This window comes from Pseudomonas sp. NPDC087612 (genome assembly GCF_044743505.1).
Classification (GTDB): domain Bacteria; phylum Pseudomonadota; class Gammaproteobacteria; order Pseudomonadales; family Pseudomonadaceae; genus Aquipseudomonas.
In genome coordinates this window covers 1-113,256 of sequence record NZ_JBIUWO010000014.1, presented here as the reverse complement: position 1 = coordinate 113,256, position 113,256 = coordinate 1, and the positions used below count along the sequence as shown (strand labels likewise).

Annotated in this window: 106 protein-coding genes, 2 tRNA genes and 3 pseudogenes (1 of these 111 only partly in view); 55 read left to right on the top strand and 56 right to left on the bottom strand. The window is 62.3% G+C overall.

Translation table 11 applies throughout. The features are described from left to right. The 3 genes from creC to ACIOVF_RS25375 all read right to left on the bottom strand — a co-directional run. Positions 1-1,396 carry the 5' portion of a two-component system sensor histidine kinase CreC gene (gene creC / locus ACIOVF_RS25385; RefSeq protein ID WP_045199149.1) on the bottom strand. Its footprint begins 38 nt before the window's first position, so 1,396 of the gene's 1,434 nt are visible here — the first part of the coding sequence; its start codon is at positions 1,394-1,396; its stop codon lies off the left edge, out of view. Beyond that, on the bottom strand, positions 1,396-2,079 hold the full coding sequence (gene creB / locus ACIOVF_RS25380; RefSeq protein ID WP_045199148.1) for a two-component system response regulator CreB: 684 nt from the start codon (positions 2,077-2,079) through the stop codon (positions 1,396-1,398). Before creB ends, creC begins: the two co-directional genes overlap by 1 nt. Positions 2,080-2,192: 113 nt before the next feature. Next, positions 2,193-2,696, bottom strand: coding sequence for an ATP-dependent zinc protease (locus ACIOVF_RS25375; RefSeq protein ID WP_258608375.1), 504 nt, complete (start codon positions 2,694-2,696; stop codon positions 2,193-2,195). A gap of 180 nt (positions 2,697-2,876) precedes the next feature. On the opposite strand from ACIOVF_RS25375, the gene ACIOVF_RS25370 reads away from it, so the two are divergent. Further along, the gene (locus ACIOVF_RS25370; protein ID WP_045199146.1) at positions 2,877-3,764 is read left to right on the top strand and encodes an acyltransferase; all 888 of its coding nucleotides are present in this window, start codon (positions 2,877-2,879) and stop codon (positions 3,762-3,764) included. Here the strand turns inward: ACIOVF_RS25370 and ACIOVF_RS25365 are convergent, their stop codons facing one another. From ACIOVF_RS25365 to ACIOVF_RS25340, 6 genes are all read right to left on the bottom strand, one after another. Next, entirely contained in the window at positions 3,765-4,922 is a 1,158-nt protein-coding gene (locus ACIOVF_RS25365) for a glutathionylspermidine synthase family protein (protein WP_401293376.1), read from the bottom strand. It lies immediately after the preceding gene. Between the two features lie 9 nt (positions 4,923-4,931). After that, positions 4,932-5,528 carry a DUF1190 domain-containing protein gene (locus tag ACIOVF_RS25360; protein WP_401293373.1) on the bottom strand — a complete coding sequence of 199 codons (597 nt, stop codon included), beginning with the start codon at positions 5,526-5,528 and terminating at the stop codon, positions 4,932-4,934. A gap of 13 nt (positions 5,529-5,541) precedes the next feature. Continuing rightward, positions 5,542-6,309 (bottom strand): DUF1190 domain-containing protein, encoded by a 768-nt coding sequence (locus tag ACIOVF_RS25355; protein ID WP_045199141.1) that lies wholly within the window; start codon positions 6,307-6,309, stop codon positions 5,542-5,544. Positions 6,310-6,325: 16 nt separating this feature from the next. Further along, the gene (locus ACIOVF_RS25350) at positions 6,326-6,754 is read right to left on the bottom strand and encodes a DUF350 domain-containing protein (RefSeq protein WP_093378770.1); all 429 of its coding nucleotides are present in this window, start codon (positions 6,752-6,754) and stop codon (positions 6,326-6,328) included. 71 nt (positions 6,755-6,825) lie between these two features. Further along, positions 6,826-7,392, bottom strand: coding sequence for a DUF2780 domain-containing protein (locus tag ACIOVF_RS25345; protein WP_045199137.1), 567 nt, complete (start codon positions 7,390-7,392; stop codon positions 6,826-6,828). 172 nt (positions 7,393-7,564) lie between these two features. Next, on the bottom strand, positions 7,565-7,870 hold the full coding sequence (locus ACIOVF_RS25340; RefSeq protein ID WP_401293369.1) for a hypothetical protein: 306 nt from the start codon (positions 7,868-7,870) through the stop codon (positions 7,565-7,567). A 490-nt stretch (positions 7,871-8,360) separates the two neighbouring features. Here ACIOVF_RS25340 and ACIOVF_RS25335 point away from each other — a divergent pair, with 490 nt between their 5' ends. Further along, positions 8,361-8,816 carry an REP-associated tyrosine transposase gene (locus ACIOVF_RS25335; protein ID WP_258608387.1) on the top strand — a complete coding sequence of 152 codons (456 nt, stop codon included), beginning with the start codon at positions 8,361-8,363 and terminating at the stop codon, positions 8,814-8,816. A gap of 65 nt (positions 8,817-8,881) precedes the next feature. Here the strand turns inward: ACIOVF_RS25335 and fdhA are convergent, their stop codons facing one another. The 7 genes from fdhA to glyA form a co-directional block, all read right to left on the bottom strand. Beyond that, positions 8,882-10,081 (bottom strand): formaldehyde dehydrogenase, glutathione-independent, encoded by a 1,200-nt coding sequence (gene fdhA / locus ACIOVF_RS25330; protein WP_045199135.1) that lies wholly within the window; start codon positions 10,079-10,081, stop codon positions 8,882-8,884. A gap of 104 nt (positions 10,082-10,185) precedes the next feature. Continuing rightward, positions 10,186-11,043, bottom strand: a complete 858-nt coding sequence (purU, locus tag ACIOVF_RS25325) for a formyltetrahydrofolate deformylase (protein ID WP_045199132.1) — start codon at positions 11,041-11,043, stop codon at positions 10,186-10,188. A gap of 11 nt (positions 11,044-11,054) precedes the next feature. Next, the gene (locus ACIOVF_RS25320) at positions 11,055-11,687 is read right to left on the bottom strand and encodes a sarcosine oxidase subunit gamma (RefSeq protein ID WP_401293365.1); all 633 of its coding nucleotides are present in this window, start codon (positions 11,685-11,687) and stop codon (positions 11,055-11,057) included. A gap of 137 nt (positions 11,688-11,824) precedes the next feature. After that, a complete protein-coding gene (locus tag ACIOVF_RS25315; protein ID WP_213603043.1) occupies positions 11,825-14,842 on the bottom strand; it encodes a sarcosine oxidase subunit alpha in 3,018 nt (1,005 codons plus the stop codon). Continuing rightward, the gene (locus ACIOVF_RS25310) at positions 14,839-15,168 is read right to left on the bottom strand and encodes a sarcosine oxidase subunit delta (RefSeq protein WP_045199126.1); all 330 of its coding nucleotides are present in this window, start codon (positions 15,166-15,168) and stop codon (positions 14,839-14,841) included. Before ACIOVF_RS25310 ends, ACIOVF_RS25315 begins: the two co-directional genes overlap by 4 nt. 14 nt (positions 15,169-15,182) lie before the next feature. Further along, positions 15,183-16,433: a sarcosine oxidase subunit beta family protein gene (locus tag ACIOVF_RS25305; RefSeq protein WP_038998326.1), complete on the bottom strand. Its 1,251-nt coding sequence runs from the start codon at positions 16,431-16,433 to the stop codon at positions 15,183-15,185. A gap of 20 nt (positions 16,434-16,453) precedes the next feature. Continuing rightward, positions 16,454-17,707 carry a serine hydroxymethyltransferase gene (gene glyA / locus ACIOVF_RS25300; protein WP_195885194.1) on the bottom strand — a complete coding sequence of 418 codons (1,254 nt, stop codon included), beginning with the start codon at positions 17,705-17,707 and terminating at the stop codon, positions 16,454-16,456. A 255-nt stretch (positions 17,708-17,962) separates the two neighbouring features. Here glyA and ACIOVF_RS25295 point away from each other — a divergent pair, with 255 nt between their 5' ends. Then, positions 17,963-19,003, top strand: coding sequence for a low specificity L-threonine aldolase (locus ACIOVF_RS25295; protein WP_093378747.1), 1,041 nt, complete (start codon positions 17,963-17,965; stop codon positions 19,001-19,003). A 78-nt stretch (positions 19,004-19,081) separates the two neighbouring features. On the opposite strand, the gene ACIOVF_RS25290 is transcribed toward ACIOVF_RS25295, so the two are convergent. From ACIOVF_RS25290 to ACIOVF_RS25275, 4 genes and pseudogenes are all read right to left on the bottom strand, one after another. Next, entirely contained in the window at positions 19,082-19,810 is a 729-nt protein-coding gene (locus ACIOVF_RS25290) for a methyl-accepting chemotaxis protein (RefSeq protein WP_401293444.1), read from the bottom strand. 132 nt (positions 19,811-19,942) lie between these two features. Then, positions 19,943-20,974: pseudogene (locus ACIOVF_RS25285) on the bottom strand (cache domain-containing protein); the annotation flags it as partial. 201 nt (positions 20,975-21,175) lie between these two features. Further along, entirely contained in the window at positions 21,176-21,478 is a 303-nt protein-coding gene (locus ACIOVF_RS25280) for a cell division protein ZapA (protein ID WP_038998322.1), read from the bottom strand. Next, positions 21,475-21,705 (bottom strand): hypothetical protein, encoded by a 231-nt coding sequence (locus ACIOVF_RS25275; RefSeq protein WP_045202365.1) that lies wholly within the window; start codon positions 21,703-21,705, stop codon positions 21,475-21,477. Before ACIOVF_RS25275 ends, ACIOVF_RS25280 begins: the two co-directional genes overlap by 4 nt. A gap of 274 nt (positions 21,706-21,979) precedes the next feature. On the opposite strand from ACIOVF_RS25275, the pseudogene ACIOVF_RS25270 reads away from it, so the two are divergent. Beyond that, positions 21,980-22,750: pseudogene (locus ACIOVF_RS25270) on the top strand (MCP four helix bundle domain-containing protein); the annotation flags it as partial. Next, entirely contained in the window at positions 22,733-23,605 is an 873-nt protein-coding gene (locus ACIOVF_RS25265) for a methyl-accepting chemotaxis protein (RefSeq protein WP_371128665.1), read from the top strand. The pseudogene ACIOVF_RS25270 and the gene ACIOVF_RS25265, both read left to right, overlap by 18 nt. Here ACIOVF_RS25265 and ACIOVF_RS25260 read toward each other — a convergent pair. Continuing rightward, positions 23,595-25,421 carry an FAD-dependent oxidoreductase gene (locus ACIOVF_RS25260; RefSeq protein ID WP_401293357.1) on the bottom strand — a complete coding sequence of 609 codons (1,827 nt, stop codon included), beginning with the start codon at positions 25,419-25,421 and terminating at the stop codon, positions 23,595-23,597. The two genes, ACIOVF_RS25265 and ACIOVF_RS25260, sit on opposite strands and share 11 nt — an antisense overlap. Positions 25,422-25,584: 163 nt before the next feature. Here ACIOVF_RS25260 and ACIOVF_RS25255 point away from each other — a divergent pair, with 163 nt between their 5' ends. Next, the gene (locus ACIOVF_RS25255; RefSeq protein ID WP_093378727.1) at positions 25,585-26,505 is read left to right on the top strand and encodes a nitrilase-related carbon-nitrogen hydrolase; all 921 of its coding nucleotides are present in this window, start codon (positions 25,585-25,587) and stop codon (positions 26,503-26,505) included. Here ACIOVF_RS25255 and gbcB read toward each other — a convergent pair. Beyond that, positions 26,426-27,526, bottom strand: a complete 1,101-nt coding sequence (gbcB, locus tag ACIOVF_RS25250) for a glycine-betaine demethylase subunit GbcB (RefSeq protein ID WP_093378723.1) — start codon at positions 27,524-27,526, stop codon at positions 26,426-26,428. The two genes, ACIOVF_RS25255 and gbcB, sit on opposite strands and share 80 nt — an antisense overlap. A 286-nt stretch (positions 27,527-27,812) precedes the next feature. Here gbcB and gbcA point away from each other — a divergent pair, with 286 nt between their 5' ends. Next, positions 27,813-29,105 carry a glycine-betaine demethylase subunit GbcA gene (gene gbcA, locus ACIOVF_RS25245; RefSeq protein WP_115084934.1) on the top strand — a complete coding sequence of 431 codons (1,293 nt, stop codon included), beginning with the start codon at positions 27,813-27,815 and terminating at the stop codon, positions 29,103-29,105. A gap of 675 nt (positions 29,106-29,780) precedes the next feature. Here gbcA and ACIOVF_RS25240 read toward each other — a convergent pair. From ACIOVF_RS25240 to ACIOVF_RS25215, 6 genes are all read right to left on the bottom strand, one after another. After that, complete coding sequence (locus ACIOVF_RS25240) at positions 29,781-30,551, bottom strand: electron transfer flavoprotein subunit beta (RefSeq protein ID WP_045202289.1); 771 nt, start codon at positions 30,549-30,551, stop codon at positions 29,781-29,783. A gap of 15 nt (positions 30,552-30,566) precedes the next feature. Then, positions 30,567-31,790, bottom strand: a complete 1,224-nt coding sequence (locus ACIOVF_RS25235) for an electron transfer flavoprotein subunit alpha/FixB family protein (protein WP_258608398.1) — start codon at positions 31,788-31,790, stop codon at positions 30,567-30,569. Beyond that, entirely contained in the window at positions 31,790-33,739 is a 1,950-nt protein-coding gene (dgcB, locus tag ACIOVF_RS25230; protein WP_401293350.1) for a dimethylglycine demethylation protein DgcB, read from the bottom strand. Before dgcB ends, ACIOVF_RS25235 begins: the two co-directional genes overlap by 1 nt. Before the next feature lie 103 nt (positions 33,740-33,842). Then, on the bottom strand, positions 33,843-35,903 hold the full coding sequence (dgcA, locus tag ACIOVF_RS25225; RefSeq protein WP_401293347.1) for a dimethylglycine demethylation protein DgcA: 2,061 nt from the start codon (positions 35,901-35,903) through the stop codon (positions 33,843-33,845). Between the two features lie 15 nt (positions 35,904-35,918). Continuing rightward, positions 35,919-36,449: a 4-vinyl reductase gene (locus tag ACIOVF_RS25220; protein WP_045202287.1), complete on the bottom strand. Its 531-nt coding sequence runs from the start codon at positions 36,447-36,449 to the stop codon at positions 35,919-35,921. 214 nt (positions 36,450-36,663) lie between these two features. Continuing rightward, entirely contained in the window at positions 36,664-37,641 is a 978-nt protein-coding gene (locus ACIOVF_RS25215) for a dipeptidase (RefSeq protein ID WP_123565301.1), read from the bottom strand. Between the two features lie 259 nt (positions 37,642-37,900). On the opposite strand from ACIOVF_RS25215, the gene ACIOVF_RS25210 reads away from it, so the two are divergent. From ACIOVF_RS25210 to ACIOVF_RS25190, 5 genes are all read left to right on the top strand, one after another. Continuing rightward, complete coding sequence (locus ACIOVF_RS25210; protein WP_093378697.1) at positions 37,901-38,668, top strand: hypothetical protein; 768 nt, start codon at positions 37,901-37,903, stop codon at positions 38,666-38,668. A gap of 54 nt (positions 38,669-38,722) precedes the next feature. Next, the gene (locus ACIOVF_RS25205; RefSeq protein WP_045202282.1) at positions 38,723-39,376 is read left to right on the top strand and encodes a hypothetical protein; all 654 of its coding nucleotides are present in this window, start codon (positions 38,723-38,725) and stop codon (positions 39,374-39,376) included. A 72-nt stretch (positions 39,377-39,448) separates the two neighbouring features. Continuing rightward, positions 39,449-40,186: a hypothetical protein gene (locus ACIOVF_RS25200; protein ID WP_401293341.1), complete on the top strand. Its 738-nt coding sequence runs from the start codon at positions 39,449-39,451 to the stop codon at positions 40,184-40,186. Positions 40,187-40,340: 154 nt separating this feature from the next. Next, positions 40,341-40,748: a lysozyme inhibitor LprI family protein gene (locus tag ACIOVF_RS25195; protein WP_401293338.1), complete on the top strand. Its 408-nt coding sequence runs from the start codon at positions 40,341-40,343 to the stop codon at positions 40,746-40,748. Between the two features lie 7 nt (positions 40,749-40,755). Beyond that, positions 40,756-41,175 (top strand): DUF3010 family protein, encoded by a 420-nt coding sequence (locus ACIOVF_RS25190; protein WP_045202276.1) that lies wholly within the window; start codon positions 40,756-40,758, stop codon positions 41,173-41,175. Here the strand turns inward: ACIOVF_RS25190 and ACIOVF_RS25185 are convergent. Next, a complete protein-coding gene (locus ACIOVF_RS25185) occupies positions 41,162-42,121 on the bottom strand; it encodes a GlxA family transcriptional regulator (RefSeq protein ID WP_045202275.1) in 960 nt (319 codons plus the stop codon). The two genes, ACIOVF_RS25190 and ACIOVF_RS25185, sit on opposite strands and share 14 nt — an antisense overlap. A 169-nt stretch (positions 42,122-42,290) precedes the next feature. Here ACIOVF_RS25185 and ACIOVF_RS25180 point away from each other — a divergent pair, with 169 nt between their 5' ends. From ACIOVF_RS25180 to ACIOVF_RS25160, 5 genes are all read left to right on the top strand, one after another. Then, entirely contained in the window at positions 42,291-43,235 is a 945-nt protein-coding gene (locus ACIOVF_RS25180; protein ID WP_401293335.1) for a choline ABC transporter substrate-binding protein, read from the top strand. A 61-nt stretch (positions 43,236-43,296) separates the two neighbouring features. Further along, positions 43,297-44,181: a 3-keto-5-aminohexanoate cleavage protein gene (locus tag ACIOVF_RS25175; protein WP_195885208.1), complete on the top strand. Its 885-nt coding sequence runs from the start codon at positions 43,297-43,299 to the stop codon at positions 44,179-44,181. A 15-nt stretch (positions 44,182-44,196) separates the two neighbouring features. Further along, entirely contained in the window at positions 44,197-45,162 is a 966-nt protein-coding gene (locus tag ACIOVF_RS25170; RefSeq protein WP_045202374.1) for an L-carnitine dehydrogenase, read from the top strand. A gap of 13 nt (positions 45,163-45,175) precedes the next feature. Then, positions 45,176-45,646 (top strand): thioesterase family protein, encoded by a 471-nt coding sequence (locus tag ACIOVF_RS25165; RefSeq protein WP_401293330.1) that lies wholly within the window; start codon positions 45,176-45,178, stop codon positions 45,644-45,646. 343 nt (positions 45,647-45,989) lie between these two features. Next, positions 45,990-46,244, top strand: a complete 255-nt coding sequence (locus tag ACIOVF_RS25160; RefSeq protein ID WP_093378659.1) for a hypothetical protein — start codon at positions 45,990-45,992, stop codon at positions 46,242-46,244. Positions 46,245-46,329: 85 nt separating this feature from the next. Here ACIOVF_RS25160 and ACIOVF_RS25155 read toward each other — a convergent pair whose 3' ends face one another. After that, on the bottom strand, positions 46,330-47,433 hold the full coding sequence (locus tag ACIOVF_RS25155; protein WP_093378649.1) for a GlxA family transcriptional regulator: 1,104 nt from the start codon (positions 47,431-47,433) through the stop codon (positions 46,330-46,332). A 408-nt stretch (positions 47,434-47,841) separates the two neighbouring features. After that, positions 47,842-49,218, bottom strand: a complete 1,377-nt coding sequence (locus tag ACIOVF_RS25150) for an L-serine ammonia-lyase (protein ID WP_401293326.1) — start codon at positions 49,216-49,218, stop codon at positions 47,842-47,844. Positions 49,219-49,667: 449 nt separating this feature from the next. Here ACIOVF_RS25150 and ACIOVF_RS25145 point away from each other — a divergent pair, with 449 nt between their 5' ends. The 3 genes from ACIOVF_RS25145 (at position 49,668) to choV (ending at position 52,705) form a co-directional block, all read left to right on the top strand. Continuing rightward, positions 49,668-50,615: a choline ABC transporter substrate-binding protein gene (locus ACIOVF_RS25145; protein ID WP_401293323.1), complete on the top strand. Its 948-nt coding sequence runs from the start codon at positions 49,668-49,670 to the stop codon at positions 50,613-50,615. A 66-nt stretch (positions 50,616-50,681) separates the two neighbouring features. Then, positions 50,682-51,530: a choline ABC transporter permease subunit gene (gene choW, locus ACIOVF_RS25140; protein ID WP_401293441.1), complete on the top strand. Its 849-nt coding sequence runs from the start codon at positions 50,682-50,684 to the stop codon at positions 51,528-51,530. Then, positions 51,527-52,705: a choline ABC transporter ATP-binding protein gene (gene choV / locus ACIOVF_RS25135; protein WP_093378632.1), complete on the top strand. Its 1,179-nt coding sequence runs from the start codon at positions 51,527-51,529 to the stop codon at positions 52,703-52,705. The genes choW and choV overlap by 4 nt, the downstream gene beginning before the upstream one ends. A 65-nt stretch (positions 52,706-52,770) precedes the next feature. On the opposite strand, the gene hisF is transcribed toward choV, so the two are convergent. From hisF to ACIOVF_RS25105, 6 genes are all read right to left on the bottom strand, one after another. Next, positions 52,771-53,541, bottom strand: coding sequence for an imidazole glycerol phosphate synthase subunit HisF (gene hisF / locus ACIOVF_RS25130; protein WP_010221324.1), 771 nt, complete (start codon positions 53,539-53,541; stop codon positions 52,771-52,773). Between the two features lie 83 nt (positions 53,542-53,624). Further along, the gene (hisA, locus tag ACIOVF_RS25125) at positions 53,625-54,374 is read right to left on the bottom strand and encodes a 1-(5-phosphoribosyl)-5-[(5-phosphoribosylamino)methylideneamino]imidazole-4-carboxamide isomerase (RefSeq protein WP_401293320.1); all 750 of its coding nucleotides are present in this window, start codon (positions 54,372-54,374) and stop codon (positions 53,625-53,627) included. An 85-nt stretch (positions 54,375-54,459) separates the two neighbouring features. Further along, the gene (locus ACIOVF_RS25120) at positions 54,460-54,723 is read right to left on the bottom strand and encodes a DUF2164 domain-containing protein (protein WP_036995008.1); all 264 of its coding nucleotides are present in this window, start codon (positions 54,721-54,723) and stop codon (positions 54,460-54,462) included. Continuing rightward, on the bottom strand, positions 54,723-55,361 hold the full coding sequence (gene hisH, locus ACIOVF_RS25115) for an imidazole glycerol phosphate synthase subunit HisH (RefSeq protein ID WP_045202336.1): 639 nt from the start codon (positions 55,359-55,361) through the stop codon (positions 54,723-54,725). Before hisH ends, ACIOVF_RS25120 begins: the two co-directional genes overlap by 1 nt. After that, entirely contained in the window at positions 55,361-55,954 is a 594-nt protein-coding gene (gene hisB, locus ACIOVF_RS25110) for an imidazoleglycerol-phosphate dehydratase HisB (protein ID WP_028942262.1), read from the bottom strand. Before hisB ends, hisH begins: the two co-directional genes overlap by 1 nt. Positions 55,955-56,149: 195 nt before the next feature. Beyond that, positions 56,150-57,811 carry an OFA family MFS transporter gene (locus ACIOVF_RS25105; RefSeq protein ID WP_401293314.1) on the bottom strand — a complete coding sequence of 554 codons (1,662 nt, stop codon included), beginning with the start codon at positions 57,809-57,811 and terminating at the stop codon, positions 56,150-56,152. A 338-nt stretch (positions 57,812-58,149) separates the two neighbouring features. On the opposite strand from ACIOVF_RS25105, the gene ACIOVF_RS25100 reads away from it, so the two are divergent. The 5 genes from ACIOVF_RS25100 to ACIOVF_RS25080 all read left to right on the top strand — a co-directional run bounded on the left by ACIOVF_RS25100 (position 58,150) and on the right by ACIOVF_RS25080 (position 62,401). Then, positions 58,150-60,384: an AsmA family protein gene (locus tag ACIOVF_RS25100; RefSeq protein WP_401293311.1), complete on the top strand. Its 2,235-nt coding sequence runs from the start codon at positions 58,150-58,152 to the stop codon at positions 60,382-60,384. Continuing rightward, positions 60,381-61,448, top strand: a complete 1,068-nt coding sequence (gene mutY / locus ACIOVF_RS25095; RefSeq protein WP_401293308.1) for an A/G-specific adenine glycosylase — start codon at positions 60,381-60,383, stop codon at positions 61,446-61,448. The genes ACIOVF_RS25100 and mutY overlap by 4 nt, the downstream gene beginning before the upstream one ends. Further along, positions 61,445-61,717: an oxidative damage protection protein gene (locus tag ACIOVF_RS25090; protein ID WP_010221316.1), complete on the top strand. Its 273-nt coding sequence runs from the start codon at positions 61,445-61,447 to the stop codon at positions 61,715-61,717. The genes mutY and ACIOVF_RS25090 overlap by 4 nt, the downstream gene beginning before the upstream one ends. Before the next feature lie 91 nt (positions 61,718-61,808). Further along, positions 61,809-61,884: transfer RNA gene (locus tag ACIOVF_RS25085), tRNA-Phe, on the top strand. Between the two features lie 118 nt (positions 61,885-62,002). Further along, positions 62,003-62,401, top strand: a complete 399-nt coding sequence (locus ACIOVF_RS25080; protein WP_401293305.1) for a hypothetical protein — start codon at positions 62,003-62,005, stop codon at positions 62,399-62,401. On the opposite strand, the gene ACIOVF_RS25075 is transcribed toward ACIOVF_RS25080, so the two are convergent. Then, positions 62,398-62,931: a TetR/AcrR family transcriptional regulator gene (locus ACIOVF_RS25075; RefSeq protein WP_195885217.1), complete on the bottom strand. Its 534-nt coding sequence runs from the start codon at positions 62,929-62,931 to the stop codon at positions 62,398-62,400. The two genes, ACIOVF_RS25080 and ACIOVF_RS25075, sit on opposite strands and share 4 nt — an antisense overlap. A 109-nt stretch (positions 62,932-63,040) precedes the next feature. On the opposite strand from ACIOVF_RS25075, the gene ACIOVF_RS25070 reads away from it, so the two are divergent. The 5 genes from ACIOVF_RS25070 (at position 63,041) to ACIOVF_RS25050 (ending at position 65,868) form a co-directional block, all read left to right on the top strand. Next, the gene (locus ACIOVF_RS25070; RefSeq protein WP_038998287.1) at positions 63,041-63,529 is read left to right on the top strand and encodes an HPP family protein; all 489 of its coding nucleotides are present in this window, start codon (positions 63,041-63,043) and stop codon (positions 63,527-63,529) included. Positions 63,530-63,627: 98 nt separating this feature from the next. Then, positions 63,628-64,671: a polyphosphate kinase 2 gene (gene ppk2, locus ACIOVF_RS25065; RefSeq protein WP_401293301.1), complete on the top strand. Its 1,044-nt coding sequence runs from the start codon at positions 63,628-63,630 to the stop codon at positions 64,669-64,671. 91 nt (positions 64,672-64,762) lie between these two features. Beyond that, complete coding sequence (locus tag ACIOVF_RS25060) at positions 64,763-65,200, top strand: hypothetical protein (protein ID WP_401293298.1); 438 nt, start codon at positions 64,763-64,765, stop codon at positions 65,198-65,200. Positions 65,201-65,351: 151 nt separating this feature from the next. After that, complete coding sequence (locus ACIOVF_RS25055) at positions 65,352-65,609, top strand: CopG family ribbon-helix-helix protein (protein ID WP_045202358.1); 258 nt, start codon at positions 65,352-65,354, stop codon at positions 65,607-65,609. Further along, positions 65,584-65,868, top strand: coding sequence for a type II toxin-antitoxin system RelE/ParE family toxin (locus ACIOVF_RS25050; protein WP_401293295.1), 285 nt, complete (start codon positions 65,584-65,586; stop codon positions 65,866-65,868). The genes ACIOVF_RS25055 and ACIOVF_RS25050 overlap by 26 nt, the downstream gene beginning before the upstream one ends. 96 nt (positions 65,869-65,964) lie before the next feature. Here the strand turns inward: ACIOVF_RS25050 and gabP are convergent, their stop codons facing one another. Then, positions 65,965-67,359 carry a GABA permease gene (gene gabP / locus ACIOVF_RS25045; RefSeq protein ID WP_258595238.1) on the bottom strand — a complete coding sequence of 465 codons (1,395 nt, stop codon included), beginning with the start codon at positions 67,357-67,359 and terminating at the stop codon, positions 65,965-65,967. Between the two features lie 609 nt (positions 67,360-67,968). Here gabP and ACIOVF_RS25040 point away from each other — a divergent pair. The 5 genes from ACIOVF_RS25040 to ACIOVF_RS25020 are packed head-to-tail and all read left to right on the top strand — an operon-like array spanning position 67,969 to position 72,222. Next, positions 67,969-68,742, top strand: coding sequence for an ABC transporter ATP-binding protein (locus ACIOVF_RS25040; RefSeq protein ID WP_038998282.1), 774 nt, complete (start codon positions 67,969-67,971; stop codon positions 68,740-68,742). Positions 68,743-68,755: 13 nt separating this feature from the next. Beyond that, the gene (locus ACIOVF_RS25035) at positions 68,756-69,517 is read left to right on the top strand and encodes an ABC transporter substrate-binding protein (RefSeq protein ID WP_093378594.1); all 762 of its coding nucleotides are present in this window, start codon (positions 68,756-68,758) and stop codon (positions 69,515-69,517) included. 57 nt (positions 69,518-69,574) lie between these two features. Beyond that, positions 69,575-70,270 carry an ABC transporter permease gene (locus tag ACIOVF_RS25030; RefSeq protein ID WP_045202307.1) on the top strand — a complete coding sequence of 232 codons (696 nt, stop codon included), beginning with the start codon at positions 69,575-69,577 and terminating at the stop codon, positions 70,268-70,270. After that, positions 70,267-70,956 (top strand): ABC transporter permease, encoded by a 690-nt coding sequence (locus tag ACIOVF_RS25025; protein WP_093378590.1) that lies wholly within the window; start codon positions 70,267-70,269, stop codon positions 70,954-70,956. The genes ACIOVF_RS25030 and ACIOVF_RS25025 overlap by 4 nt, the downstream gene beginning before the upstream one ends. Positions 70,957-71,001: 45 nt before the next feature. Further along, positions 71,002-72,222: a methyltransferase gene (locus ACIOVF_RS25020; protein WP_401293289.1), complete on the top strand. Its 1,221-nt coding sequence runs from the start codon at positions 71,002-71,004 to the stop codon at positions 72,220-72,222. Positions 72,223-72,452: 230 nt separating this feature from the next. Here ACIOVF_RS25020 and mdtI read toward each other — a convergent pair whose 3' ends face one another. After that, positions 72,453-72,782: a multidrug/spermidine efflux SMR transporter subunit MdtI gene (mdtI, locus tag ACIOVF_RS25015; RefSeq protein WP_038998274.1), complete on the bottom strand. Its 330-nt coding sequence runs from the start codon at positions 72,780-72,782 to the stop codon at positions 72,453-72,455. Then, positions 72,776-73,135 carry a multidrug/spermidine efflux SMR transporter subunit MdtJ gene (locus ACIOVF_RS25010; RefSeq protein ID WP_038998273.1) on the bottom strand — a complete coding sequence of 120 codons (360 nt, stop codon included), beginning with the start codon at positions 73,133-73,135 and terminating at the stop codon, positions 72,776-72,778. The genes mdtI and ACIOVF_RS25010 overlap by 7 nt, the downstream gene beginning before the upstream one ends. A 496-nt stretch (positions 73,136-73,631) precedes the next feature. Between ACIOVF_RS25010 and ACIOVF_RS25005 the strand changes: the two genes are divergently transcribed. The 9 genes from ACIOVF_RS25005 (at position 73,632) to ACIOVF_RS24965 (ending at position 80,407) form a co-directional block, all read left to right on the top strand. Continuing rightward, positions 73,632-74,210, top strand: coding sequence for a hypothetical protein (locus ACIOVF_RS25005; RefSeq protein ID WP_010221300.1), 579 nt, complete (start codon positions 73,632-73,634; stop codon positions 74,208-74,210). A gap of 9 nt (positions 74,211-74,219) precedes the next feature. Next, positions 74,220-74,426 (top strand): helix-turn-helix transcriptional regulator, encoded by a 207-nt coding sequence (locus ACIOVF_RS25000; RefSeq protein WP_010221299.1) that lies wholly within the window; start codon positions 74,220-74,222, stop codon positions 74,424-74,426. Positions 74,427-74,444: 18 nt separating this feature from the next. Then, positions 74,445-74,825, top strand: a complete 381-nt coding sequence (locus ACIOVF_RS24995) for a hypothetical protein (protein ID WP_093378578.1) — start codon at positions 74,445-74,447, stop codon at positions 74,823-74,825. A 24-nt stretch (positions 74,826-74,849) separates the two neighbouring features. Next, positions 74,850-75,056, top strand: coding sequence for a hypothetical protein (locus tag ACIOVF_RS24990; RefSeq protein WP_045202317.1), 207 nt, complete (start codon positions 74,850-74,852; stop codon positions 75,054-75,056). 24 nt (positions 75,057-75,080) lie between these two features. After that, a complete protein-coding gene (locus ACIOVF_RS24985; RefSeq protein WP_045202318.1) occupies positions 75,081-75,347 on the top strand; it encodes a hypothetical protein in 267 nt (88 codons plus the stop codon). Positions 75,348-75,444: 97 nt separating this feature from the next. Further along, a tRNA-Thr gene (locus tag ACIOVF_RS24980) sits at positions 75,445-75,520 on the top strand. A 580-nt stretch (positions 75,521-76,100) separates the two neighbouring features. Then, positions 76,101-77,318 carry a YcaO-like family protein gene (locus ACIOVF_RS24975; RefSeq protein WP_401293282.1) on the top strand — a complete coding sequence of 406 codons (1,218 nt, stop codon included), beginning with the start codon at positions 76,101-76,103 and terminating at the stop codon, positions 77,316-77,318. A gap of 42 nt (positions 77,319-77,360) precedes the next feature. After that, positions 77,361-78,611, top strand: coding sequence for a PLP-dependent aspartate aminotransferase family protein (locus tag ACIOVF_RS24970; protein ID WP_082075531.1), 1,251 nt, complete (start codon positions 77,361-77,363; stop codon positions 78,609-78,611). A 416-nt stretch (positions 78,612-79,027) separates the two neighbouring features. Next, the gene (locus ACIOVF_RS24965; protein WP_045202322.1) at positions 79,028-80,407 is read left to right on the top strand and encodes an NAD(P)-binding domain-containing protein; all 1,380 of its coding nucleotides are present in this window, start codon (positions 79,028-79,030) and stop codon (positions 80,405-80,407) included. On the opposite strand, the gene rfaD is transcribed toward ACIOVF_RS24965, so the two are convergent. The 15 genes from rfaD to tagH all read right to left on the bottom strand — a co-directional run bounded on the left by rfaD (position 80,408) and on the right by tagH (position 100,105). Next, complete coding sequence (gene rfaD, locus ACIOVF_RS24960) at positions 80,408-81,400, bottom strand: ADP-glyceromanno-heptose 6-epimerase (protein ID WP_401293278.1); 993 nt, start codon at positions 81,398-81,400, stop codon at positions 80,408-80,410. A 229-nt stretch (positions 81,401-81,629) separates the two neighbouring features. After that, entirely contained in the window at positions 81,630-82,085 is a 456-nt protein-coding gene (locus ACIOVF_RS24955; RefSeq protein WP_401293275.1) for a hypothetical protein, read from the bottom strand. Continuing rightward, positions 82,082-82,987, bottom strand: a complete 906-nt coding sequence (locus ACIOVF_RS24950; protein ID WP_093378547.1) for an NAD synthetase — start codon at positions 82,985-82,987, stop codon at positions 82,082-82,084. Before ACIOVF_RS24950 ends, ACIOVF_RS24955 begins: the two co-directional genes overlap by 4 nt. A gap of 76 nt (positions 82,988-83,063) precedes the next feature. After that, positions 83,064-84,017, bottom strand: coding sequence for a type VI secretion system-associated lipoprotein TagQ (gene tagQ, locus ACIOVF_RS24945; RefSeq protein ID WP_093378542.1), 954 nt, complete (start codon positions 84,015-84,017; stop codon positions 83,064-83,066). Positions 84,018-84,098: 81 nt separating this feature from the next. Further along, the gene (locus tag ACIOVF_RS24940) at positions 84,099-85,838 is read right to left on the bottom strand and encodes a formylglycine-generating enzyme family protein (RefSeq protein ID WP_401293270.1); all 1,740 of its coding nucleotides are present in this window, start codon (positions 85,836-85,838) and stop codon (positions 84,099-84,101) included. Continuing rightward, the gene (locus ACIOVF_RS24935; RefSeq protein ID WP_045202330.1) at positions 85,831-87,033 is read right to left on the bottom strand and encodes an FtsX-like permease family protein; all 1,203 of its coding nucleotides are present in this window, start codon (positions 87,031-87,033) and stop codon (positions 85,831-85,833) included. The genes ACIOVF_RS24940 and ACIOVF_RS24935 overlap by 8 nt, the downstream gene beginning before the upstream one ends. Continuing rightward, entirely contained in the window at positions 87,033-87,749 is a 717-nt protein-coding gene (locus ACIOVF_RS24930) for an ABC transporter ATP-binding protein (protein WP_309475555.1), read from the bottom strand. Before ACIOVF_RS24930 ends, ACIOVF_RS24935 begins: the two co-directional genes overlap by 1 nt. Then, positions 87,749-90,691 (bottom strand): serine/threonine-protein kinase, encoded by a 2,943-nt coding sequence (locus ACIOVF_RS24925; protein WP_401293267.1) that lies wholly within the window; start codon positions 90,689-90,691, stop codon positions 87,749-87,751. Before ACIOVF_RS24925 ends, ACIOVF_RS24930 begins: the two co-directional genes overlap by 1 nt. 11 nt (positions 90,692-90,702) lie before the next feature. Beyond that, entirely contained in the window at positions 90,703-91,422 is a 720-nt protein-coding gene (locus tag ACIOVF_RS24920; protein WP_401293264.1) for a PP2C family protein-serine/threonine phosphatase, read from the bottom strand. Continuing rightward, complete coding sequence (gene tagF / locus ACIOVF_RS24915; RefSeq protein ID WP_401293261.1) at positions 91,423-92,073, bottom strand: type VI secretion system-associated protein TagF; 651 nt, start codon at positions 92,071-92,073, stop codon at positions 91,423-91,425. Then, positions 92,073-95,576 (bottom strand): type VI secretion system membrane subunit TssM, encoded by a 3,504-nt coding sequence (gene tssM / locus ACIOVF_RS24910; RefSeq protein ID WP_401293258.1) that lies wholly within the window; start codon positions 95,574-95,576, stop codon positions 92,073-92,075. Before tssM ends, tagF begins: the two co-directional genes overlap by 1 nt. Continuing rightward, on the bottom strand, positions 95,573-96,883 hold the full coding sequence (locus ACIOVF_RS24905; RefSeq protein ID WP_258595270.1) for a DotU family type VI secretion system protein: 1,311 nt from the start codon (positions 96,881-96,883) through the stop codon (positions 95,573-95,575). The genes tssM and ACIOVF_RS24905 overlap by 4 nt, the downstream gene beginning before the upstream one ends. A 6-nt stretch (positions 96,884-96,889) precedes the next feature. Then, the gene (gene tssK, locus ACIOVF_RS24900) at positions 96,890-98,224 is read right to left on the bottom strand and encodes a type VI secretion system baseplate subunit TssK (RefSeq protein WP_093378512.1); all 1,335 of its coding nucleotides are present in this window, start codon (positions 98,222-98,224) and stop codon (positions 96,890-96,892) included. A 15-nt stretch (positions 98,225-98,239) separates the two neighbouring features. Continuing rightward, positions 98,240-98,737, bottom strand: coding sequence for a type VI secretion system lipoprotein TssJ (tssJ, locus tag ACIOVF_RS24895; RefSeq protein WP_045202269.1), 498 nt, complete (start codon positions 98,735-98,737; stop codon positions 98,240-98,242). A gap of 36 nt (positions 98,738-98,773) precedes the next feature. Beyond that, positions 98,774-100,105: a type VI secretion system-associated FHA domain protein TagH gene (gene tagH, locus ACIOVF_RS24890; protein WP_401293253.1), complete on the bottom strand. Its 1,332-nt coding sequence runs from the start codon at positions 100,103-100,105 to the stop codon at positions 98,774-98,776. A 393-nt stretch (positions 100,106-100,498) separates the two neighbouring features. Here tagH and tssA point away from each other — a divergent pair, with 393 nt between their 5' ends. The 11 genes and pseudogenes from tssA to ACIOVF_RS24835 form a co-directional block, all read left to right on the top strand. After that, complete coding sequence (gene tssA, locus ACIOVF_RS24885; RefSeq protein ID WP_401293250.1) at positions 100,499-101,530, top strand: type VI secretion system protein TssA; 1,032 nt, start codon at positions 100,499-100,501, stop codon at positions 101,528-101,530. A gap of 95 nt (positions 101,531-101,625) precedes the next feature. After that, complete coding sequence (tssB, locus tag ACIOVF_RS24880; RefSeq protein WP_010221277.1) at positions 101,626-102,141, top strand: type VI secretion system contractile sheath small subunit; 516 nt, start codon at positions 101,626-101,628, stop codon at positions 102,139-102,141. A gap of 15 nt (positions 102,142-102,156) precedes the next feature. Further along, positions 102,157-103,650: a type VI secretion system contractile sheath large subunit gene (gene tssC, locus ACIOVF_RS24875; RefSeq protein WP_010221276.1), complete on the top strand. Its 1,494-nt coding sequence runs from the start codon at positions 102,157-102,159 to the stop codon at positions 103,648-103,650. An 80-nt stretch (positions 103,651-103,730) separates the two neighbouring features. Further along, positions 103,731-104,219, top strand: a complete 489-nt coding sequence (locus tag ACIOVF_RS24870; protein ID WP_038998241.1) for a type VI secretion system tube protein Hcp — start codon at positions 103,731-103,733, stop codon at positions 104,217-104,219. A 106-nt stretch (positions 104,220-104,325) separates the two neighbouring features. Then, positions 104,326-104,841 carry a type VI secretion system baseplate subunit TssE gene (gene tssE / locus ACIOVF_RS24865; RefSeq protein ID WP_093378493.1) on the top strand — a complete coding sequence of 172 codons (516 nt, stop codon included), beginning with the start codon at positions 104,326-104,328 and terminating at the stop codon, positions 104,839-104,841. Beyond that, positions 104,838-106,697 (top strand): type VI secretion system baseplate subunit TssF, encoded by a 1,860-nt coding sequence (tssF, locus tag ACIOVF_RS24860; protein ID WP_401293245.1) that lies wholly within the window; start codon positions 104,838-104,840, stop codon positions 106,695-106,697. The genes tssE and tssF overlap by 4 nt, the downstream gene beginning before the upstream one ends. Beyond that, a complete protein-coding gene (gene tssG / locus ACIOVF_RS24855) occupies positions 106,661-107,713 on the top strand; it encodes a type VI secretion system baseplate subunit TssG (RefSeq protein WP_401293242.1) in 1,053 nt (350 codons plus the stop codon). The genes tssF and tssG overlap by 37 nt, the downstream gene beginning before the upstream one ends. Then, positions 107,706-110,384, top strand: a complete 2,679-nt coding sequence (gene tssH, locus ACIOVF_RS24850) for a type VI secretion system ATPase TssH (RefSeq protein ID WP_401293239.1) — start codon at positions 107,706-107,708, stop codon at positions 110,382-110,384. The genes tssG and tssH overlap by 8 nt, the downstream gene beginning before the upstream one ends. A gap of 23 nt (positions 110,385-110,407) precedes the next feature. Then, positions 110,408-112,351, top strand: a complete 1,944-nt coding sequence (locus ACIOVF_RS24845) for a type VI secretion system tip protein VgrG (RefSeq protein WP_401293235.1) — start codon at positions 110,408-110,410, stop codon at positions 112,349-112,351. 15 nt (positions 112,352-112,366) lie between these two features. Continuing rightward, entirely contained in the window at positions 112,367-112,801 is a 435-nt protein-coding gene (locus ACIOVF_RS24840) for a DcrB-related protein (protein ID WP_195885250.1), read from the top strand. Between the two features lie 12 nt (positions 112,802-112,813). Further along, positions 112,814-113,256, top strand: a pseudogene (locus tag ACIOVF_RS24835) (type IV secretion protein Rhs); the annotation flags it as partial.

Below are 113,256 nucleotides of genomic sequence, written 5' to 3'. Positions count from 1 at the left end.
GCACGCCGTCCTCGACGTTGGCCACTTCCAGCGCGCCACCATGCAACTGCATCACCTCTTCGACGAAGTTCAGCCCCAGGCCGGTGCTCTTGCGCCCACTGAACGGTCGCGGCAGCGAATAGAAACGCTCACTGAGCCGGCCCAGGGCGTAGTCCGGAATCGACTCGCCCTGGTTGAACAGGCTCAAGGCCACGCGGCCATCGCCATGTTCCAGCTCGAACACCAACAAACCGCCTGGAGGGGTGAAGTCCAAGGCGTTGTCGAGCAGATTGGCGATGGCCTGGCGCATCAGGAACGGGTCACACAGCAGGCGCGCGCCCGCGGGCAGACGCTGACGCACCTGCAGCTCGGCGCTTTCGATCCGCGCGCCCTGGGCCAGCAGCAGCTCGTCGACCAATGCTGCCAGCGGCACCTGTTGCTGTTCTTCCAGCGCTTGCATCTGCTCGACCTGAGCCAGGTTGAGCAGGCGTTCGATCAATTGCTGCATACGTGCGCTTTCGCTTTCGATATTGCCGGCAAAACGCTGGCGCTGTTCGTCGCTCATCGGCCCCTGGAGCAGCTCGCTGGCGCCGCGAATCGCCGCCAACGGGCTTTTCAGCTCGTGGGTCAGGGTGTGCACATAGCGCTCGACGTAATCCTTGCCTTCAAGCTGGGTGCGCATGCGCTCCACCGCCGCCGCCAGTTGCCACAACTCACCACCGCGATAATGCGGCAACGCCGTGCGCTCGCCTTCACTGACCGCCTGGGCGTAGCGCGTCAGGCGGCGCAGCGAGCGCGCCAGCCACCACGACAATGCCGCGCCCACCAGCAGGCCAAGGCCGATCAGGCCCAGGCCGAGGTACAGCAGGCGCCGCTCGGAGCGGTCGATATAGGGTTGCAGCGATTTGTTCGGCTTGGCCACGGTGATCACGCCGATGATCTTGCCGTCATCGAGGATCGGCGCCGCCACGTGCATCACCGACGAATCCGGATCGTCCGGGTTGCTGCGGGTCGAGCGTGCACCGTATTGGCCGCGCAGGGTCAGGTAGACGTCGTTCCAGCGCGAATAGTCCTCGCCTACCGCCACGCCGGCCGAGTCGAGCAGCACTTTGCCCTGGGCATCGGTGACATAGATGCGGTGGTTGACCTGGTTCTTCGACAAGCCCCAGATATCGGCCTTGGGCTGGCGCTGGCCGTAGGCGCGCAGCAGCACCGGCAAACGGCTCTGGCCAAGGGTGCCGGCCTTGACGTCGTCGTGGAGGATTTCCGCCAGCAGGTTGGCGGTGTCGACCAGGGTTTCCTCGGTGGACTGGCGCACACCGGGGCGGATCTGCTCGCGCACAGTGCTGAGGATGAAGTAGCCGGTCAGCCCGACGAACAGGAAGTACACCAGGAAAATCCGGATCCCCAGGCGCATCAGCTATGGCTCGGGCTGTAGCTGTAGCCCAGGCCGCGGTGGGTCTGGATCGGCTCGGCGTCGGCTGCCACCGCACGCAGCTTGGCACGCAGGCTCTTGATATGGCTGTCGATGCTGCGCTCGTAGCCGGCATCGGCGGCGACCCCGACGGCATCGAGCAGTTGCTCGCGGCTGAACACCCGCTCCGGTTGCTCCAGCAGGCTTTGCAGCAGGCGAAACTCGTGGCGGGTCAGGCTCAGGGCCTGGCCACGGTAGTGGATCTGCATGCGCAGGGTATCGACCTGGAACAGCTCGGCGGCGCTCACCACAGGTTCCGCGCGCGGCGCCATGCGCTTGAGGATCGCCCGCACCCGGGCCGCCACTTCGCGGGGGCTGAAGGGTTTGACCACGTAATCGTCAGCGCCGATTTCCAGGCCCACCACCCGATCGATTTCGCCATCGCGAGCGCTGAGGAACATCACCGGCACCTCGCTGAAACGGCGCAGTTGCCGGCAGGTTTCAAAACCGCTGATGTCCGGCAGGCCAATGTCGAGGATGATCAGGTCGGCCGGGCGCTGGCGTTGCTGCTCCAGCGCGGCGCTGCCCAGGGTCACCCACTCGGTGCTGTGACCGTCGCCTTGCAGGGCGAAAATCAGCGTATCGGCGATGGCCGCTTCGTCTTCGACAATTAAAATGTGGGGCATCTGGAGCGGCAAGCCTCAAGCGACAAGCTTCAAGAAGAAGCGGATCGCGTGAAGTTACACTGAACCGCTTTTTCTTGCAGCTTGTCGCTTAAAGCTTGCAGCTAGTGAGCTGCTCAGCAGCTCGGTTTGTCTGCGGTAAAGCGCCGCGCCGGGTTTACCGCCGCCTTGAACTCGCGCAGCGCCTTGGCACCGATCAGCAACGGGTAGTTGAAGCTGCTGCGGTCGGTCAGGTTGACTTCGACAGTACGCTTGACGTCGCCCAGGCACAGTTCGAGGTCGACCACCGGGCGCTTGCTGATCTCGGCGCCTTCGCCGTCTTCGTCTTCATCGGCGCGGTTCTTGATCTTGCTGATGCGCGCCAGCTTGTGTTCATAGACCTTGCCGTCGGCGTCCTTGGTGGCGACCCGAAAGCGCACCCACTCTTCGCCGTCACGGGTGAAGGTTTCGATGTCCTTGGCCGACAGCGAAGCGGTCAGCGCGCCGGTGTCCATCTTGGCCTTGAAGGTCTGGCCACCGACTTCCGGCAGTTTGATGTATTCGTAGCGGCCATACAGGGTCGGCTCGGCGGCCATGACCGGCAGGGCCAACAGGGACAGCAGTGCAAGTACCGATTTCACAGGATCCGCTTCCTTGAGATAAGACAGTGTTTAGACTGCGAAGGCAGGATAGGTTCGCGCCAATAGCTTATTCAACACAATGTGAAACATTTGTCCGGCGGGAGCAGACCGGAGCATTTGGCGTACGCCGACCGGGTGCTTATCATTGTCGACCGCTTACTTGAATATAAGAGCTTTCTTATGCGCCGCTTGCTGACGGGCATTCTTGTGACCTTGCTGTTGCTGCTCAACACCCTGGTCCTGATCGGCCCGCTGATGGTCTTTGCCCTGCTCAAACTGGTCCTGCCCGGCCGTTACCGCGACTATGCCTCGTGGGCGGTGATGTGGATCGCCGAAACCTGGGCCGAAATCGACAAACTGATCTTCCGCCTGTGCATCCCGACCATCTGGGACGTGCGCGGCGCCGCCGACCTGCGCCTCGACACCTCGTACCTGGCGGTCAGCAACCACCAGAGCTGGGTGGATATCCCGGCGCTGATCCAGGTGCTCAACCGGCGCATACCGTTCTTCAAGTTCTTCCTGAAAAAGGAGCTGATCTGGGTACCGTTGCTGGGCCTGGCCTGGTGGGCCCTGGACTACCCGTTCATGAAGCGCTACAGCAAGGCCTTCCTCGACAAGCACCCCGAGCTCAAGGGCCAGGACCTGGAAATCACCAAGGCCGCCTGCGAGCTGTTCAAGCGCCAGCCGGTGACCGTGGTCAACTACCTCGAAGGCACGCGGTTCACCGAGGCCAAGCGCGCCGCCCAACAGTCACCCTTCAAGCATCTGCTCAAGCCCAAGGCCGGCGGCGTGGCCTTCGTGCTGGCGGCGCTGGGCGAACAGCTCGACGCCCTGCTGGATGTCACCATCGTCTACCCCGGCGACAAGGCCCCAGGGTTCTGGGACCTGCTCAGCGGCAATTTGCCCAAGGTGATCATCGACATCCAGGTACATGAGCTGGACCCGGCACTGTGGAGCGGCGACTACGAGAACGACCCGGTGTTTCGCCAGACCGTGCAGGACTGGGTCAACCAGCTCTGGCACGCCAAGGACGCCCGCATCGAGGCCTTGCGCGCCGAGCTGCGCTGATCAGTCGATGATCGCGTGGGGCAAAAAGCGGCTGCTGTCCTTGGTGATCAGCGAGTTGTCTTCACGAATGCCGATGCCCGCCGGCAGGTCGCCGACCACCCAGCTGCCGATCACCGTGTAGCTGTCGCCAAAGCGCGGCAGCGCCTGGAACTGCTGGATGATGCTCGGCCCGCCGCCATACGGGCCATCTTCGACCACCCGCTTGCCACTGCCGGTGTGGATCTCGATGTTGGCGCCTTCGCGCGAGAAGAACGGCTTGCGCACCCAGCCCTTGTCGAGACTCGCGCCCGGCGCTTGCTCGATGAACGCCGGCAGCAGGTTCGGATGACCCTGGTGGCGCTCCCACAGCAGCGCCAGCATGCCCTTGTTGGAAAGGATCGCCTTCCACGGCGGCTCGACGAACAAGGTACCGCTGGTGGCGATCGCCGGGCCGTAGGGGTCATGGAAGATGTCTTCCCAGGGGTAGAGTTTGAACAGGCTCGGGATCGGTGCGCCAACATCATCGACAAAACGCCCGCCGCGGCTCAGGCCGATGTCTTCCATGTCTACCAGGCGCGCATCGAGCCCGGCGCCGAGGGCGATATCGCGCAGGTATTCGACGGTGCCGCGGTCTTCGATCGAGTCTTTCACCGAAGAAAAGTAGAACGGCGTGGCAAAGGTATTAGCACCCATCACCTGGGTGAGTTTGTCTTCCAAGCTGTTGAACTGGTCGGCGTCGGCCGGCAGCATGCCGCGCTGCATCTGCTGCTCCAGCCACAGGTACTGGAAGAAACTGGCTTCGTAGAGTGACGTCGGCGTGTCGTAGTTGGCCTCCAGCAGCTTGGCCGGGCCCTTGCCGTCGTAACACAGGTCCATGCGCCCGTAGAAATGCGGGTGGCCGTCGCGCCACGAGCGGCGGATCAAATCGAAGTACGGTGGCGGGATCGCCAGGCGCTCGAGCAGTTCTTCACTGTCGACCACCTCGGCCACCAGCGCCATGCACAGCTCATGCAGTTCGCGGGTGGGCTCTTCAAGATCGTCTTCGATCTGCCGCAGGCTGAACTGGTAATAGGCCGACTCGTCCCAGTAGGGCTCGTCGCCGAAGGTGTGGAAATTGAAACCGAACTGCTCGGCGGTGGCACGCCAGTCCGGGCGCGGGGCGATGGAAATTCGCTTCATCTGCAATCCTCAGGTGCTGTAGCCGCGTAGCGACGAGCGGCTGTTGAACCCGTTGCTATCCAGGGTCAACCAACGCGTCGAGCCATAGCTGTTACCGCCGAAAACACGCAATTGGGCAGGCGCCACGTCAGCTCTGCCCTGTTCACTCAATGCACTGCTGACAAACGCCTCGCGCCCCGTCCGCGCCCGGTACACAGGCTCCGCCAGGTAGCGCGGTGCGGCATCGACGTAGCGCAGGCTGGTCCAGTGCGCCTGGTCGATCGGCACCCCGTCGTCGTAGACCTGGCGCTCGGTGGTCAGCTTGAAACCGTCCATGGCCGGCAGGAAAAAGCCGTTGCCCTCGACCTGCTGGCAGCGCTCAAAGCGCAGCTGGCAGGCGTTGAGGTCATCAAAGCGCGGCGCGTGGGCATAGTGCAGCTGCTGCGCGACATCCCGTGCCTCATTGCACGCTTCAGCGCGGGTGCCACTGCCAATGCACTGCTGCACCCCTTGATGGTGACGCACCTCGCTATACGGCTTGATTGCCGCCACCTGGTTGTCGCAGGCACTGAGTACCAGCGGCAGGCTACCCAAGGCCAGCAGGCGCAGGGATTTGCTGCGTTTCATCGGCTGACCTCGTTCAGGAAGCGAAGCCGCCACGCCCCGAAGCACGCGAGACAAAACCGTTGTGGGTACCCACCGCGAACGGCCGGGCCGAGCTGATCAGCTTGTTAGTCTGGGCCATGGGGATAATCGCCGGATGGGCGCTGCCCACGTGCGCCGGGTCGCTGCCGGCAACGGCGCTACCGCCGCCACTCGCCGCCGCATGCTGCGCGGCTTCGCTGAACGGCTGCGAGGCCGGGTGCGAGGTGTCCAGGCCGGCGTAGTAATTGTGGTTTGCCACTTGCTCGGTCAGGGTGCTGACCTTGAACGCATTGCGCCCGTCGCGCTCGTGATAGATCGCCTCGGTCGAATAGCGCGCATCGGTGTCGGTGTACTCGTAATAGCGACGACCGCCGCCGGAGCCGCCGCTCGACGATGAGCTGTTGGTCGACGAACTGCTGCTGTTGTCCTCATCGTCGGCGTACACCTGGCGTTCGGTGGTCAGGGCAAAGCCTTCCATCGGCGGCACGTAGTTGTTGGCGTAACGGCGAAAATCGCACTTGAAATAGACTGCCTCACAGGCCTCGGCGGTCAAAAAGCGCGGGACGTTGGCGGCATGGTGGTTCTGCGCGGCGACCCAGGCTTGCTGGCACACCTGGCGCGGCTTGCCGTCCATGACGCAATAGTCGACGTCCTGGTAGCGCTTGGTTTCGCTGATGATTTTGGTCGGCCGGTCGCCACAGGCGGACAGCACCAGCGGCAGGCTGCCGAGGGCGACCAGGCGAATGGTTTTGCTGCGTTTCATTGTCGATCGTCCCTGATCAGGCGGCGGGGGTCATGCAGGCGGCGTTGAGCAGGCCAATACCAATGGACACGGCGGCCAGCAAAATGGCCGAGGCGGTTTCCTGGCGGGCAACCCGTTCAGCCATGCCTTTGACGCAGCGGTTGACCACCACGAACGCCAGCAACTGCACCACTGCGGCAATCAGCGCCCAGAGCAGGAAGTCGAGCAGCGAAATCGAATGGGAAATGGCACTGGCCACCGGAATCGCAAAACCGATCAAGGCACCGGCCAGGGCAATGGCGGCGGCATTGTTGCCTTCGCGGATCAAGCGCAATTCGTTGTAGGGGGTCAGGCGGGTGTAGATGAATGCGTAGAGGCCGAACAGCACGGCGGCGCCGAGCATGTAGACCACAAAGCCGAGCACGGCGTCGGCAGGCAAAGACATCTTCAGGGCGTCCATGAACATGGCGAATCACACTTCCTTGTAAAACGGGGCGGGACATATAGCACACCGCCCCGCCCGCGCAAATAGCTGGCTTACACGGAAGGCACGCCCGCCCCTGTGCCCCACAGGCTGCCCAGGCTCTGCAACAGCGAGCCGCCGACGCCTTGCTGGCCCAAGTACTGCAGGATCAACGGCGCGAACTGGCCGATCATGCCGGTGTCCATGCCCAGCGCGCTGAAGGCGTTGTTGAGGTCATTGGTGTCTTTGACATTACCCAGGGCATTGCTCAGGGCCGAGGACTTGTCGCTCTTGCCCAGCAGCGTGCCCAGACCGTTCAAACCGCCCAGGGCCTTCTCGCCGGAAAGCAGGTCAAGGCCGGGCACGGCTTTGCTCAGTTGCTCGTAATCGCCGCTGTTGAGCTGGTTCTTGGCCAGGCCCAGCAATGCGCCGGTGCCGCCGATGGCTTGTTCGGGGGTGACTTTCAGTTCGCTGCCGAGGGTATTGAGCAGGTTCGCCGAAGCAGCGGGGGCCTGTACCGCGGCATCGCCGCTGTTGCCCTTGGCGGCGTTGTAGACATTGGCCGCGTCATTGAGGCTGAAGCCTGCAAATACCGGAGTGGCAGCCAGGGCCACCAAGGTGACCAGTGCGAAACGTTTCATCGAAATACCTCGTCAGCCGTTAAGGCAGGGAAAACGAGGTTTCGACCTTGTGCGCGGGGGATTGTTCCCTTGTACCCGGTGGGAGCGGGCTGGCCCCGCGATGCGATGTGACTGACAGGCCTCTATCGCGGGGCAAGTCGGGTCGCCGCACGGCCGCTCCCACACCGTGGTTCTACATTTGGTTCAGCTCCCGATTCTCCAGAGCATCCAGCAAGGCTTCTACCAAGCCCTTGGCCATCTCCACCGAGTGCAAGGTGGACCAGAGAACGCCCTTGGCTGACTCATCAACCCCTTCAAAAGCCTTGTACCCCGTGTCATAGGCGCAGCGCAGATACAACGCGATATGTACCAGCGCGTCATGCGGGGCAATACCGGCGTTTACAGAAAAGAGTTGGGGGTGACCGGCGGCACAGTCGCCGAAAGGTTTTTCGAGGGTTGAGCAGAGAGAGGCTGGGGGGTCTGGGACGAGTTTTTTCATGATCGGTATCCAATGCGAGTCAGGCTGGCACCGTTCGTTTCCACACGAAAGGTGGCAGCTGTACGCGGGGTGGAAAACCGAGGCATTGGAAAACCCGGCAGACCCGAAGGTCTCCCGCGCACAGCCGCCATAACGACTGCAACCAATACCGTTCAGGTTTCCACACCCGATCGCTGAACCTACAGCGATCCGGAGAGCCTAGAAGGCCGAGTTTCCAAGGGCAATCAGAACGGCATCGACAGACTGCGTAGGTTATTTCCTAGGACCAAAATTAACCAGCCTGGAAACATCCAGAAGTAACACCGTCACCCACTTTTGTGGGAGCGGGCTTGCCCCGCGATCCGATGTGACTGGCAGACCTCTATCGCGGGGCAAGTCGGGTCGCCGCACCGCTCCCACAAAGGTCCTGGCAACATCAGGATTCAATCGGGTCCACTGTCGCCACCGTCCGGCATCTACCTTGAATATTCACCAACCAAGGAGCCAAGACATGGACAGTCCCGCTTCCCATCGCCTGCGCCGCGGTCGTTTCTCCGAACCCGGCCGCCTGTACCTGCTGACCAGCATTACTCGCGACCGAGTGCCAATATTCGACAACTTCCACGCCGCCCGCTGCATCCCCAGGCAGTTTCGCCAGGCACAACTCGAAGGCGCCGCTCGCACCTTGGCCTGGGTGGTGATGCCCGATCACGTGCACTGGCTGATCGAACTGCAGCAGGGCTCCTTGGCCTGCCTGATGCGCCGCTTCAAGTCACGCAGCCGCTGTGCGCTGTACAAGCTCGGCACACTGCAAGGCAGGCTGTGGCAGCCTGGGTACCATGACCATGGGTTGCGTCGAGAAGAGAATGTATGCGCGGTGGCGCGCTATGTGGTGGCCAACCCGCTGCGGGCCGGGCTGGTGAAGAGGCTGGGAGATTATCCGCATTGGGATGCGGTTTGGCTGTGAAACCCTATCGCGGGGCAAGCCCGCTCCCACAGGCACAGTGGGAGCGGGTTTGCCCCGCGATGTTTTTAGGCCGCGCTGAACAGCTTGTGCGGGTCGATGACGAATTTCTTCGGCACGCCGGCATCGAACTCGCCATAGCCTTCAGGTGCCTGGTCGAGGCTGATCACCTGCACACCCACCACTTCGGCAATGTTGATGCGGTCCCACATGATCGCCTGCATCAGTTGGCGGTTGTATTTCATCACCGGGGTCTGCCCGGTGTGGAAGCTGTGCGACTTGGCCCAGCCAAGACCAAAACGGATGCTCAGGCTGCCGATCTTCGCCGCGGCATCCACCGCGCCCGGGTCTTCGGTGACGTACAGGCCAGGGATACCGATCTTGCCGGCAACCCGCACCACGCCCATCAGCGAGTTGAGCACGGTGGCCGGCGCTTCGTGCTTGGCACCGGCATGGCCGTGGCCACGGGCTTCGAAGCCCACGGCATCGACCGCGCAGTCGACTTCCGGCTCGCCCAGCAGGTTGGCGATCTGCTCGTGCAGCGGGGTGTCCTGGGACAGGTCGGCAATTTCGAAACCCTGGGCCTTGGCGTGGGCCAGGCGCACCGGGTTGACGTCGCCGACGATCACCACCGCAGCGCCCAGCAGGCGCGCCGACGCCGCTGCAGCCAGGCCCACCGGGCCGGCACCGGCGATGTACACCGAGCTGCCCGGGCCAACCCCGGCCGTCACCGCGCCGTGATAGCCGGTAGGGAGGATGTCCGACAGGCAGGTCAGGTCGCGGATCTTCTCCATGGCCTTGTCGCGGTTCGGCAGTTTCAGCAGGTTGAAGTCGGCGTAAGGCACCAGCACGTATTCGGCCTGGCCACCGGTCCAGTCGCCCATGTCGACATAGCCATAGGCACCGCCGGCGCGGGCCGGGTTGACGGTGAGGCAGACGCCGGTGTGCTGCTCTTTGCATGAGCGGCAGCGGCCGCAGGCGACGTTGAAGGGTACCGAAACCAGGTCACCGATCTGCAGGTTCTCGACGTCCCTGCCCTTCTCGATGACTTCGCCGGTGATTTCATGGCCCAGCACCAGGCCGACCTGGGCCGTGGTACGACCGCGGACCATGTGCTGATCGGAGCCACAGATATTGGTGGAGACCACCCGCAGGATCACCCCGTGCTCGATCTTGCGACCGCGCGGGTCCTGCATTTTCGGGTAGTCAATCTTCTGCACCTCGACCTTGCCAGCGCCGAGATACACCACACCACGATTACCAGACATGCTTTCACCTCGCTAAAGTTTGTTGTTATGTAGCGGTGCAAAGTGCGCTGCCCGTAGGCAGCGCTGTGTTACTGGAATCTGTTATTGCCCCGCGATGGCGGCCGTCAGAGCACTACCGTTCTGTTGGCGTTGAGGAACACCCGCCGCTCGATGTGATAGCCCACCGCCCGCGCCAGGGTCAGGCACTCGATATCGCGGCCCTTGGCGATCAGGTCTTCGGGGTAATGGCTGTGGTCCACCGCCTCGACGCCCTGGGCGATGATCGGCCCTTCGTCGAGGTCGTTGTTGATGTAGTGCGCGGTGGCACCGACCAGTTTCACGCCCTTGTTGTAGGCCTGGTGGTAGGGCTTGGCGCCCTTGAAGCCGGGCAGCAGCGAGTGATGGATGTTGATCGCCCAGCCGTCGAGCTTGCGGCACAACTCGGGCGACAGCACCTGCATGTAGCGGGCAAGGATTACCAGCTCGGCGCCGGACTCTTCGATCACCTGCAGCACCTTGCGCTCCTGCGCCGGTTTGTCATGGGGGTCGAGGGCGAAGTGGTAATAGGGAATGCGGTGCCAGTGGGCCAGGGGCTCGAGGTCCGGGTGGTTGGAGATCACCGCCACCACATCCATGCTCAACTGGCCGATACGCTGGCGATAGAGTAGATCGTTAAGGCAGTGATCGGCCTTGGAGACCATGATCACCACTTTCGGCCGGTGCTTGGGCGCGGTCAGCTCGAACAGCATGCCAAACGCCGCGCCGCGCTCGGCCAGGCCTGCGCGAAAGCTGGCCTCGTCGAAATCATCCGGCTGGCGGAATTCCACGCGAATGAAAAAGCGCCCGGACAGCCGGTCATCGAACGAGTGGTGCTCGGTAACGTAGCAGTGCTGCTCGAACAGGTAACGCGTCACCGCATCCACCGTGCCGAGCAGGCTCGGGCAGTCGGCGGTGAGAATCCAGGTGTCCGGTGCACGACTCATGGCATTGCTCCTTAAGCCTGAATGCTCAGACCGTATTCGGCGGAAGCGTCCTGCAGCCACAGCCACCAGTAGTCGGAGAAACTGCGGCGGATCAGCAGCTCCCAGGTTTCTTCACCGGTGCGGCGGATCACCAGTTGCGACTTGGCGAACACCGTGCCGACGGCCTTGCCCACCGGAAAGTTGTTTGGATGTACATCGTAGCTGGTGGATTTCATCAGCACGTCGCGCACGTTGGGGCCGCTCAGTTCCAGCACGGTTTGCCCGCCACTGACGTTGACGATCTGAACGTGCAGGCCATCGAGGGCGTCGCGCAGCTTTTGCTCGACGGCAAATTCCTCACCGCCGGTGACGATCAGCAGCCATTCATCCGGGCCCAGCCACTGCAGCGACATCTCGCCGTTGGCAACCACGGTCAGGGCCACCGGCAGCTCCAGGCCCAGGGCCTTGAACACACCGCCGGCAAAGGCCGGGTCCTTGCCATCGCCTCGCAGGGTCAGGTGGCCGAGGAGTTTTTTCTCGCGCAGGGTTACCCCGGCGTTTTTTCGACCCTTGCCGATCAGGCTCGGCAGGTCGGCGTGGTGCAGCGGCGTTTCAGCCTTGGCGTCGTTGCCGGGGCGTTGCTGGTAGACGTTGATCGTGCTCATTACACACCTGCCTTGAATTCTGTGGACCTGGTAACGCGATCCCTGTGGGAGCTGGCTTGCCAGCGATGGGAGCCCCGCAAGGCTTCGCCTTGCATCGCGGGCAAGCCCGCTCCCACAGGTACTGCTTCAACCTTGCGTTAGATGTTCTGCCGTTCACCCTTCGGATCGAAGAACACCGAAGAACAGATCTCGGCCTCGATCACGCTGCCATCGGCCTGGGGCGAGTAGACCCGTTCGCCGATGCGTTTGAGCCCGCCCTTGACCACACCCATGGCAAACGAATAGCCCAGGGAGTTGCTGGCGTAGCTGGAGGTGACGTGACCGACCATGTCCATCGGGATCGCTTGTTTCGGGTCGAACACCAGTTGCGCGCCTTCTGGCAGCCACTTGTTGGGGTCGACCGGCTTGAGCCCGACCAGCTGCTTGCGGTTCTCGCGCACGCAGTCTTCGCGGTTCATCCCGCGCCAGCCGATCCACGAGAACGGCTTGGTGCGGCCAACACACCAGCCCATGTTGAGGTCGTCCGGGGTCATCGAGCCGTCGGTGTCCTGGCCGACGATGATGAAGCCCTTCTCGGCGCGCAGTACGTGCATGGTTTCGGTACCGTACGGGGTCAGGTTGTATTGCTTGCCAGCAGCGACGATCTTCTCCAGCACGCCCATGGCGTAGTTGGCCTGGACGTTGACTTCATACGACAGCTCGCCGGTGAACGAGATACGGAACACCCGCGCCGGCACACCGCCGACCAGGCCCTCCTTCCAGGTCATGAACGGGAAGGCGTCCTTGTCCAGGTCGATATCGCTGACTTCGCTGAGCAGCTTGCGGCTGTTGGGGCCCGACAGGGTCAGGGTGGCCCAGTGGTCGGTGACCGAGGTGAAGTACACTTTCAGGTCCGGCCATTCGGTCTGCTGGTAGATCTCCAGCCACTGCAGCACCCGCGCCGCGCCACCAGTGGTGGTGGTCATGATGAAGTGGTTGTCGCCGACACAGGCGGTGACGCCGTCGTCGAAGACCATGCCATCTTCTTTGCACATGAGGCCGTAGCGGGCCTTGCCAACATCGAGCTTGGTCCAGGCGTTGGTGTAGATGCGGTTGAGGAATTCGCGCGCGTCCGGGCCCTGGATGTCGATCTTGCCCAGGGTCGAGGCGTCGAGCAGGCCGACGCTGTCACGCACCGCCTTGCACTCGCGAGCCACGGCGGCATGAATGTCCTCGCCGTTGCGCGGGAAGTACCAGGGGCGCTTCCACTGGCCGACGTCTTCGAATTCGGCGCCGTTCTTCACATGCCAGGCATGCAGGGCAGTAAAGCGTACCGGCTCGAACAGGTGCCCGCAGTGCCGGCCCGCCACCGCGCCGAAGGTGATCGGCGTGTAGTTGGGGCGGAACATGGTGGTGCCCATTTCCGGGATGGTGATGCCCATCGAACGGGCGGCAATCGCCAGGCCATTGATGTTGCCCAGCTTGCCCTGATCGGTACCAAAGCCCAGCGCGGTGTAGCGCTTGACGTGCTCGACCGACTCGAAGCCTTCGCGGGTAGCCAGTTCGATGGCAGCGGCGGTGACGTCGTTCTGCTGGTCGACGAACTGCTTCGGCGCCCGTGCTGTGTTCTTGTCGTGGGGCACCTGAAACAGCGCCACGGTTGGTTCTTCCTGGCGTGCCAGGACTTTCGGAATCACCCCCAGCACCGCCTTGAAACCGGCTTCGGTGGCGGCGCGCACGCCGCCTTCAAAACCATCGGCGAGGGTGTCGGCAAGGGCGAACACACCGTTGATGCCACCCACGCACACGCGTTTTTGCGGTGCTTCACCGGGTACGAAACCGAGAATGTCTTCACGCCAGACCGGTTTGCCGCCCAGGTGCGAAGCCAGGTGCACCACCGGGCTGTAGCCGCCGGAGGTGGCTACCAGGTCGCAATCCAGCCACTCGCCGGGGCTGCTGACCTTATGCGCCTTGACGTCGATGGCGGCAACCCGGGCTGCAGTCACGTGCTTGCTGCCGCGCGTCTCGATCACCGCACTGGAGGTGAGGATGCGAATGCCCTTGGCCCGCGCCTCTTCCACCAACGAACCGCGCGGGTTGTGGCGGGCATCGGCGACGGCGACCACGTTCAGGCCGGCGTCGTGCCAGTCCAGGGCCACGCGATAGGCATGGTCGTTGTTGGTCGACAGCACCAACTTGCGCCCCGGCGCCACGCCATAGCGGCGCACGTAGGTCGAGACCGCACCGGCGAGCATGTTGCCCGGCACATCGTTGTTGCCGTACACCAAAGGCCGCTCGTGGGCGCCAGTCGCCAGCACCACACGCTTGGCGCGTACCCGGTGCATGCGCTGGCGCACCTGGCCGATCGGCGCGCGATCGCCCAGATGGTCGGTCAGGCGCTCGTGAATGGTGAGGAAGTTGTGATCGTGGTAGCCGTTGACCGTGGCCCGTGGCAACAGGGTGACTTCCGGCAGTGCCTTGAGCTCGGCCACCACTGCCGCAACCCAGTCGGCGGCCGGTTTACCATCGAGGGTTTCACGGCTGTCGAGCAGGCTGCCGCCAAACTCTTCCTGTTCATCGGCGAGGATCACCCGCGCGCCGCTGCGGCCAGCCGCCAGGGCTGCGGCCAGGCCGGCGGGGCCGGCGCCGACCACCAGCACGTCGCAGTGGTGGTTCATGTAGTCGTAGCTGTCCGGGTCGTTCTGCAGCGGCGCACGGCCAAGGCCTGCGGCTTTGCGGATGTACTTCTCGTAGGTCATCCAGAACGACTGCGGGTACATGAACGTCTTGTAGTAGAAACCCGGCGGCATCAGCTTGCCGCCGACCTTGCCGAGGATGCCCATGACGTCGTTGTTCACATTCGGCCAGCCGTTGGTGCTGGTGGCCACAAGGCCGGCGTACAGCGCCTGCTGGGTGGCGCGCACGTTAGGCACCTGGGTGGCTTCGGTGGCGCCAATCTGCAGGATGGCGTTGGGCTCTTCGCTGCCTGCGGCGATGATCCCGCGGGGGCGCGAGTACTTGAAGCTGCGCCCGACGATGTCCACGCCATTGGCCAGCAGTGCAGCGGCCAGGGTGTCACCGGCAAAGCCCTGGTAGGTCTGGCCGTTGAAGGTGAAGTTCAAGACTTTGCTGCGATCGATACGACCGCCGTTGGACAGACGATAGACCTGGCTCATACCTTTTCTCCCTGACCACTGACTGCCAACTGCGGGCTGGTGTTCTTGCCGGTGACCTGCGGCTTGGCGCCGATCGGATAGGTTTCGAGAATTTCGTAGGTCAGCGTGTCACGCGTGGCGTTGAAGTACTGGCGGCAACCAGCGGCGTGAATCCACAGCTCGTGGTGCAGGCCACGGGGGTTATCGCGAAAGAACATGTAGTCGCCCCACTCCTCGTCGGAGCAGGCGTTGGGGTCCAGCGGCCGGGGAATGTGCGCCTGACCTGCGGCGTGGAACTCCTCTTCGGAGCGCAGCTCGCCGCAGTGGGGACAGAAGATATGCAACATGGGGATTTCTCCTGTTAGTGGGCGACAGCGGCGGCGCCGTGTTCGTCGATCAGTGCACCGTTGTGGAAACGGTCGATGGAAAAGGGTTTGGCCAGCGGGTGCATTTCGCCCTTGGCCAGGCTTGCGGCAAAGACGTTGCCCGAGCCCGGGGTGGCCTTGAAGCCGCCGGTGCCCCAGCCGCAGTTGAAGAACATGTTCTTCACCGGGGTCTTGGAGATGATCGGGCAGGCGTCCGGGGTGGTATCGACGATGCCGCCCCACTGGCGGTTCATGCGCACCCGCGAGAGGATCGGGAACATTTCGACGATGGCCTGCAGGGTGTGCTCGATCACCGGGTACGAACCGCGCTGGCCGTAACCGACCCAGCCGTCGATGCCGGCGCCGATGACCAGGTCGCCCTTGTCCGACTGGCTGATGTAGCCGTGCACGGCGTTGGACATGATCACGCTGTCGATGATCGGCTTGAGCGGCTCGGACACCAGTGCTTGCAGCGGATGCGATTCGATCGGCAGGCGGAAACCTGCGAGCTTGGCCATGTGCCCGGAGTTACCGGCGGTGACCACGCCGACGCGCTTGGCGCCGATAAAGCCTTTGTTGGTCTCGACGCCGATGACCACGCCGTTTTCCTTGCGAAAACCGATCACTTCGGTTTGCTGGATCAGGTCGACACCCAGGGCGTCGGCGGCGCGGGCAAAGCCCCAGGCCACGGCGTCGTGACGGGCAACACCACCGCGGCGCTGCACGGTGGCGCCGATGATCGGGTAGCGGGTGTTCTTCGAGCAGTCCAGGTAAGGGATTTCTTCAGCTACTTGTTGAGCATTGAGCAGCTCGCCGTCGACGCCATTGAGGCGGTTGGCACTGACCCGACGCTCGGAGTCGCGCATGTCCTGCAGGGTGTGGCAAAGGTTGTAGACGCCGCGCTGGGAGAACATCACGTTGTAGTTGATGTCTTGTGACAGCCCTTCCCAGAGCTTCATCGCGTGTTCATACAGGTGCGCCGACTCGTCCCACAGGTAGTTGGAGCGGACGATAGTGGTGTTGCGCGCGGTGTTGCCGCCACCCAGCCAGCCTTTCTCGACCACTGCCACGTTGGTGATGCCGTGTTCCTTGGCCAGGTAGTAGGCGGTGGCCAGGCCATGCCCGCCACCACCGACGATGACCACGTCGTAGACTTTTTTCGGGGTGGGCGTGCGCCACATGCGCTGCCAGTTTTCGTGGTGGCTGAGCGAGTGCTTGAAGAGGCCGAAGCCTGAGTAACGTTGCATAGTCTTTACTCCTGGACCACTCAGCGATAAACCGGAAAATCTGCACAGAGTGCCGACACGTTCTTCGCAACATCGGCCTCGACGTCGGCATCGCCGAGGTTATCGAGGATGTCGCAGATCCAGCCGGCCAGCTCCACGCACTGGCTGACCTTGAAGCCGCGGCTGGTGACCGCCGGAGTGCCGATGCGCAGGCCGGAGGTGACGAACGGCGACTGCGGGTCGTTGGGCACGGCGTTCTTGTTGACGGTGATGTGCGCACGGCCCAGGGCGGCGTCGGCCTCTTTGCCGGTCAGGCCCTGGCGGATCAGGCTGACCAGGAACAGGTGGTTGTCGGTGCCGCCGGAAACCACGTCATAACCGCGTTTGATGAACACTTCGGCCATGGCCTGGGCGTTGTCGATCACCTGCTGTTGATAGGTCTTGAAGCCAGGCTCCAGCGCCTCCTTGAAGCACACCGCCTTGGCGGCGATCACGTGCATCAGCGGGCCGCCCTGGGCCCCGGGGAACACCGCGGCGTTGAGCTTCTTCTCGATCTCTTCGTTGCTGCGCGCCAAAATCAGGCCGCCACGCGGGCCGCGCAGGGTCTTGTGGGTGGTGGTGGTGACCACGTCAGCGTAAGGCAGCGGGTTCGGGTACAGGCCAGCGGCAACCAGGCCGGCAACGTGGGCCATGTCGACAAACAGATAAGCACCGACCTTGTCGGCGATCTGACGAAAGCGTGGGAAATCGAGGGTTTTTGAGTAGGCCGAGAACCCGGCGACGATCATTTTCGGCTTGTTCTCCAGCGCCAGGCGCTCGACTTCGTCGTAGTCGATCAGCCCGGTGTTGGTGTCGATGCCGTACTGCACGGCGTTGTACAGCTTGCCCGAGGACGACACCTTGGCGCCGTGGGTCAGGTGACCGCCGTGGGCCAGGCTCATGCCCAGGATGGTATCGCCGGCCTGCAGCAGGGCCAGGTATACGGCGCTGTTGGCCGAGGAGCCGGAGTGCGGCTGAACGTTGGCGTAATCGGCGCCGAACAGCTGCTTGGCGCGGTCAATGGCCAGTTGCTCGACTTTATCCACATGCTCGCAACCGCCGTAATAGCGCTTGCCCGGGTAGCCTTCGGCGTATTTGTTGGTCAGGCCGCTGCCCTGGGCCTGCATGACACGCTTGCTGGTGTAGTTTTCCGAGGCGATCAGCTCTATGTGATCTTCCTGGCGTTGCTCTTCGGCATTGATCGCCGCCAGCAGTGCATCGTCATAACCCTGGATCTGGTCTTGCTTGCTGAACATCGCAGTCTCTCCCGGCAGCGGCATCGGTTCTTGTCGGGCAATTGCCCTTTTGCAGCGATGGTATGACCGACGCAGACAGCCCAGATGCCTACGGACGCCACGCAAAGGTGCGTTTACGACATGGGGGCCGATGTCGCATGCATCGCTGGCAAGCCAGCTCCCACACGGTCACTGTGGGAGCTGGCTTGCCAGCGATAGGCGGCCACCCGGAACTTGGTTTAGAGTGCTCACCTGCGTCATTCACAGGACAGTGTCATGCCAGATAAAAGCCAGCAATTCGCCAGCGACAACTACTCAGGTATCTGCCCGGAAGCCTGGGCCGCCATGGAAAAGGCCAACCAGGGCCACGAGCGCGCCTACGGCGACGACCAATGGACGGCACGTGCCTCGGAATACTTCCGCAAATTGTTCGAAACCGACTGCGAAGTGTTCTTCGCCTTCAACGGCACCGCCGCCAACTCGCTGGCGCTGTCGTCGCTGTGCCAGAGCTATCACAGCGTGATCTGCTCGGAGACCGCCCACGTCGAGACCGACGAATGCGGCGCCCCGGAGTTCTTCTCCAACGGCTCCAAGCTGCTCACCGCACGCAGCGAAGCCGGCAAACTGACCCCCGAGTCGATCCGCGAAGTGGCGCTCAAGCGCCAGGACATCCACTACCCCAAGCCGCGGGTGGTGACCATCACCCAGGCCACCGAGGTCGGCAGCGTTTACCGCCCGGACGAACTCAAGGCCATCAGCGCTACCTGCAAGGAGCTGGGCCTGAACCTGCACATGGACGGCGCCCGCTTCAGCAACGCCTGCGCGTTCCTCGGCTGCAGCCCGGCGGAGCTGACCTGGAAGGCCGGAGTCGATGTGCTGTGCTTTGGCGGCACCAAGAACGGCATGGCGGTGGGTGAAGCGATCCTGTTCTTCAACCGCGAGCTGGCCGAAGACTTCGACTACCGCTGCAAGCAGGCCGGGCAACTGGCGTCGAAGATGCGCTTTTTGTCCGCGCCGTGGGTCGGTTTGCTGGAAGACGGCGCCTGGCAGCGCCACGCTGTGCATGCCAACCACTGCGCGCAGTTGCTCAGCGAACTGGTTCGCGATGTGCCGGGGGTTGAGCTGATGTTCCCGGTGGAAGCCAACGGGGTGTTCCTGCAAATGTCGGAGCCGGCGCTGGAAGCCTTGCGCAACAAGGGCTGGCGCTTCTACACCTTTATCGGTAGCGGTGGCGCGCGGTTCATGTGCTCGTGGGATACCGAAGAGGCGCGGGTACGTGAGCTGGCGGCGGATATCCGGGCGGTGATGGGGGCTTGAGGGCCTTATCGCGGGGCAAGCCCGCTCCCACCGAAGATCAATGAAATCCGGTGGGAGCGGGCTTGCCCCGCGATAATTTCAAAGGCGAAACCCACCCATCTGCCGCGCCAGGTCATCGGCCAGCCCGCGCAGCGCCTGGCACTCCTCCCGGCAACCCTGCACATCCACCGCCGTTTCCCGCGCCAGGTCGGAAATCCCCTGCACCGTGCGGTTGATCTCCTCGGTCACCGCCGACTGCTCTTCAGTCGCTGTCGCCACCTGATGGTTCATGTCACTGATGTGCTCGACCTGCTCGGTGATGGTCCCCAGCGAAGCACCGGTCTGCTGGCTCGACTCCACGCCCGTGCCGGTTGCCGCCTGCCCGGCCTGCATCGACGCCACCGCACTGCCGGCACCCTGCTTGAGGCGCAGAATCATTTGCTGCACTTCATCGGTGGACACCTGAGTGCGCCGCGCTAGGGTTCGTACTTCATCGGCGACCACGGCAAAGCCGCGGCCCATCTCACCGGCCCGCGCCGCTTCGATGGCAGCGTTGAGCGCCAGCAGGTTGGTTTGCTCGGAGATGCTGCGGATCACCGCCAGCACTTCGTCGATCGACGCCACCTCCGTAGCCAGCTCCTCCACTGCACTGGCCGCCTGGCCAATCTCCTCGGACATGCCCTCGATATGGGCAATCGAGCGGCGCACTACGTCGCGGGCCTGTAGCGCTTCGCTGCGCGCGGTTTGCGAGGCGTGCGCGGCATTGCCGGCATTCTGGGCAATGTCCTGCACGGTCAGGCCCATCTCATGGACGGCGGTGGCGACCATCTCGGTCATTTCCTGCTGGCGGCCGGAACGTTCGGCGGTGTTGTCCACCACTAGCGTGACTTGCGCCACCGAGGCCCGCAAGCGCTCGCTGGTGCTCAGCACCTCGCCGATCAGGTCACGCTGGCTGTCGAGAAAGCGGTTGAAGCCACGGGCCAGGTCGCCGAGTTCGTCTGCACGGTTTTCGTCCAGGCGCTGGGTCAGGTCACCACCGCCATTGCCGATGGCCATCAAGGCTCCGGTCACGCGACGGATCGGCCGGACGATACCGCGCGCCAGCAGCACCACCAGCAACAGCGACACCAACGCCACTGCGCCGCCAATCAGGCTGGTCAGCCAGACGGTCTCGCGTACCTGGGCGTAGATCTGCGCTTCTGGCACTTCGGCGACCAGCGTCCAGTTGAGGTCACGCAGCGGCAGGCTGAGGGCCAGGTAGCCCTCGCCATCGCGCTCGAAGCGGCTGCTGTGCAGGCCCTGCTCACGGCTCAAGACAACTTTGGCAGCCTCGCCACCAATCTGTTCGGCCAACTGCCGCTTGCCGCTGAACTGCGCCTGCGGATGCACCTGGATCAAACCGTCGCCGCGCACCAGCATGACTCGCCCGTGCTCGCCAAAACTGAAGTTGTGAATCAGCTCGGACAGTTCGGTCATGCGCAGGCCAAGCCCGGCGATGCCCACCAGTTGCCCGGCTTTTTCCACCCGATAATCGATGAACAGCGCCAGTTCGCCGGTGCTGCCATCGGTGTCGATGTTCAGCAGCCGCGGGTTGCCGCTGTCGATGAAGCCGAAGAACCATTTGTCCGCCGGGTTGCTGCGGCTCAGGGTGCGGTCCAGGCCTTTCTCGTTGTAGTAGTGGTTGCTCGCGGTCGCGGCAAACAGCGCGGTAAAGGCCTGGTTGTGCTTGCGCAGGGCTTCGAGGTACTCGATGAATTGCGGCGCCTGGGCACTGTCTTCGCCCGCCGCCAGCCAGTCGCGCAGCAGGGTGTTGTTGGCGATGTCGGCCGCCGCCGTCAGCGGCCGGCCAAGCATGCGCTCGATGTCGTTACGAATCGCCTCAATGCTCGCCGGCAAGGCAGTGTCGACCAGGTAACGCTCGGTCAGCCGATTGACCGCCACGCTGTAGATGCCGACCACCACCAGAATGCTCAGCAACAGCGCTGCGCCCATGCTTGCGATCAATTGCCACTGGATACTGCGCCGCCAGAACTGCATGTATTTCCCCTGGGTAAATAAGCCCTGTAGTGCAAGAGACAGGCCAATTGTATACAACAGGAAATACAATAATGACAGTGATCCACAGCAATGCCGGCCCACCCTCCCGAAGGCGGTGAGCTGGCAAAAAGGTTTAGCTTGGGGCTTTGGAGGCGATCAGCTGTTGCTGATGGTCCGCGCAATCACATCGACCGTGGCGTTGACTTGCTCTTGGTAACGGTCGAGGGCCTGCTGGTGCTGCTGTTGCAGTTCGATCTGCTGCGAGCACAGGTTGAGGGCTGCCAGTACCAGCAGCTTGTCACCGATCAGGGTCGGGTATTTACGCTTGGTATCGGCCAATGAGGCATTGAGCATCTGCACCGCTTGCGCCAGCGCCTGCTCCTGGCCTTCGGGGGCCTTGATCGAATAATCGCTGCCGAGGATCGACACGACATTGATCGGCTGCGCTGAGGTTTTCATGCGTTCACGGCACCAACGCTGGCACGCTCAACCAGGGCCTGGATGCGTGCGGCGGTAGCGCCCTGCTTTTCTTCCTGCTCCAGCAGGCTCAGTTGCAGGCTGTCGTTTTCATCTTTGGCCTGGGCCAGTTCGGCACTGATTTGCGCGTTGCGCTCGGTCAGTTCCTGATTCTTCTGCACCAGGTCGCTGACCAGTTGCTCCAGTTGACTAAGGGAAGTTTCCAACATGATTGCCTTCTCGGGGTGTTTCAGGGGGCGCACACGATAAAGAAAAGTCCGCGTGCTAGCCAGGGATATCGGGTTTAGACGCTTCGGCCTGGTGCAGATTGACCCGCCGATCCGGGTCCGGTTCCCCGTTTTGCCTACCACCGGTCAGGAAAAAAGATAGCTGCCTCACAATTTCATCTTCGCCCGCTCAAGTCTTTACCCCGCCGACCGATAGGCATGGCAGTCCTGACTCCTGCGCACGGTTCGCGTGCCCTTTTCCCTCCTGGATACCACCATGTCCCTACGCAACATGAATATCGCCCCGCGCGCGCTTCTGGGCTTTGCTCTGATCGGTGCGCTGATGCTGGCCCTGGGTCTGTTCGCCCTGAACCAGATGAGCAAGATTCGCCAGGCCGGCGAAACCATCGAGACCTCGACGGTGCCAAGCCTGACCAACCTCGACCAACTGACCCAGCTGACCCTGCGCCTGCGCACCCTGTCGTACCGCCTGCTGCTCAACCGCGAAGCCGACACCCTGCAGGCCACCCTCAAGCTGATCGACCAGCGCAACCAGCAGATCGACGACGCGCGCCGCAACTACGAGCCGTTGATCTTCGGCAACCAGGAACGCTCGGCCTACAACCAGTACGTACAGTTGCTGGGCCAGTACCGCCAACTGGAAAACCGCATGCGCCTGGCCTCGCAGAACAATGACCTGGACACCCTGCGCAACCTGATCAACCGCGACATGCTCGACAGCTCCGAGCAGATCAACAGCGTCATGGATCAACTGGTCAGCATCAACACCGAACAAACCAGCGAGATCAACCGCACCGCCGCCGAACAATATTCCAATGCCGTGACTCTGGTGATCGGCCTGCTGCTGGCCGCCACCGCCCTGACCCTGATCTGCGCCCTGCTGCTGACCCGCAGCATCGTCAAGCCGATCGACGAAGCCCTGCAGGCCGCCGAGCGTATTGCCGAAGGCGACCTGACCCGCAGCATCCACGCCGAAGGCCAGGACGAAGCAGCGCGTCTGCTCAAGGCCATGGCCAAGATGCAGAACAAGCTGCGCGACACCCTGCAGCAGATTTCCGGCTCGGCCACCCAGCTGGCATCGGCGGCCGAAGAGCTCAACAGCGTCACCGACGAAAGCGCCCGTGGCCTGCAGCAACAGAACAACGAAATCGAACAGGCCGCCACGGCCGTCACCGAGATGACCAGCGCCGTGGAAGAAGTCGCGCGCAATGCCGTGAGCACCTCGGAAGCCTCCAAGGAAGCCACCCGCTCGGCCGGTGACGGCCGTGACCTGGTCATGGAAACCGTCAGCGCCATCGAGCGCATGAGCACCGACGTGCAAGGCACTGCCGAACTGATCGGTAACCTGGCGGAAGAGTCGCGCGATATCGGCAAGGTGCTCGACGTGATTCGCGGCCTGGCCGACCAGACCAACCTGCTGGCACTCAACGCCGCCATCGAAGCGGCGCGTGCCGGGGAAGCCGGCCGCGGCTTTGCCGTAGTGGCTGATGAAGTGCGCGCCCTGGCCCACCGCACCCAGCAGTCGACCAGCGAAATCGAACGGATGATCGGCAGTATCCAGGGCGGCACCGAGCAGGCGGTCAACTCCATGCGCAACAGCACCGAACGCGCCGAGTCGACCCTGAACATCGCCCGTGGCGCTGGCCTTGCGCTGGAAACCATCACCGGCGCGGTGGCCGAGATCAACGAACGCAACCTGGTGATCGCCAGCGCCGCCGAAGAGCAGGCCCAGGTTGCCCGCGAAGTCGACCGCAACCTGGTCAACATCAACGATCTTTCGGTGCAGTCGGCCACCGGCGCCCACCAGACCAGCGCCGCCAGTGCCGAGCTGTCGCGCCTGGCGGTGGACCTGAGCGGGCTGGTGTCGCGCTTTAGCGTTTGACCTGCAGATCGGCCAGCGCAGCCGGCTTGAGGGGGTCCCACTGCGCAATGGGACCGCCCTCGGGGCTGAAGCCGTTGTTGTAGCGCGTGGCCAGTTTGTCCACGGCATTAAGTGCCGTGGTCACCGCTCCTTCAGCCCAACCGCCGGTCCAGGACACATCGTCGCCGGCCAGGATGAAGCCATCCACCGCGCTACCGTCACTGCCCTCCTTGAACTGGCTGAACAACAGCCGCTGGTACTCGTACTGGCCCGGCAGGTTCATCTTGAAAGCCCCAAGGTAGAAAGGCTCGTTCTCCCAGTTGATCTCGACAAAGGGGTCTGCCGCAGGGAAATGCGAAGCCAGGTCAAGGCCGGGATAAACCTGATCGAGCAAGGCTGTGCACAACTCGCCATGTTGCGGCAGGCTGCCCTGACGGTCACCGAGAAACTTCAGGCTGTCGTCGTTCCAGGTATATGACAAGAAAACCCCACTACCTTTGTAGGCTCCCGGGTTTCGGCTGTAGTCCACCAGGTAGGTGCCACGGGTCAGGCGGTCAGACAGGGTAATACTCATCAGTTGCTTGCCGTCCGGCCCGCGCTGGGTCCAGAACGGCTCGCGGGTAGCGGCAAATACCTTGGCCGACTGCATGTAGTGGGTATACATCACTGCTTCCCATTGCTGCTGCGTCAGCAGCGAACGGCTGGCCTCAAGGCCTTCGGCGCCGTTCATGTAGCGGAACTTGTCGAGTATCCGCACATGCGGGGTGTAGACCACACTGGCGTAGCGCAGGCGTTGGTCGCGTCCGCTCTGCAGGTCATGGCAGAGCACTTCGAAACCGCCACCTTCGCCCGCTGTCAGGCGCTTGATCTGCCGAACTTCCTGGCGCAGCGGGTCGCCCGGAAACGCGCTCGCCAGTTCTTCCAGGGTCATGTTCTGCGGCCAGAACACGCTGTCATCACCAAAGGCCGCTGCAGGTTGCTGCCAAAGCCGTAGGGGCAACTGGTCGGCACCGTCGCGCATCAACAGGTGGTTGATATCCAGCCCGGTATACAGCACCCGCAGTACTTCCAGAAAGCAATTGGGAAAGTCGGTGTTCCAGCCACCCGTACCAAAGCCGATCTGGCCGAACAGGTTAATCTCGTCGGCAGGCCAACGCGCCTGCTCGACCATCGCGGCATGAAAGCTGAGGTTGTCCCAGCCTTCGCGCAAAATTGCATTCCACAACAGTTTGATTTTCGCCGGGTCTATTGTCCCGGCAGACATGGCGTGTTCCATTTCCTTGAAATGGATAGGCGCCTGCTCGAGAAACTCATCGAAGAACTTGATTTCAATGTTCTCGAACGCCGGCGGCCGGGGAAAGTTGTCATTGCCGACTTCGTAGTAATATTTTTCGTCGGCATAATCAACGACGGTACTAACGGCGGCGGCACTTCCGGGATTGGGAAAGTCTTCAGTGTTATCCCGCATGCGCACTTTGCTGAAGTAATGCATCAGCGCCTGGCCCGACAACGGAAAGCGCATGGCACCGCGCTCAAACGGCACGCTATCGTTGACCGCGGTCGAATACAGGCGCCCGCCTATGCGTCCGCTGGCCTCCACCAAAACCGGATGCAGGCCCATGCGCATTGCTTCATAGGCGGCAACCAGCCCGGCCACGCCGGCCCCCACCACCAGCACTTGCTGGCCATGATGCTGTGGCTGGATTCGGCCAAGCGGTGCCGGCCCCTTGTCCGCCAGGTACTGCCCATAGTCAAAAGGAAAGTCTGGAATCAGCGCCCGAACCTGATTATCCAGCACACGCTTGGCGGAAAGAATTCGTGAAGGGATCGAGGACATATCAGGCTCCGCCTGAAGGCAGTGATGAACTCACAGCATAGAGCCGGGGGTCTTCAATAGTTATATTGATTGGCAATCAAAAACACGGCACTTGAACTAGCAAAAATGCCAGTTGACGCTAACTATTTTATATCGCCTGATCATTATTTTCAGGAGAGCACACATGAACACATCATCACTGCCGCTGCGCATTGCTTGCGCCCAAGTTGCACCGAAAGTTGCCGATGTAATCCATAACCGCGAAGTTTCCAATGCAGCGATCATCGAGGCCGCCCGGGAAGGCGCGGAACTGGTCGTGCTGCCGGAGCTTATGCAGAGCGGCTACGTGTTTGAAGACCGCGACGAAGCCTTGAGCGTTGCCGAGGGTTTATACGACGCCACGGTCAAGGGTTGGTTCGCCCTCGCCCGGCAACACGAGATCATGGTGGTGGCCGGCCTGTGCGAACGCCTGTCGGCAACCGAAGTCGCCAACAGCGTAGTGCTGATCGAGCCTCAGGGCTGGATCACCTGCTATCGCAAGGTGCACCTGTGGGACCGGGAAAAACTCATCTTCACACCGGGCGAACAACCGCCACCCGTTGTGCGAACGGCCAAAGGGCGAATAGCACTGATGATCTGTTATGACCTGGAGCTCCCGGAGTGGGTACGCCTGGCTGCGCTGAGTGGTGCACAGTTGTTGTGTGCGCCCGCCAACTGGCCAGAATTCCCCCGCCCTCCCGAGGAGCGCCCGGCAGAAATCGTCCGGGTTCAGGCGGGGGCAGCAGTGAATCGCATGTTCATCGCGGTTTGTGATCGCCATGGCAGCGAACGCGGGGTCGACTGGGTGGGCGGTTCAACCATTGTCGATGCCGACGGCTTTCCCCTGGCTGGCGCCAGCAGCCTGCCCGAAGCGCAACTGCTGCTGGCCGACCTGGACCTGAGCGACGCCGACTACAAGTGGATCAGCGACCACAACCATGTCCATGAAGATCGCCAGCCGCAGCTTTACGGCGGTGTCTGCAACACTAGTACTCAATCCGTACGTCACCCTTCGGCACACTGCAGCAGGACAAAATATAACCCTCCGCCACATCGTCATCAGTGATGCCACCGTTGTGTTCCATCTCCACTTCGCCGCCCAGCTTGAGCACCTTGCAGGTGCCGCAGATGCCCATGCCGCAGGCCTTGGGGATCATCAGCCCGAGCTTGGCCGCCGCCGCGTGCACGGTCTCGCCCGGGGCGACGCGGATGCTCTTGCCGGTGGCGGTGAATTCGACTTGGTGCAGGTCGCCGGCGTCCACCTCGGCAGCTTCGGCGGCTTGTTCGGCGTGTTCCACGGCATCGGCCTTGACCTCGGCCGGGGTCGCGCCGAACGACTCTTCATGGTAGCGGCTCATGTCGTAGCCGCTACTTTCCAGCAGGCGCTTGACCGCGTTCATGTAGGGCGTCGGGCCGCAGCAGAAAATCTCCCGTTCCAGGTAGTCCGGGGCGATCAACTCCATCAGCTTCTGGTTCAGGTAGCCGCGATAGCCCGCCCAGGGCTCGCCCAAGCCGTGCTTCTCGCAAATGATATGAAGGCTGAAGTTGTCGATTCGCGACGCCATATGTTCCAGCTCGCGGTGATAGATGATGTCTTTCGGTGAGCGCGCGCTATGAACGAAAACCATGTCGACATTGCCGTTGGTGTCATAGAACCAGCGGGCCATGGACATCACCGGGGTGATACCGACGCCGCCGCTGAGGTACAGCACCTTGGGGCTGGGGAAATCCATGGCGTTGAACAGCCCGACCGGGCCGTGTACCGCCAGCTCCTGGCCTTCGTGCAATGTGTCGTGCAGCCAGTTGGAGACCTTGCCGCCGGGCACGCGCTTGATGGTCACCGAGAAACTGTAGGGCACCGACGGCGAGCTTGAGATGGTGTACGAGCGCATGATCGGCTCGCCATCGATCTCAAGCTCCAGGGTGACGAACTGCCCGGGCTTGAAGAAGAACATGATCGGCTGATCGGCCATGAAACAGAAGGTGCGCACGTCCCAGGTTTCCTGGATCACCTTGACGCAACGGACGATGTGGCGGCCGTTGGCCCAGGTCTGGGTGCTGACCGGATTGAGGAAGCTGTTGGACATGCTCGTCTCCACGGCCGACTGCGGCCTGATGGCTGCGATTCTGCTTAAGCCGCGCAGGCGACACTTACCTATCCGCGACATTGGCGTGCTTATCGCGACCAGCCCCCAGCCACGGGGGCTTACGCGTCGGAAACGGATCTGATCATGTCGTCCATGGATATGGTTCCTGCGCCCTTCGAACGCACACTCCATCGCACATGATCCTGCTGTACTTGAGCCTTGCGTCGCCATAACAACGATTAGCCACTTTCACCGGCCACAAGCACTGGCCATGAGGACCTACACGATGGACGTCACCGCAACTTTGAGTCTGGGCGATCCACTGGAACCTGCACGCAAGGCCACCGCCGAGATGCTGCAGAGCCGCGAGCGGACCTTCTCGCTGCCACAGCCGTTCTACTGCGACGAGCGCCTGTTCCAGATCGACATGGAAGAAATCTTCCAGAAGGAATGGCTGATCGCCGGGATGACCTGTGAAATCCCGACCAAGGGCAACTTCATCACCCTGCAGATCGGCAAGAACCCGATCCTGGTGGTGCGCGGTGCCGAAGGCCAGGTGCACGCCTTCCACAACGTCTGCCGCCATCGCGGTTCACGCCTGTGCACCAGCGACAAGGGCAAGGTCGCCAAGCTGGTCTGCCATTACCACCAGTGGACCTACGAGCTGGACGGCCGCCTGCTGTTTGCCGGCACCGAAATGGGCGCCGATTTCGACATGAAGCAGTACGGCCTCAAGCCTGTGAACGTCAAGACCGCCGGTGGCTACATCTTCATCAGCCTGGCCGAGAACCCGCCGGCGATTGACGACTTCCTCGCCACCCTGACCCACTACATGGAACCCTACGACATGGAGAACACCAAGGTGGCGGTGCAAACCACCTTGATGGAGAAGGCCAACTGGAAGCTGGTGCTGGAAAACAACCGCGAGTGCTACCACTGCAGCGGCTCGCACCCTGAACTGCTGAAAACCCTGCTGGAATGGGACGACGTCACCGACCCACGCGCCGACCAGGCGTTCAAGGACCACGTCGCCGCCTCGGCTGCCGCCTGGGATGCCGAGAAGATCCCCTACGCCCACGCAAGCTTCGGCCTGCGTAACCGTATCGTGCGCATGCCGCTGCTCAAGGGCACGGTGTCGATGACCCTGGATGGCAAGCAGGGCTGCCAGAAGCTCATGGGCCGGATCAAGAACCCGGATCTCGGCTCGATGCGCATCCTGCACCTGCCGCACTCGTGGAACCACTGCATGGGCGATCACATCATCGTCTTCACTGTGTGGCCGATCAGCGCCCAGGAGACCATGGTCACCACCAAGTGGCTGGTGCACAAGGATGCGGTTGAAGGTGTGGACTACGACCCGGCGCGCATGCGCCAGGTGTGGGACGCCACCAACGACCAGGACCGGCGCCTGGCTGAAGAGAACCAGCGTGGGATCAACTCCACGGCGTATCAGCCCGGGCCTTATTCGAAGACCTATGAGTTTGGCGTGGTTAATTTCGTCGATTGGTACAGCGAGCGGATGCTGAGCAACCTGGGGGCGGCGCCGGCGCCTTATCTGAAGGGTGTGGCTGCGCAGTAAAGCGGGGCCGCTTTGCGGCCCATCGCCGGCAAGGCCGGCTCCCACAGGTGGTGTGTATACCTGCAAACCCTGTGGGAGCTGGCCTTGCCAGCGATGGGACCGTACCAGCCTGTACAAATTTTGATCACCTACCGCAATCCCCCGGCCCCACTGGGCCCGTCCACACAGCAAACACTTTATCCACAGGACAGCCCACAGCTAATGTGGGCAAGTCGTTGTTTTTCCCACTAAATTTTATTGATCAATATTTGATCAAATCTCTGCACGCCTTTAAATACAAGGCTCACAGCGGAAGGCGAACACCTTATCCACAGAGACGCCAACAGACTTTGTGTGCAAAAGTCGCAGCGGTGAAAAAGCGTTGTGGATAACGCCCTGAACAACTGAAAAAACGGGCGTGGGCAGGCATAAACACGGCAATTGGCTAGTTTTTGATCAACCGTGCGCAGCCCTTGCCACACGGGCCTCTCAGCCATGGGCGAACATATTATCCACAGACCCGCCAACAGCGATTGTGGGCAAACTCAGCCTAGCCAGAGGGAGAAAACCTCGAGAAATCCACAACTTAGCTTGATCATTTTTTGACCATAACGCCGAAGGGCACGCAATGCGTGCCCTGCAGCCATACACGAACACTTTATCCACAGATCGGCCAACAGACTTTGTGAGCAACTGTCAGCGTAATACGCCCTCTTCCACCAGCAGCTTGAGGATGGCTTGCGCGCCGTCTGCGGGGCAGAGGTCCTTGAGTACTTGCCCACCACCGCCACTGGCCTTGGCGGTAGCAGCTTTCATGCGGTCGGCGCCGCTCTTGGCCTTGATCACTTTCAGGCGCTTGGGCCGTGGCTTGGCCGGCTGCAGCTCGGCGCTTGTGAATAACTCGTCTTCGACAACATCCACCTGGCGCGCTGCCAACACCCCGCGCCGGGCCGGGCCAAAGGCGCTCTGGCGCGGCTTGGGCGCGGCGTTATCCACAGTCGCCAGCAGCGGCAGGCGTACCTTCAGACGCCGCCGCTGGCCCCGTGGCAGGGCCTGCAGCACTTGGGCGACACCATTGTGGATAGATTCAACTTCGGCCAGGCCCACCACCAGCGGCCAGCCCAGACGCTCGGCCAGCAGGAACGGCAGCATCCCCGAACCTTCGCCGGTTTCCGCCTGGCTGCCGGTCAGCACCAATTGAGCGCCAGCGTCGCGCAGGTAATCGCCGAGTACGCCCAGGGCATCGGCGCCATGTGGCTGTTCGAGCACGTCGATGTGCTCCAGGCCCATACCCAGGTAAGCGCGCAAGGCCGGCTCCTGCGGGTCGCCGGCGTGCAGCACCTGCAAGTTATCCCCAGCCAGCTGCAGGCCCAGCTCTACCGCCCGGGCATCCTGCTCGGCACGTCGAGTGCGGCCAGAGCTTGGGTGGGCACCGATTGAAACCAGACTGATGACCTTGGTGTGCATAGTTATCCCCTGCCCTCAGGCCGCATCGCGCTTGACGTCGTTGCGGTAGTTTTCCACAGCCTCGATCAGCGCCTGGAGAATCGCCGCGCTGTCGCCGATCACCGACAGGTCGGCACGCTTGATCATGTCGCAGCCGGGGTCCATGTTGATCGCCACCACCTTGTCGCAGGCGCCGATGCCCTGCAGGTGCTGGATCGCCCCGGAGATACCCACAGCCAGGTAAACCCGCGCGGTCACCCAGGTACCAGTGGCACCGACCTGGCGATTGCGTGGCATAAAGCCATCATCCACAGCCACCCGCGAGGCGCCTTCGGTCGCGCCGAGGGCCACGGTGGCGCGGTGGAACAGTTCCCAATCCTTGACGCCGTTACCGCCCGAGACAATGAATTCGGCCTCGGCCATGGCGATGGCCGCCGGATCGACGGCCACCGGGCCGAGGTCTTCAATGCGCGACAAGCTGCGCACAGCACTTGTGGATAACTGCACCGGCAAGGCTTCGTGGCGGGTTTCACTGACCGGTTCCGCGCATTCGACAGCCGCCAGGATCAAGCGCGGCAAGCCGCGCACCAGGTCTTGCTGACCAGCGCCGGCGCGGCCGCTGCACTGCCCGTCCTTGACCTGCCAGACCCGAGTCGCCGGGCGTTCGCCAATGGCCGCCGCAAAGCGCCGGCCCAGCTCGCCGCCACCCGTGCGGCTGTCTGGCAGCAGCCAATGGCGTGGGCTGTACTGGTTATCCACAGCGCGCAGGCCCTGCACCAACTGCTCCGGTGCGTAACCTGCGAACTCGTCACCTTCGATGACCAGCAGGCGATCGACGCCGGCTGTGGAAAAGTTGCTTTCCTTGTGTTCGCCAAACACCACTGCCAGCACCGCGCCGTCGCTACCGGCCAGGCTGTGGGCCAGGCCCAGCAGGTCGCGGTCGTGGCTGCCCAGGCGACCGCCGACCATGTCTGGAACCACGGCGATGTAGAACGCCGGCTGTGCCACCTGGTGCAGCGGCAATTGCACCACGGCCGCAGCCGTGCGCTTGCTGCTGCCACCCTGCTGGGCGCCGCTGCGGTCGATGCGCTTGAGGCCATTGGGACCGATGAAGCCGACCCCGTGCGGGTTCTTGCGAATGATGCCGTTGGGCCCCATCCAGCTGTGTTGCTGGCCCTGCTGCATGGCCGCGTGCAGCGGGTGCAGGCGGTTGCGGGCGATCCACTCGGCGCGCGGATCACGGCGAATAATGTCGCTCATCAGTGCACCTCCGCAGGTTCACGCTGTGCCGGAGCGGGTTTGCTCGGCGCCGCCGGTTCTTCGAGAATGGCGTCGGCAACCAGTTCCGCCAGGTCCTTGATCAGCGGACGGGGCTCGACTACGCCCTCAAGCATCGCCGTGCACTGTGGACAACCCACGGCCACCAGCTCGGCGGCGGTTTCACGAATGTCGTCCATGCGCATGTCGGGGATCCGTTGTTTGCCCGGAATATCGGTAATCGGCGCTCCGCCGCCACCGCCGCAGCAGCGCGAACGCAAGCCCGACCGCTGCATCTCCCTGACCTCGATGCTGAGCGCGCGCAATACCTCGCGCGGCGCCTCGTACTCACCGTTGTAGCGGCCCAGGTAGCACGGGTCGTGGTAGGTCACGCTGCCGCCCTTGTGCTGGCCCAGGTTGAGCGCGCCTGCGCCAATCAGCTCGGCGATGTAAGTGCTGTGGTGCTGCACCAGGTAGTTGCCGCCGAAGGCCCCGTATTCGTTCTTGAGCACGTGGAAGCTGTGCGGATCGCAGGTGACGATGCGCTTGAAGCTGTACTTGGCCAGGGTCTGGATATTGCGCCGGGCCAGTTGCTGGAAGGTCGCTTCATCGCCCAGGCGCCGGGCCACGTCACCGCTGTCGCGCTCTTCCAGGCCGAGCACGGCGAAGTCCACTTGCGCGGCTTTGAGCACTTTGACGAAAGCGCGCAGGGTGCGCTGGTTGCGCATGTCGAAGGCACCGTCGCCGACCCAGAACAGCACCTCGGCGGTCTTGATGTCGCCGAGCAGGTTGAGGTTGAGGTCCGCCGCCCAGTTCATCCGCCCGCCCGGGGCGAAGCCGCCGGGGTTGTCGGTGGCGATCAGGTTGTCCAGCACCTCGGCGCCCTTGTTCGGTGTCGCGCCTTTTTCCAGGGTCAGGTGGCGGCGCATGTCGACGATGGCATCGACGTGCTCGATCATCATCGGGCATTCCTCGACGCAGGCGCGGCAGGTGGTGCACGACCACAGGGTCTGGGCATCGACCAGGCCGTTGACGATCGGCTGGTGCGGGTTGCCGCCATGCTCGCCAATGGCTTTGCCAGGATAGGGGCTGCCGGCAAACTTGGCATCGGTACCACCGGCCAGGCCAACGACCATGTCCTGGATGAGTTTTTTCGGGTTCAGCGGCTGGCCGGCGGCAAACGCCGGGCACACGGCCTCGCACTTGCCGCACTGCACGCAGGCGTCAAAACCGAGCAATTGGTTCCAGGTGAAATCCTTGGGCTTTTCTACCCCCAGCAACGCTTGCGGGTCTTCCAGGTCGATGGGCTTGAGCCCGGTCGAACGGCCACCGCCAAAGCGCTCGGCACGCCGGTGCCAGGCCAGGTGCAGGGCACCGGCGAAGGCATGCTTCATCGGCCCGCCCCAGGTCATGCCGAAGAACAGCTCGGACACGCCCCACAACACGCCAAGCCCCAGCAGCGCCACCAGCAGCCAGCCGCCGAAGCCTTCGGGGAGGATCCCGGCGACCGGCAAGGTGGCGATGAAGAAGCTTGCGGCGAACACCAGCAGGCTTTTCGGCAAGCGCATCCATGGGCCTTTGGACAGCCGCGACGGCGGATTGAGCCGGCGTTTGTAAACGAACAGCGCACCGGCAAACATCAGCGCAGTAGCGAACAGCAAGGCGTAGCCGAGAATCTTGTTATGCAGGCCGAAGCCATGCACCAGGATCGCCAGCACCGCCGCCAGGACAAAGCCGCCAGCGGTGGCCACGTGGGTGTTGGCCATGTACTTGTCGCGGGCGACCACGTGGTGCAGGTCAACCATATAGCGCCGCGGCATGGCCAGCAGGCCGCCGAGCAGATCGACCTTCGAAGGCCGACCCTGGCGCCACATCCGCACGCGCCGCAGCGCGCCCAGGACAGCAAGGCCCAGGGCGGCGAACAGGAGGATGGGGATAAGGGTGTTCAACATTTAGAGGCACCTTTCAGGTGCAAGCCTCAAGCTTCAAGCTGCAAGCAAAGGCAACACCGCGCTGCTTTTGCTTACCGCTTGAAGCTTGCCGCTCGCAGCTGCCTTAGAAATCCTTACAAAGCCGGAGCGCATCGTAGATAGCGGCATGGGTATTGCGCTGCGCCACGCAGTCGCCGATGCGATACAGCAAGTAGCCTTCGCCCGGCTGGCTGAGAATCGGCTGCGGCTTGATCGCGAACAGCGCTTCGATGTCGATCTGGCCCTTGTTGCGCGAGCCTTCCTTGAGGCCGTAGTACAGCGCCTCGTCCGGCCGTACACCGTTCTCGATCACCACCTGGTCGACCACCCGCTCCTCTTTGGCACCGGTGTATTCGTTCTCCAGCACCGCCACCAGTTTGTCACCCTCGCGGTAGACCTTTTCCAGCATCAGGTCGCCAGTCATGATCACTTCTTTGGGGTACATGCTGCGGTAGTAGGTCGGGAACGACGTGCCACCAATGGCCACGCCCGGCTTGATGTCGTCGGTGACGATCTCGACCTGGCTGCCCTTGTCAGCGATGTAGTCGGCCACCGACATGCCGGTGAATTCGCAGATAGTGTCGTACACCAGCACGTTCTTGCCCGGCGCCACCTTGCCGTCGAGCACGTCCCAACTGCTGACCACCAGCCCTTCGGCGGCGCCCCAGTGTTCGTTCTGTTCGATGAATGGATGGCCGCCCACCGCCAGCACGATGATGTCCGGGCGCAGGTCTTGAATGGTGTCGATATCGGCGGCAGTACCCAGGCGCAAGTCGACCTTCAGGCGCGCCAGCTCCAGCTGGTACCAGCGGGTGATACCGGCGATCTGGTCGCGCTGCGGCGCCTTGGCGGCAATGCTGATCTGCCCGCCGATGGCGTCCTTCTTCTCGAACAGGGTGACGTCATGGCCGCGCTCTGCTGCCACGCGCGCGGCTTCCATGCCCGCAGGCCCGGCGCCAACCACCACCACCTTGCGCTTGGGTCCGGTGCTTTTCTCGATGATGTGCGGCACGCCCATGTATTCACGGGAGGTCGCGGCGTTCTGGATGCACAGCACGTCCAGGCCCTGGTACTGGCGGTCGATGCAGTAGTTGGCACCCACGCACTGCTTGATCTGGTCGATCTGGCCCATCTTGATCTTGGCGATCAGGTGCGGGTCGGCGATGTGCGCACGGGTCATGCCGACCATGTCGACATAACCGCCTTCGAGAATGCGCGTAGCCTGGTTCGGGTCCTTGATGTTCTGCGCGTGCAGCACCGGCACCTTGACCACTTCCTTGATGCCGGCTGCCAGGTGCAGGAACGGCTCGGGCGGGAAGCTCATGTTGGGAATGACGTTGGCCAGGGTGTTGTGGGTGTCGCAGCCCGAACCGATCACGCCGAAAAAATCCAGCATGCCGGTGGCGTCGTAGTACTGGGCGATTTCCTTCATGTCCTCATGACTGAGGCCATCGGGGTGGAACTCGTCACCGCAGATGCGCATGCCCACGCAAAAGTCCGGGCCCACTTCGGCACGCACGGCCTTGAGCACTTCCAGGCCGAACTTCATCCGCCCTTCAAAGGTGCCGCCCCATTCGTCGGTGCGCTTGTTGACCCGCGGGCTCCAGAACTGGTCGATCATGTGCTGGTGCACCGCCGACAGCTCGATGCCGTCCAGGCCACCTTCCTTGGCCCGGCGCGCGGCCTGCGCGTAGTTGCCGATCACCCGCCAGATTTCTTCTGGCTCGATGGTCTTGCAGGTGGCCCGGTGCACCGGCTCGCGCACCCCCGATGGCGACATCAGGGTCGGCCAGTTGAAGCCGTCCCAGCGCGAGCGACGGCCCATGTGGGTAATCTGGATCATGATCTTGGCGCCATGCTTGTGCATGGCGTCGGCCAGGTTCTGGAAGTGCGGGATGATGCGGTCGGTCGAGAGGTTCACCGACGCCCACCATTCCTGTGGGCTGTCGATGGCCACCACCGAGGAGCCGCCGCAAATCGCCAGGCCGATGCCGCCCTTGGCTTTCTCTTCGTAGTACTTCACGTAGCGCTCGGTGGTCATGCCGCCGTCGGTGGCGTAGACCTCGGCGTGCGCAGTGCTCAGTACCCGGTTGCGGATGGTCAGTTTGCCGATCTGGATCGGCTGGAACATTGCTTCGAAAGCCATGGCAGGATCCTCGACTTACAACGGCTTGACGATGAACAGGCCGTCGTCGTGGCCTTCTTGCGAACCGCCGTAGACCTGCTCGGCGACCGTGCGAATGTTGCTGCCGCGGGCGGCCAGGATCTGGTCCATGGCCCCGGCGAACCAGCCGGTGAACATGTAGTCGACCTTGCGCCCGACCTTGCCGTACACATAGACGAACGCCGAATGCTCGAGCTTGACGCTGGCGGTGCCCTTGTCGAGGTCGATGTCCTGGATCTTGAACAGGCCCCAGCCGCGCTGGGACAGGCGCTTCATGTAGTGCTCGAACACCGCCACGCCTTGCAGGCCGTGGCATTCGGCCTCTTTCTCGCACCAGTGCCAGGCAGACTTGTAGCCGGCCTTGTAGAGGATCTCGGCATAGGCCTCGGCGCCCAGTACTTCCTCGATGCCCATGTGGTTGTTGACGAAGAAATGCCGCGGCACGTACAGCATCGGCAGGGCGTCGCTGGTCCAGACACCGGTTTCGCTGTCGACTTCGATAGGCAATTGCGGGGCGATCTTGGCCATGGAAACTGAACTCCAGAAATGTGGTATTCACGATGCAAAGCCGCTTTGGCTTTGCTCTTCAATAAACAGCCGCTGTGAATGCCTTTGGAGCCGTAGCGAGCACGTCGAGAGTAAGAAAGGACCGGAGCGAAAGGCGAGACAGTACCGAGGTACGGCGAGCTTTTCGCGAGGACCTGACGCAGCTATCGGCGAGCGGAGTAGGCTCCAGAGGTATTCACTCGCCCCAGACGTCCTTTAGAACGTTGACCCAGTTCTCGCCCATGATCTTGCGCACCACGCGCTCGGAGTGGCCGCGTTTGAGCAGGGTCTCGGTGAGGTTGGGGAACTCGCCCACGGTGCGGATGCCCAGCGGGTTGATGATCTTGCCGAAGTTGGTCAGGCGCCGGGCGTAGCCCTTGTCGTGGGTCAGGTACTCGAAAAAATCCTGGCCGTGGCCTTGGGTGAAGTCGGTACCGATGCCGATGGAGTCTTCACCGACAATATTCATGGTGTATTCGATGGCTTCGGCGTAGTCGTCGATGGTCGAATCGATACCCTTGGCCAAGAACGGCGCGAACATGGTAACGCCGACGAAACCGCCGTGATCGGCAATGAACTTGAGCTCTTCATCGGACTTGTTGCGCGGGTGCTCCTTAAGCCCGGAAGGCAGGCAGTGGGAGTAGCACACCGGCTTTTTCGATTCGAGGATGACTTCTTCGGAGGTCTTGGAACCGACATGGGACAGGTCGCACATGACCCCGACGCGGTTCATCTCGGCGACAATCTCGCGGCCAAAACCCGATAGCCCGCCGTCACGCTCATAGCAACCGGTACCGACCAGGTTCTGGGTGTTGTAGCACATCTGCACAATGCCCACGCCCAGCTGCTTGAACACCTCGACGTAGCCGATCTGGTCTTCGAAGGCATGGGCGTTCTGGAAGCCGAAGAGGATGCCGGTCTTGCCCAGTTCCTTGGCCTTGCGGATGTCGGCGGTGGTGCGCACCGGCATCACCAGGTCGCTGTTGTCGCGGATCAGCTTCTGGCTGGCGGCGATGTTGTTGACCGTGGCCTGGAAGCCTTCCCAGACCGACACTGTGCAGTTGGCCGCGGTCAGGCCGCCCTTGCGCATGTCCTCGAACAGCTCGCGGTTCCATTTGGCAATGATCAGCCCGTCGATAACGATGCTGTCGGCGTGTAATTCGGCTGGGCTCATCAGGCTGTCCCCTTTATTGGTAAAACCTGCGCCGAATCTTCTGCCGGCGCTTTGGAGCCAGCATATGCCTAGGGGCAATGTCGCCCAGATGCAAAAACGACAGGGGAATTGCCGAAAGCGTCAACGTCTGCTGAAGGGGGGGCAGTTTGTGCCGCGGCGAACCCTGGGAATAGAAGCGCGTCCCTCTGGGTTGCAGCAGTGGTCGCTCTATCATTGCTCGACCAGCCAGGAGGCTGGCGCCCTTTACAGGAGTAACGACATGCTGCAATCGGATCAACTTGACTTCATCAGTTCCCTTGAGCTGCCTGCCCGCAAACCCGTCATCGCCACTCGCGCGGCGTTTGCGGCAGCACCCACCCTCCCGGGAGTCGCCTTCGACGAAAACACCGACAATGGCGTCGTCGTCGGTGAAAGTGCCATCGGCCTCACTGACTCGCTGTCGGAACAAAACAGTATTGATGTAATGAACTGCATCTCCCTCATGCAACAAGGGGCAGACAAGAAGTTCGACAAGGAAACCCAGCGCAAGCAGTGGTATGAGTTCTACACCAAAGGCCTGGCGACATTGGGATGGAACACTACCAACAACGCCTCTCAGCTTTACACCCCACGCGCCAGTGAGTTTTCCATGGACCAGATTGCCCTGGAAATCATTGGCGCGGTGTCCGGTGGCGGTGCATTCAGGAGCATTGCGGAAAAAACCCTGAATGGCCTGCAAAAAGACCAGGGCGCACTGAACCTGCTGGAAAACAACAGCGCCTCGGAATCCTTCGGCACCTTCCAGATTCTTCCGTGCCTCGAGTCCAGCAAGGGTCAGGTAGCGATGGTGCTCAATTGCCTGGAGTTCAAGAAACAGGTCAGGACCAAGCGCGTGCTGTTTTTCAAATTCAAGAAAACCAATGTGACCATCTATCGGGCTGCTAGCCAGGTTCAGTTGAACACCAATCTGTATGCCCGCATCCGTTCTGCGGTAGAAGACAAACTGGCCGGTGGTGCAGAAAACTTTCTTGAGCAATTCGAGATTTGATACTTCGCGTGCCGATGCCCGGCATCGGCACTGCCCATCGCAAGGAGTGCCAACATGCCCATTGCTTTCGAAAGTTATATCAACGCTGCGCAGATTGCCTGTTTATCCACGCACCTACCTGTGAGCACCAAGGAAGACCTATTGAGATCGAGCCTGCTCGCGCAAATGTCTGCCGACAAACAGCCGTATCAATCTATCCAGGCGTGGCACTCGCACTACAGTAAGGCGCTCGGTAAGTTAGGCTGGGTTTTCACCACCGAGCAGTTGACCGAATACACCTCAAGCCTGGGAAGCACAATCACGCTAATGGAACTGCTTCAGCAGGTTGCCAATCCCTATGCGATTCCAGCGCAGGTGTGGACTGCATTGAACGAGCCGGGTCAGCCCGACCCCAAAAGCACTGTTCTGCGCCAATCTGCTTTTAAACCGCTGGCTGGCCAGGACCGGCTGTTGATCACTATTGAAGTGCTGATTGCGCGTTCGTCAACGGCGATCAAGAAGATCAGTCTGGCCCTGGAGACTAAACCCTTTAACGTCACCGATGACTGGCTAAAGCATTCGTTTTCCTGTCAGAACATTCTGCGCCCAATCCAGATCCGCCACAGTGATGCCAGTCTCAAAGCAAGCTACAGCAGCCTGAGGAGCACCGTGACCAGCAAACTGGGTAGCCACATTCAGCAACTCACCTTCGAACTTCCCCACCCGTGAATCGCTGGCTATTCCACTGATACTGTCGCACTGGTCAATCCTGGCAATGCGGCAGTATCCGAGCCCCTCGCAATGAACACCTCTATGGATTCAACCCCGATAGTTATTCCACCGGCACTAACGCCGGCAACTCGCAGCCTGGTCAACTACCACAATAACACTCTACCGGGTGCAGTGAATGCTGCGGTGGCAGCGGATAGTGTCCTCAGTTTCAGTGACCGACTGACAGATACGCGGTGCAAGAGCGTGTTGAACAGCACACTTTTTGCGCAACTGTTGGCTCAACAACAAACGCCCCCGGGTCAGGACTGGTTTGCCAGCTACTGTGCGATCCTGGCAACCCTGGGCTGGCGCTTCACCGGCGTCTGGAAAAAACAGGTCGAGCTGCATCACCTGTATTGGACATTGCTCGAACTGGCGTTCTCTACCGTTGCACAGAACTCGCCCGTACTGGACCTCACGCAAGTTCAACAGGTCGACAGAACGTTCAGGGCGCTCCTGCAATCCACAGCTGCCCGGGAAGTGTTCAGAATCGGCAATGACAACCATGCGTTCAACAGCTTTCAGTTCATCCCTGTCAACGAGCGGGCCAACGGTCTATTGGATGTCCAGTTGCACAGGCTGGAGCTTTCGTCTGCTGTGCCAGTGACAAGCCTCCTTGACCGTCAGCGGCTTGAATCCAGAACCATGGTAAAACTGGAAATTCACCAGGTGCAGTTTCATCCCCTGGGAAATCACGCCATACAGCGAATGATCCAGGAGCGTCTTGGCCAGATGGCCGAAACATTCATCGTCGGCCTGATGATCTGAACTGCCCTGGGTAGAGGACTCGACACTTCGCGCCTCAGGTGGTTTTAGCCTGGGCCTGGTGAGTGGACAGGCGCAACAGCTACCCTGTTCTTTGCTGCGGCGCTGAGCGAGAATCGGCGCCCATGTTCGCCCAAGCTTTCGGAGGATGTCGCAGATGAGAACGATGGTAGGCCTGGCCCTGGTATTGCTGGCATTCGGCGCCCATGCCGAGGACGACGAAAGCACCCCGTGCGACAACGTCGACACCGACCAGCAAAGCTATGCGTGCGCCCAATACAGCCGCACCACCGCCCAACGCGAGCTCAATGCCGCTTTCGACGACCTGCTGCAGCGCATTGGCGAGCAGTACGGCGGCCAGCAAGCCAAGGTCGACGAGCTGAGCAAGCGCCTGCGTGACGCCCAAGCCATCTGGAAGCAACTGCGCGACGCCGATTGCAAAGTCGAGACCTATGACCAGCAACCCGGCAAGGCTTTCGACGCGGCCCTGAACACCTGCATTGCCCAACGTAGCGATGATCGCTCCGAATACTTGCAGTCCCTGGGGCTGCAAAACTCCGATTGAGAACAGCATGAAAATCTGCGGAATTGAAATCAAAGGCAGCGAAGCGCTGCTTGCCGTCGCCACGCTTGACGGCGCCAGCCCTGTGCATCTTGCCCTGGCGACAAAAAAAATCGCCCTGGAAGACGACGAACTGGCAGATAGCGTAAAAGCCTTTGCCCGCCAGGCCCGGGCCTTTATCGCCGAGCAGGGCATCAGCCACCTGGCGATCAAAAAGCGCAGCAAGAAAGGCGATTTCGCCGGTGGCCCGACCACCTTCAAGATCGAGGGCGTGCTGCAGTTGCTGGACAATTGCGAGGTGGAGCTGGTGTCACCACAGACCATCAGCGCCCAAGCGAAGAAACACGACCTTGAATTGCCGGCGTCGCTGAACAAGTACCAGCACGAAGCCTACAAGAGCGCCTGCGCGCTGCTGCTCAAGCGCCGCTGAGGCTGACCGCCGCGGCCTTGCGGTCTTCGCGCGGGCAACGCTGGAAGCGCCCACGGTAACAACGGGTGAAATACGACGCTGACTCGAACCCGCAAGCGATGCCCACCTCCAGCACGCTGAGGTCAGTCTGGCGCAGCAACTGCCGGGCCTTGTCCAGGCGCAGGCGCAGGTAAAAGCCGCTGGGGGTGTCGTGCAGGTAAAGCTTGAACAGGCGCTCCAGCTGGCGCCGGGTGACCTGCACCGACTCGGCCAGCACCAGGGTGTTGAGCGGTTGCTCGGTGTTGCGCTCCATCTCGCCGATCACCTGCACCAGCTTCTTGTTGCTGATGCCGTAGCGTGAGGCGATCTGCATGCGCTGGTGGTCCTGGCGCGGGCGAATCCGGCCGAGCACGAACTGCTCCGACACCTGGATCGCCAGCTCCGGGCCATGGGCCTGGGCGATCAGGTCGAGCATCAGGTCGATCGAGGCGGTGCCACCCGCCGAAGTGATCCGCCGACGATCGACTTCAAACAGCTCCTGGGTTGCCTGCAACTGCGGGTAACTTTCCGTGAAAGCTTCCAGCGCTTCCCAATGCAGGGTCACCCGGTAACCCTCGAGCAAACCGGCCTCGGCCAGCACCACGCTGCCGGTATCGATGCCGCCCAACACCACGCCCTCGTGATCGAGCTTGCGCAACCAGTGCTGCAGGGCCGGGCCGAAGCTGCGCAGCGGCTCGAAACCGGCCACCACCAGCAGGGTTGCGCCCCTGCCCAGCGGCTGCAGCGCGGCGTCGGCATTCACCGACATACCGTTGCTGGCCTGCACCGCGCCGCCATCTATGCTCAGCACCTGCCAGCGGTACAGCTCGCCGCGAAAGCGGTTGGCCACCCGCAGCGGCTCTATCGCGGAAATAAAGCCGATAGCGGAGAAACCCGGCAACAGCAAGAAATGGAAATCCTGGGGCATAGCGAAGACTCGACGGCCACGGATGCAGGGTTAATAGCGCGCTGGTCGCCACTGTGCAAGTGCCGGTCGCCACAGTGCGATTTTTACCCACAGCAGCCGCGTAGTTTGATCACACGGCACGCAGAGGCCGCACCCTATAACAATTAGAACTGCCGTTGGAGGAGCCACCATGAACAGAATGATCAGCCGTAGCCTGCTGATGCTCGTCGGTACCGCAATCCTCAGCACCAACGTGATGGCCGCCGAACCGGCCGCCTGCCAGAACGTGCGCCTTGGCGTGGTGAACTGGACCGACGTGATGGCCACCAGCGCCATGACCCAGGTGCTGCTCGATGGCCTGGGCTACAAGACCAAGCAGACCAGCGCCTCGCAACAGATCATTTTCGCCGGCATTCGCGACCAGCGCCTGGACATGTTCCTTGGCTACTGGAACCCGATCATGACCCAGACCATCACCCCGTTCATCGACGCCAAGCAGGTCAAGGTCCTCGACCAGCCGAGCCTCGACGACGCCCGCGCCACCCTCGCGGTGCCTAGGTACCTGGCCGACAAGGGCCTGAAAACCTTCGCCGACATTGCCAGGTTCGAGAAGGAACTGGGCGGCAAGATCTACGGCATCGAGCCGGGCTCCGGCGCCAACACCCAGATCAAGGCGATGATCAGCAAGAACCAGTTCGGCCTCGGCAAGTTCCAGCTGGTCGAGTCCAGCGAGGCCGGCATGCTCGCCGCCGTCGACCGCGCGGTACGGCGCAAAGAGGCGGTGGTGTTCTTCGGCTGGGCACCGCACCCGATGAACGTCAACATCGACATGGCCTACCTCAGCGGCAGCGAAGACGCCCTCGGCCCGGACGAAGGCCGCGCCACGGTGTGGACCGTTACCGCCCCCGACTACGCCCAGCGCTGCCCGAATGCCCATCGCCTGCTGAGCAACCTGAAATTCACCGCCGAAGACGAGAGCCGCATGATGCAGCCGCTACTCGAGCACAAGGATGCACTGGAGTCCGCCCGCCAGTGGCTCAAGGATCACCCGCAAGACCAGAAGCGCTGGCTTGAAGGGGTGACCACGTTTGACGGCAAACCGGCCGCCGAAAACCTGCAACTGACCGCTAACTGACAGACCCTGTGGGAGCGGGCTTGACCCGCGATGGCCGCAACTCGCCCGAAGGAAACCGCACATGAACCACGACGTCATCATCACCTGCGCCCTGACCGGCGCCGGCGACACCGCCAGCAAAAGCCACCTGGTCCCGGTCACCCCGAAACAGATCGCCGCAGCCGCGGTAGAAGCCGCCAAAGCCGGTGCCACGGTGGTCCACTGCCACGTTCGCGACCCGCAAACCGGCCGCTTCAGCCGTGACGTCAACTTGTACCGAGAGGTGATGGAGCGCATCCGCGAATCCGACGTCGACATCATCGTCAACCTCACCGCCGGCATGGGCGGCGACCTGGAGATCGGCCCGGGCGAAACTCCGCTGGAGTTCGGCGCCGGCACCGACCTGATCGGCCCGCTGGAGCGCCTGGCCCACGTCGAGGCGCTGCTGCCGGAAATCTGCACCCTGGACTGCGGCACCCTCAACTTTGGCGACGGCAACAGCATCTACGTCTCGACCCCGGCGCAACTGCGCGCTGGGGCCAGGCGCATCACTGAACTGGGCGTCAAAGCGGAGCTGGAAATCTTCGACACCGGCCACCTGTGGTTCGCCAAGCAGATGATCAAGGAAGGCCTGCTCGACGACCCGCTGTTCCAGCTGTGCCTGGGCATCCCCTGGGGCGCGCCGGCCGACACCGCCACCATGAAAGCCATGGTCGACAACCTGCCGCCAGGCGTGACCTGGGCCGGCTTCGGCATTGGCCGCATGCAGATGCCGATGGCCGCGCAAGCAGTGCTGCTTGGCGGCAACGTGCGGGTCGGCCTGGAAGACAACCTGTACCTGGACAAGGGCGTGCTGGCCAGCAACGGCCAACTGGTGGAACGCGCCAGCGAGATTCTCAGCCGCCTTGGCGCACGGGTACTCAGCCCTGCCGAAGGCCGCGCCAAAATGAACCTGACCCGTCGCTGACTGCTGGAGAAACCGATGAGCTTTATCACCGAGATCAAGACTTTTGCAGCCCTGGGCAGCGGCGTAATCGGCAGCGGCTGGGTGGCCCGCGCCCTGGCCCACGGCCTGGATGTAGTCGCCTGGGACCCGGCGCCGGGAGCAGAGGCGGCCTTGCGCAAGCGTATCGCCAATGCCTGGCCGGCCCTGGAGCAACAGGGCCTGACGCCCGGCGCCTCGCAGCAGCGCCTGCGCTTTGTGGCGACCATCGAGGAATGCGTGCGCGATGCCGATTTCATCCAGGAAAGCGCCCCCGAGCGCCTCGACCTCAAGCTCGACCTGCACAGCAAGATCAGCGCCGCAGCCAAGCCCAATGCGCTGATCGGCTCCAGTACTTCAGGGCTATTGCCCAGCGAGTTCTACGAGTCTTCGACCCACCCCGAGCGCTGCGTGGTCGGCCATCCGTTCAACCCGGTGTACCTGCTGCCGCTGGTAGAAATCGTCGGCAGCAACAAAACCGTGCCCGAGGCCATCGAAGCGGCAAAAACCGTCTACACCGGCCTCGGCATGCGCCCGCTGCATGTGCGCAAGGAAGTGCCCGGCTTTATCGCCGACCGCCTGCTCGAAGCGCTGTGGCGCGAGGCTCTGCACCTGGTCAACGATGGCGTGGCGACCACCGGTGAGATCGACGACGCAATCCGCTTCGGCGCCGGTTTGCGCTGGTCGTTCATGGGCACCTTCCTCACCTATACCCTGGCCGGAGGCGACGCCGGCATGCGCCACTTCATGGCCCAGTTCGGCCCGGCGTTGCAACTGCCCTGGACCTACCTGCCCGCGCCTGAACTGACCGACGGCCTGATCGACGCCGTGGTCGAAGGCACCGGCGAACAACTGGGCGAGCGCAGCATCAGCGCGCTGGAGCGCTATCGTGATGATTGCCTGCTGGCCGTGCTGGCTGCAGTAAAAACCACCAAGGCCAAGCACGGCATGGCCTTCAGCGACTGACCGGAGTGCAGCGATGCCCGCATTGATCACCTACCAGACCCAGGTCCCGGCAGACTGGGTCGACTACAACGGGCATCTGCGCGATGCCTTCTACCTGCTGATCTTCAGCTATGCCACCGATGCGTTTATGGACTGCATCGGCCTGGACAGCGACAACCGCAGCGCCAGCGGCCACTCGCTGTTCACCCTGGAGTGCCACCTGAACTACTTGCATGAGGTAAAGCTCGGCACCCGGGTGTGGGTGCAGAGCCAGGTTATCGGTTTTGACCACAAGCGCCTGCACCTGTACCACAGCCTGCATCGCGAGGGGTTTGATGAAGCGCTGGCGGCCAGTGAACAGATGCTGTTGCATGTCGACCTTGCCGGACCGAGGTCAGCACCGTTTGCACCGGCGGTGCTTGAGCGCTTGCAGGGGGTCGTGAATGAGGAGGTTGATCTGCCGGCGGCCGAGTTTGTTGGCCGGGTGATCGGGTTGCCAAAGTAACCGCCCTATCGCTGGCAAGCCAGCTCCCACAGAAGCGGCGGTGATCCCTGTGGGAGCTGGCTTGCCAGCGATGAATCCAGCACCGATCCAAAGGCAAAAAATAACCCCGGCAAGCCGTGAAGCAACCGGGGCCAAGAGCGAGCATGAACATGCTTCAAGCGGAGGGTGACCAAACCTTCCTTTTCTGTGCATGGCCCAGTGTGCAGCCTCCCTCCCCCGCCGATTTACCCGAAAACGACCTGTGCTTAGGTAAAGCGGCCATTGCGACAATCTGCCCTTGCCGCAGTGCGCCCGGGCCCACAGAATCGACTGACGATCACACCTGCAAACAAGGACAACAACCATGATGCATGCGGATTTGATTGATCAGGACGACCTGCTGGGCCAGCTGCGCGCGCTGGGTTTCGAGACGCCGGCCGGGGCCAGTGCCGAACAGGCCTGCGAGTGTGCGGTACGCGGTTTGAGTGAGCCGCGGGCCAAAGCCTTGAAGGTCATGGTCGAGCAGATGTACACCAGTAGTGCGACTATTCTGCCGGACGTTCGTAAAGCCATCGACAAACAGCTGTTGCCGGCATTGGCACAATTCCAGAATCGCTAAAAGCATCGCGGGTCAAGCCCGCTCCCACAGAGATCACCTAACTCCTGTGGGAGCGGGCTCGACCCGCGATGAATTCAGCTCGGAATCAGAGCCTCACACTGGCAAAAGTCGACTCATTGCGCGCCTGGCTCAACGCCGACATCGGCCCGGCCAGCGGCGACAGCACCAGCGCCTGCGGAATCGGCATCATCGCCACCTGCTGGGCAGTATTGGAGCCCACGCGCTCGTCACGCGGCGGAATGCCGAAGTACTCGCGGTAGCACTTGGAGAAATGCGGCGTCGAGACAAAGCCGCACACCGAAGCCACTTCGATGATCGACATCGGCGTCTGCTTGAGCAGTTGCCGGGCGCGGATCAGGCGCAGCTTCAGGTAGTAGCGTGACGGCGAGCAGTGCAGGTACTTCTGGAACAGGCGCTCAAGCTGGCGCCGCGACACCGACACATAAACAGCCAGTTCATCCAGGTCGATCGGCTCTTCGAGGTTGGCTTCCATCAACGCGACGATTTCCTGCAGTTTCGGCTGGTTGGTGCCAAGCATGTGCTTGAGCGGCACGCGCTGGTGATCCTGTTCGTTGCGGATGCGCTCGTAGACAAACATCTCCGAGATCGCCGCCGACAGCTCGCGACCATGATCACGGCTGATCAGGTGCAGCATCATGTCCAGCGGCGCAGTGCCGCCGGAGCTGGTGAAGCGGTTGCGGTCGAGGGTGAATAAACGGGTGCTCATGCTCACCCGCGGGAAGGCTTCCTGCATCGCCGCCAGGCATTCCCAGTGCACGCTGCAGTCAAAACCATCGAGCAGGCCGGCACAGGCCAGGGCCCAGCTGCCGGTGCACACCGCACCCAGCCGTCGCGACTGGCGCGCCTGGCTCTGCAGCCAGGTGACGTGCTCGCGGGTAACGGTGCGCTGGATACCAATACCGCCACAGACAATCACGGTGTCCATGGCCGGTGCCTTGTGCATTGCCGCATCGGGAGTGATCTGCAAGCCGTCGCTGGCCCACACCTGGCCGCCATCCACGCTCAGGGTGCTCCAGCGATACAGCTCGCGACCGGACAGCTGGTTGGCCATGCGCAGCGGCTCAACAGCGGAAGCCAGCGAAATCAGCGTGAAATTGTCCAGCAGCAGGAAGCCGATGGATTGGGGCGTGCGGTTCTGGGTTGGGGTCCCGGAGTTGTACGACGTCATCGCGGTATCTCCTCACACAATGCAGGTTGTGCCTCAGGCAGGCACGGGCTTTTTTGTCACGGCCCCGATTCGGATGCAGGGGCTTTGCCAATCACAACGCAAATGCCATGCCTGAAATTGAATGGCCATTCAACAAAACCCAAAAACGACGTCGCGCAGCGTCTATATGGCCCTTGTTGCCGGGCGCGGTTATAAACGCAAACCAGCGGCCTAGCGCCGGTCTGTAGGACGCGTGAGCAATTCGGTAGCACTTGTGTGAAGGATGCCCAGAAACGACATCGGCAACTGTCACCCAAGGCGCCAGGCACGGGGGTGACAGCGGATTGTTCGAGGCGGGAAAGGCCTGCGCGCCAAAAGGCGGCGCGCAGCTCGAAGGTGGGCGAAAACGGCGCAGGGCGCGTCAGCGTTTCAACATTCGATGGCGCTGACCGCCAGGCCACCGCGCGAGGTTTCCTTGTACTTGTCGTGCATGTCGGCGCCGGTGTCACGCATGGTGCGGATCACCCGGTCGAGGGAGATGAAGTGCTCGCCGTCGCCGCGCAGGGCCATCTGCGCGGCATTGATGGCCTTGACCGCGGCAATCGCGTTGCGCTCGATACACGGCACCTGGACCAACCCGCCAACCGGGTCGCAGGTCAGCCCCAGGTTGTGCTCAAGACCGATCTCGGCGGCGTTTTCCAGTTGCCCGGGGGTAGCCCCGAGCACCTCGGCAAGGCCGGCGGCGGCCATGGCGCAGGCCGAACCGACTTCACCCTGGCAACCGACTTCAGCACCGGAGATCGAAGCATTCTTCTTGCACAAAATGCCCACTGCGGCGGCGCCGAGGAAGAAGTCGACGACGTTGGCTTCGCTGACTTCGTCGCTAAAGCGCATGTAGTAGTGCAGCACCGCAGGGATGATCCCCGCCGCGCCATTGGTCGGTGCGGTGACCATGCGCCCGCCGGCGGCATTCTCTTCGTTGACCGCCAGGGCATAAAGGTTGACCCATTCCATGGCGCTCAGGGTCGAGCCGATGACATTGGGCTTGTTCAGTTCCTGCAGGCTGCGGTGCAGCTTGGCTGCGCGACGTTTGACATTGAGCCCGCCAGGCAGGATGCCTTCGTATTTGAGGCCGTTTTCGACACAGGCCTGCATGGCATGCCACAACTTCAGCAGCCCGGCACGAATTTCTGCTTCACTGCGCCAGACCTTTTCGTTTTCCATCATCAATTGCGACACGCGCAGGTCGTTTTGCTTGCACAGTTCGAGCAACTCCACGGCACTGTCGAAATCGTAGGGCAGCACCGTGTTGTCGGCGTCCAGCACGCCGCTGGCAGCCTGTGCCGCATCAACGACAAAGCCGCCGCCCACCGAGTAATAGGTGTCGCGGTGCAGCTCGCCTGCGGCGCCTTCAGCGATGAGGGTCATGGCGTTGGGGTGGTACGGCAGGTTCTCGTCGAGCAGCAGCATGTCGCGGGCCCAGACGAAGCCGACGTGCAGCCGGCCATCGAGCAGCAAGGTGTCTGTTTCGCGCAGGGCATTGATGCGCGGACCGATTTGCGCGGGGTCGATGGCGTCCGGCCATTCGCCCATCAGGCCCATGATCACTGCGTTGTCGCTGCCGTGGCCGATACCGGTGGCCGACAGCGAGCCGTACAGGCGCACTTCGACGCGCCGCACCTGCTCAAGCTCGCCGCGCTCGCGCAGGCCCTGGACGAACAATGCTGCGGCGCGCATGGGCCCGACGGTATGGGAGCTGGATGGGCCAACGCCGATCTTGAACAGGTCGAACACACTGATGGCCATGCCATTTACCTCCTGAATGTACAGCCCCGCAGCCCAAGCCACGGGCGCCGCAACTGCTACGCTGAATAGGCGGCAATCCGCCGATTCCGCGCATCATCAGGCTTTTGCCAGGACCTCTGACGTCTGCAACCGACGCGTTCTTGCCCAGCAACGCCGCCAGCTGTCAGCCGCGCTTGTGCGCCGTTTTTTTGCGGTGCACAAGTGCCGAAACTGCGTTTACAGGGCCGGATAAATCTGTAAACGACCTCATCGACACTGGATGCGACCCTGTCTGTACTGGATACGACGCACCCTGTAGGCGTTTGATTTTCGCTGTTAGATGATCGGTATCGACTCGATTGCACGGCAGCCGTCCCGCTATCGCCCGATAGTCAGGCCCGACCGAATGCAAACCATAAAGCACGGCGGTCCCGTGGGACATCCGAGAAAAAAACCCAGGAGTCCATCGAATGAAAGGTTCACCCTCGCTATTGCTGGCCGCAGTGCTGAGTCTGCCGGTGCTGGCCCAGGCCGCAGAGCCCGCGCAGTGCCAGACCGTCAACTTCTCCGATGTCGGCTGGACCGACATCACCGTGACCACCGCGGTCACCAGCGTCGTGCTCCAGTCGCTGGGCTACAAGACCAAGACCACGATGATCTCGGTACCGGTGACCTACAAGTCGCTGGCCGATGGCAAGAACATGGACGTGTTCCTCGGCAACTGGATGCCGACCATGGAAAACGACATCAAGCAGTACCGCGATGCCGGCACCGTGGAAACCGTACGGGCCAACCTCGAAAACGCCAAGTACACCCTGGCCGTACCCCAGGCGCTGTACGACAAGGGCCTGAAAAACTTCGCCGACATTGCCAAGTTCAAGAAGGAACTGGACGGCAAGATCTACGGCATCGAGCCGGGCAACGACGGTAACCGCACCATCCAGAGCATGATCGACAAGAACGCCTTCGGCCTCAAGGACGCCGGTTTCAAGGTGGTCGAGTCCAGCGAGGCCGGCATGCTCTCGCAAGTCGAACGTGCCCAGCGCCGTGACACTGCCGTGGTGTTCCTGGGCTGGGAACCGCACCCGATGAACACCCGCTTCAAGATGAAATACCTGGACGGCGGCGATGACTTCTTCGGCCCCGACTACGGCAAGGCCACCGTCCTCACCAACACCCGCAAGGGCTATGTGCAGGAATGCAGCAACGTCGGCCAGTTGCTGAAGAACCTGTCCTTTACCCTCGACATGGAAAGCAAGCTGATGGGCAACGTCCTGGACGACAAGATGAAACCCGACGCCGCAGCCAAGGCCTGGCTGAAAAACAACCCGCAGGTGCTCGACACCTGGCTGGCCGGGGTCACCACCGTTGACGGCAAGCCTGGCCTGGAGGCAGCCAAAGCCAAACTCACGCAGTAAGCACTGCCTGCGGCGGGCTGGCCCCGCCGCAGGCTGTCTTCAAACTTTTGCAGGTGGACGCTCGCTATCATGCTGATCGATGAAAAACTCCCTTTGGGCCAGTACATCGCAGGCTTCGTTGAATGGTTGACGCAACACGGCGCCAACTACTTCGATGCCTTCGCGGCAGCACTGGAATACATGATTCATGGCGTGACCGGGGCACTGACCTGGTTCAATCCTTTCGTCCTGATCGGCCTGATTGCAGTAATCGCGCACCTGATCCAGCGCAAATGGGCGCTGACCGCATTCTGCATACTGTCATTTTTGCTGATCCTCAACCTCGGTTACTGGCAGGAGACCATGGAGACCCTGGCCCAGGTGCTGTTCGCCACGCTGGTCTGCGTCGCCATCGGCGTGCCGCTGGGCATCCTCGCCGCACACAAGCCGATGTTCTACACCGCCATGCGCCCGGTCCTCGACCTGATGCAGACGGTACCTACCTTCGTTTATCTGATCCCGACCCTGACCCTGTTCGGCCTGGGGGTGGTCCCCGGGTTGATCTCGACGGTGGTGTTCGCCATCGCCGCACCGATCCGCCTGACCTACCTGGGTATCTGTGACGTGCCCCAGGAACTGCTCGACGCCGGCAAGGCCTTCGGCTGCTCACGCCGCCAGCTGCTGTCGCGCATCGAGCTGCCCCACGCCATGCCGAGCATCGCCGCCGGCGTTACCCAATGCATCATGCTGTCGCTGTCGATGGTGGTGATTGCCGCGCTGGTGGGTGCCGACGGCCTGGGTAAACCTGTGGTCAACGCATTGAACACCGCCGATATCGCCCTGGGTTTTGAAGCGGGCCTGGCGATCGTGTTGCTGGCGATCATGCTCGACCGTATCTGCAAACAACCCGACGCGCCGGTAAGGAGTGAAGCATGAGCATTATTCGCTTCGAAGACGTAGACGTTATCTTCTCCAGCCGACCGCGCGAGGCCCTGAGCCTGCTCGACCAGGGCATGACCCGCGAACAGATCCTGAAGAAGACCGGCCTGGTGGTCGGTGTCGAGAAAGCCAACCTGGACATCAACAAGGGCGAGATCTGCGTGTTGATGGGCTTGTCCGGCTCGGGCAAGTCGAGCCTGCTGCGCTGTATCAACGGCCTCAACACCGTCAGCCGCGGCAAGTTGTTTGTCGAGCACGAAGGCTCGCATATCGACATCGCCCACTGCACCCCGGCGGAACTGAAGATGATGCGCACCAAGCGCATCGCCATGGTGTTCCAGAAGTTCGCCCTGATGCCCTGGCTGACGGTGCGCGAGAACATCAGCTTCGGCCTGGAAATGCAGGGCCGCCCGGAGAAGGAACGGCGCAAGCTGGTCGATGAAAAACTCGAACTGGTGGGCCTGACCCAATGGCGCAACAAGAAGCCCGATGAACTCTCGGGCGGCATGCAGCAGCGCGTCGGCCTGGCCCGGGCACTGGCAATGGACGCCGACATCCTGCTGATGGACGAACCCTTCTCGGCCCTCGACCCGCTGATCCGCCAGGGACTGCAGGACGAGCTGCTGGAGCTGCAACGCAAGCTGAACAAGACCATCGTCTTCGTCAGCCACGACCTGGACGAAGCCCTGAAGCTGGGCAGCCGTATTGCGATCATGAAAGACGGGCGGATCATCCAGTACAGCAAGCCGGAAGAAATCGTCCTCAACCCCGCCGACGACTACGTGCGCACCTTCGTCGCCCACACCAACCCGCTCAACGTGCTGTGCGGCCGCAGCCTGATGCGCACCCTGGACAAGTGCAAACGCATCAACGGCTCGGTGTGCCTCGACCCGGGTGGCGACTCCTGGCTGGACCTGGCCGAAGGCAACACCATCAAGGGTGCGCGCCAGGGCGCCAACGGCATGGACCTGCAAAACTGGGCACCGGGTGAAGCGGTGGAGGGCCTGGGGCGCAAACCGACCCTGGTGAATGCCAACATCGGCATGCGCGAAGCCCTGCAGATCCGTTACCAGACCGGCAACAAACTGGTGCTTCAGGAAGGTAATAAAGTGGTGGGGATTCTTGGCGACAGCGAGCTGTACCACGCGCTGCTGGGCAAGAACCTGGGGTAAAAGCATCGCGGGGCAAGCCCGCTCCTACGGTAGGAGCGGGCTTGCCCCGCGATCAGCTTTCAAGTTCAGCGAACGACGATACCCTGCTTGGCCATGAACGCCTTGGCCTCGGGCACGGTGTACTCACCGAAGTGGAAGATGCTCGCCGCCAGCACCGCACTGGCATGACCTTCGATGATCCCGTCGGCCAGGTGCTGCAGGTTGCCGACACCACCGGAAGCGATCACCGGAATGCCCAGGGCATCGCTGATGGCGCGGGTCACGCCCAGGTCAAAGCCGTTCTTCATGCCGTCCTGGTCCATGCTGGTCAGGAGGATCTCGCCGGCCCCCAGGCCTTCCATCTTCTTCGCCCACTCCACCGCGTCCAGGCCGGTCGGCTTGCGCCCGCCGTGGGTGAAGATCTCCCAGCGCGGGGTTTCGCCCGGGCCCGAGACCTTCTTGGCATCGATGGCCACCACAATGCACTGCGAGCCGAAGTGCGCGGCAGCTTCGCCGACGAACTCCGGGTTGAACACCGCGGCGGTGTTGATCGACACCTTGTCGGCACCGGCGTTGAGCAGGTTGCGGATGTCCTGCACGGTGCGCACGCCGCCGCCCACGGTCAGCGGGATGAACACCTGGCTGGCCATACGCTCGACGGTATGCAGGGTGGTGTCACGGCCATCGACGCTGGCGGTGATGTCGAGGAAGGTGATCTCGTCAGCGCCCTGTTCATCGTAGCGCCGGGCGATTTCCACCGGGTCGCCGGCATCGCGGATGTTCTCGAACTTGACGCCCTTGACCACCCGGCCGTTGTCGACGTCGAGGCAGGGAATTATGCGTTTGGCTAAAGCCATAGGTAGACCTCGAGTTGCAAGCTTCAAGCTTCAAGCTGCAAGAAAGAGCGACTCGGTCGCGCTTTTGACTTGCAGCTTGCAGCTTACGACTTGGAGCTAGCCGGATAGGCGTCACAGAAGGCTTGCGCCTCGGCGACATCCAGGGTGCCTTCGTAGATGGCGCGGCCGGTGATCGCACCGATGATGCCTGGCGCCTTGGCGTCGAGCAGGGCCTTGATGTCACCGAGGTTGTGGATACCGCCGGAGGCGATCACCGGGATCTTGGTGGCAGCGGCCAGGGCAGCGGTGAAGGGCACGTTGCAGCCCTGCATCATGCCGTCTTTGGCAATGTCGGTGTAGACGATGGCCGAGACGCCATCGGCTTCGAAACGCTTGGCCAGGTCAATGACCTGCACCGAGCTGACTTCTGCCCAGCCGTCGGTGGCGACGAAACCGTCCTTGGCATCCAGGCCGACGATCACTTTGCCCGGGAAGGCGCGGCAGGCTTCGGCGACGAACTCCGGCTCTTTCACCGCCTTGGTGCCGATGATCACGTAGCTGACGCCGGCCTTGACGTAGTGCTCGATGGTTTCCAGCGAACGGATACCGCCACCGATCTGGATCGGCAGGTTCGGGTAGCGCTTGGCAATCGCGGTGACTACTTCACCGTTGACCGGCTGGCCTTCGAAGGCGCCATTGAGGTCAACCAGATGCAGGCGGCGGCAGCCCCCTTCAACCCATTTGGCGGCCATGCTCACCGGGTCGTCGGAGAATACCGTGGAGTCTTCCATGCGGCCCTGGCGCAGGCGTACGCAAGCACCGTCCTTGAGATCGATAGCGGGGATAATCAGCATGCTTTTTTCCTTCGTAAAAAAGAGCTGCAAGTTGCTAGCTACAAGCTGCAAGCATGCGCGTCTGTTCTCTTGCAGCTTGTCGCTTTCAGCTGCCTTTCTCTAGCGACCAGAGGTCGCTCTCGATACTCTCGAACCGTTCCTTGAGGTGGTTCTGCACATCGAAAATCGCCCTGTTGTAGTAGTGCGGGGCAATCTCTTTGGTGAACAGTTCCAGCACCTCGGCCACCTCGAACGACCCCAACTGCAGCTCGAAACGGTCTTCGAGAAAGCGCTTGAGGGTATCGAGCGCTTCACGCTCCTGTTCCGGCGCCAGCGTGAGGATCGGCGGCTTGGCCCTGGACTTGCCCATTACCAGCGCCCGTCCCAGGCGGCGAAGTTCTGCAGCAACTGCAGGCCATGGGTATGGCTCTTCTCCGGATGGAACTGCACGGCAAAGCGCGAGCCTTCGGCCAGCGCTGCGGCGAAGTCGACGCCGTAATGGCCGCTACCGACCACCTGGCCCGGCTTGCCGGCGGTGATGTAGTAGCTGTGCACGAAGTAGAAGCGCGCACGCTCGGGGATGTTGTGCCAAAGCGGGTGATCGATGCTCTGGGCGACTTCGTTCCAGCCCATGTGCGGCACTTTCAGGTGCTCGCCGTCTTCGTGCAGGTCTTTGCCGAAAAAGCGCACATTGCCAGGGAACAGGCCGATGCAATCGACGCCGTCGTTCTCTTCACTGTGATCGAGCAGCGCTTGCATGCCCACACAGATGCCGAGGAACGGCCGGTCCTGGCTGACTTCGCGCACCAGGCTGTCGAAGCCCAGGCGGCGGATTTCGGCCATGCAGTCGCGGATCGCGCCAACACCGGGGAACACCACGCGGTCGGCTTCGCGAATCACCTCGGCGTCGCTGGTGATCAGAACCTTGCCGGCGCCCACATGCTCGAGGGCCTTGGCCACCGAGTGCAGGTTACCCATGCCATAGTCGATAACGGCAACCGTCTGCATTACAGGCAACCCTTGGTCGATGGCATCTGCCCGGCCATGCGCTCGTCCAGCTCGATGGCCATGCGCAGCGCGCGGCCGAAGGCCTTGAACACGGTCTCGATCTGGTGGTGGGTGTTGTGCCCACGCAGGTTGTCGATGTGCAGGGTGACGTTGGCGTGGTTGACGAAGCCCTGGAAGAACTCCTGGAACAGGTCGACATCGAAGCCGCCCACCGAAGCGCGGGTGTATGGCACATGCATTTGCAGGCCCGGGCGGCCGGAGAAGTCGATGACCACCCGCGACAGCGCTTCGTCCAGCGGCACGTAGGCATGGCCGTAGCGGCGGATGCCCTTTTTGTCGCCGATGGCCTGGTTGAAGGCCTGGCCGAGGGTGATACCGACGTCTTCGACAGTATGGTGATCGTCGATATGCAGGTCGCCCTTGCACTCGATATCGAGGTCGATCAGCCCATGTCGGGCGATCTGGTCGAGCATATGTTCAAGGAAAGGCACACCGATATCGAATCGGGCCTTGCCGCTGCCATCCAGGTTGATCGAGGCCTTGATCTGGGTCTCCAGAGTATTGCGCTCGACGGAAGCCTTACGTTCGACCATCACCAGCTCCGCAAAATCATTGGGCGAAAAAGGTGACCATTATAGGCCCAGAAGCACGCGGCTTGAAACGCAGATGACGCGTGGCAGGGAATTTACCTGCGATCCGGCAATTTTCAGCTACTTCTGTAGGAGCGGGCTTGCCCCGCGATCGAATGCGGGTTCATCGCGGGGCAAGCCCGCTCCTACAGGGCAGACCTAGTTGAACAACACCGCAGTCTTCTGCAACGTGACCCAGATCCCCCAGGCCAGCGGCACCCCGACCACCAGCCAGGCCGCCAGCACCAAAGGCTTGCTGGCCGGGTCGGCCTTCCACTCCAGTACGCGCTCGCTGGCGCTGCCCTGGTCGTGGCTCAGGGCCCGTTCGGCGGCAAGCTCGGCATCGGTCATGAAGTACTTGTCGGCCACCGGCCGCACCAGCGCATTGCAGACAAAGCCCAGCACCAGCAGCCCGGCGAGGATGTACAGAGTGATGTCATAGGCCGCCTCCCGTGGCACGCCCAGCGCCAGCTGGTACTCGCGCAGGTAGGTGATCAGCACCGGGCCCAGCACCCCGGCTGCGGCCCAGGCGGTCAGCAGGCGACCGTGAATGGCACCGACCATCTGCGTGCCGAACAGGTCGGCCAGGTACGCCGGCACCGTGGCAAAACCGCCGCCGTACATCGACAGGATGATGCAGAACGCCGCCACGAACAGGGCGATATTGCCCAGGTGGCCCATGTTCGGCACCAGCGCATACAGCGCCACGCCCAGGGCGAAGAAGGCGAAATAGGTGTTTTTGCGCCCGATATAGTCGGAGAACGACGCCCAGAAGAAGCGCCCGCCAATGTTGAACAGGCTGAGCAAACCGGTAAAACCGGCGGCAATCGCGGCGATCTGGCCCAATTGCGCGGCGTTGAGCTGGCTGAAACTCAGGTCATTGCCCAGCAGCTTGCCGGCAAAAACCTCCTGCAGCAGCGGCGAAGCCATGCCGAGAATGCCGATACCTGCCGAAACGTTCAGGCACAAAACCAGCCAGATCAACACAAACTGCGGGGTTTTCCACGCCACACTGACATGCACATGGCGATGGGTGATCATCGCGTTGCCGGCTTTTTTCAGCGGCGCAGTCCAGCCTTCAGGCTTCCAGCCGGTAGGCGGCACGCGATAGGCCAGGGCGCCGCCGAGCATGAACACGAAGTAGATCACCGCCATGACCACGAAGCTCTGCCAGACCCCAACGTCGCCGGGCGTAGCGAAGTGGTTCATCAGCGCTGCCGCCAGCGGCGCGCCGACCATGGCGCCGCCGCCAAAACCCATGATCGCCATGCCGGTGGCCATGCCGCGTTTGTCCGGGAACCACTTGATCAGGGTCGAGACCGGGGAAATATAGCCAAGCCCCAGGCCAATACCGCCGATCACCCCGGAGCCCAGCCACATCAGCCACAGTTGGTGGGTATAGACGCCGAAGGCGGAAATCAGCAGGCCGCCGCACCAGCACAGGGTCGAGACCACCCCGGCCTTGCGCGGCCCGGCGTGCTCCAGCCAGCCGCCCCAGATGGCCGCCGAGCACCCCAGGAAGACAAAGAACAGCGTGTAGATCCAGCTGAGCATCGAGATCGGCCAGTCGCACTCGGTGGTGAACATGCGCATCAGGAAGTGGGTCTGTTCCGAGCAGACAACCGGCGCACTGATGCCGATGGCCTGCGACAGCGGCAACCAGAACACCGAAAAACCGTAGGCCATGCCGATGCACAGGTGGATGGCCAGGGCCGCTGGCGGTACCGACCAGCGGTTGAAGCCCGGACGGGCGATGATCCGCTCCTTGGACAGGAAGCCGGGCGCGCTGGCGACGGTTCCGGCCGTGATGCTGCTGCTCATTGTTGTGTTCCCCTCGTAGGTATGAAGCGCTCACCGCCCCCGGCCTTGGCTCGCTGGCAACTGGTCGTTTTTATTGGCGAACGGCCCTTTTGCGCGACAAATAGCCGCAGCAGGACCTGAGAGCGGCGAGAGAGTAGCATTTGCCGTGGTCACTTAGCGCTAACTGATACCGTCGTTTGTTCTGCAACTGATCCCCCCGGCAAGGAACTGTCATGCCATGCGTTGTCGAATCCGACACTTATGCAGGACTAAACCTTCGCCCCATATCACCCAGCGGTGATAACCGCAGCGCTATACTCTGCGGCTGAATTTAGAAATCGGACTACAAGGACTCGCCCATGAAAGCGTTCGGCAAAATCCTGGGGCTGGTGCTTCTCGGGTTGTTGCTGATCATTGTGGCTCTGGGCTTCGCCCTGACCCACCTCTTCGATCCCAACGACTACAAAGACGAGATTCGCCAGCTGGCACGCGACAAGGCCCACGTCGAGCTGACGCTCAATGGCGACATTGGCTGGAGCCTGTTCCCGTGGCTGGGCCTTGAGCTGCATGAAGCCAGCATCGCCACCCTGAACAACCCGAAAGTGCCGTTTGCCGACCTGCAGATGCTTGGCCTGTCGGTACGCGTGCTGCCGTTGCTGCGCCGTGAAGTGCAAATGAGCGATGTGCGCGTCGAGGGCCTGAACCTGACCCTGAGCCGTGACGAAAATGGCCACGGCAACTGGGAAGACATCGGCAAGCCACTGCCCGCTGCCACCCCGGCCCCGGCCGAAAGCGCCAGCACTGCCCCGGCCCAGGCTAGCAGCGACAGCGCCAGCGAGCGCCCGGTCAAGCTCGATATCGACAGCCTGACCGTCAACAACGCCCGCGTGCAGTACAACGATGCCCGCAGCGGCCAGAGCTTCGGCGCCGAAAGCATCCAGCTGAGCACCGGCGCGGTGCATGAAGGGGTGAACATCCCGCTGAAGATGACCGCCTTCCTCAGTTCCGGCCAGCCAGTGGTCAAAGCGCGCACCGAGCTTAACGGCGAGCTGCGCTTCGATCGCCGGCTCAAGCGCTACCAGTTCGAAGACATGAAGCTCAGCGGCGAAGCCTCGGGCGAGCCGCTGCAAGGCAAGACCATGACCTTCGCCGCACAGGGCCAGTTGCTGGTCGATCTGGCGGCCAACGTCGCCGAATGGAACGGCCTCAAGCTCTCGGCCAACCAGCTGCGCGCCCTCGGCGAGCTGAACCTGCGCGACCTCGACAAAACCCCGCAACTGAGCGGCGGCCTGTCGATTGCCCAATTCGACCTGCGCAACTTCCTCGACAGCATCGGCCACCCGCTGCCGGCCTCGGCCGATAACAGCACCCTGGGCAAGGTCGAGCTGGTCACCCGCCTGCAAGGCACGCCGAACAGCCTGGCCCTGGAAGACCTGGCGATCAAGCTCGACGACAGCACCTTCAGCGGCCGCCTGGCCATTGAAGACTTCGCCAAGCAGGCCCTGCGCGTGCAGCTCAAGGCCGACAAGTTCGACGCCGACCGCTACCTGCTGGCCAAGAGCGAGGCAGCCCAGGGCGCCAAGGCCGCACGCCAGGCCGAAGTGCAGAGCAAAGAGGCCGGTGCCCTCGCCGGTGCCGGTACCACGCCGCTGCCCGACGCGCCGACCCAGGTGGCCTGGAGCAACGACAAGCTGCTGCCGGTTGACCGCCTGCGCAAGGTCGACCTGCAGGCCGACCTGACATTTGGCCAGCTGACTCTGGACAAGCTGCCGATCGAAAACGCCCACCTCAAGGCCGAGGGCCAAGGCGGCCTGATCACCCTGGAAACCCTGCGCGGCGGCCTGTACAACGGCGACTTCGAAAGCAAGGGCACCCTCGATGTACGCCCAGCCGTGCCGCAGATTGGTCTTAACACCCGCATCAACCGGGTGCCGGTCGAGCACTTCATCAAGAGCGAAACCGGCACGCCACCGGTCAAGGGTCTGTTGACCCTCAACAGCGACCTGACCGCCACCGGCAACAGCCAGAAAGCCCTGGTCGACACCCTCAACGGCAACGCCAGCTTCGTCATCAACGACGGTATCCTGGTCAACGCCAACCTCGAACAGCAACTGTGCCAGGCCATCGCCACCCTCAACCGCAAGGCCCTGAGTGGCGAGCCACGCGGCAAGGACACGCCGTTCCAGGAGCTCAAGGGCAGCCTGGTAATGCGTAACGGCGTGGCCAGCAACCCTGACCTCAAGGCACGCATTCCCGGCCTGACCGTCAACGGCCATGGCGACCTCGACCTGCGCGTGCTGGGCATGGACTACCGCATTGGCGTGATCGTCGAAGGCGACAAGCGCGACATGCCCGACCCGGCCTGCCAGGTCGGCGAGCGCTATGTCGGCCTTGAACTGCCGCTGCGCTGCCGTGGCCCGCTGGAGCTGGGCGCCAAGGCTTGCCGCCTGGATAAAGACGGCCTGGGCAAGGTCGCGGCCAAGCTGGCTGGCGACAAGGTCAGCGAAAAACTCAGCGAGAAGATCGACGAGAAGCTCGGTGACAAGGTCAGCCCGGAACTCAAGGACGCGCTCAAGGGGTTGTTCAAGAGATGAGCCCCGAGCAGTTTTCCAGCGCCGTGCTGGATTGGTACGACCGTAACGGCCGCCACGACCTGCCCTGGCAACAGGGCATCACCCCGTACCGGGTGTGGGTCTCGGAGATCATGTTGCAGCAGACCCAGGTGAGCACCGTGCTCAACTACTTCGACCGCTTCATGCAGGCGCTGCCGACGGTCCAGGCCCTGGCCGAAGCGCCCGAGGATGAGGTGCTGCACCTGTGGACGGGCCTGGGTTACTACACCCGGGCGCGCAACCTGCAAAAGACCGCGAAGATCGTTGTCGAGCACTATGGCGGCGAATTCCCCCGCGATGTCGAGAAACTCACCGACCTGCCCGGCATTGGCCTGTCCACTGCCGGCGCTATTGCCAGCATCAGCATGGGCCTGCGTGCGCCGATCCTCGACGGCAACGTCAAGCGCGTGCTGGCCCGCTACACCGCGCAAGAGGGCTACCCCGGCGAGCCGAAAGTGGCCAAGGCGCTGTGGGCCAATGCCGAGCGCTATACCCCGCACAGCCGGGCGAACCACTACACCCAGGCGATGATGGACCTGGGCGCGACCTTGTGTACCCGCAGCAAGCCCAGTTGCCTGCTGTGCCCGCTCAAGGTCGGTTGCGAGGCGCACATGCTCGGCCAGGAAATCCGCTACCCGCTGCCCAAGCCGCGCAAGGAGCTGCCACAAAAGCGCACGCTGATGCCACTGCTGGCCAACCACCAAGGCGCCATCCTGCTTTACCGGCGGCCTTCCACGGGCCTGTGGGGCGGGTTGTGGAGCCTGCCGGAGCTGGACAGTGTCGAACAGATCGACGAGCTGGCCGACCAGCACGGCCTGAGCCTGGCTGGCAGCCAGGCGCTGGACGGCCTGACCCACACCTTCAGCCACTTCCAGCTGGCCATCGAGCCCTGGCTGGTGCGCGTCAATGCCACCAGCGACCACGTGGCCGAGGCCGACTGGCTCTGGTATAACCTCGCCACCCCGCCGCGCCTGGGCCTTGCCGCCCCGGTGAAAAAACTGCTTAAACGCGCGGCCGACGTATTGCTTACAGGAGAGTCGCGATGACCCGCACCGTAATGTGCCGCAAGTACAACGAAGAACTGCCAGGCCTCGAGCGTCCACCCTACCCGGGCGCCAAGGGCCAGGACATCTTTGATCACATTTCGCAGAAGGCCTGGGCCGACTGGCAGAAAGAGCAGACCATGCTGATCAACGAGAAGCGCCTGAACATGATGAACGCCGAGGACCGCAAATTTCTCCAGGGCGAGATGGACAAGTTCTTCTCCGGCCAGGATTACGAGAAGGCCGAAGGCTACGTTCCACCTAGCGAATAACCCCGGAAAATCGTAAGCGACGGAATTAATTTAAAAAATTTTCAAAAAGTCGTTGACGTAAATCCGAAAAACCCTTTTAATGCGCCCCGTTGCCCAGATAGCTCAGTCGGTAGAGCAGGGGATTGAAAATCCCCGTGTCGGCGGTTCGATTCCGTCTCTGGGCACCACTAATACCGAAAAGCCCCAAGCGAAGTGATTCCTTGGGGCTTTTTTCATGCCTGCGATTTATCAGCGAACGCAGGCCTTCTCGCGCACGGAAATGCCGCGAGCTTGTCGGAGCCAGGGATGAAATCGATTGCCGTCGCCATGCTGCTGAGCCTGACCGGCTGTGTCGGCGCCACCGTGGTGCTGCCGCACAAAGACACCTACCCCACCGCGGCCCATCGCATCCTGCGCCTGAAGAACATCACCCCCAAGGTCAGCAAATCGGAGAAATCCGACGTCACCCGCGAATGGTGCGGCGTCACCCTCTGGGCTGTGGTCGTGCCGGTGCCTTTGCTACTGCCGGTGTGCAGGACCTACAGTGAAGTGGCCTATGGCCCGGACATCGATGGCGACCAGGTCGTGCTGTTCAACGCCAGGCAGACCATCAGCTCGCCCATGTACGCCTGTGGCCCCATGATGGTCCTCGCGCCGATCATCCATGGTTACGAAGGCAATCAGATCTGCGGGATGCTGCGCTAGGCCAGCGCAGCCACTATCAACCGCGCCGCCTCGAACAGCGGCACCTGCACCCCGCCGACCTGCGACGCCACGATCAACCCCTCGCCCAGCAAAAACAGCTGCTGCGCAGCGCCCTGCTTGCACCCCGCCTGCTGGCAGGCCTGCTCAAGTGCGGCCATGACCTTGTCCTTGTGCAACCTGGCCAGCACATGGGGTGGCTCGGCCGGCCCGGCATACTCGGCCGAGGCGTTGATGAAGGCGCAGCCGTAGAAGTCTTCAGAGCGCGCCCAGGCCTCGATGAAGTCGATATAGGCCAGCGGCCGCGCTTTTGCCTCAACGGCCGCCAGAGCGCTTTGCAGGCGCGCCATGAAATCGTGATCGCGACGTTCCAGCGCCGCCTCGATCAACAGCTCCTTGCTGGGGAAATGCCGGTACAGGGTTTTCTTGGTCACCCCGGCCTCCTGGCTCAACTGCTCGACCCCGGTGCCGTGGTAACCCTGGCGGTAGAACAGCTGCAGCGCCGACTCGGCGATTTTCTCGGACGTACTCATGCCACACCTTCGATCAGGACAGTTGCCAACAGTGTATACCGATCGGTTGACCTGCAGGTAAACCGATCGGTATCCTCGGCATAAATCGCCCACCCGGAGAACTGTACCCATGCCATTCAAATCCAAGGCGCCCGCCGCCCCTTCCCTGCATTTCAGCCTGCTGTCACTGATCGGCGCGGCCCTGGCGATCGGCGCCACCGGCTGGCTCAGCCAGGTGTCCGGCGCGCTGTGGCTGATGGCCCCGTTTGGCGCCAGCTGCGTGCTGGCCTTCGGCATGCCCGACTCGCCGCTGGCGCAGCCGCGCAACATCATCGGCGGCCACGTAATTGCGACCCTGGTGGGCCTGGCAGTGCTGCATACCCTCGGCGACAGTTGGTGGAGCGCAGCCCTGGCCGTCGGCCTGGCCCTGGCTGCCATGCAGCAGACCCGCACCCTGCACGCACCAGCCGGGGCCAACCCGCTGGTGGTGATCGCCAGCCACGCACCGTTGAGCTTCGTGGTGACGCCAGTGCTGGCCGGCTCGCTGGTGATCGTCGCCGTGGCCTGGTGCCTGAACAATGCGCGCCAGGCCAACAGCTACCCGAAATACTGGTACTAATAGCGCTATGCCGAGGGCTGTTGACCACCGTCAATATGCCCTCGGCCCGCACCGATAAAATGCTCTGAGGATATTAGAAGGAACCAACAGGCCTCCCCATGAGCGAAGAATCCACTGCCCTGCCCCTGCCCTCGCCTGCCGCCGAAACACCTGCGAGCCCCAGCCCAAGCCCGGCACGCAAAGCTGCCAGCACCCGTCCACGGCGTCCGCGCACGCCGCGCAAGCCTGCTGTCAGCGCCGCAGCCGAAGCCGAAATCAGCGCCATCAGCCAGCAACCGGCAGCCCTGAAAGTCGCCTCGGCGCCGCGCGGCTCCAACGAGGACAGCGCCTCGGCCAAGCTGCCGGCCAGCTACCCGTACAGCAACCGCATGCGCCGCGCCGAGTACGAAAAGGCCAAGCACGAACTGCAGATCGAACTGCTCAAGGTGCAAAGCTGGGTCAAGGAAACCGGTCAGCGCATCGTCGTGCTGTTCGAAGGCCGCGACGCCGCCGGCAAGGGTGGCACCATCAAGCGCTTCATGGAGCACCTCAACCCGCGTGGTGCGCGGATTGTCGCCCTGGAGAAACCCTCCGAGCAGGAGAAGGGCCAGTGGTACTTCCAGCGCTACGTCCAGCACCTGCCCACGTCCGGTGAAATGGTCTTCTTCGACCGCTCCTGGTACAACCGCGCCGGGGTCGAGCGGGTCATGGATTTTTGCTCGCCGCTGCAATACCTGGAGTTCATGCGCCAGGCGCCGGAGCTCGAACGCATGCTGTGCAACAGCGGCATCCTGCTGTTCAAGTACTGGTTCTCGGTGAACCGCGAAGAGCAGCTGCGCCGCTTCATCTCCCGCCGCGACGACCCGCTCAAGCACTGGAAGCTGTCGCCGATCGACATCAAGTCGCTGGACAAGTGGGACGAATACACCGCTGCCAAGGAGGCAATGTTCTTCCACACCGACACCGCCGATGCACCGTGGACGGTAATCAAATCCGACGACAAAAAACGCGCGCGGATCAACTGCATCCGCCACTTCCTGCACTCGCTGGACTACCCCGGCAAGGATTTGAGTGTCGCCCACCAGCCTGACCCGCTGCTGGTGGACCGCGCCGCGCGCGTGCTCGAAGAGGAAGACCGCGGCGAGCTGGCGCAACCAGCCTGAGCTTGCTCCAGGCCGTCGGCGGCACTTGGGTTTCCCGGCCAACTGCGATTCAATACGCAGAATTTATCCGGCTCAGCACAAGGGTTCACCGATGGCCTCCAGCAGCAAACAACAGAAACGCGCCAAGCGCGCCGCCAACAAGGCCCGCGAAAACCGCATGGTGCGTAGCGGCCAAGCGGTCAAGAGCTCGGGCGAAAGCTCCAGCGCCAGCGTCGAGCAGGTCTTCAACAAGGCCATGGAATCGGGCAGCTATACCGCCCTGTTCGAAAAAATGAAGCAAGCCCAGGAAACCGGCCTGGTCGCGCTGATTTCGGTGTTCCTGGTCGACCCGCTGCTGACCCTGGTGCTCAAGGGCCACAAGGAAGAACAGGCCACCGACTACATCGTCATGGTCTTCACTGCCTACCGCAAGTGGCTGGACGGCGCCGACGAAGCCACAACCATGGCCTGGCTCGAGAGCGACGAGTTCCAGGAAGCCTACATCAGCGCGTCCGAGGCGGTGGCCAAGCAGCAGAAGAAGTTTGGCTGACAGCTTGCCTGGCTCCTGATTCCTCGGGGGCCAGATCCCCTCAAAGAAAAATCCTACATCGACCACAGGTCCCTGGCCGATTGACCATCACCTCGACGCCACCTAACCTTTGTTGACCGTTTACAACGTATACAAAGTCAGGAGCGTAGACATGGCTTCCCCGGTTCTGTCGTTTCGCGTCGAAGCATCCCTCGCCGAAAAGCTCGATCAACTGGCAGCCGCCACCGATCGAGATCGCCAATATCACCTCAAGCGCGCTTTGCTGCGCTATGTCGAAGCCGAGTCATGGCACGTGCAGGCGATTGCTGCCGGCATCAGCGATGCCGACACTGGCAACCTGACCGACCTCTCTGAGGTCAAGGCAAAGTGGGTGAAACGCGAAGATGATTGCACTGACGGCGAAGGCTGAAAGCGACCTGGATTCGATTTTCGAGCACTATCAGCTCAAGGCAGGCAGCAAAACGGCCTTTGCAATGGTTCAGGGCATATTGAGCAGCCTGGAAATTCTCGAGCGCTTCCCAGGTGCAGGCCGCCCCTCGCCAGTGCCGGATGTGCGTGAGCTGGTGCTCGCCCACATCCCCTTTATTGCCCCGTACCGCTTGCTCGACGGACGGGTCCAGGTATTGCGATTTCTGCATCAGCGCAGTGAGCGACCTGAGCACTGGTAAAGCCCACCGCGTGAGCCGCGATGAGCCCGCTACGGCCAAAACAAAAAGGCCGCGATCCTCACAGATCGCGGCCTTTGTCATTGCATCCGCATCACATCAGTTGTTCAGCACCGCCCGCCCGGCCGCCTCGGCCTTGCGCTTGCGCGCCACCAGCAAGCCGGCGGCGACCACGGCAATCGACAACAAGCCGGTCGCGACGATTTCAATACGATGGTCCGGACGGATCAGCATCACCGTCAGGATGCCGACGATGAAGGCAATGGTCGCCCAGGTCAGGCCCGGGAACAGCCACATCTTGAAGGCGATCTTCTCGCCGCGCTGCATACGCTGACGACGCATGCGCAGTTGCGACACGGCGATCACCAGGTACACCAGCAAGGCAATGGCGCCGGAACTGGCCAGCAGGAACTCGAACACCTGAGCAGGTGCCAGGTAGTTGGCGATCACGGTGAGGAACGCCGCTGCAGTCGAAAGCACCACTGCCACGTATGGGGTACCGCTGGAGGTGGTGCGCTGGGCCATGGCCGGCGCATCGCCACGCTTGCTCAGGGAGAAGAGCATGCGCGAGGAGGTGTACAGCGCCGAGTTCAGGCAGCTGGTCACGGCGATCAGCACGACGATGTCGACGATCAGCTTGGCGTTGGGGATGCCCATCAGGTTGAGCACGGTCTGGTACGAACCGACTTCGGCCAGGTCACTGTTGGTCCACGGCACCAGGGCCACGACCACGAAGATCGACACCAGGTAGAACAGGAAGATCCGCCAGATCACCGAGTTGGTGGCCTTGGTGATCTGCTTGCCCGGGTCTTTCGACTCGGCGGCAGCGATGGTGACGATTTCAGTACCCATGAACGAGAACATGGTGGTCAGCATCGCCGCCAGCACCGCGCCCATGCCGTTGGGCATGAAGCCCTGGGTGTCGAACAGGTGGCTGACGCCGCTGACCTGGCTGTTGGGCAGCAGGCCGAAGATCGCAGCCACACCAAGGATGATGAAGCCAATGATCGCCACTACCTTGAGCAACGCGAACCAGAACTCGAATTCACCGTAGTTCTTCACACTGAACAGGTTGGTCGCGGTCAGCAGTAAGGTGATCACCAGGGTAAACACCCAGATGCCGATATCGGGGAACCAGGCATGCAGAATGGTTGCGGCGGCGTTGGCCTCCAGCGGAATCACCAGAACCCAGAACCACCAGTACAGCCAGCCGATAGTAAAGCCGGCCCAGTGGCCGATGGCTTTGTCGGCATACGTCGAAAACGAACCGGTATCCGGCGAGGCAACGGCCATTTCGGCCAGCATGCGCATCACCAGCACCACCAGGGTCCCGGCCGCGGCATAGGCCAGCAAGACCGCAGGGCCGGCTTCGGCGATGGCGTGGCCGGAGCCGACGAACAGCCCGGCACCGATGACACCGGCAATCGACAGCATGGTCACATGCCGCTGCTTGAGCCCCTGAGCGAGGTCATTGGAATTGTGCGTACCGCTCATAAAACTACCTTTGCGAGAAATGGCGTTTTGATCCTGCTACTCGAGTCGCGCTCTTCAAAAAGAGTGCTACATCCTGTTGCCGATCGATAACGCAATTACCGCGCCAGGCCGATGACCGTTCGTTCGAAAATTCTCACAGCCCCGTTTAACAAGGCTTACAGGTCTTTCGGCCAAGACTTGACCGAAAGACCCTGAAAAACCGGCGGAATAGACCAATTACTGAAATACCCACTTACAAATGCCCCGGGTGCACCACACTTCGTCACCGGTAACACCTCCTGCACTTCCTACGACCAAAAAGGTACAACCCAAAGGTACAACCAAAGCCGTAGATAAAGGCCCGAACCTGTGCACAAGGTCAGAAACGACTTCCCAGAAACGGCCAAAACTGGCACCATCGCGCCTTTTTTCATCAAGGCTCCGGCCCTGGAAACGAGGGTAGGCGGACATCTGCGCGACAGTCCACTGCAGCGATGCGACACCCGCCCTCCCACCAACCGATTGCCTCTCCCGACGTTATTGGCTGTCTTCGGACCGCTATGCTAGCTTGGCGCCTCGCCAGGAAGGCCGCTAACAGCAGGAGCGCACCAGAACACATGAGGACCGCACATGGCTGAGGCCACGCCCGCGCTGGAAATCCGCAACCTGCACAAACGCTACGGCGACCAGGAAATCCTCAAGGGAATTTCGCTGACCGCGCGTGATGGCGACGTGATCTCGATCCTGGGATCCTCCGGCTCCGGCAAGTCCACTCTGCTGCGCTGCATCAACCTGCTGGAAAACCCGCACCAGGGCCAGATCCTGGTGGCTGGCGAAGAGCTGCGGCTCAAGGCGGCAAAAAACGGTGAACTGGTGGCCGCCGACAACAAACAGATCAATCGCCTGCGCAGCGAGATCGGCTTTGTCTTCCAGAATTTCAACCTGTGGCCGCACATGAGCATCCTCGACAACATCATCGAGGCGCCGCGCCGGGTGCTCGGCCAGAGCAAGGCCGAGGCCATCGAGCATGCCGAAGCGCTGCTGAACAAGGTTGGCATCCACAACAAGCGTCACAGCTACCCGGCCGAGCTGTCCGGTGGCCAGCAACAGCGTGCGGCCATTGCCCGCACCCTGGCAATGAAGCCCAAGGTTATCCTGTTCGACGAGCCGACCTCGGCCCTGGACCCGGAAATGGTCCAGGAAGTGCTCAACGTTATCCGTGCCCTCGCCGAAGAAGGCCGTACCATGCTACTGGTTACCCACGAAATGGGCTTTGCCCGCCAGGTGTCCAGCGAAGTCGTCTTCCTGCACCAGGGGCTGGTCGAAGAGCAAGGAACGCCGCAGCAGGTTTTCGAAAACCCGACCTCGGCGCGTTGTAAACAATTCATGTCCAGCAACCGCTAACGGAGCAACACGCATGCAGACCTATAAGAAATTCCTCCTGGCCGCTGCCGCCACGCTGGTGTTCTCGGCCAATGCCATGGCTGCCGAGAAACTGAAGATGGGCATCGAGGCGGCCTACCCGCCGTTCAACAACAAGGACGCCAGTGGCCAGGTCGTCGGTTTTGACAAAGACATCGGCGACGCCCTGTGCGCGAAGATGAAGGTCGAGTGTGAAGTGGTGGTTTCTGACTGGGACGGCATCATTCCCGCCCTGAACGCGAAGAAGTCCGACTTCATCATCTCCTCGCTGTCGATCACCGACGAGCGCAAGCAGGCGGTGGACTTCACCGACCCGTACTACTCGAACAAGCAGCAGTTCATCGCCCCGAAAAACGTCGACTTCAAGACTGATCCCAAGTCGCTCGAAGGCAAGACCCTCGGCACTCAGCGCGCCACCCAGGCAGCTATCTGGCTGGACGATAACGGCGGCATGGACAACAAGTTCAAGGTCAGCCTGTACGACACCCAGGAAAACGCCTACCTGGACCTGACCTCGGGCCGCGTCGACGCCCTGCTGGCTGACAAATACGCCAACTACGACTGGCTCAAGTCCGACGCCGGTAAAAACTACGAGTTCAAAGGCGATCCGGTGAACGAAAGCGACAAGGTTGGTATCGCTGTGCGCAAAGGTGACAACGAACTGCGCAACAAGCTCAACGCCGCCCTGAAAGAAATCGTTGCCGACGGCACCTACGAGAAGATCAACAACAAGTACTTCCCGTTCAGCATCTATTGATTCGCCCCGACCGGCATTGCCCTGCAGGCAATGCCGGTCCCTTGAACAAACCTGCCCATGAATATTGATCTTTACGGATTCGGTCCGGCCCTGATGGCCGGGACGCTGATGACCGTCAAACTCGCATTGTCGGCCCTGCTCCTGGGGCTGGTACTGGGACTGCTTGGCGCCCTGGCCAAGACCTCACCCTACAAACCCCTGCAATGGCTGGGTGGTTTCTACTCCACACTGGTTCGCGGCGTGCCCGAGCTGCTCTGGGTGCTGTTGATCTACTTTGGCACCGTCAGCCTGATGAACCGGCTGGGCGAGCTTCTGAATATTCCCGGCCTTGAGCTCAATGCCTTTGCCGCAGGCGTAATTGCCCTGGGCCTGTGCTTCGGCGCCTATGCCACGGAAGTGTTCCGTGGTGCGCTGCTGGCGATCCCCAAGGGCCACCGTGAAGCCGGCCTGGCGCTGGGCCTGTCCAAGGGGCGGATCTTCTCCAGGCTGGTGCTGCCGCAAATGTGGCGCATCGCCCTGCCGGGGCTGGGCAATCTGTTCATGATCCTGATGAAAGACACCGCGCTGGTCTCGGTAATCGGCCTGGAAGAAATCATGCGTCATTCGCAAATCGCCGTGACCGTGAGCAAGCAACCCTTCACCTTCTACATGGTCGCCGCCATCATTTACCTGGGCCTTACCGTGCTGGCCATGACCGGCATGCACTTCATGGAAAAACGCGCCGGTCGCGGCTTCGCGAGGGCCAACCAATGAACTGGGAAGTCATCATCAAGTGGCTGCCACGCCTGGCCCAAGGCGCCACGCTGACGCTCGAGCTGGTCGCCATCGCGGTCATCGCCGGGCTGATCCTCGCCATTCCACTGGGTATCGCCCGCTCTTCGCGGCTCTGGTACGTACGGGCCCTGCCTTACGGCTACATTTTCTTCTTCCGCGGTACGCCGCTGCTGGTGCAGCTGTTTTTGGTGTATTACGGGCTGGCCCAGTTCGATGCCGTGCGCAACAGCGCCTTGTGGCCGTACCTGCGCGATCCGTTCTGGTGCACGGTGCTGACCATGACCCTGCACACCGCCGCCTACATCGCAGAAATCCTGCGTGGCGCGCTGCAGGCCATCCCCCGTGGCGAGATCGAAGCGGCGCGGGCCCTGGGCATGTCCCGGGCCAAAGCAATGCTCTACATCATGCTGCCGCGTGCCGCCCGCATCGGCCTGCCGGCCTACAGCAACGAAGTGATCCTGATGCTCAAGGCCAGTGCCCTGGCGAGTACCGTTACCCTGCTGGAACTGACCGGCATGGCACGGACGATCATCGCCCGGACCTACCTGCCGGTGGAGATCTTCTTCGCGGCGGGCCTGTTCTACCTGCTGATCTCCTTCTTGCTGGTGCAAGCCTTCAAGCAGTTGGAACGCTGGCTGCGCGTCGACGCCTGCCAGGGTCGATAAACCTGTATAACGGGGCTGATCTCAGCCCCGTTTTCGTATCCGCTCATGACCACTGCCCTCCCCCTCTGCGCCGACCAACTGCTCAGCCGCTTCCAGGCGCTGGACGACTTTCTGCGCGAGCATCAGGCGCTGTGGCGGCCACGGCCTTTCACCCAGTTGCAACTGCCGTGGGAAACCCAATACCGCGCCCTGGCCGACTGGTTGCGCCAGCGCTCGTTGAGCGAGGCGGAAGCGGCGCACAATCACCCCGAGCAACTCGCTGCACCGGCGCCTTTTCCCCAGCTGGCACGCCGGGCGGCAGCGCTGTCTGCCATCGGCGAGTTATCCACCGTTGCCCTGCCCCCTGCTGGCCCTCGCCTGAATGTCGACGTGCCGGGGCGCAAATGGCAGCAGATCGAAGCCTTCGCCAGCCACCTGGGTTTTATCCACAGCCCACGGCACTGGCTGGACTGGTGCGCCGGCAAAGGTCATCTGGGCCGGCGCTTGCTGCAGCCTCATAGTCAGCAACTGACCTGCCTGGAATACGACCCGGCGCTGGTCGAAGCCGGCAGCGCCCTCAGCCAGCATCACCAACTGCCCGCCGAGCACCGCCTGCAGGATGTACTGGCCGATAGCGCCGCCCAGCAACTGAGCGCCGAGCACACCGCCGTGGCCCTGCACGCCTGTGGCGACCTGCATGTGCGCCTGATGCAACTGGCAAGCCTCAAGGGTTGCCGCCAACTGGCCATCGCGCCGTGCTGCTACAACCGCATCCAGGCGCCGCAGTACCAGCCGTTATCCACAGCCGCCAAGGCATCTGGCCTGCAGTTGTCGATTGATGATCTTGGCTTGCCGCTCAGCGAAACCGTTACCGCAGGTGCGCGGGTACGCCGCCAGCGTGACGAGTCCATGGCCAGGCGCCTGGGTTTCGATCTGTGGCAACGGCAGTTGCGTGGGGTAGATGAGTACCTGCCGACGCCTTCGCTGCCGGTCAGTTGGCTGCACAAGCCGTTCGCCGACTACTGCCGGGGCCTTACCGAACTCAAGCAATTGCAGCCAGGTGCCGAGCCTGATTGGCCAGCATTGGAAGCGGCCGGCTGGCAGCGCCTGGCCCAGGTGCGCAACCTGGAATTGCTGCGCAATCTGTTCCGCCGCCCGCTGGAATTATGGCTGGTGCTGGATCGTGCACTGTTCCTGGAGGAACAGTCCTATCAGGTACAGCTCGGGGTGTTTTGTGAACAGCCTCTCACCCCGCGCAACCTGCTGCTGTTGGCCGAACGCCGGTAACGGCGCTCAGCCTGTGGATAAGTCTGTGCGCAACCTTGCGCCGAACCCCAGCAAATTCGTGGATCCAAGCGCTTTCACAGGCTGGTCATTTTTTGTTCACTGATTAATCGCCAGCAAAAACAGCCATTTGCGCAAAGACCAACGGCGGGCGTTGGTCCGATGCAATACGCACCTGTTTGGCATGCGGCTTGTGCATAAGCCTTCGCGCGAATAGCGCTAAGCAGGTTGAATCAGGCCAGTTTCAGCAGGCTCATGCCCACCAGCAACAGCGCCAGGCCCAACCAGCCGCGGCCTACCAGGCGTTGACCGAACAGTGCCCAACCCATGGCCACGGTGGCGAGGATGCCGAAGCCACCCCAGATGGCGTAAGCCAGCGACAGTTCGATATCTCGCACAGCCTGGGCCAGTGCGGTAAAGGCGGCCAGCACACAGAGAATCGAAGCAATGCCCAGGCCGCGCTTTTTAAAACCGTCGGAATACTTGAGCAGCAGGTTGGCGATCACTTCCAGCACGATCGCCAGGCCCAGCCAGGCGAAGGGAATCCAGTTCATGCTCAGCATGGCAGGGCCTCCATATTGCGCGGGGCAGGTGCGGCGCGGGTACCCGACTTGATCAGCAGGATACCGGCGATCATCACGCCCAGGCCGGCGGCCTTGAGCAGGCCCAGGCTCTCACCCAGCCAGGTGACGCTGATCAGGGTGATCAACACGATGCCGATGCCTTCCCACAGGGCGTAGGCCACGCCCACCGGCACGCGTTTTACCGCCAGTGCCAGGAAAAAGTACGACAGGCCGATCATCAGGTACATCAACCCGTGACCAAGAATGGGGAAATGACTGGCGGCGAATTTCATCGACGCGGTGCCGATCACCTCGGCGGTGATGGCGATAAACAGATAGATCCAGGAACGCATGATGCCCTCCCACGGGCGACACAAACCGAGCGAAATCGCGCTGACGGCTACAGACAAAGAGAAGAAAAAGGCTGTTTGTCGGGGGAGGCGCTAGAGGTCGCCGGTCCAGTGACGTTCACGGGAAACCAGGCGGGAGGTGAGGAGCGGAAACGCTTTAGTGTTCAACATAATGAACAACAAATTAGCTCAAGGCATCGTTAAAGTCAAATCGATAGAAAATGACTAATTAATTTTCGCGTCTTTCAGTCCGTATTTAGGTGAAAGCCCTTAAAGGTTGCAGAAAGGTTCGTAAATTATATTACCCGGCCTGATAAAGGCATCGCGGGGCAAGCCCGCTCCCACCCTGTAGGAGCGGGCTTGCCCCGCGATCCCCCGTAAGATCCCACCTCACCCTCGTGTCAAAACGCCGCACCCCCGGCAAAATCACAATTAATTATTGTAATACAATAATTTTTCACAAATAATGCACCCCGCTTAACTAGCACGGAGGGAAACCATGAACAGTAAGACAGTGGCTTACGCGAGATCGCGTCTGCGAGTGATCGGTGCATTCGCCGCGGTACTCGCCTGGGGTACAGGGATCGTCGAGTTCGGCGGCAACGTACTATTGTGGGTGTTCGAAAAAGCCCAGGTGCAAGGTGCCTACCTGCAAAGCTTCGGTGAAAACATGCCGCTGCTGCTGGCCCCGGATTACCAGCCTTCGCACCTGGCCCTGGGCCTGGTGATCGGCCTGGAACTGATCCCCGCCAGCCTCTCGGCCTTTGCCTTGTACCTGACCGGCTTGTTCTTCCTGCGCCTGTCCCGGGGTGAAACCTGGACGACGCAAAACATCAAGATGCTCTGGTGGGTGGGCTTGCTGTGCATCGGCTTGCCGATGGTCTGGCCGATGATCGGCACCTTGCAGGGCCTGGCGTTCTCCATCGACCTGCCCAAAGGCGAGAGAAGCTTCAGCGTATCGATCGGTGTATCATCCCAGGCGGTTTACGAGATCATGAAAGGCATTTTCCTCTGCGCCTTCTCACTCCTCATGCGTGACGCCAAAACCATCAGCGATGAACACAACTGTTATGTCTAGCTTGCCCCTATGCCGATAATTATTCGACTCGATGTAGTCATGGCCAAGAACAAGATCCGCTCCAAGGATCTGGCCGAGATTATCGGTATTACGGAGGCGAACCTTTCGTTGCTGAAAAACGGCAAGATCAAGGGTTTCAAGATGGAAACCCTCGAGAAGCTCTGTCGCGCGTTGAACTGCCAGCCAGGTGACCTGCTGGAGTTCAGCGAGGAATGAACAAGGAACTGGCAACTCGTGAGCAATTCACTCAAATGGCGCGCTGCGCTAGTGCTGGCCGTCGGCCTGCTCGGCGGCTGCGGCCCCAGCTATACCTATAGATACTCCCCACCGCCCAGCATGGCGGGCATGAACTGCATCAACTCCTGCTCGATGGAACGCAACCACTGCAAACAGATGGCGCGCCTGCAGGAAAACAGCGACCACGCCCTGTACCAGGCCAACTACAGAAACTACCAGCTGTGCCAGGCCGGCAAGAGCAAAAAAGAAGCGCGCAAAAGCTGCTACTACCCCAGCTACCCGTTCAACAGCGGCTCCAGCTACTCGTGCGGCAGCGACTACGACAGCTGCTACCAATCTTGCGGCGGCACCATCCAGCGCATCCTCAACAAAGACTGACGCCTCGAATAAACGGAATTGACTGTGGATATCATCAGATCCATCGCCCTGCTTGCGTGCGCGTTTTACCTCAGCGGCTGCGCCTTCATGTCCGACTGGCAAGTCCCGCCACCCCGGTCCGACTGGCAAGTGCCGCCCATGCAGATGTACGGCAACCAGAGCTTCCCCGGGCCGGACTTCAGCAGAGACCGCCACGCCATCCAGCACTACTTCGACACACACAAACACTGACACTTCGACCAAACGGAATTGCCTGTGGCCATTATCAGATCCTTCCTCCTGCTGGCGTGCGCGTTCTACTTGAGCGGCTGCACCAGCGGCGACTACACCCCGGTGTCTGGCTGGGAAATCCCGCAGATGCAGATATACGGCGACAAGGGCTACACCGGCCCGGCCTACAGCTGCAAGAAAAAGCACGGCTGCCGAGAGCACTGTAAAAAGCACGATTGCCGCTACAAACCGCTGATATTCGACCCCACCAAAGCCGAACCCAGCGCCACCACGATGCACCGCGGCTGGTAACAAAACACCCCGCGATGCCCGCTGAAACCGGGTATCGCGAGGAATGTTGCAGAAGTGGTTTACAGACGCAAACTGATCGCTATAATGACGCCCCTGTGCCGGTATAGCTCAGATGGTAGAGCAACTGACTTGTAATCAGTAGGTCCCGGGTTCGATTCCTGGTGCCGGCACCATACACAGTAAAAAAAGGCTCACCGCAAGGTGGGCCTTTTTTGTTTGCGTGGGCACACCCGCCGGTTGGGAGCAGGCTTGCCCGCAATGAGCTGCTGAAGGCAGCGTCTAAATCGCAACCGCTGTGCGCTTGATCACCTCCGCTGATCAACCCAGTACGTCACATTCGCCTCTGCGCCTGCCCCCTAAGAACTTGGCCCGATCCGGTGTCAACGCCGATGCCCCAAGCCAGTGTCTTATTTCTGAGCAGTGCAGAAATAAATAGCACCCTCAAAAAAACATAATCACTCATAGAATCGGGATTTTTCCTATGTGCAGCCAAAGCCATACGAACTAATCTCTCATTGCACCTGTTAAAAGGTGCACACTTAAATCAAATAAAAAAGGATACTACTATGGGTATGTGGTGCTGCATGTATATCAACGAATTCAAAGTCGACCAACCCACTGACGACGAAGTAGAGTCTGTCAAACCAGAAGAAGATTTCACCCCGGAAGAGCTCTCCATACTGGCTGAGTAACGAAAATAAATGAGGCGATTTTTTCGCCTCATTTTTTGGCTTATATGGAAACTTCCTGACTATGAAAACAATTGCCCCAGAGCGTACGTTATCACTGGACGATGCAGAAAGCGCAATCGATCAGCACTTTTCCAGCGAAGGAATTCATTTAACCCTACGCCGTTACGGTAGTCCGCTGTCCAGCACTGTTGCCACCCTTCACCTCCCCTATGACAGTAGCGGCATAGAATGTGTCGGTTGTGGCAAAGGCTATGAAGCAGAGGCTCGTGTGGGTGCGAAGTTCGAGGCTTATGAGCATTACATGGGCCCCTTTCAACTACGAAAGCATAGCGCACTGCATTGTTTTGATTCGGTTGTTTCTCAACCGTCCTTGCAAAACATACTGCCGATGCAAATGCTTCGCCACGCCGATGCATCACAGATGGCTGTACTTTCCTTCGAGGCGCATGAAGCATCCGCAGGCGCTGAGTTACTCTATCCATCATTTCTGATTAACCATCAGTATGCCAACGAGTCGCTTCCCGGTGATGATACCGACTATAGCGCTGCGCGCCGATACTCCTGCGGCACCGGTGTGGCAGCAGGTGTAGGATTTACGGAAGCAGCAATTCATGCCGCAAGCGAGGTCATAGAGCGTCATGGCATTGGGCGCTTTATTGCACAACATTTCTTCTATGATTCAAAAGAGCCTATAAGAAAGATTGTTGACAATTCTATGCCAGAACATCTATTAAGCACCTTGCGTGATGCAGAAACTGCCATAGGAGCTTCAATCGAGGTATTTGACGCCTCTAGTCAAATAGACTATCCCGTTTTTATTGCCTACTGCCCGGAGAAGACGATCGCTGATATTCATGTCGTGGGTGGCGGCTGTTCACTTTACCCGAGCCATGCCGCAGCACGGGCGATCAAGGAGCTGGTGCAGCAATACAAAGTTGCTGAAGGCGTGCAGCACGTCACTCAAGAGTGGACCAATTCAAAAAACAACCTGGCCAAAAACCCAAAGTTGCTGCGCTGCTTGCGCATGGCGTTTGGGGCCACCCAGCGTGCCAAAACAGTACCTTACCCGATGCCTCAAGACCCGGAAAAAATGCCACTGGCGCTACACTTGTCCCATTTAAAAAATGAGTGTTTTAAAGCCAATCATCCCATTTGGCTAAAACAACTACATTCCAGCCCCAACCAGGTTAGCCTGGCCTGTGCGGTCATGCCAAAAATGGAAAGATTTTCGATTGTCTCACTGGGCGGAAAAGTTGTCCCCTGCTATCAATACGAGTAAACAGCAAAGCGTCTCTCATTACCTTTCGGAACCAGGCCTTTTATGAGCCCAGCAGAAAAAAAGTGCCCACGCGAACTACCATGCCGTGACTATTTTCTTTCTCCTTCTTTAGGTATCGCTACCCAGGCGATCCATTTAGGGCAACATGAGAATGGCCTGAGTCAGTTTCCAGTTCCAGCGCTCATTTGTAACTCTGCAACACTCCTGAATTCAATTGAAGAAGGCAGAGAGATGCTGGGCAATGCCGAGCAGGAGAATTTTGCCTACCAACGTTATGCAAACCCTACCGTTTCAATTTTAGAAGCGAAATTTCGCGCCATTGAACACTGCTCCTATAGCCTCGCGGTCAATAGCGGAATGACCGCCTGCCTGCTTGCTTTTCGCGCCCTGTTGAGCGCAGGCGATCATGTCATTGTACCCCACAGTGTATTTTACGAAATCATTGAACAACTTAACTATGAAGTGAACCATCGCGGGATTGAAATGTCACTTATCGACAAATACCAGGCGGCGGCATTTGAGTGCGCGATCCAACCCAACACGAAAATGATCTTTATCGAAGCCCCTACCAACCCGGCTTTTTTAGATATCAACATTCCTGATCTGGTAGAGCTTTGCAACAAACGCGGCATTCTTCTTGTTGTTGATAACACCTTTCTTACACCTGCCTGTCAAAAGCCACTTTCCCTGGGGGCTGCAGTAACATTATATTCCATCACCAAACACATCAACGGTCACGGCGATGTCATGGGCGGCATGATCAGCACCAATGAACCGGACCTGTTCAAGGCATTGAAGTATCACAGGGACAGTGCAGGGCTCATAGTAGATCCGTTCTCGGCCTGGCTCACTATACGAGGACTAAGGACGCTGCCACTGCGATTAAAAAAACATACCGATAATGCACATGCGGTGATCGCCATGCTGCGTGAGGAGTTCCCGAAGCTAGAGTGGCGTGCAGTCTGGTCGACTAAAAGTGCGCAAACCAACGGAATTTCTCCGTCATTGCATACAGGCCTTATCGCCATTGTTTTTCCATCGCGAGAAACGGCTACAACCTTTGTTCGTCATCTGCAGCTTATCCGAATAGGTACAACCTTCGGCAATATTGAGTCCTTATGTTATCACTACGGTAGTTTTAGCAGGGAGGGCAGCACCGACCTGGAAAAAATAGGCGTGCCGGATGGCTTGGTGCGAATCTCTGTTGGCCTGGAAGATAGCGATGACATTAATGCAGACATCCGACGTGCACTGCGCCTTGCAATGCAAAGCAGAACCACTGCGCGAGGGTGAAGCGTAAGTCCGTCAGCGGTCGAGTGCGAGATTCTGCCAAGCCCCCACCTTGTAATCCTCTCCCCCATCCGTTATAGCTAAAAAGGCATCCATAACCAAAAAGAGGCAGAATCAGCCCGCCATGTACGAGACCACACGTATCTTTCGCCCTTCAGGCCCGTTTGCCGCGCTGTTCGGCAAGACTTACGGGCCCAACGCTGTCGCTAGCCCTTCGCTGACCAGCTCCCCCCTCTCGACGCTGTTCCACACCTTGTCGATTCCACCTCGCGACGTCTTGCTCGCGCACAAGCGCAAGCGCCCTGTCCCTCCACCTGCCAGCTGACACCTGAAGTTTCCGCTTCCTCTCGCCCTCGGTTCTGCCGTTCAGGGCTGGAGTCGCTTTGCATTTTTTTCAGTGTTTTCTGTCAGGAAATCTTATGACTATTCGTGTTGCCATTATCGGCGCAGGCCCGTCCGGCCTGGCGCAGTTGCGTGCCTTTCAATCCGCTCATGCCCAGGGTGCCGAGATGCCCGAGGTGGTGTGCTTCGAGAAACAGGCCGACTGGGGCGGGATGTGGAACTACACCTGGCGCACCGGCCTGGACGAGCATGGCGAGCCGGTGCACGGCAGTATGTACCGCTACCTGTGGTCGAACGGGCCGAAGGAATGCCTGGAGTTCGCCGACTACAGTTTCGATGAGCATTTCGGGCGGCCGATTTCGTCTTATCCACCGCGCGAGGTGCTTTGGGATTACATTCAGGGCCGGGTGAAAAAGGCCGGTGTGCGCGACTACATTCGCTTCAATACCGCCGTCAAGGCGGTACGCTTTGATCAGGCCAGCCGCACCTTTACCGTCAGTGTCTATGACTACGGCATCGGCCAGGGCAGCGAGCAGGTGTTCGATTTCGTCGTGGTCGCCAGCGGGCATTTTTCTACCCCGCATGTGCCGCAATTCGACGGCTTCGAGCGCTTCTCCGGGCGCATCCTTCACGCTCACGATTTTCGTGAGGCGGTGGAGTTCAAGGGCAAGGATGTGCTGATTGTCGGCAGCAGCTATTCGGCCGAAGACATCGGCTCGCAGTGCTTCAAGTACGGCGCGCGCTCGATCACCAGTGCCTACCGCACCCAGCCCATGGGCTACAAATGGCCCAAAGGCTGGGAAGAGCGCCCGCAGTTGCTGCGGGTCGAGGGCGAGATGGCGTTCTTTGCCGACGGTTCGAGCAAGCGCGTGGATGCGATCATCCTCTGCACCGGCTACCAGCATCACTTCCCGTTCCTGCCCGACGAGCTGACGCTCAAGACCAGCAACCGCCTGTGGCCTGCCGGGCTGTACCAAGGGGTTGTCTGGGAACACAACCCGCAGCTGATCTACCTCGGCATGCAAGACCTCTGGTACAGCTTCAACCTGTTCGACGCTCAGGCCTGGTTTGCCCGCGACTACATGCTCGGGCGCATCAAGCTGCCGCAGCCGGCGGCGATGGCTGCCGACAGCGCACAGTGGCGGGCCGAGGAACTGGCGCTGGAGTCGACCGCCTCGATGTACGAGTTCCAGGGCCGCTATATCAAGCACCTGATCGAGCAGACCGATTACCCGAGCTTCGATATCGACGCAGTGAACCGGATTTTCCTCAAATGGAAGTCGGACAAAAAGCAAGACATCATGGGTTACCGCGACAAGTCCTACCGCTCGGTGATTACCGGTACCGCTGCGGTGCCGCACCATACCCGCTGGCTCAACGCGCTGGATGACTCACTGCAGGAGTACCTGCGCGAGACCTCGGGCAAGGGCGACCTGAAGACCTTGCGCCAGCACTGACTACGGCGTGCGCTGCAACCAGTCGCAGTAACGCGCCACACCCTGCTCCACCGTCAGCGTTGGCTGCTCATAGCCAACGCTGCGCAAGCGCTCAAGGTCGGCGCAGGTGTAGCACTGGTACTTGCCGCGCAGGTGCTCGGGAAATTCGCTGTATTCCAGAATGCCCTCCAGCAGGGCCATCTCCAGCGACAGCGGCGGCTGGTCCTGCTGCTCGCGCAGGCGGTTGATCACTGCCAAGGCCACGTCATTGAAAGGCTGGGCGCGGCCGCTGCCGACGTTGAAGAGGCCGCTCAACTGCGGCCGGTCGAGGAAGAACAGGTTGACCTTGACCACATCCTCGACCGCCACGAAATCGCGCAGGTGGCCGCCGCTGGGGTAGTCGCCATAGCTGCCGAACAGGCTGACCTTGCCGTTGGCCTGGTACTGGTTGAAGCAGTGCAGGGCCACCGAGGCCATGGCGCCCTTGTGCTGCTCGTGGGGGCCGTAGACGTTGAAGTAACGCAGGCCGACGATCTGGCTGCGCGCCTGGGGCAGTTGTCGGCGCACGCGCTGGTCGAAGAGGGATTTCGAGTAGCCATATACGTTCAATGGCCGCTCGCACTCGCGCTGTTCGCGAAAGTCGCGCCCGGCGCCATACACCGCCGCCGACGAGGCATACAGCAGCGGCACCTGCAGGCCTTGAGCGGCGTCGAGCAGGTCGCGACTGTAGCGGTAGTTGTTGTCCATCATCAAGCGCCCGTCGCCTTCGACGGTGCTCGAGCAAGCGCCTTGGTGCAGCACGGCGCGCACCTTGCCAAACTGGCCGCGGCCAAAGCGCTGAAGAAAGTCGTCCTTGTCCAGGTAGTCGGCGATTTCGCTGTCAGCCAGGTTGCGAAACTTGTCGCCATCGCTCAAGTCATCGACCGCGATGATCTCGGTTTCGCCGCGTTGGTTGAGGGCCTGAACCAGGTTGCTACCGATAAAACCGGCGGCGCCGGTGACGATAATGGTCATGCCATGTCCCCCTTTGAGGGTGCAGAGTCCTCAGTTTAGGGGGTGGTGATTGTGCAAATATTAACCAGGGTCAATGGTTTTGCCGATTGCCGGCATGCATGGCTTTGAGCAATTTGTTACGCGATTTGCGGATCGCCACCAGACGACTGCGCATTTTTCGCTGGCGTTGGCTGTTAAGCAGATAGAGCCCAGAAAGGGACATGGAGGTGGAGCATTCGGGATTTCCCCTTCAACGACGTTCCTTGATTGCCCGAGCTTCTTCCCGTTGCTTGACACGCTCCTTTCGCATCTCCGCCAGATAGGCACGCATTTCCCTGTGCAGTTTGCTGTTCAGAATTAATAAGCCGATGAGCGGGAATAGCAGGCCGGTGCTATAGACAAACATATGTGGCCGGTATCCATAACTGGGCAGCACGGTCACCAGGCAAGCCACGAACAAACCGACAACGACCCAGACCGCCCAAGCACGACCCCGTACCATCAGAAAATGGCTCACAAAGACCACCACAGAAAGCGCCAGCAGAACCATCGAGGTTTTGAACACTCGATCTTCAATACCTTTGAAATAGGTATTGGAGGCAAGCGCCACGGTACAGGAAGCCGAGAAGCACACCATGAAGAAGGCAACGATGAAGGCTGGAAAGTACTTTGCCAGAAACACTTTCAAGCTCGGTGGCTGCTTCATGGCTTGAACTCCTCATACAGCCCTACTGCGATCGTCTGCACCCTGCTGCTGCCCACAAACCCGGCACCCGCACCCAGGGAGTCTTTGATCAGGGTTCGGGTTGCATGCTTGAACTCGGTCGGTGTGTGGCGCTTGGGAAGTTGACCAGTACTCTGTTTGAGCCGTAGTTGCTTGGCTGTCAGCGAAGGATGCTTGAGCGAAAGCAATTCATCGGTCAGCGCTTTGCGCTGCTGACGGCTCAGTTTTCTGGAAAGCTCAGACCAACTGCTTCCGGTAGCCGCTTTGCGCACTTGCAGATATTTGAAGGTCGTAAGCCCAGAGGCCCCTACCCCCATCAACGACACAGCATCCAGTGCTGACGACATGTTCTGGTACCACTCGTAAGAGTCCAGCTCATCGTTATCCGCAGGGTTCACCACTTCGTTGAAAGTTCTGTACCCGCCGAAAATACACTGGGTGGTACTGGCCGCTGCAGCTGCGGCGCCCATTGTAGTGAGCACCAGGCTGGTGCCGGCAGTGAACGGCACCGCAACTGTGCCGCTAAACACTACGATCCATCCCAGAACTGCCCCGGTACAGGAAAGCGTTGCGTTCAGTGCTTCTTTAACCACTCGCGACTCACGCGGACTGGTCTTGAGCTCTTCGATGAACTGCGCAGGCGCCAGATACTTCTTCGCCTCACGCAAAATCACCCGCTTGGGTAGCACACTGCATATCGGCTGAAACTCACGCAGGGTCACCACGTTGTAATCCGCATCGATATACACCACCCCGGCACCGACAATGCCCGGATCGGCATCGATGGCGGCAAAGAGTTTCGGCAGGTTGATGCTGCTTTCGATGCGCTGCCTTGCGAAAAACTGCGACGGATTGTTATCCAGTCGGTTGAGTAACTCACTCATGAACGGTCTTCCTTGAAACGGCGCACAGGTCGCCCGGCCTTATGGCACCGAGCCGGGCGACGCTGTGGCTCAAGCCTTACACGTTAGGGCAAGGCACCGGTGCCCAGTCACCCATGTCCGGGTTCTTGCACATGTTGTTGACCTGGCTCTGGCCGGCGCTGGCAACCTTCTGGCTTTCAGCCTTCTTGGCGTTGGCGTCCTGCAGGGTCTTCTCGGTGGCGACGGCTTCCTTCGGTACCTCTGGCAGCTTTTTCTTCGCCGGTGGCGGGGTCTTGGTCTTGCCCGTATTGGTCTTCTTGGCGTTACCGGTGGCCAGCACCGGCGCCTGGGCTTCGGCAACGATCACCACGTCGTTACGCGGTACGCCGACCTGCTTGAGGTCTTGCTCGTAAGCCTGGGTGTAGTTGTTGAGGTTCTCACCCAGACGGCCGTTGACCGCGGTGATCAGGTTGTTCGACTCCTGCAGGCCGGCGATGATTTCCGCCAGGCGCTTGCGGCCTTCGCCATCGCTGATCTTGTTGCTCTTGCGGCCATCCATCAGGTTGGCGAACTCACGCTGGTAGCACGCCTGGGAGGCTTTGGCGTAAGCGGTGCTGCGGTCCATGTCGGCCGCGCTTTTGTTGATGTCGGTGGCGTAGGAGCCTATGCGCTGGTTGTCGTCGCTGATCTGCTTCTGGCGCTCGGTGTAGTAACCGGCTGCACCGCCGACCAGAGCACCACCGGCAGCACCGATGGCAGCATTGCGGCCACGGTTGTCGGAGTTGCCGGTCAGGGCGCCGGTCAGCGCGCCGCCGACGGCACCGATCAGGGCACCGGTGGCGACAGACTTGGTCATGTCCGAATCGGTGGCGCGCAGGTGCTGCACCGGCTCGTAGCAGCTCGGGTAGTACTCGACCTTGGTCGTCGCACCGACCTTGGACGCCGGCGAGCTGGCGCAGCCAGTCAGCAGGACGGTGCTGAAACCGGCCGCCAGCAGCAGCGCGGCCCGGCCGTTGGAAGCAGTGAAGAAGGGCTTGCGAGTTGAAAGCATGGTCAGGTTCTCTCTTTGTTTAAACACGCCCGGGACAACCTCATGTCGCCCCGGTCACTACGATGCTCGCTCGACAGCCGCTCAAGGTTGCGGGACGGCTGATGCGAGCAGTTCTTTCAAAATCGTCGCCGGGTCGGCGCGCCGTTGCTGGCGATAGTCCCCGACATGACGGACGAACAGGGTCGCGCGGCTGAGCAGGCTCTTGCCCAGCACCGGCTTGCGATTGAGCTCTTCCTTGACCCGCTGGAACTGCGCCTGGATCACCGCGTCGGTGTAGCGCGTGCCAGTGGCAAGGTTGTCGATGTAGATCGCCACGGCGCCGTCGAGGGCGCTGCGGCCGTTGTTGATGGCAGCGGCAAACAGCTTGGCGCTGGTCTCGTCACCAGAAGCCTTGGCCTGCTGCTGGGTTTTCTGCAGGTTGGTCAGGCGGATGTTGTAGTTATTGATGGTTTCGGCCACCAGCGCCGCCGACTGGATCAGGTTGCCGGCGGCTTCTTCGCGCTGCTGGGCGATCAGCGAGACGTTGCGCTTGAGCTCTTCGTTGACCAGGCCAAGCTCGGCTTGCAGGCGCGGGTCGACGCTGGCGGCGATGATGCTGTCCAGGCGCTTGGTCGGGTCCTGGGCGTCGTCGATGGCGTCGGTCAGCGCGGCCAGGCGGCCCTCTTTCTGCCATTGTTCGAACAGTTCCTCATAACGCGAACGCGGCGCCGACAGCGCGCCGATGGCGACACGAAAACCTGTGGTTTCGTTACTTTGCTCGGTACCATCGGCGCCGAACAGCGGGTACTCGCGGCGCATGCCGGTAAACAGCGTGCCCTCGCCTTCAAGGTAGTTACCGCCCTTGACCACAAACCCGCCATAAGCGCCCTGGCGCCGCCCGGCGTGCACCAGCTGGAACGATTCCTGGACCATCTCTGCGGCGTTGCCGAGTACGTCGAACATACCCAGCGGGTTGGGCAGCTTGGTGCCGATCGGGGTCAGGCGCGCGGCCTGGCCGGTGCCGCCGGCGACCTGGTTGAACACCGCCCAGTCGGCCAGCGGGCCGTCGCTTTCGCTGCCCTCGAGGCGGCGCGGGAACAGCCGCCCTTCCAGCTCCTGGCGGCTGACGGCGGAGCCGCCACGGGCAGCGAACTCCCACTCCACTTCGGTGGGCAGACGCACAAAGCCTACACCGCCGTCTTCGGCCTTGTTGCCACGGCCACTGACCGGCAGCAGGTCACGATGGTTCTTCATCAACCAGGCGCTGTACACCGCGGAAAAACGCTCGGCCTCAAAGCGCGACAGTTTGACCTTGGGCAAACGCCCGGCCATGCCACTCGGTGCTTCACAGGCCGGCGCCGGTTCGCCGCTGGCCAGCGACTGGGCCTGGGCCATCACCTGAGCGTACTGGCGGGCGGTGACTTCGTACTTGCCGATGAAGTACATCATCGGCTTCAGCGGGCTGCCGGCGTCGGTCTTCGGCAGACTCGGGCTAATGCGTTTTTTCCAGTCGGCAGACAGGTCCTGGAGGCTGAACTGGCCGTTGATAAAGTCACGGCGATAGCCGGAAATGAACGACTGCTTGTAGCCCGCTTCGCCTTCGCTGAAGGGGTAGCCAAGGTTCACCTCACGGTCGTCCAGGCTGCCCTGGGCCAGCACGTAGACGTGGCGGAAGACCATCTCGCCGTCGCACGGCAGCGGCAGGCTGATGTCGTCGGCCAGTGGCTTGGGATTGTCCAGTTTATTGCTGGCAGGCTTGCTGTCGTCCTCGGCCTGGGCGCAGGACACCAGGCTCAGGGCGGCGACGATCAGCGCCAGGGCGGGTAAGCGGCGGTCAAACATCTCGAATTCCTTCACAAGCGTCTATTCGCGCCACGCGCCAGCCCCCCAGGGCGGCAGCGGCCGCGCTGGCCAGCAGCACAGCGAGCAAGGCAACGAGGTAATGCGACGGGAGCAGATGGCTGGCGTACTCGCCGGGCATCTGCATGAACAACTGGTTGAGGCCACTTTCGGCCAGGGCGTACAGCGCCGCGCCGATGACAGCGGCAAACACCCCGCTGTACAACGCCTGCAGCACGACAAATGCAAGCAAGGCAGCGGTGCTGAAACCGAGCAGGCGCAACACCGACAGCTCGCGGCGCTTGCGCTCGACCGCCGCCAGGGCGCCGGCGCAGATCGCCGCAAACGCGCCCGCCACGGCCAGCGCGGCAATGATCCAGAACACCAGGGTCAGGTTGCGGCTCAGCGACTGCACCTGGGCAATCGCCGGGGCCTGGGTCGAGACCAGCAACTGGCGATCGGCAAAAAAACGCCGCAACGGCTCGACATCGGTAAGGTTGCGCGCATACAGACGGAAGGCCGGATAAACCCGCTGCACCTCACCGGTATGGCGCTCACCTTCCCAGCCGAAAGCGGGCACGGCGCGACCATCACGGTAGTCTTCGGCGGCTTCCAGCAGCGCCAGCGGCGCAAACAAGGCATCGCGCTCGAAGGCTTCCAGCGGCAGCACGGCGACGACCTTCAAGGTGGTGCGCTGGGCCTGGATCTGCCCGGCAAGCTGGCGGCTGAACGAAGCATCAAGCTGATCACCCGCCTTCGCGCCAAGCTTTTCTGCCGCCGTACGGCTGAGGACGATCTGGTCGACCGCACCGGGGACGGCCAGCCCTTGCAGCAACGGATCGTTAAGCGCAGTGGGGATCATCTCGACATTGACCACGACCTTGCGCGCAGCCAGCACCAGGTCGGCGGTCGCGGCAATCTGCCGGGTACGCGGCAAGGCGAAGGCGACGTCGTTACGCGCCGCCAGTTCAGCGACGAAGTCGGCACTGAAACGACCGCCACCCAAGGGGATGACTTCCCGCACGGCCGGGTCGCGCTGCAAACGCTCGGTAAGGCTGCTGACCAGGCCGAATTTCAGACCGAACAGCACCAGCAACGGCGCAATCACCGCCACCAGGGCCAGCACGCTGCAAACGGACAGGCGCGCGTCGTTGCGATAGTCCCGCCAAGCCAGGCTTGCGATCAGCATCGGGCGCATTACGGCTGGCCCTCCAACGTGGCGGTGACACCACCGTCGGCATCGCGGCGGCAGACCATGCGCAACACCTGCAAGCCGGCATCACGGGCCAGCGCCTCGTCGTGGGTGGCGATCAGACAGGTCACCTGCCGTGCTTGCGCCTGGCGCAGCAGCAGTTGCATTACCCGTTGGGCATTGAGCGGGTCCAGGGCCGCGGTCGGCTCATCGGCCAGGAGCAAATCAGGGTTGTGCGCCAGGGCACGGGCGCAGCTGACCCGCTGGCGCTGGCCGACCGACAAGGCGCCTGGCTGCTTGTCGAGCTGATCGTCAATCTCCAGTTGCTCGGCCAGGCGCTGCACGCTGCCGTCATTGCCCAGGCCAAGCACCTGGCGCGGCAGGGCAATGTTGCTGCGCACATCGAGAAAGCCGAGCAAGCCGCCCGCTTGCAGCACATAGCCCAGATGCCGGCGGCGCAGGTGCGCCAGGTGCTCCTGGCGTTGTTCACGCCACAGCTGCTGAACGTCGTAGGTGTGCGAGTCGGTGCTGAACACAAAGCGCTCGGCCTGATCGGGCTGCAGCACCAAGGCCAGCAGGTCGAGCAAGGTGCTCTTGCCGCAGCCACTGGGGCCGACCAGCGCCAGCTGCTGACCGGCACGCAGCTCCAGGCGCTCGATCTCCAGGCTGTAGCGCTGGTTGCCGAGGCCGCGGGTTTTGCGCAGCGCGTGCAGGTTGATCATCATGGCAGCGTCGACAACGGCACACGGTACAAGGCGTCACCGGGCTCGGCATTGCCGAAGCGCACCCAGTTGGCCATGTCGTTGTGGAAGGTTTCGTACAGGCGGATCTTCGAATCGAGCTCGTCGATGAAGTCTTCCTGTTCGCCAACGCTGAGCGACAACCACAGGTCCTGGGTCATGCTCAGGGACTTGCTGCGGTACGGCAGGCCCTCCAGGTATTCGCCCAGCACACCGCCTTCGGCGAGGTTGGCGCCCTTGCGCAGGGCGGCCGGGTCGCGGCTCATGTAGGCACTGGCGCTAGCGATTTCCTGGAAGAAATCCTTGGGCGAAGTGCGGGTCTTGCGCGCGGCATCGACGATCAGCTTCAGCGACTGCTGCAGGTCGTTGAGTTGCAGCTTGGTGAGCATCACGCAGACCTGCAGGGTCGGCAGCGCCGGGTTGGTCAGGTCGCGATCTGAGGTCCAGGCGCTGACCAGTTGCGGCGCCTGACTGGCACTCTTGCGGCCAAGAAAATCCATGTGCATGGCATAGCCGATGGCGGCGGATTTGTCGGCGATGCTCGGCGAAGCCGCCAGCAGCGGCGCCGGTTGCGCGGTGTTGCTGCGCACCTGGTGGACCAGATCGGCGAAGGTCGAACCGATCTCGCGCACCCGCTCGCCAAACTTGTGCACATCGCCACCGGGTACCGATACATACAGGTCGCCGATCTTCGGGTTGGCATCGGCCGTAAGCACCCGATACTGCTGCTCGGCGTAGGCGTGGTTCTTCTTGCCGGCCTCGGTGCGCAGGTGCAGGGCGTAGATCTTGATCTGCTTGCTCAAGGCCGCCTGGCGCACTTCGGCTTCGTTCATCTGGGTGCTGCTGTAGCGGTCGTTCTTGCGCAGGGAGCCGGCGTCACTGACCAGCAGGATCAGGCGCCCGCCGTAGCCGGACCAGTCCATGCCGTCGACCGCCTGCATGATCCCGGCAAAAGCGTCTTCGTTGAACGAATGGCTGGAGACGTTGGTGGCTTTCACCTGCTCGGCCAGCTTCAAAAAACGCTCGGGATCGCGGCCTTCATCGAGTGTTACCAGGGTCTTGGTCAGGTACTCCAGGGCAGGCGTGCGCGTGGTGTTGTTGCGAAAGCCGACCAGGCCGAAGCTGACGTTGTCCAGCTCGCCACGGCGCGAAATCTGCCCGTGCAGCTCGTGCACCACCTGGCGGACCTGATCGATATAAGGCTGCATCGATACCGAGGTATCCACCACCAGCACCACGGCGGTACGGAAGGCGTCGCCTGAGGTGGCCATGCCGGCGGCTTTCGCTTCGCCGGCGGGTGCGCTGTTGCCCGGGTCGATGGAGGCGACATTGAGCAGCTGCAGCGGCTGGCCGTTTTCGTCGAAGCTCTCGCGCGCCTCGAAGATCGGCATCAGGTAGAACTGCTCTTGGGGCACGGCGCTGGCGCTGGGTTCCAGGGCCATCACTTGCGGCACTTCGTCGGGGTTGTTCTGCGCCTTGAGCAGCTCGGCACGGGCGGCCGAAGTGTCGCCAAGTAAACGCTCAAGCTCATCGGCCTGGCGCAGGAACATCACCGGCGCACGCCCCGAGCGTTCGGTGAACTTCAATACCAGGCTCTGCTTCCAGTCGCTGACCTGGGAGGCCGGCAACCAGCCGTCGCGGCGACCGTCACTGGCGGTGCCGACCTCAAGCCAAGGGCTGCCGTTGACGTCCTGGCGCTGGTAGACATAGAGCACGGTAAAGGCCGGCAAGGTATCACTGGGCGTGGCGCCCGGCTGCTTGACGACCTGCGCGCCCGGCCGGCTCAGCACGCGCTGGAACAGAGTTCGCTTGCCGGCCATCAGCAGTGGTCGGTCACTGTCGTTGCTCGCAGTCGCAACGGTCGGCGCTACTGGCTCGCGGGCTTGTACCGGCTGCGCCTCCACTACCTGTTCGTCGCCACTGATGGCCCAGTAGCCAATCCCGCCCAGGCCCAGCGCGGCAGCAACGGCGATGGCGAGCAAGGCCGGTGTCGGGCGCTTGCGCGCAGCTGCAGGTGGCGAGGCCTTGGTGACCGGTTCTGGTTTCGGCGCTGGCGGTGCAGGCTCTACGGTTACGGGTGGCACCGGCGCTGCAATCGGCAGCGGCTGGATCAGGGTGCTTTCGGTGTCTTGCACGGGTAGCCGGTCGAGCGCCGCCAGCAAGGTCTCGGCATCGGCAAAGCGCTCGGCCGGGTCCTTGGCCAGCAGGCCACGGAGAATGTCCTGATAGCGGCCGTGCTCGATCGGCAGCTCCGGCAACGGCTCGGTCAAATGCGCCAAGGCCGTCGACAGCGCGTCGTTGCCGCTGTAGGGCAGTTTGCCAACCAGCATCTCGTAAAACACCACGCCCAGGGCATAGAGGTCGGCGCGGCCGTCGATTTCCTGGCCGCGCGCCTGCTCCGGACTCATGTAGCTGGGGGTGCCGACGGCAAACCCGGCCTGGGTGAACTGGGTGCGGTCATCCAGCGACTTGGCGATGCCGAAGTCCGACAGCACTGCAGTGCCGTCAGCGCGAAAAAGAATGTTGGCCGGTTTCACATCCCGGTGCACCAGGCCCTGGGCATGGGCATAACCCAGCGCCGAAGCGATCTGGCGGATGTACAGCAGGCCCTGCTCCGGCGTGACCCCGGCGGCGATACGCTCCTTGAGCGTACCGTTGGGCAGGTACTCCATGGCCATGTAGTACAGCTCGCCGACATTGCCGATGTCGTGGATGGTCACCGTGTGCGGGTGCGACAAGCGCGCCAGGGTGCGGCCTTCACGCAGGAAGCGCTCGCAGAAGGTCGGGTCGGCAGCCAGCGCCGCGGCCATGACCTTCAAGGCCACCTTGCGCTCCAGCGAGCGCTGGGTGGCGAGGTAGACGGTGGCCATGGCGCCTTCGCCAATCTCGCCGTCGATGTCGTATCCGGGGATCACTTTGTCCATGTGCTTGGTCTTCAACCGGCCTTGATGACGACGGCAGTAATGTTATCGGGGGCGCCCCGGGTCAGGCCGAGGTGCACCAGGCTGCGGACCACCTGGTAGGGGTCGCTGTGGCCCAGCACTTCGCGAATTTCATGGTCTTCGGCGGTCTTGTTCAGACCATCGCTGCACAGCAGATAGGTATCGCCTGGGAGGACCTGCAGGTGCACCGCCTCAAGTTCGAGCTCGGGCTCGACGCCAATTGCCCGGGTGACGATGTTGGCCCGCGGGTGCACCCGCGCTTCGGCCTCGCTGAGCAGGCCGCTGTCCTGCAGTTCCTGCACGTAGCTGTGATCGCGCGAGATACCTTCCAGGCGCCCGTCGCGCAGGCGATACAGGCGGCTGTCCCCGGCCCACAGGCAGATACCCTGGTCAGCGCGCACCGCCAGCAGCACCAGGGTGCTGCCCATCATCGCCACGCCACGCCGGGCGCTTTCTTCGCGCACTGCCGCGTTGACCGCCGACAGCCGCTGGCGCAGCACTTGGGCGAAGTCATTGAGGAACGCCGTGGTCGGCAACTGGCGCAAAGTATCGACGATCAGGCAACTGACGTAGTCGCCCGCCGCATGCCCGCCCATGCCATCGGCAACTGCCCACAGGCCTTCGCTGGCAAGGTCCAGGCAAGCGTCTTCATTGATGCTGCGCACCAGGCCGACATGGCTGTAGCTGGCTGCGGTGTAATGCAAAGCCGTCATCTAGCGCGCCGCCTCACTACCCAAAAGAAAACTGGCGAAATCCTCGCTGTGCGGCAGGCCCGCACAGCGCAGCATTCCCGCCTCGATATGCTCCGAGCCGCGCCCCCACCACAGGCTCATGCCGGCGCAGGCGCTTTCGGCCAAGGCTGCCTGGCGCGCCTGCGGGGTCACCGCTGCAAAGCGTTGCAAGCCGCCCACAACCGCGCTTGAAACAACAGCACTACGAGGGGCATCTATGCCCTGCACTGCTGCATCGAACGCCTCAAAAGCGGCTTGCGGCTCGAGGGTTGCCAGTAACTGGGCTTCACACTGCTCGAACCAGTTATCCGGGCCACTCACCACTGCCGCCAGCGACTCATCCGGCGCCAGAACCTGGGCCAGGATAAGAGGGAAATAGCGCCCTACCCGGTCAATGCTGGGCATCAACACCCCCACTACAGCGTCGGGCCCGCATACTCCCGGGGCCAGGGCGAAGCGCCACAAGGGGCTGACCAGATAGGCCGGCAACCAGCGCTCGGCCAGTTGCTGCTGGCTGGCCACAAGCCCGGCCGCCAGCCACTGGTCCCAGGGCTGGATAAAACTCTGCGGCAATCCGCGACTGACAAAGTCGCCGCGGCTGGCCAGCTTGCCGTAGAAGCCGACTCCCGCCATCACAACCGCTCCGGCAGGCTGAAGCCGCTGAGCACGCGGCTCTTGAACGGGTTGAAGGCGCTGTTGGCGCGCAGCTCGTACGACACGCTGGCGCCATCGACGCGCAGGCGCAGGCTGAAGCGATCCGGGCCGTTGCCGGCCACCAGGTCGGATTGATCGAGCAAGCGGAACCAGGCCCACGGCCCTTCCAGGGTCAGGCCGGAGCGACCGCTGGCCGACGGCGGCATGATCGACAGGCGCACCACGCCGATGCTGTTGGGGTTCGGCCACTGCATCGCGACCGGGCGGCTCGGGCCGTGGTCATAGCTGATCTGCTGGCCATCGAGGTCGAGCAAGAACTGGGTGACCGAGGCGTCCATGGCCACCGGCTTGAGCTCGAAGCGCACGGTCGGCTGCATGCCGCCCGAGCGGAAGAACGCATCGCGAATCGCCGCCGAACGCTGGAAGGTGTGCAACACGCCAGAGCCAATGCCGAGCTTCTGCGCCGCGCCCGGCTGCCAGCGCCAAGGGTTGGCCGAGGTATCGACATACGGCTGCAGGTACTTGCGAAAGTAGCTGTCCATCACCCCGCCGACGCCGAAGAACTGGCCGAAATCGTCCAGCGTGGCATCCCGCGAGCTGCCCGCTGCCAGCGGATAACGACCGCTCAGCGACTGGCGATAAACGTTGACCACTTCGCTGGTCCAGGCGGCGTTCAGTTGATTGCGCACGCCGCCCATCATGGTGTTGGTGGTCGAGTTGACCACCGACTTGACCAAGCCCTGAACCATCGGCGGCTGGCGCTGCGCGGTGAGGCTGACGCGGTTGGCGGCGGCAGTGGCCTGGTTCTTGGCCTCGCCGAGCAGGGCGTCGCCACTGGCACCGACCATGGCACTGACCTGCACGTACAAGGCGTTCATGTCGGTGAGCAGGCCGTCGATGGCCGCCGGCTCGCCCTCGCCCTTGCTGACCAGGCTGGCGAGGTCGGCAAAGTGCGCGGTGACCGGGTCCTGGTCTTGCTGCGCCTGGCGGCTATCGGCCGGAGCATCCTGGCCCAGCAAGTTACCCAGGCGCTGCTTGAGCTGGTCGACACCAGCCTCGCTGGCTTTGGCCTGGGCCGCGGCAAGCGGGTCCTGCTGTTGCAGGTTGGTTTCCTTGGCCACGGCGCTCAGCAGCTTTTTCAGCGGCGAGGTCGGCCCGGAAATCACCCGCAGAACATCGGCGGCCTGCGCCACGCTGGTGATCGGCACAAAGTCGATATCGGCCAGCAGCGCGTCCCAGTGGCGGATGTAGTCGGCGAAATACAAACGGCGCACGTCGGCGGCCAGGCTAGTCACATCACCTTCATCGGCTTGCTCGCGGCCCAGCACCCAACGCTCTTCAGCCAGGGTATTGCTGTGTTGCAGGCTGGTGGCAAGAAACGCCTTGCGATAGCCATCAAGGGTAAACAGCCCGCTCAAGGGTTCACCCAAAGGCTTGCCGCTCTTGCGGCTGAACACCAGCGCGGCATCGCGGCCGGCCGCTTCGCTCAGGCGAAAATCGCTGACGCCGTTGGGCAACTGCTGGCGTTTGACCCGGTCATAGACGCGCTGGGCCACCGGCAACTGCTGCAATTGGCGACGCAGGTCTTCGATCAGGTTGGCATCCAGGCGCGCATTCGGCGGACGCTTTTCAAACAGCGCCTGCAGATGCTCGCCCAATGCCGCACGCTGCTCCGGGGCCAGGTCGCGAGGCAGGCTCTGCTCCCAGTCGAGGCTGACCCAGGCCTTGATGAAGTCCGGGTCGTAATGCTCGCCGTCAGCCAGCATCAGGTAGGCCTTGAGGCCTTCGTAGAGAAAGTCCGAACCACCGCCGCTGTGCAGTTGCTCTTCGATACGGGTGACCAGGCGCGGGGCGAACACGGCAATCAGCAACTTGCGGTAGACGCTGGCCGACTCGGCTTCGAGCATGTCGCCCTGGTACAGCCCCAACCCCTCGGCCCAACTGGGCGGATCCTCGGCCAGATGGCGCACGGCATTGAGCAACGGCAGTACCGCCAGTACGTCGCGCTGGGCCGGGCTCAAGGTTTGCAGGACTGGCCCCAGCGGCGCGAGCTTACGCTCGACCTGGGCGATGTAAGCCTGGTTTGCGCGATAGCTCAGCGCCCACACGCTGCCGACCAGCACTACCAGGGCAACGCTGGCGGCGAGTGCAGCACGGGCCAGCCATTTGCGCCGGCGCTCGACTTGCGGGTTGACCCCGACCAGCCCGCGCTCGGCAAACGCCACGGCGCTGAACAGTTTTTCAATGAAGTAGCTGCGCCCGGTGCCGCTCTGGCGTGCCAGATGCTGACGGTCCAGGCCCATGCTCTGGGCCATGGCGCCGATCAGGCGATCGATCGGGCTGCCTTCCTGGGTGCCGCTGGTGAAGTACACGCCGCGCAACAGGGCGCGTTCTTCATAGGCATTGGGCTTGAACACGCCGTCGAGAAAGCCCTGCAGGTTGGAGCGCAAGGCAGCGAACTGCTGGACAAAGCCGTAAACCAGATCGCGCCGCGCCGGGTCGCGCTCCTGCTGCAGGCGCTCGACCAGGCGCTCGTTGAGGCGTTGCTCAAGGCCGGCGAACTCGCTGTGGAACTGCGCCAGCGGCCCTTCGACCGACTTGTCGTCGTCCAGGGCAAAGGTCATACCCCACACTTGAGCGCGCTCTTCCTTGCTCAGGGTGTCGAAGAACTCCATGAAACCCGGCACCAGGTCGAGCTTGGTCAGCATCAGGTAAATCGGAAAACGCACGCCCAGCTGGCTGTACAACTCCTGGATACGCGAGCGGATGGCCGCAGCATGGGCAGCACGTTCGGCGTCGCTGCCCAGCAACAGGTCGGACAGGCTGATGGCAATGAAAGCGCCATCGATCGGCCGGCGCGCGCGCTGCTTTTTCAGCAGATCGAGAAAGCCCAGCCAGGCCGCCTTGTCGACCTGGGCGTGGCTGTCCTGGGTGGTATAGCGGCCAGCGGTGTCGAGCAACACCGCCTGGTCGGTAAACCACCAGTCGCAGTTGCGCGTGCCACCGACGCCGCGAATCGCCCCGGCGCCAAGCTGCGCCGCCAGCGGAAAGTGCAGGCCGGAATTGACCAGCGCCGTGGTCTTGCCCGAGCCCGGCGGGCCGATGATCACGTACCACGGCAGCTCGTACAGGTTGCGCCGCTCATTGCCACCCAGGCGCGCCTTTTTCAGCAGGGCCAGGGCCTCGTCCATGCGCTGGCGCAGGGTTGCCAGTTCTTCGGCGGTGGCCACGCTGGCAGGGTCAGGAGCTGTTTCTGCAGCCAGGCTGCGCATGACTTCTGCCGCCTGGCGGCGGGCCTCGATGAAGCGCCACAGGCGATAGCCGAGCCACACTGCAAACAGCAGGGCAATCAGCGCCCAGCGCCGCCCTGCCGGGATCAGCATGTCCCACAGCGGGCCGACGAACCAGATAATCAGGCTCAGGGCGATCAGGCCCAGCAGCGGAATGACCCAGCGAATGACAAATCCGAAAAACGCCTTCACTCGACCCCCTCCGCCAATACAGTGATTTCAACCCGGCGGTTCTTTGCCCGGCCTTCGGCCGTGTTGTTCGCTGCCAGTGGTTCGGTGTCGCTCAGGCCCTGCGCGGTAAAGCGCGCGGGCTGGCCGGTCTTGGCGGCCAGGATCTGCAGCACCTGCTCGGCGCGGGCCTGGGACAGCGCCCAGTTGGACGGAAAGCGCAAGGTCGCGATCGGCCGGTTGTCGCTGTGGCCGGTGATGCGCACCTGGCCCTTGACCTGGCCGATGGCGTCAGCAATGCGCAGCATCAGTGGCTGCAGGCTGTCGTTGATGCTGGTGCTGGCCGAGGCGAACAATTCGTCGCCACGGATGGTCACCACCGAACGGTCGACGGCGTCTTCGACGCTGACCCGCCCGGCCTTGATATCGCTGGCCAGAAAACCCGCCAGGCGTGGGCGTTCCACCGGCTTGGGCTGGGTCACCGGACGGTCGATGGCCTGCACCGGGATTTCGCCCAGGGCATGAATGTTCTTGAACACAGGCTCCGCGTCGGCGGCGAGCATCATGCGCAGGGCAAACAGCAGAGCCACAAGCAACGCCAGGGCGATGGCCAGGCCCACCCAGGGCGGGATGAACTGCGACAGCCGATCCCGGCTGACGCTGACCCCACGCCAGTGCGGCGACAGTTCGCGCTCGAACTCGCCCCGGGCGCTGCGGATAGCGGCAGCAGTGCGTTCGCGCAAGGCTTCGAGCTGGGCGCGGCCACCGTTGATAACCCGGTAACGGCCCTCGAAGCCCAGGCACATGCACAGGTACAGCAACTCCAGCAGGTACAGGCGTTCGCGCGGGCTCTGCAGGCAGTGCTCGAGCAGCTGGAAGACCTTCTCGCCCCCCCAGGCTTCGTTGTGCACAGTGATCAGCAGGCTCTGCTTGCCCCAGTCACTGCTGCTGCCCCACGGCGTGCTGAGCACCGCTTCATCGAGCGCAGTGCACAGCGCGTAACGGGCCAGCATGACTTCGTTACGGGCCACACCGGCGGCTTCGGCGCGCTCTTCGAACTGACGCAGATAGGCCAGCAACTGCGCACGCAGGCTGGCCGGGGCCGGATGGGCGATGGTGCTGCGCAAGCGGGTCAGCAAGGCCAGCAACGGCCCGGCGGCGCTTTCCAGCGGGTTGAGGCCCAGCGCCTGGCCGGCGGGCAGCGGCTGCGCCGGCATCGACGGCGCCGCCACAGGCTCCGGCGTACCAGCCTGCGGGCTGCGGCCACCGGGGCGCGGCATGAACTGGGTGCGGTCGTTGGCCGGTGGCGCCGACGGGTCGTTAGGCTGCATTGCGGCTTATCCTCGGATGGCCCAGAAGGCCAGGTTCAGCCCCGGGAATTCGCCTGCGACGTAGAAGGCAAAGCCGCCGGCGTTCTGCAGTTGCTGCCAGTGCTCGCTGCCGCGGTCGAGTTCGTAGTAGGTGGAACCTGCATGGAACGGGATCTGCCGCGGTGCCACCGGCAATGGCAGCAGGCCGATGCCCGGCAGCTGCAGGTTGACCAGGTCACGGATGTGCTCGACCGCGCCGATCTTGCTTTGCTGGGCGAAGCGCCCGCGCAGGGTTTCGCTCGGCACGTCGGCACGCACCACGAGAATGAAGCTGGCATTGTCGAGCAGGCTGCGGTCGGCAAGCATGGCGACATGAATGCCATAGGCCTTTTCGACAATCGGGATCGGCGTGGCCTTGCTGTCGATCAGCATCGACAGGGCTTCGCGCAGCGCCTGCATGACCGGGGCGAAGCTCGCCGCCAGGTCGTCATGCTGGTACACCGGGAACTCACCCGGGCGGCGGTTGCTGGCACAGAAGGTGGCAAACTCACCGGCCAGGCTGACCAGCTCGCTGTACAGCCGCTCCGGGTGCAACGGGCTCAACTGGCTCAGGTGCTCGACCAGCGGTTGAGCGCGATTGACCAGTTGCAGGAGCATGAAGTCGGCGATCTCCGAAGCACCACCGGCACCGGAGGCCACCACCCGCCCGGCCAGTGCTTCACCGCGTTGATGCAAAAGGCCCAGCAGTTCGCTGCGAAATGCCGACAGGCTTTTGCTCGCCGATACATCCAGCACCGGCGCGATATAGCTGTCATCCAGCACCAGGGCGCGGTCAGCGCGTTTTTCCTTGATACGTACCAGGCCTAGCGCGGCATAGTCGCTCAGGCCTTCTTCGGCGGTGATCAAGCGCAGCGCACGGGAGCCAAGGGCGACCGGGGCGCGGTTCTCGAACGGCGCGTTGTCGTCACGCACTTCGGCCACCCGGCTGACATAGCGCGCGCCACCCGCGGCTTCGCCTTCGTCCACGGTATCGCGGGCACCGGCGCGCTTGAGCGGCAAGGCCAGGTACACCAGGCCATCACGCAGGTTGTCGTCGATGTTCAGCGGGCTGGGCGCCAGGTCATCGTGGGGGATGTTGAACGGCGTGCCATCGGGCAGCAGCCCGCGGGCAGAAACGATGGCCAGCTTGCCCTGGGCCAGCAGGCCCTGGTCGACCAGCAGCTCGGAGAAGCCCCAGGCGCCCGCCGACAGCGGCCGGCTGCGGGCATCGATAAGGTTCTCGAGATAACGGTCATGCTGCTGAAAGTGCTGGGTTCCAAGGAACATGCCTTCCGACCAGACCACACGATTGTTCCAGGACATGGTTTCTCCGATCGCCTATTGGGCGGTACTGGTTGGGGAGGTATGGGCAGCGCTGCGCACAGCGCGAACATCGAGGCTGATCTGGTAGTCCAGCGGCGGCACTGGCAGCAGGCTGCGCCATTGCGCCTGGTCGATTTCGCGGTAGCCGACCACCAGGCCGATCTGGCGCGTCAGCGGGTTCAACGGCCGGTCGATGCGCACTTGCTCACCGGGCTGCACCAGCACTTCGTCCTGATCGAGCAGGTCGGCGCCCAGGGTCGCCGGGCCGCGTTCGGCCAGGGCAAAATAATCGGCGCGGCTGAAACCTGCGCTGTTCTTCAGTTCGAGAATGCGCACGCGCACAGGCGCGGCCTGGCCGTTGGCGCCCGGGTTGAGCCCGGCGGCGGCACTGAAATACAAGGTGACGCTGGTAGGCCCCGCCACCTCGGGCTGGACCGGTGCTGCGACTTCATCCTTGCTACAACCACTGAGCAGCAGTGTGGTTACCGCTGCCATCAGCATTGTTCGAATCATCCTGCGTCCTCAATGACGTGGCACTTTCCGTTTGTTTCAGGAGCGCTGCAGACGCGCGCCGTGCTCCTCGTAGGCGCGACTGAATTCGCGCCCGAACAGGTCCTGGAAGTCGTCTTCGGCTTCCCGGGAAATCTTGCTGTACAGCTCGGTGAACTGCTGCCAGTACTGCGCCTGGCGCGAACCTGCGAACAGCTTCGACAGCCCTGCCGGTTCACCGAGCCGCGATTCCAGCTGCGCCGGCTCGAAGCGCCCGAGCAGGTGCTTGATCGCCGCTTCAACACCGGCCATCACTGCCAGCTGATGCGCGCGCAAGTCGTCGAAACTGTCGCGTACCGCCTGGTCCGGCGCCATGAACGCGTGGTTGCCATGGCGCAGCAGCAACAGCAGCGCTTCATCGGCATTGGGCGCGAACTTGAGCGGGTTGTTTTCTGCCGGGCGGATCATCGTCTGCTGCATGCGGAACTCGCCCTTGAGGCTGCTGCGCGCACGCAACACATCGATCAGGCCCTCGACCATCAAGCGATAACTGCGGCCAAGGGCTTCCATCTGCGCCTCGACCTGGGCGCTGTCGATACGCAGATGTTCAAGGCCCGCACCGCGCAGGAACGCCTGGGCCAGCACACTGGAGTCGCCAGCCTGCGCCGAGGCCTCGACAGGCGCGGGCATGGGTGCGGGCATGGCTGGTTCGACAGCTACAACGACAGGCGCGGGCGCCGCCGGCACCGGTTCGGCGAACAGGTCCCAGTCTTCGGGAATCACTCCAGGGCTTGCCGGTACCGGCTCAGGCGTCGACGCTACGGGCGTTGGCGGGCGAAAATCATGCTGCTGGGCAGGCACGTGATCGGCGCGGGTCACCAGCGCAATGCTCGCCGGTGCAAGAAAATCGAACAGGTCCGGCAAGGTGGCATTGCTCGACGCGCCCTGGATCAACGCTGGCGCAACAGCATTTTGGGGGGTCGCAGCGGCACCGGCCTGGTTGGCCATCAGCGCCTCGAAGCTGTTGGCGGCGTCAGCACCGTGCGGGTTGCCATCGGCAATCTTGAAGCTTGAATCGATCCGTGCCTGGATTTCGTACTCGCCGATACGGATGACTTCGCCATCCATCAACGGCTCACTGTTACCGCGACGCAAGCGAATACCGGCGTGAATTAATTCGACACCATTAGTGCTGTTATCGGTCAGGTAATAACGGCCGTCTTTATATTGAATTACACAATGTTGCGAAGAAACCAGACGCTCCGGATCGGGCAGCACCCAATCATTATCGGGGCCGCGACCAATACTGATGGCACCTGACTCGATGAACTTTTCAGGACATTGGCCAGGGGTAATCTTGTGATAACTGGTAATAGTAAGACTCAGCGACATCACGCCTCCTTAGCAACATCCCGAATCGCCTGTGGGCCCGCTGGAGGCCTGCCACACTTGCCACGATTCGCTTCCAATCCCTGAAAAAGTCTACTGAATGTCCGAATTTCGTTCACTTTTCGCTGATGTTTATCAGTTTCAAATGACATCCACCGCTACCCTGACCAACAAGTCAATAAACCTGTACGGCCCAGTATGCAGGTCACGATGGGCCGCTAGCTTACCTTGACAGCCAATTGGAAATAAACCAAAAATGCGCAACTTGCTGAACAGGCGTGATATCACTTTGATATCAACTAAGGACAACTCAGCAAATTATGTGCGCTATGTCACAAAACCAACTAGCACACATTAGCCACCCCCACCACGGGACGATACGGAGATCGATATCTGGTGAACTCAGCGCATTTGCTCGCTGCCGTTTCGGAAAACTTTCCTTGCGGCGACGACCTTGAATACGACCCGGACTTCCTGCAATTGGAGCGTGATGCCCAAGGCCGGCCCGAGCGTGTCATGGGCGATGCCATCCAGCCTGCCGAAGCTCCGCAGTGGCGGCAGATCGAACAGTCCTGCACCGCCCTGCTGCAACGCAGCAAAGACCTTCGCGTCACTCATTTCCTCTTGCAAAGTGCCCTCGCCCTACACGGCATTGCCGGCCTGGCCAGCACTCTGCAACTGATCAACGAGCTGTTGCGCCAGTACTGGCCGCAGGTCCATCCGCAGCTCGACGCCGATGACGACAACGACCCGACAGTGCGTATCAATGCCCTCGCCGGTCTGGTCTGCGAGACCAACATCGCCCTGCTGCGCGAAAGCCTGCTGACCCGCTCCCGCGCCTTCGGCCCGGTCAGCCTGCGCGCAGCCCTGCACGCCAGCGGTTTGCAGCACTTTGCCAGCGAGACGCTCAACGCCGACGAACTCGGCGGCGCCCTGCGCGACAGCGATGGAGAGCAACTGCAGGCCACCCGCGAGGCGCTACAGCAAGCCCGCGAGGCCGCCGAGGCAATCGAGCAATACGTCAACGAGCAGGTCGGATCGGCCAGCGGAGTTGATCTGAGCGCGCTCAAGCAGCCACTGCGCCAGGCCGCGCAGATTCTTGCCGAACATGCGCCGGCCAGCGAGCAGGCCGCCAACGACGCCAGCGAAACCAGCAGCGCTGCCGACAGCTCGACGCCGGTTGCCGAGGCCGCCCCCGCGCCCGCCATCGCCCGCGCTTCGGCCGATATCGCCAGCCGCGACGAAGTGCTGCGCAGCCTTGACCGGATTCTCAAGTACTACGCCCGCCACGAGCCCTCGAGCCCGCTGCCGGTGCTGCTCAACCGCGCGAAAAATCTGGTCAACGCCGATTTTGCCGCGATCGTCCGCGACTTGATCCCCGATGGGCTGTCGCAGTTCGAAACCCTGCGCGGACCCGAAGCTGACTGAGGCCTGCGGGCCTGACCCAACGCACATACGCAACACCGTTACCGGCAACGATCGATGACGCCAATACCGTCGCACCTGCGACCAGGAGGAACAACGTGGCGAACCCCAGTTCTCAGAAATTCATTGCGCGCAATCGCGCGCCGCGGGTGCAGATCGAGTATGACGTCGAGCTCTACGGCGCCGAAAAGAAGGTCCAACTGCCTTTCGTCATGGGCGTCATGGCCGACCTCGCGGGCAAGCCTGCCGAGCCGCTGGCCCCGGTCGCCGAGCGCAAGTTCCTGGAAATCGACGTCGACAACTTCGACTCGCGCCTCAAGGCCATGCAGCCACGGGTGGCGTTCCACGTACCCAACGAGCTGACCGGCGAAGGCAACCTGAGCCTGGATATCACCTTCGAGAGCATGGACGACTTCAGCCCTGCCGCCGTGGCGCGCAAGGTCGATTCGCTGAACCAGCTGCTCGAAGCGCGGACCCAGCTGGCCAACCTGCTGACCTACATGGACGGCAAGACCGGCGCCGAAGAAATCATCATGAAAGCCATCAAGGATCCGGCCCTGCTCCAGGCCTTGGCCAGCGCGCCAAAGCCCCAGGATGCCGAGCCGAACGCTTAATCAGGACAAAGCCTCATGACCGATCCGATGCGTGATACCCAGGCCCAGCCAGCGGCCACCGAGCAAGCCAGCGAGTTCGCTTCGCTGCTGCTGCAAGAATTCAAACCCAAGACCGAGCGCGCCCGCGAGGCCGTCGAAACTGCGGTGCGCACCCTGGCCGAACAGGCCCTGGCACAAACCGACCTGGTGTCCAATGACGCGATCAAGTCGATCGAATCGATCATTGCCGCCATCGACGCCAAGCTCACCGCCCAGGTCAACCAGGTGATCCACCACCCCGAGTTCCAGAAGCTGGAAAGCGCCTGGCGTGGCCTGCACTACCTGGTCAACAACACCGAAAGCGACGAGCAGCTGAAAATCCGCGTGCTCAACATCTCCAAGCCCGACCTGCACAAGACCCTGAAGAAATTCAAGGGCACGGCCTGGGACCAGAGCCCGCTGTTCAAGAAGATGTACGAAGAAGAGTACGGCCAGTTCGGCGGCGAGCCGTATGGTTGCCTGGTCGGCGACTACTACTTCGACCAGTCGCCACCGGACGTCGAGCTGCTCGGCGAGCTGTCCAAGGTGTGTGCAGCCATGCACTCGCCGTTCATCGCTGCGGCCTCGCCGACCGTGATGGGCATGGGCTCGTGGCAGGAGCTGTCGAACCCGCGCGACCTGACCAAAATCTTCACCACCCCCGAGTACGCCGGCTGGCGCTCGCTGCGTGAATCGGAAGACTCGCGCTACATCGGCCTGACCATGCCGCGCTTCCTGGCGCGCCTGCCGTATGGCGCCAAGACCGACCCGGTAGAAGCCTTCGCCTTCGAAGAAGACACCGACGGCGCCGACAGCGCCAAGTACACCTGGGCCAACGCCGCCTACGCGATGGCGGTGAACATCAACCGCTCGTTCAAGTACTACGGCTGGTGCTCGCGGATTCGCGGCGTCGAGTCCGGTGGCGAAGTGCAGAACCTGCCGGCGCACACCTTCCCTACCGATGACGGTGGCGTGGACATGAAGTGCCCGACTGAAATCGCCATCTCCGACCGCCGTGAAGCGGAACTGGCGAAGAACGGTTTCATGCCGCTGTTGCACAAGAAGAACACCGACTTCGCCGCCTTCATTGGCGCCCAGTCGCTGCAAAAACCTGCCGAGTACGACGACCCGGACGCCACCGCCAACGCCAACCTGGCCGCGCGCCTGCCGTACCTGTTCGCCACCTGCCGCTTCGCTCACTACCTGAAGTGCATCGTGCGCGACAAGATCGGCTCGTTCAAAGAGAAGGACGAGATGCAGCGCTGGCTGCAGGACTGGATCCTCAACTACGTCGATGGCGATCCGGCCCACTCCACCGAAACCACCAAGGCCCAGCACCCACTGGCAGCTGCCGAAGTGGTGGTCGAAGAAGTCGAAGGCAACCCGGGTTACTACAACTCGCGTTTCTACCTGCGCCCGCACTACCAGCTCGAAGGGCTGACCGTGTCGCTGCGCCTGGTATCGAAGTTGCCGTCGGCCAAGGGCGCCTGAGCCCAGGCTCGCTAGAACGCCCCGTGCTGCGGGGTGTGCACTGAAAAATAATGTGGTAGATGCCACACTCTGGAGACAACATGGCAGTTGATATTTTCATCAAGATCGGCGACATCAAGGGCGAGTCCATGGACAAGGCCCACAAGGACGAAATCGATGTGCTGAACTGGAGCTGGGGCATGGCCCAGTCCGGCAACATGCACATGGGTGGTGGCGGCGGCGCCGGCAAGGTCAACATCCAGGACCTGTCGCTGACCAAGTACGTCGACAAATCCAGCCCCAACCTGATGATGCACTGCTCCAGCGGCAAGCACATCGACAAGGTCAAGCTGACCGTGCGCAAGGCCGGTGGCGAGAGCCAGGTCGAGTACCTGATCATCAACCTCGAAGAAGTGCTGATCAGCTCGCTGAGCACCGGTGGCTCGGGCGGCGATGACCGCCTGACCGAAAACGTCACCCTGAACTTCGGCAAAGTCACGGTCGATTACCAGCCGCAGAAAGCTGACGGCACCAAAGACGGCGGCCCGGTCAAGTACGGCTGGAACGTGCGCCAGAACGTCAAGATCTGATGCGTTTTGCCCTGTTCGCGGGGCAAACCCGCTCCCACCCTGTAGGAGCGGGCTTGCCCCGCGATAGGGATAACGCACTCACGCATATCACCAACGGAGCCGCCCCTTGGTAGCCGAAATCGCTGCACGTGACCGCCTGCAGCCTTCGCTGCTCGATCGTCTGACCGACGACGAGCCCGGCAACCTGCAAGAAGCCAACGACAAACGCGTGCTTTCGCTGAGCCAGCTCAAGGCCTCGGTACTACGCGACCTCACCTGGCTGCTCAACACCACTTCACTGCTCGATGCGGCCGCCACCCTCAACACCCCGGCCGGCACTTCGGTGGTCAACTACGGCCTGCCGGCACTGGCAGGTAACAGCGCCTCGAACATTGATATCAGCGCACTGGAGAGCATCATTTACCAGGCCATCGCCACCTTCGAACCACGCATCCTGCGCAGCAGCCTGCGGGTGCGCGCCCAGGTCGCACCGGGGGAGATGAACAACAACGCCCTGAGTTTCGAGATCGAAGGCGACCTGTGGGCCCAGCCGGCGGCACTGCCGTTGCTGCTGCGCACCGACCTTGACCTGGAATCCGGGCATGTCCGGGTGGCCCCCGCCGAGCGCCGGAGACGTCCATGAACCCGCGCCTGCTCGAGCTGTACAACCAGGAACTGCAACACATCCGCGAAAGCGCGGCAGAATTTTCCAGGGAATACCCGAAGATCGCCGGGCGCCTGACCCTGTCCGGTATCGACTGCGCCGACCCCTATGTCGAGCGCCTGCTTGAAGGTTTTGCCTACCTGACCGCACGGGTGCAACTCAAGCTCGATGCCGAGTACCCGACCTTCACCCACAACCTGCTGGAGATCGCCTACCCGCACTACCTGGCGCCGACGCCGTCGATGACGGTGGTGCAGATGCAGGCCGATCCAGATGAAGGTTCGCTCAGTGCCGGCTTCACCCTGCCGCGTGGCAGCGTGCTGCGCGCCACCCTTGGTCGCGATTCGCAAACGCCTTGCGAGTTTCGTAGTGCCCATGCCGTTACCCTGTGGCCGCTGCAAGTCGCCCAGGCGGAATACTTCGGCAACCCGGCAGCCCGCCTCGGGCGCCTGGCCGCCAGCGAACCGAAAGCCCGCGCCGGCTTGCGCATTACCTTGCATACCGGCGCCGACCTGCCGTTCAACGCCCTCGACCTCAGCAGCCTGCCGCTGTACCTGAACGGCGCCGACGAACTGCCGTTTCGCCTGTACGAGCAGCTGCTGGGCAACGCCTGTGCGGTGTTCGCGCGCCAGCCTGGCAGCGACTGGGTCGAGCGCATCCCGACCTCGGCCCTGCGCCCTTGCGGCTTCGATGACCGCGAGGCGGCGCTACCGGTGGTGCCGCAGGCATTCCAGGGTTACCGCCTGCTGCAGGAGTACTTCGCCCTGCCGCAGCGTTTTCTGTTCGTAGAATTTGCCGAACTGGGTCGCGCAGTAAAGCGTTGCGATGGTCAGGAGCTGGAGCTGATCGTGCTGTTCGAGCGCTACGACCAGAGCCTGGAAGGCAGCGTCGGCGCCGAGCAGTTCGTGCCCTTCTGCACCCCGGCGATCAACCTGTTTGCGCGCCGGGTCGACCGTATCCACCTCAATGACCGGGTCAACGAACATCACGTGATTGCCGACCGCACCCGGCCAACGGATTTCGAGATCCACTCGTTGAGCAGCGTTACCGGCCACGGCACCGGCCCCGACCAGGCTTTCCTGCCCTTCTATGCCGTACGCGACCCGTCGCGCTACGGCCGTGACCAGGCCTATTACATCGTCCGCCGCGAGCCGCGCATGCTTTCCAGCGAGCAGCGCCGCAACGGTACCCGCTCGACCTACATGGGCAGCGAAACCTTCATCAGCCTGGTCGATGGCCAACAGGCGCCTTACCGCCACGACCTGCGACAACTGGGGGTCAGTGCCCTGTGCACCAACCGCGACCTGGCGCTGTTCATGAACGTCGGCGATGGCCGCAGTGATTTCACCCTGGCCGACAGCGCGCCGGTGGCCGCCATTCGCTGCCTGGCCGGGCCAAGCCGGCCACGGGCCAGCCATGCCCATGACAACAAGGCCTGGCGTCTGATCAGCCAGTTGTCGCTGAACTACCTGTCGCTGACCGAGCAAGGCCAGGGCGCCGCCGCCCTGCGCGAGTTGCTGCGCCTGTACGGCGACAGCCACGACGCCGCCCTGCAGCTGCAGATCGACGGCCTGCGCGAGGTCAGCAGCAAGGCCTGCACGCGACGCCTGCCGATGCCGGGGCCGATCGTCTTTGGCCGTGGCCTGGAGATCACCCTGGAATTCGACGAAAACGCCTTTCGCGGCACTGGCGTGTTCCTGCTCGGTGCGGTTTTCGAGCGCTTCCTGGCACGTTACGTGTCGATCAACAGCTTTACCGAGACGGTGCTCCGTACCACCGAACGCGGCGAGATCATGCGATGGAAAGCCAAGCCCGGACGCCGTCCGACCCTGTGAACATCCTCAGCGAAATGCAGGCCGAACCCTGGAACTACGATTTCTTCCAGGCCCTGCGCCGGCTGCAATGCGAGTCGCCGCAGCTGCCACGCTTCGGCCATTCGCTGCGCCTGGCCGATGATCCGGTGCGCCTTGGCCAGCAGCTCGACTGTGCGTTTGCGCCGGCCACCCTGGCGGCGCTGACGCCTGCCAGTGATCAGGGCCCGGCGCGCCTGGAGCAGTTCTTCTTTGGCCTCGGCGGCCCCAACGGCCCCTTGCCGCTGCACCTGACCGAGTACATGCGCGAGCGCCAGCGCAACAATGCCGACAGCACCAGCAAGCGCTTTCTCGATGTCTTTCATCACCGTCTGTTGAGCCTGTTCTACCGGGCCTGGGCCGAAGCGCGGCCGACGGTCAGCCATGACCGGCCCGATGACGACTACTGGGCGGCCCGCCTGGCCGCCCTGAGCGGGCGCGGCACCCCGGCGCTGCGTGATCAGGGCCCGTTGCCGGATACCGCCAAGTTGCACTACAGCGGCCACCTCGCCGCCCAGACCCGCTATCCGGATGGCCTGCGCGGTATTCTCGGGGCCTACTTCGGCGTGCCGGTAAGCATCGAGGAATACGTTGGCCAGTGGCTGCAACTGCCTGAACGCAGCCGCCTGGGCGCGAGCGCCAATCAGCTGGGCATGGATGTGTGCCTGGGCAGCCATGTCTGGGACCGCCAGCACAAGTTCCGCATCTGCCTGGGGCCGCTGAGCCTGGAGCAATACCTGTCGCTATTGCCCGATGGCAGTGCCTTCGCCGCGCTGGTGGCCTGGGTCGCCGAGCACCAGGGGCACGAGCTGGACTGGGACCTGCAACTGATTCTGCAGCAGGACGAAATACCCGCCCTGCAACTCAACACTGGCCGACGCCTGGGTTTCGATACCTGGCTGGGCCGCCCGCAACACGATGCCAGCGACCTGACACTGGCTCGGTACTACGCCGAGCAAGCGAGCGCATCGCAATCCACAAGGAGTCCGGAACATGGGTGAAATCAGCCGCGCCGCGCTGTTCGGCAAACTCAACAGCGTCGCTTACAAGGCCATCGAGGCCGCCACGGTGTTCTGCAAATTGCGGGGCAACCCCTATGTGGAACTGGCCCACTGGTTTCATCAGTTGCTGCAACTGCAGGACTCGGACCTGCACCGCATCATTCGCCAGTTCAACCTGGAGCCAGCGCGCCTGGCCCGCGAACTGACCGAGGCCCTGGACCGCCTGCCGCGCGGCTCGACCTCGATCACCGACCTGTCGTCCCAGGTCGAAGAGGCGGTGGAGCGTGGCTGGGTGTATGGCAGCCTGATGTTCGGCGAAAGCCAGGTGCGCACCGGTTACCTGGTGCTCGGCATCCTCAAGACTCCGAGCCTGCGCAATGCCCTGCTCGGCCTGTCGTCGGAGTTTGCCAAGATCAAGGTCGAAGCCCTCAGCGAGCGCTTTGACGAGTACGTCGGCGACTCACCGGAAAACGCCCTGGGCGCCAGCGACGGTTTCAATGCCGGCGCCGTGCCGGGCGAAGCCAGCGGCGCCATGGCCCCCAGCGCCCTGGGCAAGCAGGAAGCGCTCAAGCGCTTTACCGTCGACCTCACCGAGCAGGCGCGCAGCGGCAAGCTCGACCCGATCGTTGGTCGCGACGAAGAGATTCGCCAACTGGTGGATATCCTCATGCGTCGCCGGCAGAACAACCCGATCCTCACCGGTGAAGCCGGGGTGGGCAAAACCGCAGTGGTTGAAGGCTTTGCCCTGCGCATCGTTGCCGGCGATGTTCCGCCATCGCTCAAGGACGTCGAATTGCGCAGCCTGGATGTCGGCCTGCTACAGGCCGGGGCGAGCATGAAAGGCGAGTTCGAACAGCGCCTGCGCCAGGTCATCGAGGACGTTCAGGCCTCGCCCAGACCGATCATCCTGTTCATCGACGAAGCCCACACCCTGGTCGGTGCCGGTGGTGCCGCCGGCACCGGCGATGCTGCCAACCTGCTCAAGCCCGCGCTGGCCCGTGGCAGCTTGCGCACCGTGGCCGCCACCACCTGGGCCGAGTACAAGAAGCACATCGAGAAAGACCCGGCCCTGACCCGGCGTTTTCAGGTGGTGCAAGTCGCCGAGCCGAGCGAAGACAAGGCACTGCTGATGATGCGCGGCGTGGCCTCGACCATGGAGCAGCACCATCAGGTGCAGATCCTCGATGAAGCCCTGGAAGCCTCGGTCAAGCTCTCCCACCGCTACATCCCGGCGCGCCAGTTGCCAGACAAGTCCGTCAGCCTGCTCGACACCGCCTGCGCCCGCGTCGCCATCAGCCTGCATGCGGTACCGGCCGAGGTCGACGACAGCCGTCGACGCATCGAGGCACTGCAAACCGAGCTGCAGATCATCGCCCGCGAGCAGGCCATCGGTATCGCCATCGGCAACCGCCAGCAACAGTCTGAAACCTTGCTGGCCACCGAGCGCGAGCGCCTGGCCGAACTGGAAAGCCGTTGGGCCGAAGAGAAGGCCCTGGTCGACGAGCTGCTGGCCACCCGCGCGCAGCTGCGCGAAAACGTTGGGGTGGTCGACCGCGACACCGGCAGCGAACAGAGCCATGAGCTGCGCGAAAAACTCATCGACCTGCAGCAGCGCCTGAGCGCCCTGCAAGGTGAAACCCCGCTGATCCTGCCAACCGTCGACTATCAGGCGGTGGCCTCGGTGGTTGCCGACTGGACCGGCATCCCGGTCGGACGCATGGCCCGCAACGAGCTCGAGACCGTGCTCAAGCTCGACCAGCACCTGGCCAAGCGCATCATTGGCCAGGACCATGCCCTGCAGATGATCGCCAAGCGCATCCAGACCTCCCGCGCCGGCCTCGACAACCCCAACAAACCGATCGGCGTGTTCATGCTCGCCGGCACCTCCGGGGTGGGCAAGACCGAAACCGCCCTGGCCCTGGCCGAAGCCATGTACGGCGGTGAGCAGAACGTCATCACCATCAACATGAGCGAGTTCCAGGAAGCCCATACCGTCTCGACCCTCAAGGGCGCTCCGCCCGGCTATGTCGGCTATGGCGAAGGTGGCGTGCTGACCGAAGCGGTGCGGCGCAAGCCCTACAGCGTGGTGCTGCTCGACGAGGTGGAAAAAGCCCACCCGGACGTGCACGAAATTTTCTTCCAGGTGTTCGACAAGGGCGTGATGGAAGACGGCGAAGGCCGGGTGATCGACTTCAAGAACACCTTGATCCTGCTCACCACCAACGCCGGTACCGAGCTGATTTCCCGGGTGTGCAAAGACCCGCAGAACACCCCTGAACCCGAGGCCATCGCCAGCGCCCTGCGCCAACCGCTGCTGGAAATCTTCCCGCCGGCGCTGCTCGGCCGCCTGGTGACCATCCCCTACTACCCGCTCAGCGACGAGATGCTCAAGGCCATCACCCGCCTGCAGCTCGAGCGCATCCGCAAGCGCGTGCAAGGCACCCACAAAGTGGCCTTCGACTACGACGACGAAGTGGTCGACTTGATCGTTTCGCGCTGCAGCGAGACCGAGAGCGGTGGGCGGATGATCGACGCGATCCTGACCAACAGCCTATTGCCGGACATGAGCCGCGAGTTCCTCACCCGCATGCTCGAGGGCAAAGCCCTGGCCGGGGTGCGCATCAGCCGCCGCGACAACGACCTGCACTACCACTTCAGCGACGCGCCGTGATGGCGCGTTTGACGAGATAAGCGATGCTATTCAAGCAATTCACCCGACTGGCGCAGATCAACAGCCCGCTGGGCCCGGATGCACTGATCCTGGCGGAAATGGGCGGCGGCGAAGAGCTGGGGCGGCTGTTCGACTACGAGTTGCAGCTGACCTCGGACAACTCGGCCATCGACCTCAACCAGTTGCTCGGCAAGCCCATGAGCCTCAGCCTGCAACTGGAGCTGGGCCGCTCGCGGTATTTTCACGGCATCGTTTCGCGCTGCAGCCAGAGCATCGACCGCGGCCAGTTCGCCAGTTACCGGGTGACGCTGCGGCCTTGGCTGTGGCTGCTGAGCAAGACCTCCGATTGCCGTATCTTCCAGAACCAGACCATCCCGCAGATCATCAAGCAGGTGTTTCGCGACCTGGGTTTTTCCGACTTCGAAGACAGCCTCAGCCGCCCCTACCGTGAGTGGGAGTACTGCGTGCAGTACCGCGAGACCAGCTTCGACTTCGTCAGCCGCCTGATGGAACAGGAAGGTATCTACTACTACTTCCGCCATGAGAAGGATCGCCACGTGCTGGTGCTGGCCGATGCCTATGGCGCCCACCAGGTGGTGCCGGGCTACGAGTCGGTGCCGTACTTTCCACCTGATGGTCAGCACCGCGAGCGTGACCACCTCAACGACTGGCACCTGGCCCAGGAGGTGCAGTCCGGCTCGCTGGAGCTTAACGACTACGACTTCCAGCGCCCCAGCGCGCGCATCGACGTGCGCTCGCAAATGCCGCGCCCGCACAGCGCCGGCGACTACCCGCTGTACGACTACCCCGGCACCTATGTGCAGAGTGAGGACGGCGAGCATTACGCCCGTACCCGTATCGAAGCGCTGCAAAGCCTGCATGAACGCATCGAACTGCGCGGCAATGCCCGCGGCCTGGCGGCAGGCAACCTGTTCAGCATGAGCGGCTTCAGCCGCCAGGACCAGAATCGCGAATACCTGATCGTCGGTGCCCGCTATTACATCGTCCAGGAGCGCCTGGAAACCGGCGCCGGCGGCGGCAATGCACAGTTCGAAAGCAACCTCAGCTGCATCGATGCGCAGCAGAGCTTCCGCCCCCTGGCCAGCACCCTGCGCCCGCAGGTCAAGGGCCCGCAGACCGCCATCGTGGTTGGCCCGGCCGGGGAAGAGATCTGGACCGACCAGTATGGCCGGGTCAAGGTGCACTTCTACTGGGACCGCCATGACCAGTCCAACGAGAACAGCTCGTGCTGGATTCGCGTGTCCCAGGCCTGGGCCGGCAAGAACTGGGGTTCGATGCAGATCCCGCGGATCGGTCAGGAAGTGATCGTCAGCTTTCTTGAAGGCGACCCCGACCGGCCGATCATCACCGGCCGGGTCTACAACGCCGAGCAGACGGTGCCCTACGACCTGCCGGCCAATGCGACCCAGAGCGGGATGAAAAGCCGTTCGAGCAAAGGCGGCACGCCGGCGAACTTCAACGAAATCCGCATGGAGGACAAGAAGGGCGCCGAGCAGCTGTACATCCACGCCGAGCGCAACCAGGACATCGAAGTCGAGAACGACGAGAGCCACTGGGTGGGCCACAACCGCAACAAGGTGGTGGACTTCAGCGAAGTGGCGACCATCGGCGAAGACCGCATTCGCGCGGTCAAGCGCGATGACATTTTGCTGGTGGGCTCGACCAAGACCGACAGCATCAGCCGCAGCTACCTGATCGAGGTTGGCGAAAACCTGCGCCTGGTGTGCGGCAAGAGCGTGCTCGAACTCAACGCCAGCGGCCAGATCAACCTCACCGGCGTGCAGTTCAACTTCAACGCCGAAGGCAATGCCCAGTTCAACACCGGCGGCACCCTGGACCTGAACATCGGCGGCGCCCCCGGCGCCACTGCGGACGGGCAAGGCGTCAAAGGCACCATCGATGGCGCCGTGGAAGCGATCTTCCCCAAGCCCAAAGCCAGCCAATAAAGAGATTTGCGCGTCATGACTTATCGCCTCAACGAATTCCAGCTCGCCCTGCCCGATGCCGAAATGCAGGACACCAGCATCAACATCCTGCGCTTTGCCAAGCTCGGCACCTCGCTGATCATCAGCCGCAGCTTGCTGGCCGACGGCGAAACCCTGCAAAGCAACTTCGACGGCCAGCTCGAGCGCCTGCAACAACAGGTCAAGGACCTGCGCTTCCAGCCGGGCCAGGCCGTGCGGCTGGGCGCCGAGCAGACGGTGGAAGGCATCGAGCTGCGCAGCCAGTTCAGCAAGGGCAACGAAAAGGTCTTCCAGTACCAACTGGCCCTGGTACTGCCCGGCACGCGCAAGATGTTCGCCCTGAGTTACGTCAAAGCCCAACCGCTGGGTGATGCCGAGGCTGCGCACTGGGCAGCGATCAAGCAATCACTGAACTTCGACACCCTGGCCTGATGAGCACCTTGCATGTCTGACGCTCTTTGGGCCGCCCGCCAGGGCGATGCGCTGATGCACACCTCGATGATGGCCGACATCGTCGGCGGTGTGCTGGAAGTGGCCGCCAACGTCGCCATCGGCATGTTGGCCACCGCGGCGGTGACTGCGGCGCTTGGGCTTACCGTGGTCACCGGCGGCCTCGGCTGTTTCGTGCTCGGCGCGGTGGTCGGTATCGTGGTCGGCGTGGCCATGAGCAAGACCGGGGCCGACAAGGGTTTAAGCAGTTTATGCGAGGGTATCGGCAATTTTCTGTTCCCGCCCTCTGTGCAGGCCAACATCCTCACTGGCTCGAAAAACACCCACACCAATGGCAAACCAGCCGCCCGCGCTGCTGGCGTCATCGTCGCCGCGGCGGCGCCCGCTGGCAGTGATGCCGCCCAGCCACCTGCCGAAGAGGAAGAAGAAAGCTTCCT

Coding starts and splice junctions, on each gene's coding strand:
- ACIOVF_RS25210 (WP_093378697.1), top strand. CDS start 37,901: ATGCTGCAATCGGATCAACTTGACTTCATCAGTTCCCTTGAGCTGCCT.
- ACIOVF_RS25220 (WP_045202287.1), bottom strand. CDS start 36,449: ATGGCCAAGATCGCCCCGCAATTGCCTATCGAAGTCGACAGCGAAACC.
- dgcB (WP_401293350.1), bottom strand. CDS start 33,739: ATGTTGAACACCCTTATCCCCATCCTCCTGTTCGCCGCCCTGGGCCTT.
- ACIOVF_RS25165 (WP_401293330.1), top strand. CDS start 45,176: ATGCCCGCATTGATCACCTACCAGACCCAGGTCCCGGCAGACTGGGTC.
- ACIOVF_RS24970 (WP_082075531.1), top strand. CDS start 77,361: ATGAGCCCAGCAGAAAAAAAGTGCCCACGCGAACTACCATGCCGTGAC.
- ppk2 (WP_401293301.1), top strand. CDS start 63,628: ATGAGCGAAGAATCCACTGCCCTGCCCCTGCCCTCGCCTGCCGCCGAA.
- ACIOVF_RS25100 (WP_401293311.1), top strand. CDS start 58,150: ATGAAAGCGTTCGGCAAAATCCTGGGGCTGGTGCTTCTCGGGTTGTTG.
- tagQ (WP_093378542.1), bottom strand. CDS start 84,017: ATGCTTTCAACTCGCAAGCCCTTCTTCACTGCTTCCAACGGCCGGGCC.
- gabP (WP_258595238.1), bottom strand. CDS start 67,359: ATGAGCGGTACGCACAATTCCAATGACCTCGCTCAGGGGCTCAAGCAG.
- ACIOVF_RS25290 (WP_401293444.1), bottom strand. CDS start 19,810: ATGGTCGCCACCGCCGTCCATGAGATGGGCCTGACCGTGCAGGACATT.
- ACIOVF_RS24840 (WP_195885250.1), top strand. CDS start 112,367: ATGACTTATCGCCTCAACGAATTCCAGCTCGCCCTGCCCGATGCCGAA.
- ACIOVF_RS25170 (WP_045202374.1), top strand. CDS start 44,197: ATGAGCTTTATCACCGAGATCAAGACTTTTGCAGCCCTGGGCAGCGGC.
- ACIOVF_RS25305 (WP_038998326.1), bottom strand. CDS start 16,433: ATGCAACGTTACTCAGGCTTCGGCCTCTTCAAGCACTCGCTCAGCCAC.
- choV (WP_093378632.1), top strand. CDS start 51,527: ATGAGCATTATTCGCTTCGAAGACGTAGACGTTATCTTCTCCAGCCGA.
- ACIOVF_RS25175 (WP_195885208.1), top strand. CDS start 43,297: ATGAACCACGACGTCATCATCACCTGCGCCCTGACCGGCGCCGGCGAC.
- ACIOVF_RS24870 (WP_038998241.1), top strand. CDS start 103,731: ATGGCAGTTGATATTTTCATCAAGATCGGCGACATCAAGGGCGAGTCC.
- ACIOVF_RS24920 (WP_401293264.1), bottom strand. CDS start 91,422: ATGACGGCTTTGCATTACACCGCAGCCAGCTACAGCCATGTCGGCCTG.
- ACIOVF_RS25105 (WP_401293314.1), bottom strand. CDS start 57,811: ATGAGCAGCAGCATCACGGCCGGAACCGTCGCCAGCGCGCCCGGCTTC.
- ACIOVF_RS25000 (WP_010221299.1), top strand. CDS start 74,220: ATGCCGATAATTATTCGACTCGATGTAGTCATGGCCAAGAACAAGATC.
- creB (WP_045199148.1), bottom strand. CDS start 2,079: ATGCCCCACATTTTAATTGTCGAAGACGAAGCGGCCATCGCCGATACG.
- ACIOVF_RS25240 (WP_045202289.1), bottom strand. CDS start 30,551: ATGCACACCAAGGTCATCAGTCTGGTTTCAATCGGTGCCCACCCAAGC.
- ACIOVF_RS25200 (WP_401293341.1), top strand. CDS start 39,449: ATGAACACCTCTATGGATTCAACCCCGATAGTTATTCCACCGGCACTA.
- ACIOVF_RS25275 (WP_045202365.1), bottom strand. CDS start 21,705: ATGTTGGAAACTTCCCTTAGTCAACTGGAGCAACTGGTCAGCGACCTG.
- tssK (WP_093378512.1), bottom strand. CDS start 98,224: ATGTCCTGGAACAATCGTGTGGTCTGGTCGGAAGGCATGTTCCTTGGA.
- ACIOVF_RS25050 (WP_401293295.1), top strand. CDS start 65,584: ATGATTGCACTGACGGCGAAGGCTGAAAGCGACCTGGATTCGATTTTC.
- ACIOVF_RS25035 (WP_093378594.1), top strand. CDS start 68,756: ATGCAGACCTATAAGAAATTCCTCCTGGCCGCTGCCGCCACGCTGGTG.
- ACIOVF_RS25215 (WP_123565301.1), bottom strand. CDS start 37,641: ATGAGCCCAGCCGAATTACACGCCGACAGCATCGTTATCGACGGGCTG.
- mutY (WP_401293308.1), top strand. CDS start 60,381: ATGAGCCCCGAGCAGTTTTCCAGCGCCGTGCTGGATTGGTACGACCGT.
- ACIOVF_RS25030 (WP_045202307.1), top strand. CDS start 69,575: ATGAATATTGATCTTTACGGATTCGGTCCGGCCCTGATGGCCGGGACG.
- tagF (WP_401293261.1), bottom strand. CDS start 92,073: ATGGCGGGAGTCGGCTTCTACGGCAAGCTGGCCAGCCGCGGCGACTTT.
- ACIOVF_RS25340 (WP_401293369.1), bottom strand. CDS start 7,870: ATGAAAAAACTCGTCCCAGACCCCCCAGCCTCTCTCTGCTCAACCCTC.
- ACIOVF_RS25010 (WP_038998273.1), bottom strand. CDS start 73,135: ATGCGTTCCTGGATCTATCTGTTTATCGCCATCACCGCCGAGGTGATC.
- hisA (WP_401293320.1), bottom strand. CDS start 54,374: ATGCTGATTATCCCCGCTATCGATCTCAAGGACGGTGCTTGCGTACGC.
- ACIOVF_RS25120 (WP_036995008.1), bottom strand. CDS start 54,723: ATGGGCAAGTCCAGGGCCAAGCCGCCGATCCTCACGCTGGCGCCGGAA.
- ACIOVF_RS25025 (WP_093378590.1), top strand. CDS start 70,267: ATGAACTGGGAAGTCATCATCAAGTGGCTGCCACGCCTGGCCCAAGGC.
- ACIOVF_RS25280 (WP_038998322.1), bottom strand. CDS start 21,478: ATGAAAACCTCAGCGCAGCCGATCAATGTCGTGTCGATCCTCGGCAGC.
- ACIOVF_RS25180 (WP_401293335.1), top strand. CDS start 42,291: ATGAACAGAATGATCAGCCGTAGCCTGCTGATGCTCGTCGGTACCGCA.
- ACIOVF_RS25295 (WP_093378747.1), top strand. CDS start 17,963: ATGCCAGATAAAAGCCAGCAATTCGCCAGCGACAACTACTCAGGTATC.
- dgcA (WP_401293347.1), bottom strand. CDS start 35,903: ATGGCTTTCGAAGCAATGTTCCAGCCGATCCAGATCGGCAAACTGACC.
- ACIOVF_RS25195 (WP_401293338.1), top strand. CDS start 40,341: ATGAGAACGATGGTAGGCCTGGCCCTGGTATTGCTGGCATTCGGCGCC.
- ACIOVF_RS25060 (WP_401293298.1), top strand. CDS start 64,763: ATGGCCTCCAGCAGCAAACAACAGAAACGCGCCAAGCGCGCCGCCAAC.
- glyA (WP_195885194.1), bottom strand. CDS start 17,707: ATGTTCAGCAAGCAAGACCAGATCCAGGGTTATGACGATGCACTGCTG.
- ACIOVF_RS25260 (WP_401293357.1), bottom strand. CDS start 25,421: ATGTCCTCGATCCCTTCACGAATTCTTTCCGCCAAGCGTGTGCTGGAT.
- ACIOVF_RS25265 (WP_371128665.1), top strand. CDS start 22,733: ATGGCCAAGATGCAGAACAAGCTGCGCGACACCCTGCAGCAGATTTCC.
- tssF (WP_401293245.1), top strand. CDS start 104,838: ATGAACCCGCGCCTGCTCGAGCTGTACAACCAGGAACTGCAACACATC.
- ACIOVF_RS24965 (WP_045202322.1), top strand. CDS start 79,028: ATGACTATTCGTGTTGCCATTATCGGCGCAGGCCCGTCCGGCCTGGCG.
- ACIOVF_RS24950 (WP_093378547.1), bottom strand. CDS start 82,987: ATGAGTGAGTTACTCAACCGACTGGATAACAATCCGTCGCAGTTTTTC.
- ACIOVF_RS25355 (WP_045199141.1), bottom strand. CDS start 6,309: ATGAAACGCAGCAAAACCATTCGCCTGGTCGCCCTCGGCAGCCTGCCG.
- ACIOVF_RS24905 (WP_258595270.1), bottom strand. CDS start 96,883: ATGCAGCCTAACGACCCGTCGGCGCCACCGGCCAACGACCGCACCCAG.
- rfaD (WP_401293278.1), bottom strand. CDS start 81,400: ATGACCATTATCGTCACCGGCGCCGCCGGTTTTATCGGTAGCAACCTG.
- gbcA (WP_115084934.1), top strand. CDS start 27,813: ATGGACGTCACCGCAACTTTGAGTCTGGGCGATCCACTGGAACCTGCA.
- ACIOVF_RS25255 (WP_093378727.1), top strand. CDS start 25,585: ATGAACACATCATCACTGCCGCTGCGCATTGCTTGCGCCCAAGTTGCA.
- purU (WP_045199132.1), bottom strand. CDS start 11,043: ATGAGTCGTGCACCGGACACCTGGATTCTCACCGCCGACTGCCCGAGC.
- fdhA (WP_045199135.1), bottom strand. CDS start 10,081: ATGTCTGGTAATCGTGGTGTGGTGTATCTCGGCGCTGGCAAGGTCGAG.
- ACIOVF_RS25185 (WP_045202275.1), bottom strand. CDS start 42,121: ATGCCCCAGGATTTCCATTTCTTGCTGTTGCCGGGTTTCTCCGCTATC.
- tssH (WP_401293239.1), top strand. CDS start 107,706: ATGGGTGAAATCAGCCGCGCCGCGCTGTTCGGCAAACTCAACAGCGTC.
- tagH (WP_401293253.1), bottom strand. CDS start 100,105: ATGTCGCTGAGTCTTACTATTACCAGTTATCACAAGATTACCCCTGGC.
- ACIOVF_RS25335 (WP_258608387.1), top strand. CDS start 8,361: ATGGACAGTCCCGCTTCCCATCGCCTGCGCCGCGGTCGTTTCTCCGAA.
- ACIOVF_RS25320 (WP_401293365.1), bottom strand. CDS start 11,687: ATGAGCACGATCAACGTCTACCAGCAACGCCCCGGCAACGACGCCAAG.
- ACIOVF_RS25345 (WP_045199137.1), bottom strand. CDS start 7,392: ATGAAACGTTTCGCACTGGTCACCTTGGTGGCCCTGGCTGCCACTCCG.
- ACIOVF_RS25005 (WP_010221300.1), top strand. CDS start 73,632: ATGAACAGTAAGACAGTGGCTTACGCGAGATCGCGTCTGCGAGTGATC.
- ACIOVF_RS25155 (WP_093378649.1), bottom strand. CDS start 47,433: ATGACGTCGTACAACTCCGGGACCCCAACCCAGAACCGCACGCCCCAA.
- ACIOVF_RS25350 (WP_093378770.1), bottom strand. CDS start 6,754: ATGTTCATGGACGCCCTGAAGATGTCTTTGCCTGCCGACGCCGTGCTC.
- ACIOVF_RS25235 (WP_258608398.1), bottom strand. CDS start 31,790: ATGAGCGACATTATTCGCCGTGATCCGCGCGCCGAGTGGATCGCCCGC.
- hisB (WP_028942262.1), bottom strand. CDS start 55,954: ATGGTCGAACGTAAGGCTTCCGTCGAGCGCAATACTCTGGAGACCCAG.
- ACIOVF_RS25075 (WP_195885217.1), bottom strand. CDS start 62,931: ATGAGTACGTCCGAGAAAATCGCCGAGTCGGCGCTGCAGCTGTTCTAC.
- ACIOVF_RS25370 (WP_045199146.1), top strand. CDS start 2,877: ATGCGCCGCTTGCTGACGGGCATTCTTGTGACCTTGCTGTTGCTGCTC.
- ACIOVF_RS24955 (WP_401293275.1), bottom strand. CDS start 82,085: ATGAAGCAGCCACCGAGCTTGAAAGTGTTTCTGGCAAAGTACTTTCCA.
- ACIOVF_RS25080 (WP_401293305.1), top strand. CDS start 62,003: ATGAAATCGATTGCCGTCGCCATGCTGCTGAGCCTGACCGGCTGTGTC.
- ACIOVF_RS25315 (WP_213603043.1), bottom strand. CDS start 14,842: ATGAGCCAGGTCTATCGTCTGTCCAACGGCGGTCGTATCGATCGCAGC.
- ACIOVF_RS24845 (WP_401293235.1), top strand. CDS start 110,408: ATGCTATTCAAGCAATTCACCCGACTGGCGCAGATCAACAGCCCGCTG.
- ACIOVF_RS25145 (WP_401293323.1), top strand. CDS start 49,668: ATGAAAGGTTCACCCTCGCTATTGCTGGCCGCAGTGCTGAGTCTGCCG.
- hisH (WP_045202336.1), bottom strand. CDS start 55,361: ATGCAGACGGTTGCCGTTATCGACTATGGCATGGGTAACCTGCACTCG.
- ACIOVF_RS25310 (WP_045199126.1), bottom strand. CDS start 15,168: ATGTTGCATATCTTCTGTCCCCACTGCGGCGAGCTGCGCTCCGAAGAG.
- hisF (WP_010221324.1), bottom strand. CDS start 53,541: ATGGCTTTAGCCAAACGCATAATTCCCTGCCTCGACGTCGACAACGGC.
- ACIOVF_RS24935 (WP_045202330.1), bottom strand. CDS start 87,033: ATGCGCCCGATGCTGATCGCAAGCCTGGCTTGGCGGGACTATCGCAAC.
- gbcB (WP_093378723.1), bottom strand. CDS start 27,526: ATGTCCAACAGCTTCCTCAATCCGGTCAGCACCCAGACCTGGGCCAAC.
- tssC (WP_010221276.1), top strand. CDS start 102,157: ATGACCGATCCGATGCGTGATACCCAGGCCCAGCCAGCGGCCACCGAG.
- ACIOVF_RS25190 (WP_045202276.1), top strand. CDS start 40,756: ATGAAAATCTGCGGAATTGAAATCAAAGGCAGCGAAGCGCTGCTTGCC.
- ACIOVF_RS25055 (WP_045202358.1), top strand. CDS start 65,352: ATGGCTTCCCCGGTTCTGTCGTTTCGCGTCGAAGCATCCCTCGCCGAA.
- ACIOVF_RS25090 (WP_010221316.1), top strand. CDS start 61,445: ATGACCCGCACCGTAATGTGCCGCAAGTACAACGAAGAACTGCCAGGC.
- ACIOVF_RS24930 (WP_309475555.1), bottom strand. CDS start 87,749: ATGATCAACCTGCACGCGCTGCGCAAAACCCGCGGCCTCGGCAACCAG.
- ACIOVF_RS25040 (WP_038998282.1), top strand. CDS start 67,969: ATGGCTGAGGCCACGCCCGCGCTGGAAATCCGCAACCTGCACAAACGC.
- ACIOVF_RS25150 (WP_401293326.1), bottom strand. CDS start 49,218: ATGGCCATCAGTGTGTTCGACCTGTTCAAGATCGGCGTTGGCCCATCC.
- tssJ (WP_045202269.1), bottom strand. CDS start 98,737: ATGATTCGAACAATGCTGATGGCAGCGGTAACCACACTGCTGCTCAGT.
- ACIOVF_RS25365 (WP_401293376.1), bottom strand. CDS start 4,922: ATGAAGCGAATTTCCATCGCCCCGCGCCCGGACTGGCGTGCCACCGCC.
- tssG (WP_401293242.1), top strand. CDS start 106,661: ATGGAAAGCCAAGCCCGGACGCCGTCCGACCCTGTGAACATCCTCAGC.
- ACIOVF_RS25020 (WP_401293289.1), top strand. CDS start 71,002: ATGACCACTGCCCTCCCCCTCTGCGCCGACCAACTGCTCAGCCGCTTC.
- ACIOVF_RS24940 (WP_401293270.1), bottom strand. CDS start 85,838: ATGTTTGACCGCCGCTTACCCGCCCTGGCGCTGATCGTCGCCGCCCTG.
- ACIOVF_RS25360 (WP_401293373.1), bottom strand. CDS start 5,528: ATGAAACGCAGCAAATCCCTGCGCCTGCTGGCCTTGGGTAGCCTGCCG.
- mdtI (WP_038998274.1), bottom strand. CDS start 72,782: ATGCTGAGCATGAACTGGATTCCCTTCGCCTGGCTGGGCCTGGCGATC.
- ACIOVF_RS25160 (WP_093378659.1), top strand. CDS start 45,990: ATGATGCATGCGGATTTGATTGATCAGGACGACCTGCTGGGCCAGCTG.
- ACIOVF_RS24925 (WP_401293267.1), bottom strand. CDS start 90,691: ATGGACAAAGTGATCCCCGGATACGACATCGACGGCGAGATTGGCGAA.
- ACIOVF_RS25205 (WP_045202282.1), top strand. CDS start 38,723: ATGCCCATTGCTTTCGAAAGTTATATCAACGCTGCGCAGATTGCCTGT.
- ACIOVF_RS24975 (WP_401293282.1), top strand. CDS start 76,101: ATGAAAACAATTGCCCCAGAGCGTACGTTATCACTGGACGATGCAGAA.
- ACIOVF_RS25070 (WP_038998287.1), top strand. CDS start 63,041: ATGCCATTCAAATCCAAGGCGCCCGCCGCCCCTTCCCTGCATTTCAGC.